Source organism: Bacillus chungangensis, from assembly GCF_030812995.1.
Taxonomy (GTDB): Bacteria; Bacillota; Bacilli; order Bacillales; family Bacillaceae_C; genus Bacillus_CF; species Bacillus_CF chungangensis.
Map to the genome: position 1 here is coordinate 1 of NZ_JAUSTT010000014.1, position 115343 is coordinate 115343.

The 115343-nt window shown below is 37.8% G+C and carries 104 protein-coding genes, 3 pseudogenes and 1 riboswitch (1 of these 108 running past the window's edge); of the genes and pseudogenes, 65 read left to right on the top strand and 42 right to left on the bottom strand.

Annotated elements, in window-relative coordinates; all coding sequences use genetic code 11:
* The first annotated feature begins 169 nt into the window (after positions 1–169).
* The gene (locus tag J2S08_RS12125) at positions 170–643 is read left to right on the top strand and encodes a hypothetical protein (protein WP_307229840.1); all 474 of its coding nucleotides are present in this window, start codon (positions 170–172) and stop codon (positions 641–643) included.
* A gap of 322 nt (positions 644–965) precedes the next feature.
* Here J2S08_RS12125 and J2S08_RS12130 read toward each other — a convergent pair whose 3' ends face one another.
* Positions 966–4037, bottom strand: a complete 3072-nt coding sequence (locus J2S08_RS12130; protein WP_307229842.1) for an ATP-binding protein — start codon at positions 4035–4037, stop codon at positions 966–968.
* A gap of 96 nt (positions 4038–4133) precedes the next feature.
* Here J2S08_RS12130 and J2S08_RS12135 point away from each other — a divergent pair, with 96 nt between their 5' ends.
* From J2S08_RS12135 to J2S08_RS12150, 4 genes are all read left to right on the top strand, one after another.
* Complete coding sequence (locus tag J2S08_RS12135) at positions 4134–5135, top strand: response regulator (RefSeq protein ID WP_307229844.1); 1002 nt, start codon at positions 4134–4136, stop codon at positions 5133–5135.
* Positions 5136–5190: 55 nt separating this feature from the next.
* Entirely contained in the window at positions 5191–5562 is a 372-nt protein-coding gene (locus J2S08_RS12140; RefSeq protein WP_307229847.1) for a carboxylesterase family protein, read from the top strand.
* A 338-nt stretch (positions 5563–5900) separates the two neighbouring features.
* Positions 5901–6878, top strand: a complete 978-nt coding sequence (locus J2S08_RS12145; protein ID WP_307229849.1) for an AraC family transcriptional regulator — start codon at positions 5901–5903, stop codon at positions 6876–6878.
* A 206-nt stretch (positions 6879–7084) separates the two neighbouring features.
* The gene (locus J2S08_RS12150; RefSeq protein ID WP_307229851.1) at positions 7085–8053 is read left to right on the top strand and encodes an ABC transporter substrate-binding protein; all 969 of its coding nucleotides are present in this window, start codon (positions 7085–7087) and stop codon (positions 8051–8053) included.
* A gap of 129 nt (positions 8054–8182) precedes the next feature.
* Here the strand turns inward: J2S08_RS12150 and J2S08_RS12155 are convergent, their stop codons facing one another.
* Positions 8183–8680, bottom strand: coding sequence for a hypothetical protein (locus tag J2S08_RS12155; RefSeq protein WP_307229853.1), 498 nt, complete (start codon positions 8678–8680; stop codon positions 8183–8185).
* A gap of 172 nt (positions 8681–8852) precedes the next feature.
* On the opposite strand from J2S08_RS12155, the gene J2S08_RS12160 reads away from it, so the two are divergent.
* On the top strand, positions 8853–9233 hold the full coding sequence (locus tag J2S08_RS12160; RefSeq protein WP_307229854.1) for a helix-turn-helix transcriptional regulator: 381 nt from the start codon (positions 8853–8855) through the stop codon (positions 9231–9233).
* 302 nt (positions 9234–9535) lie between these two features.
* Here the strand turns inward: J2S08_RS12160 and J2S08_RS12165 are convergent, their stop codons facing one another.
* From J2S08_RS12165 to J2S08_RS12180, 4 genes are all read right to left on the bottom strand, one after another.
* A complete protein-coding gene (locus J2S08_RS12165) occupies positions 9536–10879 on the bottom strand; it encodes a serine hydrolase (protein WP_307229856.1) in 1344 nt (447 codons plus the stop codon).
* 518 nt (positions 10880–11397) lie between these two features.
* Positions 11398–12198: an alpha/beta hydrolase gene (locus J2S08_RS12170; RefSeq protein ID WP_307229858.1), complete on the bottom strand. Its 801-nt coding sequence runs from the start codon at positions 12196–12198 to the stop codon at positions 11398–11400.
* Complete coding sequence (locus J2S08_RS12175) at positions 12195–13211, bottom strand: ABC transporter substrate-binding protein (RefSeq protein WP_307229860.1); 1017 nt, start codon at positions 13209–13211, stop codon at positions 12195–12197. The genes J2S08_RS12170 and J2S08_RS12175 overlap by 4 nt, the downstream gene beginning before the upstream one ends.
* 43 nt (positions 13212–13254) lie before the next feature.
* Entirely contained in the window at positions 13255–14442 is a 1188-nt protein-coding gene (locus tag J2S08_RS12180) for an AraC family transcriptional regulator (protein WP_307229862.1), read from the bottom strand.
* Between the two features lie 663 nt (positions 14443–15105).
* On the opposite strand from J2S08_RS12180, the gene J2S08_RS12185 reads away from it, so the two are divergent.
* From J2S08_RS12185 to J2S08_RS12200, 4 genes and pseudogenes are all read left to right on the top strand, one after another.
* Positions 15106–15435, top strand: coding sequence for a DUF3024 domain-containing protein (locus J2S08_RS12185; RefSeq protein WP_307229864.1), 330 nt, complete (start codon positions 15106–15108; stop codon positions 15433–15435).
* A gap of 190 nt (positions 15436–15625) precedes the next feature.
* A complete protein-coding gene (locus J2S08_RS12190; RefSeq protein WP_307229865.1) occupies positions 15626–16186 on the top strand; it encodes a YdcF family protein in 561 nt (186 codons plus the stop codon).
* Positions 16187–16434: 248 nt separating this feature from the next.
* Positions 16435–16557, top strand: a pseudogene (locus J2S08_RS12195) (HAAS signaling domain-containing protein); the annotation flags it as partial.
* A 124-nt stretch (positions 16558–16681) separates the two neighbouring features.
* The gene (locus tag J2S08_RS12200; protein ID WP_307230062.1) at positions 16682–16987 is read left to right on the top strand and encodes a hypothetical protein; all 306 of its coding nucleotides are present in this window, start codon (positions 16682–16684) and stop codon (positions 16985–16987) included.
* A 247-nt stretch (positions 16988–17234) separates the two neighbouring features.
* Here the strand turns inward: J2S08_RS12200 and J2S08_RS12205 are convergent, their stop codons facing one another.
* Positions 17235–17963: a CPBP family intramembrane glutamic endopeptidase gene (locus tag J2S08_RS12205; RefSeq protein ID WP_307229867.1), complete on the bottom strand. Its 729-nt coding sequence runs from the start codon at positions 17961–17963 to the stop codon at positions 17235–17237.
* An 11-nt stretch (positions 17964–17974) separates the two neighbouring features.
* The gene (locus J2S08_RS12210; protein ID WP_307229869.1) at positions 17975–18175 is read right to left on the bottom strand and encodes a hypothetical protein; all 201 of its coding nucleotides are present in this window, start codon (positions 18173–18175) and stop codon (positions 17975–17977) included.
* Between the two features lie 435 nt (positions 18176–18610).
* Between J2S08_RS12210 and J2S08_RS12215 the strand changes: the two genes are divergently transcribed.
* The 3 genes from J2S08_RS12215 (at position 18611) to ytvI (ending at position 22544) form a co-directional block, all read left to right on the top strand.
* Positions 18611–20305 (top strand): MFS transporter, encoded by a 1695-nt coding sequence (locus J2S08_RS12215; RefSeq protein WP_307229870.1) that lies wholly within the window; start codon positions 18611–18613, stop codon positions 20303–20305.
* A 108-nt stretch (positions 20306–20413) separates the two neighbouring features.
* Positions 20414–21022 carry a TetR/AcrR family transcriptional regulator gene (locus tag J2S08_RS12220; protein ID WP_307229873.1) on the top strand — a complete coding sequence of 203 codons (609 nt, stop codon included), beginning with the start codon at positions 20414–20416 and terminating at the stop codon, positions 21020–21022.
* A gap of 403 nt (positions 21023–21425) precedes the next feature.
* A complete protein-coding gene (gene ytvI / locus J2S08_RS12225; protein ID WP_307229876.1) occupies positions 21426–22544 on the top strand; it encodes a sporulation integral membrane protein YtvI in 1119 nt (372 codons plus the stop codon).
* A gap of 135 nt (positions 22545–22679) precedes the next feature.
* Here the strand turns inward: ytvI and J2S08_RS12230 are convergent, their stop codons facing one another.
* Entirely contained in the window at positions 22680–23648 is a 969-nt protein-coding gene (locus J2S08_RS12230) for an anti sigma factor C-terminal domain-containing protein (protein WP_307229878.1), read from the bottom strand.
* On the bottom strand, positions 23632–24144 hold the full coding sequence (locus J2S08_RS12235) for an RNA polymerase sigma factor (RefSeq protein WP_307229880.1): 513 nt from the start codon (positions 24142–24144) through the stop codon (positions 23632–23634). Before J2S08_RS12235 ends, J2S08_RS12230 begins: the two co-directional genes overlap by 17 nt.
* Before the next feature lie 157 nt (positions 24145–24301).
* On the opposite strand from J2S08_RS12235, the gene J2S08_RS12240 reads away from it, so the two are divergent.
* Positions 24302–24631, top strand: a complete 330-nt coding sequence (locus J2S08_RS12240; protein WP_307229882.1) for a MazG-like family protein — start codon at positions 24302–24304, stop codon at positions 24629–24631.
* A 51-nt stretch (positions 24632–24682) separates the two neighbouring features.
* Here the strand turns inward: J2S08_RS12240 and J2S08_RS12245 are convergent, their stop codons facing one another.
* Entirely contained in the window at positions 24683–25708 is a 1026-nt protein-coding gene (locus J2S08_RS12245; protein WP_307229883.1) for a hypothetical protein, read from the bottom strand.
* Positions 25709–26018: 310 nt separating this feature from the next.
* On the opposite strand from J2S08_RS12245, the gene J2S08_RS12250 reads away from it, so the two are divergent.
* Both J2S08_RS12250 and J2S08_RS12255 read left to right on the top strand, forming a co-directional pair.
* Complete coding sequence (locus J2S08_RS12250) at positions 26019–26900, top strand: Rpn family recombination-promoting nuclease/putative transposase (RefSeq protein WP_307229885.1); 882 nt, start codon at positions 26019–26021, stop codon at positions 26898–26900.
* Positions 26879–27103 (top strand): annotated as a pseudogene (locus J2S08_RS12255) (zinc ribbon domain-containing protein); the annotation flags it as partial. The gene J2S08_RS12250 and the pseudogene J2S08_RS12255, both read left to right, overlap by 22 nt.
* Before the next feature lie 323 nt (positions 27104–27426).
* Here the strand turns inward: J2S08_RS12255 and J2S08_RS12260 are convergent.
* The 4 genes from J2S08_RS12260 to J2S08_RS12275 all read right to left on the bottom strand — a co-directional run bounded on the left by J2S08_RS12260 (position 27427) and on the right by J2S08_RS12275 (position 30896).
* Complete coding sequence (locus J2S08_RS12260) at positions 27427–28158, bottom strand: AAA family ATPase (protein WP_307229887.1); 732 nt, start codon at positions 28156–28158, stop codon at positions 27427–27429.
* 204 nt (positions 28159–28362) lie between these two features.
* The gene (locus J2S08_RS12265) at positions 28363–29100 is read right to left on the bottom strand and encodes a hypothetical protein (protein ID WP_307229889.1); all 738 of its coding nucleotides are present in this window, start codon (positions 29098–29100) and stop codon (positions 28363–28365) included.
* A 22-nt stretch (positions 29101–29122) separates the two neighbouring features.
* Positions 29123–29569 carry a peptidase M16 family protein gene (locus tag J2S08_RS12270; protein WP_307229891.1) on the bottom strand — a complete coding sequence of 149 codons (447 nt, stop codon included), beginning with the start codon at positions 29567–29569 and terminating at the stop codon, positions 29123–29125.
* A gap of 379 nt (positions 29570–29948) precedes the next feature.
* The gene (locus J2S08_RS12275; RefSeq protein ID WP_307229893.1) at positions 29949–30896 is read right to left on the bottom strand and encodes a threonine ammonia-lyase; all 948 of its coding nucleotides are present in this window, start codon (positions 30894–30896) and stop codon (positions 29949–29951) included.
* Positions 30897–31829: 933 nt separating this feature from the next.
* On the opposite strand from J2S08_RS12275, the gene J2S08_RS12280 reads away from it, so the two are divergent.
* Both J2S08_RS12280 and J2S08_RS12285 read left to right on the top strand, forming a co-directional pair.
* Positions 31830–32477: a GntR family transcriptional regulator gene (locus J2S08_RS12280; RefSeq protein WP_307229895.1), complete on the top strand. Its 648-nt coding sequence runs from the start codon at positions 31830–31832 to the stop codon at positions 32475–32477.
* A 36-nt stretch (positions 32478–32513) separates the two neighbouring features.
* Positions 32514–33449, top strand: a complete 936-nt coding sequence (locus J2S08_RS12285) for an AEC family transporter (protein ID WP_307229897.1) — start codon at positions 32514–32516, stop codon at positions 33447–33449.
* Between the two features lie 387 nt (positions 33450–33836).
* Here the strand turns inward: J2S08_RS12285 and J2S08_RS12290 are convergent, their stop codons facing one another.
* Positions 33837–34967: a PdaC/SigV domain-containing protein gene (locus tag J2S08_RS12290; RefSeq protein WP_307229899.1), complete on the bottom strand. Its 1131-nt coding sequence runs from the start codon at positions 34965–34967 to the stop codon at positions 33837–33839.
* 416 nt (positions 34968–35383) lie between these two features.
* Between J2S08_RS12290 and J2S08_RS12295 the strand changes: the two genes are divergently transcribed.
* Positions 35384–36172: a 4'-phosphopantetheinyl transferase family protein gene (locus J2S08_RS12295; RefSeq protein WP_307229901.1), complete on the top strand. Its 789-nt coding sequence runs from the start codon at positions 35384–35386 to the stop codon at positions 36170–36172.
* A gap of 21 nt (positions 36173–36193) precedes the next feature.
* Here the strand turns inward: J2S08_RS12295 and J2S08_RS12300 are convergent, their stop codons facing one another.
* Positions 36194–36817, bottom strand: coding sequence for a TetR/AcrR family transcriptional regulator (locus tag J2S08_RS12300; protein ID WP_307229903.1), 624 nt, complete (start codon positions 36815–36817; stop codon positions 36194–36196).
* Between the two features lie 220 nt (positions 36818–37037).
* On the opposite strand from J2S08_RS12300, the gene J2S08_RS12305 reads away from it, so the two are divergent.
* Positions 37038–37751, top strand: coding sequence for an ABC transporter ATP-binding protein (locus J2S08_RS12305; RefSeq protein WP_307229905.1), 714 nt, complete (start codon positions 37038–37040; stop codon positions 37749–37751).
* A complete protein-coding gene (locus tag J2S08_RS12310) occupies positions 37745–38758 on the top strand; it encodes an ABC transporter permease (protein WP_307229907.1) in 1014 nt (337 codons plus the stop codon). The genes J2S08_RS12305 and J2S08_RS12310 overlap by 7 nt, the downstream gene beginning before the upstream one ends.
* A gap of 86 nt (positions 38759–38844) precedes the next feature.
* On the opposite strand, the gene J2S08_RS12315 is transcribed toward J2S08_RS12310, so the two are convergent.
* Together J2S08_RS12315 and J2S08_RS12320 are read right to left on the bottom strand one after the other, a co-directional pair.
* The gene (locus J2S08_RS12315) at positions 38845–39609 is read right to left on the bottom strand and encodes an SDR family NAD(P)-dependent oxidoreductase (RefSeq protein ID WP_307229909.1); all 765 of its coding nucleotides are present in this window, start codon (positions 39607–39609) and stop codon (positions 38845–38847) included.
* Between the two features lie 271 nt (positions 39610–39880).
* Positions 39881–41050 carry a bis-aminopropyl spermidine synthase family protein gene (locus J2S08_RS12320; protein ID WP_307229911.1) on the bottom strand — a complete coding sequence of 390 codons (1170 nt, stop codon included), beginning with the start codon at positions 41048–41050 and terminating at the stop codon, positions 39881–39883.
* 697 nt (positions 41051–41747) lie between these two features.
* Between J2S08_RS12320 and J2S08_RS12325 the strand changes: the two genes are divergently transcribed.
* From J2S08_RS12325 to J2S08_RS22545, 12 genes and pseudogenes are all read left to right on the top strand, one after another.
* Positions 41748–42575 carry a M15 family metallopeptidase gene (locus tag J2S08_RS12325; RefSeq protein ID WP_307230055.1) on the top strand — a complete coding sequence of 276 codons (828 nt, stop codon included), beginning with the start codon at positions 41748–41750 and terminating at the stop codon, positions 42573–42575.
* A 434-nt stretch (positions 42576–43009) separates the two neighbouring features.
* Positions 43010–43435, top strand: a complete 426-nt coding sequence (locus tag J2S08_RS12330) for a MarR family winged helix-turn-helix transcriptional regulator (RefSeq protein ID WP_307229913.1) — start codon at positions 43010–43012, stop codon at positions 43433–43435.
* A complete protein-coding gene (locus J2S08_RS12335) occupies positions 43414–43743 on the top strand; it encodes a DUF3147 family protein (protein ID WP_307229915.1) in 330 nt (109 codons plus the stop codon). The genes J2S08_RS12330 and J2S08_RS12335 overlap by 22 nt, the downstream gene beginning before the upstream one ends.
* 316 nt (positions 43744–44059) lie before the next feature.
* Positions 44060–45010 carry a sugar-binding transcriptional regulator gene (locus tag J2S08_RS12340; RefSeq protein WP_307229917.1) on the top strand — a complete coding sequence of 317 codons (951 nt, stop codon included), beginning with the start codon at positions 44060–44062 and terminating at the stop codon, positions 45008–45010.
* 17 nt (positions 45011–45027) lie between these two features.
* Positions 45028–46056: a galactitol-1-phosphate 5-dehydrogenase gene (locus tag J2S08_RS12345; protein ID WP_307229918.1), complete on the top strand. Its 1029-nt coding sequence runs from the start codon at positions 45028–45030 to the stop codon at positions 46054–46056.
* 390 nt (positions 46057–46446) lie between these two features.
* Positions 46447–47973 (top strand): FGGY-family carbohydrate kinase, encoded by a 1527-nt coding sequence (locus J2S08_RS12350; RefSeq protein ID WP_307229920.1) that lies wholly within the window; start codon positions 46447–46449, stop codon positions 47971–47973.
* Positions 47974–48311: 338 nt separating this feature from the next.
* The gene (locus J2S08_RS12355; protein WP_307229923.1) at positions 48312–49802 is read left to right on the top strand and encodes a sugar ABC transporter ATP-binding protein; all 1491 of its coding nucleotides are present in this window, start codon (positions 48312–48314) and stop codon (positions 49800–49802) included.
* A gap of 132 nt (positions 49803–49934) precedes the next feature.
* Positions 49935–50900, top strand: coding sequence for an ABC transporter permease (locus J2S08_RS12360; protein WP_307229924.1), 966 nt, complete (start codon positions 49935–49937; stop codon positions 50898–50900).
* A gap of 15 nt (positions 50901–50915) precedes the next feature.
* Positions 50916–51923 carry a substrate-binding domain-containing protein gene (locus J2S08_RS12365; protein ID WP_307229926.1) on the top strand — a complete coding sequence of 336 codons (1008 nt, stop codon included), beginning with the start codon at positions 50916–50918 and terminating at the stop codon, positions 51921–51923.
* Positions 51924–51998: 75 nt separating this feature from the next.
* The gene (deoC, locus tag J2S08_RS12370) at positions 51999–52673 is read left to right on the top strand and encodes a deoxyribose-phosphate aldolase (protein WP_307229928.1); all 675 of its coding nucleotides are present in this window, start codon (positions 51999–52001) and stop codon (positions 52671–52673) included.
* A 682-nt stretch (positions 52674–53355) separates the two neighbouring features.
* Positions 53356–54138: pseudogene (locus tag J2S08_RS22540) on the top strand (MCP four helix bundle domain-containing protein); the annotation flags it as partial.
* Positions 54133–55080, top strand: a complete 948-nt coding sequence (locus J2S08_RS22545) for a methyl-accepting chemotaxis protein (protein WP_370875683.1) — start codon at positions 54133–54135, stop codon at positions 55078–55080. The pseudogene J2S08_RS22540 and the gene J2S08_RS22545, both read left to right, overlap by 6 nt.
* A gap of 78 nt (positions 55081–55158) precedes the next feature.
* Here the strand turns inward: J2S08_RS22545 and J2S08_RS12380 are convergent, their stop codons facing one another.
* The gene (locus J2S08_RS12380; protein ID WP_307229932.1) at positions 55159–55830 is read right to left on the bottom strand and encodes a CPBP family intramembrane glutamic endopeptidase; all 672 of its coding nucleotides are present in this window, start codon (positions 55828–55830) and stop codon (positions 55159–55161) included.
* Positions 55831–56231: 401 nt separating this feature from the next.
* On the opposite strand from J2S08_RS12380, the gene J2S08_RS12385 reads away from it, so the two are divergent.
* Positions 56232–56852 (top strand): DUF4879 domain-containing protein, encoded by a 621-nt coding sequence (locus tag J2S08_RS12385; RefSeq protein WP_307229934.1) that lies wholly within the window; start codon positions 56232–56234, stop codon positions 56850–56852.
* A gap of 399 nt (positions 56853–57251) precedes the next feature.
* Here the strand turns inward: J2S08_RS12385 and J2S08_RS12390 are convergent, their stop codons facing one another.
* From J2S08_RS12390 to J2S08_RS12400, 3 genes are all read right to left on the bottom strand, one after another.
* A complete protein-coding gene (locus tag J2S08_RS12390; protein ID WP_307229936.1) occupies positions 57252–57953 on the bottom strand; it encodes a TraX family protein in 702 nt (233 codons plus the stop codon).
* A 159-nt stretch (positions 57954–58112) separates the two neighbouring features.
* Positions 58113–58265: a helix-turn-helix domain-containing protein gene (locus tag J2S08_RS22550; RefSeq protein ID WP_370875681.1), complete on the bottom strand. Its 153-nt coding sequence runs from the start codon at positions 58263–58265 to the stop codon at positions 58113–58115.
* A gap of 342 nt (positions 58266–58607) precedes the next feature.
* Positions 58608–60002: a sigma-54 interaction domain-containing protein gene (locus J2S08_RS12400; RefSeq protein ID WP_307229940.1), complete on the bottom strand. Its 1395-nt coding sequence runs from the start codon at positions 60000–60002 to the stop codon at positions 58608–58610.
* A 192-nt stretch (positions 60003–60194) separates the two neighbouring features.
* Between J2S08_RS12400 and J2S08_RS12405 the strand changes: the two genes are divergently transcribed.
* From J2S08_RS12405 to J2S08_RS12480, 16 genes are all read left to right on the top strand, one after another.
* Positions 60195–61112 (top strand): proline dehydrogenase, encoded by a 918-nt coding sequence (locus J2S08_RS12405; protein WP_307229941.1) that lies wholly within the window; start codon positions 60195–60197, stop codon positions 61110–61112.
* A gap of 181 nt (positions 61113–61293) precedes the next feature.
* A complete protein-coding gene (locus J2S08_RS12410; protein WP_307229943.1) occupies positions 61294–62274 on the top strand; it encodes an ornithine cyclodeaminase family protein in 981 nt (326 codons plus the stop codon).
* 231 nt (positions 62275–62505) lie between these two features.
* Positions 62506–63069, top strand: coding sequence for a MarR family winged helix-turn-helix transcriptional regulator (locus J2S08_RS12415; RefSeq protein ID WP_307229944.1), 564 nt, complete (start codon positions 62506–62508; stop codon positions 63067–63069).
* Positions 63070–63125: 56 nt separating this feature from the next.
* Positions 63126–63671 carry a signal peptidase I gene (gene lepB / locus J2S08_RS12420; protein WP_307230056.1) on the top strand — a complete coding sequence of 182 codons (546 nt, stop codon included), beginning with the start codon at positions 63126–63128 and terminating at the stop codon, positions 63669–63671.
* Positions 63672–64212: 541 nt separating this feature from the next.
* Positions 64213–65151 (top strand): ABC transporter ATP-binding protein, encoded by a 939-nt coding sequence (locus J2S08_RS12425; RefSeq protein ID WP_307229946.1) that lies wholly within the window; start codon positions 64213–64215, stop codon positions 65149–65151.
* A 12-nt stretch (positions 65152–65163) separates the two neighbouring features.
* Positions 65164–65907 carry an ABC transporter permease gene (locus tag J2S08_RS12430; RefSeq protein WP_307229948.1) on the top strand — a complete coding sequence of 248 codons (744 nt, stop codon included), beginning with the start codon at positions 65164–65166 and terminating at the stop codon, positions 65905–65907.
* Positions 65904–66716 (top strand): ABC transporter permease, encoded by an 813-nt coding sequence (locus tag J2S08_RS12435; RefSeq protein WP_307229951.1) that lies wholly within the window; start codon positions 65904–65906, stop codon positions 66714–66716. Before J2S08_RS12430 ends, J2S08_RS12435 begins: the two co-directional genes overlap by 4 nt.
* Positions 66717–67246: 530 nt before the next feature.
* Complete coding sequence (locus J2S08_RS12440) at positions 67247–68140, top strand: DNA-3-methyladenine glycosylase family protein (RefSeq protein ID WP_307229953.1); 894 nt, start codon at positions 67247–67249, stop codon at positions 68138–68140.
* 198 nt (positions 68141–68338) lie between these two features.
* Positions 68339–69448, top strand: a complete 1110-nt coding sequence (locus J2S08_RS12445) for a glycerol dehydrogenase (protein ID WP_307229954.1) — start codon at positions 68339–68341, stop codon at positions 69446–69448.
* Between the two features lie 107 nt (positions 69449–69555).
* Positions 69556–70182 carry a pyridoxamine 5'-phosphate oxidase family protein gene (locus tag J2S08_RS12450; RefSeq protein ID WP_307229956.1) on the top strand — a complete coding sequence of 209 codons (627 nt, stop codon included), beginning with the start codon at positions 69556–69558 and terminating at the stop codon, positions 70180–70182.
* A 322-nt stretch (positions 70183–70504) separates the two neighbouring features.
* On the top strand, positions 70505–71479 hold the full coding sequence (locus tag J2S08_RS12455) for an ABC transporter substrate-binding protein (RefSeq protein ID WP_307229959.1): 975 nt from the start codon (positions 70505–70507) through the stop codon (positions 71477–71479).
* A 2-nt stretch (positions 71480–71481) separates the two neighbouring features.
* Complete coding sequence (locus J2S08_RS12460; RefSeq protein ID WP_307229961.1) at positions 71482–73473, top strand: iron ABC transporter permease; 1992 nt, start codon at positions 71482–71484, stop codon at positions 73471–73473.
* Between the two features lie 84 nt (positions 73474–73557).
* Entirely contained in the window at positions 73558–74844 is a 1287-nt protein-coding gene (gene kynU / locus J2S08_RS12465; protein ID WP_307229963.1) for a kynureninase, read from the top strand.
* Positions 74845–75480: an arylformamidase gene (gene kynB / locus J2S08_RS12470; protein ID WP_307229964.1), complete on the top strand. Its 636-nt coding sequence runs from the start codon at positions 74845–74847 to the stop codon at positions 75478–75480. It abuts the gene before it with no gap.
* Between the two features lie 8 nt (positions 75481–75488).
* Positions 75489–76361: a tryptophan 2,3-dioxygenase gene (gene kynA / locus J2S08_RS12475; protein ID WP_307229967.1), complete on the top strand. Its 873-nt coding sequence runs from the start codon at positions 75489–75491 to the stop codon at positions 76359–76361.
* Between the two features lie 133 nt (positions 76362–76494).
* Positions 76495–77853, top strand: coding sequence for a sodium-dependent transporter (locus J2S08_RS12480; protein ID WP_307229969.1), 1359 nt, complete (start codon positions 76495–76497; stop codon positions 77851–77853).
* Positions 77854–78091: 238 nt separating this feature from the next.
* Here J2S08_RS12480 and J2S08_RS12485 read toward each other — a convergent pair whose 3' ends face one another.
* From J2S08_RS12485 to J2S08_RS12510, 6 genes are all read right to left on the bottom strand, one after another.
* A complete protein-coding gene (locus J2S08_RS12485) occupies positions 78092–78424 on the bottom strand; it encodes a DUF4870 domain-containing protein (protein ID WP_307229971.1) in 333 nt (110 codons plus the stop codon).
* Positions 78425–78427: 3 nt separating this feature from the next.
* A complete protein-coding gene (locus J2S08_RS12490) occupies positions 78428–78925 on the bottom strand; it encodes a small multi-drug export protein (RefSeq protein ID WP_307229973.1) in 498 nt (165 codons plus the stop codon).
* A gap of 56 nt (positions 78926–78981) precedes the next feature.
* Positions 78982–79881, bottom strand: coding sequence for an ABC transporter ATP-binding protein (locus J2S08_RS12495; RefSeq protein ID WP_307229975.1), 900 nt, complete (start codon positions 79879–79881; stop codon positions 78982–78984).
* On the bottom strand, positions 79878–80288 hold the full coding sequence (locus J2S08_RS12500; protein WP_307229976.1) for a GntR family transcriptional regulator: 411 nt from the start codon (positions 80286–80288) through the stop codon (positions 79878–79880). The genes J2S08_RS12495 and J2S08_RS12500 overlap by 4 nt, the downstream gene beginning before the upstream one ends.
* A complete protein-coding gene (locus tag J2S08_RS12505) occupies positions 80285–81007 on the bottom strand; it encodes a hypothetical protein (protein WP_307229978.1) in 723 nt (240 codons plus the stop codon). Before J2S08_RS12505 ends, J2S08_RS12500 begins: the two co-directional genes overlap by 4 nt.
* A 397-nt stretch (positions 81008–81404) precedes the next feature.
* The gene (locus J2S08_RS12510; RefSeq protein ID WP_307229980.1) at positions 81405–81839 is read right to left on the bottom strand and encodes a pyridoxamine 5'-phosphate oxidase family protein; all 435 of its coding nucleotides are present in this window, start codon (positions 81837–81839) and stop codon (positions 81405–81407) included.
* Positions 81840–82003: 164 nt separating this feature from the next.
* Here J2S08_RS12510 and J2S08_RS12515 point away from each other — a divergent pair, with 164 nt between their 5' ends.
* From J2S08_RS12515 to J2S08_RS12525, 3 genes are all read left to right on the top strand, one after another.
* Positions 82004–82612 carry a GNAT family N-acetyltransferase gene (locus J2S08_RS12515; protein ID WP_307229981.1) on the top strand — a complete coding sequence of 203 codons (609 nt, stop codon included), beginning with the start codon at positions 82004–82006 and terminating at the stop codon, positions 82610–82612.
* A 112-nt stretch (positions 82613–82724) separates the two neighbouring features.
* Positions 82725–83600 carry a GNAT family N-acetyltransferase gene (locus J2S08_RS12520; protein WP_307229983.1) on the top strand — a complete coding sequence of 292 codons (876 nt, stop codon included), beginning with the start codon at positions 82725–82727 and terminating at the stop codon, positions 83598–83600.
* A 67-nt stretch (positions 83601–83667) separates the two neighbouring features.
* Complete coding sequence (locus J2S08_RS12525) at positions 83668–84684, top strand: zinc-dependent alcohol dehydrogenase family protein (RefSeq protein ID WP_307229984.1); 1017 nt, start codon at positions 83668–83670, stop codon at positions 84682–84684.
* A 254-nt stretch (positions 84685–84938) separates the two neighbouring features.
* On the opposite strand, the gene J2S08_RS12530 is transcribed toward J2S08_RS12525, so the two are convergent.
* From J2S08_RS12530 to J2S08_RS12555, 6 genes are all read right to left on the bottom strand, one after another.
* A complete protein-coding gene (locus tag J2S08_RS12530) occupies positions 84939–86192 on the bottom strand; it encodes an MFS transporter (protein WP_307230058.1) in 1254 nt (417 codons plus the stop codon).
* A gap of 311 nt (positions 86193–86503) precedes the next feature.
* Complete coding sequence (locus J2S08_RS12535; RefSeq protein WP_307229986.1) at positions 86504–87472, bottom strand: metal ABC transporter solute-binding protein, Zn/Mn family; 969 nt, start codon at positions 87470–87472, stop codon at positions 86504–86506.
* Positions 87473–87926: 454 nt separating this feature from the next.
* Positions 87927–88253 (bottom strand): AzlD domain-containing protein, encoded by a 327-nt coding sequence (locus tag J2S08_RS12540; protein ID WP_307229988.1) that lies wholly within the window; start codon positions 88251–88253, stop codon positions 87927–87929.
* Positions 88244–88984, bottom strand: a complete 741-nt coding sequence (locus J2S08_RS12545; RefSeq protein ID WP_307229989.1) for an AzlC family ABC transporter permease — start codon at positions 88982–88984, stop codon at positions 88244–88246. Before J2S08_RS12545 ends, J2S08_RS12540 begins: the two co-directional genes overlap by 10 nt.
* A 17-nt stretch (positions 88985–89001) precedes the next feature.
* The gene (locus tag J2S08_RS12550) at positions 89002–89715 is read right to left on the bottom strand and encodes an alanyl-tRNA editing protein (RefSeq protein ID WP_307229991.1); all 714 of its coding nucleotides are present in this window, start codon (positions 89713–89715) and stop codon (positions 89002–89004) included.
* Positions 89716–89784: 69 nt separating this feature from the next.
* Entirely contained in the window at positions 89785–90597 is an 813-nt protein-coding gene (locus J2S08_RS12555) for a TrmB family transcriptional regulator (protein WP_307229994.1), read from the bottom strand.
* A 208-nt stretch (positions 90598–90805) separates the two neighbouring features.
* Between J2S08_RS12555 and J2S08_RS12560 the strand changes: the two genes are divergently transcribed.
* The 5 genes from J2S08_RS12560 (at position 90806) to mprF (ending at position 97200) form a co-directional block, all read left to right on the top strand.
* A complete protein-coding gene (locus tag J2S08_RS12560) occupies positions 90806–91903 on the top strand; it encodes a nitric oxide synthase oxygenase (protein WP_307229996.1) in 1098 nt (365 codons plus the stop codon).
* Between the two features lie 199 nt (positions 91904–92102).
* Positions 92103–92453: an SCP2 sterol-binding domain-containing protein gene (locus J2S08_RS12565; protein WP_307229997.1), complete on the top strand. Its 351-nt coding sequence runs from the start codon at positions 92103–92105 to the stop codon at positions 92451–92453.
* Between the two features lie 191 nt (positions 92454–92644).
* The gene (locus J2S08_RS12570) at positions 92645–93214 is read left to right on the top strand and encodes a histidine phosphatase family protein (RefSeq protein WP_307230000.1); all 570 of its coding nucleotides are present in this window, start codon (positions 92645–92647) and stop codon (positions 93212–93214) included.
* 161 nt (positions 93215–93375) lie between these two features.
* A complete protein-coding gene (locus J2S08_RS12575; protein ID WP_307230002.1) occupies positions 93376–94242 on the top strand; it encodes a YitT family protein in 867 nt (288 codons plus the stop codon).
* A gap of 402 nt (positions 94243–94644) precedes the next feature.
* On the top strand, positions 94645–97200 hold the full coding sequence (gene mprF / locus J2S08_RS12580; protein WP_307230004.1) for a bifunctional lysylphosphatidylglycerol flippase/synthetase MprF: 2556 nt from the start codon (positions 94645–94647) through the stop codon (positions 97198–97200).
* 76 nt (positions 97201–97276) lie between these two features.
* On the opposite strand, the gene J2S08_RS12585 is transcribed toward mprF, so the two are convergent.
* The 3 genes from J2S08_RS12585 to J2S08_RS12595 form a co-directional block, all read right to left on the bottom strand.
* Entirely contained in the window at positions 97277–98506 is a 1230-nt protein-coding gene (locus J2S08_RS12585; protein WP_307230005.1) for a CynX/NimT family MFS transporter, read from the bottom strand.
* Positions 98507–98523: 17 nt separating this feature from the next.
* Positions 98524–99207 (bottom strand): FadR/GntR family transcriptional regulator, encoded by a 684-nt coding sequence (locus J2S08_RS12590; protein ID WP_307230007.1) that lies wholly within the window; start codon positions 99205–99207, stop codon positions 98524–98526.
* A 553-nt stretch (positions 99208–99760) separates the two neighbouring features.
* Positions 99761–100078, bottom strand: a complete 318-nt coding sequence (locus J2S08_RS12595) for a hypothetical protein (protein ID WP_307230008.1) — start codon at positions 100076–100078, stop codon at positions 99761–99763.
* A 245-nt stretch (positions 100079–100323) separates the two neighbouring features.
* Positions 100324–100436, top strand: a riboswitch (SAM riboswitch).
* Positions 100437–100622: 186 nt separating this feature from the next.
* Between J2S08_RS12595 and metE the strand changes: the two genes are divergently transcribed.
* The 5 genes from metE to J2S08_RS12620 all read left to right on the top strand — a co-directional run bounded on the left by metE (position 100623) and on the right by J2S08_RS12620 (position 108935).
* Complete coding sequence (gene metE, locus J2S08_RS12600; protein ID WP_307230010.1) at positions 100623–102917, top strand: 5-methyltetrahydropteroyltriglutamate--homocysteine S-methyltransferase; 2295 nt, start codon at positions 100623–100625, stop codon at positions 102915–102917.
* A 511-nt stretch (positions 102918–103428) separates the two neighbouring features.
* Positions 103429–103893 (top strand): low molecular weight protein-tyrosine-phosphatase, encoded by a 465-nt coding sequence (locus J2S08_RS12605; RefSeq protein WP_307230012.1) that lies wholly within the window; start codon positions 103429–103431, stop codon positions 103891–103893.
* Between the two features lie 1020 nt (positions 103894–104913).
* Positions 104914–106653, top strand: a complete 1740-nt coding sequence (locus tag J2S08_RS12610; RefSeq protein ID WP_307230013.1) for a methyl-accepting chemotaxis protein — start codon at positions 104914–104916, stop codon at positions 106651–106653.
* On the top strand, positions 106653–107405 hold the full coding sequence (locus J2S08_RS12615; protein ID WP_307230015.1) for an SDR family NAD(P)-dependent oxidoreductase: 753 nt from the start codon (positions 106653–106655) through the stop codon (positions 107403–107405). The genes J2S08_RS12610 and J2S08_RS12615 overlap by 1 nt, the downstream gene beginning before the upstream one ends.
* 24 nt (positions 107406–107429) lie before the next feature.
* Entirely contained in the window at positions 107430–108935 is a 1506-nt protein-coding gene (locus tag J2S08_RS12620) for a sodium:solute symporter family protein (protein ID WP_307230017.1), read from the top strand.
* 247 nt (positions 108936–109182) lie between these two features.
* On the opposite strand, the gene J2S08_RS12625 is transcribed toward J2S08_RS12620, so the two are convergent.
* The 4 genes from J2S08_RS12625 to J2S08_RS12640 all read right to left on the bottom strand — a co-directional run bounded on the left by J2S08_RS12625 (position 109183) and on the right by J2S08_RS12640 (position 113557).
* Positions 109183–110316 carry a TolB-like translocation protein gene (locus J2S08_RS12625; protein ID WP_307230019.1) on the bottom strand — a complete coding sequence of 378 codons (1134 nt, stop codon included), beginning with the start codon at positions 110314–110316 and terminating at the stop codon, positions 109183–109185.
* A gap of 74 nt (positions 110317–110390) precedes the next feature.
* Positions 110391–111860: a sensor histidine kinase gene (locus J2S08_RS12630; protein ID WP_307230022.1), complete on the bottom strand. Its 1470-nt coding sequence runs from the start codon at positions 111858–111860 to the stop codon at positions 110391–110393.
* On the bottom strand, positions 111857–112543 hold the full coding sequence (locus J2S08_RS12635; protein ID WP_307230024.1) for a response regulator transcription factor: 687 nt from the start codon (positions 112541–112543) through the stop codon (positions 111857–111859). Before J2S08_RS12635 ends, J2S08_RS12630 begins: the two co-directional genes overlap by 4 nt.
* 150 nt (positions 112544–112693) lie before the next feature.
* Entirely contained in the window at positions 112694–113557 is an 864-nt protein-coding gene (locus J2S08_RS12640; RefSeq protein WP_307230026.1) for a LysR family transcriptional regulator, read from the bottom strand.
* A 180-nt stretch (positions 113558–113737) separates the two neighbouring features.
* On the opposite strand from J2S08_RS12640, the gene J2S08_RS12645 reads away from it, so the two are divergent.
* Complete coding sequence (locus J2S08_RS12645; RefSeq protein WP_307230028.1) at positions 113738–114916, top strand: 2-methylaconitate cis-trans isomerase PrpF family protein; 1179 nt, start codon at positions 113738–113740, stop codon at positions 114914–114916.
* Between the two features lie 349 nt (positions 114917–115265).
* A protein-coding gene (locus tag J2S08_RS12650) for an MFS transporter (RefSeq protein WP_307230030.1) crosses the window boundary here: on the top strand, positions 115266–115343 show its beginning. Its footprint extends 1290 nt past the window's final position; only the first 78 of its 1368 coding nucleotides appear in the window; its start codon is at positions 115266–115268; its stop codon lies beyond the right edge, outside the window.

Consider the following 115343-nt stretch of genomic DNA (forward strand, 5'->3'; position numbering starts at 1 on the left):
GGGGTAGGGACTACCCTTATAGCTTGGTAAATATAGATAGCTAACAAAAGTATCTAGTTCCCAAGAAGCTCCCACTTCAATCAGACCGCAAGGTGGATAAGTGGTGAGTAGTTCACAAACAGCTGTAAGATGCCGATTTATATAATAGAGAACCTAAGGGGGGATAGGGATGAAAAGTGTAATGTTTTCATCGTTTAAAGCAGCCCCATTACAATGGCTGTACAAAAAGAAGGAGAGCTATCATCCAGCAAAAGAGCCAAGAAGCAGCATAAACAAGCAGATTGATTATTACGAAAAGGACATGTCCCGATCACTTGGTCAGTTTGGTATGATTCATTCGACATTTCAAGGAGATAGAAAAAGTAAAAAACAACTGCTAACAACGCTGAAACTCAAGACTTATATGATTAATGCCGAATTGAGCCTTTTGCATCTTGAAAAGAAAAAAGAAAAACAAGCAGCAACACTTGGCAGAGAATTGTATCCTCATGAAAAAAAGACGCTTACGCTTCAGAAAATGACTTACTTTATTGATCAATTTCAAGATGGAGTATGGAGAATGGATAAATTAAAGGAAGATATTGCTCAACAAAAACTTGAGGAAAATACCGGAGGCCAGGAAGGCATTGATGTAATGATTTGATGTATGTTGATAGGAAAAGAAGGAGCTGAGCAAAAGCCCCTTCGTTTTACTGTACTTTTTTATCATACTCTGTACTAAAAAACGAGAGAATCACATGTTGTAATTCCTTACCATTATTCCAAAAGCTTTATTCATTCCGATTTTTTCATAATCGCTTTGCAACTCTTTATCACATCATAAATAAATCATCTAGTCTAGACATCATTCTCTTCACTAGCTCTGGTTCGACGCCCTGATTTTGATATGCTAGCAAGACATCAAGCAGCGGTATATATGCTGATAAAATATGATCGAGTATTGCTTGAATAAAACAAACGACCGTTTACTTTGGTATCACGAAGGATACGGTAGTCCCATGATCAGGATTACTTTGAATATTCAACCCTTTTCCATATAGCTGTTTTAATCGTTGATCGGTATTGGCCAAGCCGATTCCTCTTCGTTTGAGATGTTGGGATGAGAGTGCATCTTTGTCCATGCCGACACCGTCATCACTGATCGCTATTTCAAAGTGGCTCGCATGTTCAGCAATCCGAATCCGTATCACTCCGCCTTTTCCGCGCTTTAATATCCCATGATGGATAGCATTTTCGACAAGCGGCTGAATAGAAAGCGGGGGTAAAGATAGTTGTATGTCTTTGTCCACCTCCCAAACGATTTGTACTCGGTCTCCAAAACGAACTTCCGTAATAGAAAGATAGGAACGAACTAGATCAAGTTCGTATTCAATTGGAACAATACGTTCGGCGTTTTGAAAATCAAAGCTTGTTTGCAAATAATCGCTGAAAGCTTCTAACAGTGCTTTCATTTTCGTTTTATCCGTCTCACTGAACATCATAATCGCGCTCAATGTGTTAAAGAAAAAATGCGGCTGAATTTGAGCTTGAAGCCATGCAGCTTCTATACGAAGACGTTCTTCAATTGATTGTTTTAGATTGATTAATGCCCTTACTCTCGCTTTCAATTCCAATGATTTCAATGGCTTCGTCACATAGTCATTAGCACCTGAAAGAAACGCTGTATATATGTCCTCTCTTTGACTGCGAGCTGTTAAAAAGAGGATTGGGAGCTCAGAAATAGTATAGCGTTCTCGGATGAGACGCGACAGCTCATATCCTGACATATGAGGCATCATAATGTCTGTTATAATCAAATCCCAATTCTTGCTTTTTACTTTAGCAAGCGCCTCTCTGCCGTTTGTTGCTGTTGTAATGTGATATTGCTCTGTTGATAGAACATTGACAAGAATTTTCAAGTTAATAGGATCATCATCTACCGCTAAGATGTTAGGATTGCTTGTAGAAATGGCAGAATCTTGTCTGGCATCTATTGCTGTCTCTTGATATGTTAGCGTATGAAGTGCAAGTGACGCTTCATGTGCAATCGACTTGCTTATGCGATCCTCTGAAAACACTGGCTCTTCCTCGTCCACCTGATTAGACAACGGCAATGTAAAAGTGAAGACAGAACCTTGGCCGACAATGGAGGCAACCTTTAAACTTCCGCCATGCAGCTTTACTAGCTGTCTGCAAATACTTAACCCAAGTCCAATTCCTCCCCCTATAGCTGTAATGCTGGAATCACCTTGTTCATATGGGTGGAAAATCCTTTTTTGTGTGGCTTCATCTATACCAACGCCTGTATCCTCAATATGGATGTATGCATGCTTTTTTTTCACTTCCGCACGAATGGTAATTTTTCCTTCGTTCGTAAATTTAATTGCGTTATGAACCAAGTTGAATAATATTTGAATAAGCCGATTTTCATCTGCAGCCACACTCGGAAATGAATCGGGAATATGAAGCACCAACTGAACAGGTTTGCTATCTGTCATAAAACGCAGCATATCAAATACTCCCGCAGCGATAGTTTGAATTTGGAGGCTTTTTATTTGCAGCTGAATGTTTTTTTCTTTTAGCTGCGTCAAATCAAGGAGGTCATTAAGCGTAAATGACATATGTTCTCCTATCGTAATGAGCAATTCCAAATCTTTCTTATTTTTTTCATTTAATGTACTTCCTTCATTCGTCAATATTGTTTGAGCGATATTCATGATGCCATGAAGCGGATTGCGCAATTCATGGGATGTATTCGCCAAAAAATCGTCTTTTAGCTTATCAGCCTTTTGTAATTTTTTAGAGAGCAGTTCCATCTTAATCGATGTTTGAAAATAACGTTTAAACCAAAATGCCGCCAAAGCTAAAATAGAGGCTAATACATCAAATGGATAGTATGGCATTTGGAATCCACCTAAATTTTTGGCAACACCCCACGTGAGGTTGCATGCGACGGCGGTTGCACTGAGCAATAAGAATATGTTATCCTCTTCTTCTTTAAGGGCAGCTCGCAAAATAAGCACCACAATCCCAAGAGAAGAAACTAATGTTATATAAGGAAGTGGTATCGCTGTACGAGTCAACAATTGGGCAGGTGCCAATAAAACAATCAGCATATATACGCCACATAGCTGTACAAACCAACGCAAGATTCTCAGTTTTGTATATTTAGGAAACAGGTGCTTGACAAATTGGACAAGAAAGATAGCGGTTCCTGTATAGGAAAGGATATAAATTTTTGTTGCCCATTCCCAATTAATCGGTATGAAAGCGAACATCAGTCTGTCATCATCAATTAGAACCGAAATAACCGTAGATAAAATGAGAAAGAAGAAGGAAATCACGGTCTTTTGGCGAATGCCAATCACATACAATAGCCATGCATAAAGAACATGAATAAGCAGAACGATGCACACCATTAGCTGTATCATGATAGAAACCCATTTATCACGTTCGATTGCTGCCCCTTTTCCAAATGAAATGGTTTGGTTAATACCGCCTTTCCCAGTAAAGTCAGCGTTGGCAACATGAATCACAATATCAATTTCATTTCCGTCAACTGTAAAGATGCTTGAATACGGAACTTTTTTCGGTATATAATTCTCAACTTTTTCCGACACTTGGCCAACTTTGTTTAGTAATTGTTCATTTACGAATAATTGGGAAGCTGACCGAACGACAGGAGCCCGAATTCCATACGACTGCAACTTGTCATTAACGAGTATACGCAGTCGATAAGTTCCGTATTGATAAGATATTTTTTCATCTTCCCATAGTTTTGGTATTTCCATGTAGTTTTTTTCACTATTAAGCGCTTTGATTTTGTTTGGTGCTATTAATTGGTTTGGATAGAACTCCCATTCGCCATCTAATGAAATCGTCTTGTTGTTTTTAAGTTCATAATCTCTTAAGTCTAATACACCTTGAACTGGATGTGGATAGTCAGGGAATTGATGGGAAGAAAGAAATAACAGCCGAGCACCAATGAGTACCGTCAAAAACAAGATGACAATCAATATAATTTTTAATTTTGGGAGTTCGATTAATTTTGTTATCATAATAATTAAGTATTCGGTATAAGTTATCGAAACCCTGCTATGACTGAAAAAAGATGCCTTGTCAGGTATGTAAAAACGGAAAGAGGAGTAGAACTAATGAGAGCGATATTAGTCGATGACGAGTCTTTGCCTTTAACGTATTTAAAAAAGATGCTAGAAAACGAGATGGAAGGCGTTGAGGTTGTTGGTGCATATTTAGATCCTCTCGAAGCTTGTGAAGCGGTAACATCTCTTCAGCCTGATGTTGTTTTTTTAGATATTCATATGCCTGAAATGAATGGATTGGAAATAGGTGAGCGCATACAGGAGAACTTTTCTGATGTAGAGATTGTTTTTATCACAGGGTATGATCGATACGCTGTGGATGCCTTTGATCTTTATGCAATTGATTACGTGATGAAGCCAATTCGGCTAGAGCGTCTAAAGAAAACAGTGGAGCGTTTGAATGAGCGTCTGTTACATCGGAAAATGATGCGTCTGGAAATAGAACAAGAACGTCAACACATAAGCTGTTTCAATACATTGAAGGTTGAATTGCCGGATGGAACATTTGAAGTGATGAAATGGCGGACGGCGAAAGCGCAGGAATTATTTGCTTATATGCTTCACTACCGAGGAAGTTTCATTCATCGGGACTCTCTTCTGGAACTTTTATGGCCAGACTTTGATGTATCTAGACGGGAAAAACTGCTTTATACGACGGTCTTTCACATTCGGCAATCGTTGGAAATGTACGGATTGGAAGGAATCTCGATAAAAAGAGATGACTTGAATGATGGCTATACTTTTGATATTGGGTCTGTAAGTATTGACACGGAAGAGTGGGAAAGAGATTTAAAGCAATTGGAGCCGCTTGAATACGACAATATGCAAATCTATGAGCGTTTAGTGAGAACATATACTGGAGATTATTTTGGAGCGTATGATTACTTATGGGCAGAAAGGGAGCGAGAGCGGCTGCGGCGTTTGTGGTTGAATCATGCACATCGTTTAAGTACTTATTATATACAAAATGAGATGATGCCAGCTTCCTTCAAAGTCAATCAACGAATTCAACAGTGCTTCCCTGTTAATGAGGAAAGTCATATTACGTCATGATACTCTATAAATCTATATAACATGTCAACTCTAGGACGGGAATTTTTATTCAAAGATGAGAACTCGTGATGAACACCTTGCCGTATCTTCTAATATGATAAAACGAATAGAGTATAAATTACCTACCCATCTAGTAATCCTTTTTTCATGTCACTGCTTTGAGCTGCCGTTTGTTTTTGGCAACTTTGAAAAATGGGAAAATGCTCCGATGCTTGAGAACGCAGATGATAAAATGATTCGCTCTCTATCTAGTAAGTTTCAGGAAGCACTCACCCACTTTATAGAAGAGGGCACACCAAACAAGGAAAATGCTATGATTTGGCCAAAATACAATGCTGAAAAACGAATGACCTTGGTAGTAAATGAAAAAATGGAAGCAGTCATTGATCCAATTGATATGCAATCGGATATTCACAACCTAATTTAGTATCGATAGTAAAGAAGAAATGAGCTTTATGAGAGATGTTCCGAAGTTTTAGGGACATCCTTTTTTATTTTAACAAATTGGTATAGGAGATAGATGCAGGCTATCCTTCTTCATTGAAAATGAATGCTCGTCCTTTCCAAAATATATGAGATTTTCATCAATTACGACACAATGTCGATTTCAAAACTAGTTTATGCAACATTTTCATGGCGATTTGTCATACAGCAGCATTAACAATAGTAAAAACAAAAATGATTTGCTATACTTTCTATATAATATTGAAAATCATTATCATCGTTGTTTTACCGCAGCGATTTTTGCTATTGGAGGGCGAGAGGATGCATACGACTGACTTCCATCAGAATTTTAATCTTTTTTTTGATGAATTTCGCGTGTCTAGGAAGCATGGGAAAAGGACGGAGAAGCTGGCCCCTCATCAAGAAATAGGGGAGGGGACTATTTTTCGCTTCATTCCTCGGATGGATTTGGAAGTCGTTATTTCTGAATACAAGCTATATCGAGCTTATAAAATGAGGATGTCAACGAAGCGCCCTATGATTGAGCTTAGCTATTGCTTTCAAGGCTTGAGAGAAGCGAATGTTTCTGGAAACCAGCATGAACTTGCTTCGGGATCATGTACATTGCAATTGATGAAAGAAGTAAATGCGCATTTTGAATTTAAAGAAAGCCAGCCATATATGATGATGGGAATTGCGATTCCAGTTTCAACCTTCGACTATTTTATGGAAGAAGTCAGTGGCGTGCATACAAGATCGATTGATTTTGCTCAAATTCTTGGAAAAAAATCTTATCGAATGTTTAAAGAAAAAATCGATCCAGCCGCCTCCGTTATTGCTAAGCAAATCTGTCAATCTGTTAAAACTGGCAGTATGAAAAACCTCGAATTAGAATGTAGTGCACTACAGCTTTTATCAATGGCTTTTCGTTCCTTCCTATTTGACAGCGAACCTGAACCTGCAAGATTTTCCAAACGTGATGTGGGAAAAATCCGTCAAGCTCGAGACATTATTGTAGAACATATGACAGAGCCGCCAACACTACTTGAATTAGCGCGATGGATTGATTTGAACGATTATAAATTAAAAAAAGGTTTTAAAGAAATGTACGGTACAACTGTATTCGGCTATTTGCGGGAAAAACGGTTGGAAAAGGCCTTTTTATTGCTGCAAAACGGAAAAATGAATGTAAACGAAGTATCTTGTGCTGTCGGCTACTCCAACCCAAGTTATTTTGCGGAAGCGTTCCGAACAAAATATGGAATTAATCCTGGAGAATTGATAAGACGATCTTTTTAAAGATATCATTGTCTCCTGTTTCCTTAGTGAACAGGAGCTTTTTTGGTCTTATTTTTTCAATCATCACATTTTTCAAAAATGATTGATTATCCCGCCAACCAGCTGTACCTATCCGGCTACTGGTAGATTACTTTTTCGTATTATAGTAGGATTTACATGAAAATGATAATCTTTATCAATTAATAGTGAAGGAGAAAGAGAGAAGAATGAAAAGGAAAAGCTGGATAGGTAGGATCATTATTCTTGCAATGATGTTGATGATTGCTGGATGTGCAGAGAATACAGGAAGCACAAAAACAGAAGCAGAAAAAAAACCTGCTTCTTCAAGTGGGGAGAGTAAAGCGCAATCGTCATTTCCACGAACAATCAAACATTTGCAAGGGGAAACAGTAATTGAAGAGAAGCCAGTGAGAATTGCCACACCTTATATTTCTTTTGTGGATTATTTAGCTGTTTTAGATGAATATCCGATTGCGGGTCAGGGAATCGCAATTATAGAAAGAAACTTTCCATATTTAAGCAAGATGATTGAAGGAAAGGAAATCATGGATCTCGGGCATGAGGTCGATATTGAAAAACTGTTGGCTTCAGAGCCGGATATCATTATAGCTGCTAACGATATGGCAGATCAATATGATACATTATCGCAAATTGCGCCTACTGTCATTTTCCCTGAGGCAGGAGATTGGCGGGAAACGCTGCAGCAAATTGCTGAAGTGATTGGAAAAGAGGAGAAAGCAGAAAGTGTGCTTGCAGAATTTGACCGCAAATCAGCTGCTTACAAAGAGCAGCTTGCATTTAGAAGTGAAGAATCTGTTTTGTTTACGATGTATCGGGGGAAGGAACAATTTGTGACTTGGGAAGAGGAACGATTTGATCCTTTCTACAACGGACTAGGATTAAAGCCGACAAAAGGCGCTGAAAAGGGTGGTACATTATCATTGGAGGCATTGGCAGAGCTGAATCCAGACCACCTATTTGTTGTGAATAATTGGCAGGAACCAATTGAAGGCGGGGTGAAAGCAGATTTAAAAGACAATAAAGTATGGAATAGTTTAAATGCAGTTCAAAACGGCCAAGTATATGATCTGGAAGACCCTTCGCTGCCAGGACCGCTAGCATTAGCAAAAATTAAAGGAATTGAAGAAGTGATCGAAGTGATGGGGGGAAAATAACTTAATTAGAATATAACGGCTCAAAAGAACGCTTCTGCCGTTCCTTTGAGCCGCCCCTTTTTTATGCTGCAATATCCATTCGCTTCTCTCTTTTCCACATGAAGAAGATAAAGAGAATCCCACCTGTAATCATGGAAATGTAGCAGATTGGTACCAACCATTTTGCCAAATAAATACTCCCGATCGTCCGTATTGATAATCGAATCCAAAAGAAAAAGCAAAAATCGCAATTGGAAGCTGTATGCCGATGAGCACGATGTAGTTCGCCGCTATACTTGAAACCGACATAGCAAGCAGGGAAAAAGCAATTGCCAATATATATACAGCGATGATGGATATGACAATATACTGGATAAAGGTGAGATTGAACCATAAGAAGTTTCCATTGAAAATAGAATTGATATGCGACTGGAAAAACATCTGTGTCTCATTAAACGAATAAAGATAAAAATAGAACATTAGCTCAGCTGTGACAATGATCAACGTACTGATTAGGCCAGCAGCAGCTTTCTTCTTAAATAATGATCTGCCTGTTTTAGCTGTATATTGAAGGTCTCGTAGGTGCTGCAGCCGATCCTTTAAAAAAGTAGGCGAAACAATGAACAGCACACTGATAATGACTAACATGGCCGTATTTTGAATAAATTGGTTATAGTTTCTAAAGACAAGATAAGGAAGAATGGAAGTAATGTCGTCGCTTTCTTCCAGCTGTTGTATGCGTACGATTTGCTGATCGTTGAATGAACCATAACCGCGCTCAAATTTTTCCGTCTCTCATATTGATCAATGAGTTCTATCCTTGTTTGCAGCTCCCAAAATACATCATGCCGCTCTTCGTGCATCACAGGAATGTCGAAATTATAAACGAATTATTGAGATCAAGGAAAGAATCGAACATAACTTGGGCCAAACATTGATCGTAAACCAATTGGCTAAAGAATTTCATCTATCTCCTTTAGAGCTTCAAGAAGGCTTCAAACAGGTTGTCGGATCGACAGTTTATCGATATATTCGACAGCAGCGGATGAAAAAAGCATCACAATTGCTCCAAACAACTAATTTCTCCATTACAAGAATTGCAAATGAAGTTGGCTACGATAATCCGAGTAAATTCACGAGTGCGTTCAAAAAAATCATGTTTGAGACACCTTATGAGTATCGCAAGAAGTTTCAAGAATAAAGAAGGGTGCTTGTGCAGTTTACAAGCACCCTCTTCTAATTCTTTGTTTATTTATCCCGCATCTAACTGGCGAGTCAAGACCCCCACCTCGGGGAGTAAGAGAGGAATCAGAAGCGCTAGGTGGGGATAACTGAAGTCAAATATCCGATTGGTTCGGGCCGACAGGATAAGGAAAGCTTCTTGAATCAACATCGCACGAAGAAAAAGTGGTTTTATTTTTCGAGGGTGTTGCGGCCTTAGCCTTTGTTCTACTTCCCATGAGTAGAGGATGAGAGAAAACCCCTACTCATGGAAGTTTCACTTTATATTTTCTTCGCTGTTTGAATGCCGTTGCCATTATCGATGGATAAATAAATCTCTAATTCTTTCTCGCTAAAGTGAGCACTTACGGATAACCCTCTTAGGAAAAATTCATTTTTGGATGAAGCATGCATTTCCAGTTTCATTGTGCTAGGCAGCTGCAACATTAATCTATCTTCTTCCATCGATACTTCGATTGTTGCATTTGGGTGTTCCATCAACTCATACATGCCTACATATTTTTTCAAATCATCAATTGGTAATTTAATGGCTTTATTGAATGTTGGCTTTTTTGGAATTTCGTAAGGAGCATCGAAAATAATATTCTCTACAGCTTTTATAATCAATTGTTCAAATTCAAAATCTTGCTCTTTATTTCTTAAGAAAATCATCACAATGTCTTGATCAAGATACCTTCTATAATGTGTTGCATATCCTGGCCAGCCGCCGCTATGCAATACACACCTTCCTTTATCAGCATCCTCTTCTAATATCCATCCGAACCCATAAGTAAAAGGCCCTCCATTTTTTGGCTTGGCTGGTGTATAAGCCTCCTTCAATAAATCATCGTGAATCCATTCGCCATTTCTTAACACCCTATCTAATAAGTACAAATCATTAATTGTAGAATGAATTGCTCCATCTCCGACAATTCCGTCCAGATAAGTCACAAATGTTGTTTCAGGAAAATGATCTGGCAGTACATACTTATATTGATAAACATCAAATATATATCCATATGCATAATTTTCTAGTTGTTCTTCAGTCAATCGTTGTGTATATACTTCTGTATGATGCATATTCAGCGGCTGAAAAATTTCTTTTTTCATATACTCGCTAAAGGATAATCCCGTCACTTTTTCAATAATGAGTGCTAACATCACATATCCTGTGTTGCTATATTCCATACGTTCATTAGACTCAAATAATCTTTCTGGCTGATATTGAATCAATAGGTCTAATACGTCTTGATTAACAGCAATTTTACGCTTATCCCAATGATTTTTAAACAAATCCAAGAAGTCAGGCAGACCTGATGTATGATGCAGCAAATGTCTAATAGTAATATTTTTATAAGGGAGTTGTGGGAACCAATGCCCAATATCATCATCAAATGATATTTGTTTAGACTGTACTAACAAAATAATTCCGATTGCAGTAATTGGCTTGGAAACGGACGCGAGATTAAAGATAGAAGTCTCATTTAGTAATCTTTTTGGCTGAATTTCTGCCTCGCCAAAGGCTCCTTTAAATAATATCGTATTATCTTTAGCAATCAATACGGTTCCGTTCATTAATTGATTTTCTTCCACTTCTTTAAAAAAGCTTTTTAATTTTTCTTTCATATTGTTCTACTCCTATTTTTATTTAAGATTTTTCTATCTCTTGGTTTCATCATTTTATGATCTCGTTCTAAAAGGGGAAAAAAGTTTATCCCACATCTCAATGGCAAGCTTCAAAAAATTAGGGGATACAGAAGCGCCAGGTGGGAGAAATTGAAAGTCAAAATTCCAATTGGCTCGGGCCGACAGGATAAGGAAAACTATTGAATCATCATTGCATAAAGAAAAAGCAGTTTCCTTTTTCGAGGACGTTGTGTCCTTCGCTTTTGTTCTATTTTTTATCAGTGGGGGATGAGAAAAACCCTCACTAATGGAAGCTTCACTCGTTGGTTGTTCTACTTAAAGTCTTCCTTTCATTAGTATGATAGAAGAAGCTTAATTTAAAATGAATATAACCTTACATTTTAAGGATTTTAGTGTAAAGGAGGGATTTCTCATCATTTACAAAAATTAGGATCGAAGAAGTGTTGGAGAGTGTTGAGGAACCCCCTCTGCAAAACAAGAGGGGGTACCGAACTTTCTTATGACCATAGGAATCTTGGAATGCGGCTAAGTATAGCTGGAAGAACGCTCACATGGTCTTCGCCAGCGAATTTGACTGATTCTGTTTGTATGCCTTTTTCCGATAAGGGTTGCATACGTTCAGCCATCTGTTCTACTCCATCTAGCATATCGGGAAGCTCATTAGCACCAATTGTCAGCAGCAAATTTCTCTGATACTCCCCTTGCCAAGTCTCAGCGAGCCTTTCCTGTTCTTTTAGAACTTCGTTATTTCCCCACCAGATAGAGGGACTTCCCGACACGTAATGGGTGAACAAGTAAGGTCTTGTAAACAAGGCATGAAGCGTCAGAAGACCTCCCAAAGAATGACCAATAATGGCTTGTCTGTTCTTATTGATTGGAAATTCTTTAGAAATCACAGGCATCAGTTCCTGTTCGATAAATTTTAAGAAATCATCCGCTTCGCCACTAGGCGGCCATGGACTCCCATCAGGTCGAGACGGGAGAGTAGATTCATGGATCTGCATTGTAAAATCACGGCAACGCCGTTCCATATCGAATGGTTCACGTGATGGATAGCCAATGCCAATTACTAAAATGGGATCAAATCCTTTAGGCTTACGTGTTTGCAGCTTGACTGTTTCTGCAAGTGTTTGGAAAAGCGCATCCCCATCTAATGCATAAATAACAGCATAGCCGTTGGGAGGAGGCTTATCTTTAGGAGATGCTACCATCATTCGATATTCCAGTTGTCGTTGCGATGTCATTTGGTATTCAAAATATCTTTCTAGCGTATAAGGTACTCTTATCATTCCACTCATGGTAAAAGGAACCCCATTGCTTCCTCAATCACTTTCTCGTGAGCGATAACGCCGCCGTAGCCCCAATAATCACCTGAAACCTCGTAAGCTTGACCATTTTTGACTGCAGGCATGCTCTGCCATATTTTACTTTCCTTCAGTTCCTTTAAATAATCTTCTGCCATATTGCCATTTACGAGGAAAATATAATCGGCATCTAATTCGGGCAATATTTCAAAGGACACTTCCAAGGCACCGTCCTTTACCATATCACTTTGTTCAAAACCAAGCTCATGAGTTAACACATAACCTCCAAAGGAATCGTAGCCCATAAAGAACGTGCCTTTCTGATTAAAGCGAATCAGCACCACCTTTTTCCCTTTCGTAATAGACGCCAGCTTAGACCTTGCCTCTTTCATCTTTTTGTTGTAGTTTTGTAAGGCTTGTTCTGCCTTATCTTGCTCATCCAGCAGTTGACCTAAAACTTGAATAGAACTGTTCAGATCGCCAGAAGCGTTCTTGAACACATAGGTTGGGGCAATCTTTGAATATTGTTCATACACGTCATTCTTGGCATAATTGGCATGGTGCAAAACAATCAGATCTGGTTCATACGCCATAATTGCTTCTCCTGCCGGAGGATGGCCGCTAGTAAAGTTAATCTCTGGTATATCGCTTAACTGATCTTGTAAATATAGCTGTGGTTGAACACTGTTCGCCCATTGGAGAACCGGTTTAATGCCTAGCGCGACTAAGGAATCCTCCATTACCGGGGCAAATATGCGGGTCGGCTTAGTTGGTATCGTCACCTTATTTCCGAGCTCATCTGTTACAGTCAACGGATAGGCGTTGATTTTCTCTTTGCTGCTATCAGCAGCCGTTTTCGATGAACTGGCTGAATCTGTTGTTTTCTGTTTTGCCTGTTCTGTACCTTCCGATTTTGAGCTGCAGGCAGCAAGGAAACTAGTTGCTAGCAACAGGATGGAAAGTATGGAGGCAATTTTTCTGCCATGATTGCTGAAAACTTGCTTCATGATTAAAGTCCCCTTTCGTTGATAATGATTCTCATGTGTAGCATTATAAATCAATGTCAGGCAGGACTCCATGGACAGGAGCAGGAAAGGGATTTGGATTTTTCCCAGTTAGCATAAGCAGCATTTCATCCAAAATTCGGTTCATTCCTATGCATGAATAATCGAACCACGGATCAGCTGGTATAAGATAAAGATGCTCGTTTTTTACTGCCTTCAGTTTTTTCCACTGTGAGAGATATTGCAGCGAAAGCCAGTAATTTCGCGTCTCTGTATCAGGACAGACAAGTAAGAGCAGGCGGTCGGGATTCAAATCAGATAGTTGCTCAAACGATATTTGCTCATTGCATGGCACTCTCTCTGGATGAATGAGGTTCAGCTGTAAATCGTTATAAATGACATCTCTGATACCTAGATTGCTGTACAAATATATTTTATTTCCAGATAACCTAAGAACTGCAAATACATCATTGCCAACATACTCACGAATGCTCTCCCTCGCTTGTGCTGCTTTAGTCTCATAAGTGTGAATCCAGTTTTCGCAGCGCGTCTGCTTCTCCAATGCGCTTGCTAATTCTCTAAGTTGTGCTTTCCAGTCTTTAGCTTCAATGGGGATTATATCGATTCCACTCATTTTCAAACGCTTTATTATATTGACCGAGGGTATGTCCTGTACAAATAATACATCCGGTTTAGCTGACAACAGCTTCTTGAAGTTTTCCTCCGTTTCGCTATTGCTAATATCTAAATGTACTTTGATCCTATAATGATAATAGTAGTAATAATATGGACTCCATTTTGGATTCAGCGGGGCGGCAACTGGAACAATACCAAGTGCCAGCAAATGCCCGATTGCTGAGACTGAAAAGACAGAAATTCGTTTTCGAGAATTTTTGCTATAAGCAGAAGGTGAGACACCTACCTCTTTCTTAAATTTCCGGCTGAAATAAAACTCATCGTTGTAGCCGACTTTTCGCGCGATATCGCGTAGAAATAAATCAGAATCTCGAAGCAGCTGTTTAGCGTGGCCGATACGAAGTTCTGTCATGTAATCGGTGGTGCTCTGACCAAATGCTTTCTTGAACGCTTCACCAAAATAGTTCGGACTTAGTCCTGCCATACGCGCAAGATAGTCAATAGATAGCTGCTTATCATAATGGATCCCCATATATTTCCGGACATCATCTAGCGACATTCTATTATTGCCATCGGTTGCTTTCTCCATATTAAACATAAGAATCCACCTCCTGCACAGGCAATGACATGAAGAAGCCGTCGTGATTCCTTCTGCCGTCCATCTTGCCTCTGCATTTACACATACTTTTTAACTTACTCTGACTGATTTTCTTGATTTCCCTAGCTGAGAATAACATAAAGGTCATCCCTCTTCCTTCATCTTTGGTTGATACATTTGGGACGTGTTATTACCTCTGACATTTACATTCTCTTATAATTAAATAAATATCCACGGATGGCAGAAGAAAGCTTTTGCCTTGTGCTGCAAATATGGTTTATCATCAATACATATCGTTCCACTGCCTTGGACAAAAATGATTAATGTATGCTGCATGGCTGTTATATATTGAAAGCTCCATTGTGAAGAGTGAATCAGATATCAATATCGGATAAATAAAAAAGCAATGATGTAGAAGGAATCTGCCTTTTACTCACCTTTTATTCTCTCCTTTACACAAGTGAAAATGATTATCAATTAGTGGTATTGTATAAAAGATGGAGGGGGATTTCAACCAAAGGGATTATTTAAATACAGGATAGTATACAAAGGTTTAGATATAAACAGTTTCATGAAATGAACAACGGCTTCGGTTCGTCAATCAAGAAGGCTATTAGAATTTATTATAGAATATGATAATAAAAACCGAATGAGGTGTGGCTCATGGATGCATTCACTAAACATAGAATTGAAAAAATCATGTCGGATTATATTGAACAGAAAGTGCCCAAAAACATCAGGAACCAAAGAAGACTTAACTTTAAGTTTAGAGGCAATAACGTCACGCTTGTAGAAGAAAGGCCTGCTTTTCAGAGTGATAGATGGGTTGAATTACATATTGCCCAATTTCGATTAGAACAAAATAAATGGAAAGTTTACTGGAGAGATAGTAAGGAAAAATGGCATTTTGTTGAGGACATCATCCCCGATGAAGATTTTATAAAACAATTAATGATCGTTGATAAAGATGACAGAGGAATGTTTTGGAGATAAATAGAAACCAATTGAGAGAACGTTTTTAAACATCATTTTCAACCGTTTTTCAATCATTTACCGATGCCAAAAAACTAATACCCGCAAAAAGAAAGCAATTTTCTTTGCGGGTATTAATAAATAAGTGATATAAGAGCTATTATGTAAGATGATAAGATAAAAAGCTGCATAGAAGAAAAAGGTGTAGAGGATGAAAAAATGGTTTTCTATAGTGATCTTTATTTGTTGTTTTTCATTTGTTGTCATCCATCTTTCCATAGTAAATGCGGGAAAAAAATCACCAGAGCCTAATGCGGATTATTTGGTGGTGCTAGGGGCGAAATTAGATGGAGAACAGATGTCGCTGTCATTGTTATATCGAATGAATGCGGCCTTCACTTATTTAGAAGCGAATCCAAATACGAAGGTGATTGTTTCAGGAGGAAAAGGAGCTGGAGAAATTATCACAGAGGCGGAAGCAATGGCTAGGTTTCTAGAAGATAATGGCATAGAAAAAAATAGAATCATAAAAGAAGAAAGCTCGACATCGACGTATGAAAATTTGTTGTTTACAAAGCAATTAATTGGAGGTAAACAAAAAGATATTGTGATTGTAAGCAGTGATTTTCACTTATTTCGAGCTGGAATAATTGCTAAACGCGTAGGATTTGAACCGCAATTTTTAGCTGCTCCTACACCGGAAATAGTAAAGATAAAGCTATGGCTCCGAGAGTATGCTGTGGTTGTAAAATCATTGCTGTTGGATTGGTAGAGATGTGTCAGTTGTTAGATATTTGAGCATTATTCAATTTCGCTTGGCTAAAAAAAAGTAGAGTGGATGATAAATCATGTAATTTCGCGAAATGAACAATCATTCCACCAAAACTTCTTTATTTGTTTTAACAGCTTCATAATAACCAGTACCTTGCTATAAACAGTAGAATGTGATAAATTGTATGAATATAAGATATTTGGAAGTAATGAAATAAAGACTCATGCAAAAACGAGGAGGTGATACACATGAGTCCGTTAGTGAAAAACTATTTGGAGACATTAGATAGGGGCTTAAAAAAACTCCCCGAGAAAGACCGGCTTGAAATTGTTCATGAAATCAAAAGTCATATTGCAGAAGGTATACGAAACGGCCAATTGGAACCAGTAATCTTGGGAAAGTTAGGTGATCCAAGAAAGCTGGCGAAAGCATACCGTAGCGAACATCTCCTACAGCAAAACCCAACCTCTTCCATGAGAAAGATCTTACGTATAATTGGTTTTTATTCCACAATTAAGTGTCATTATCGTACCAATATTAGCAACAATCGCATATGGTTTTGGTTTTTGTACTGTTCTTGTTATCCTAGCAGGTATTATTCGTTCTTTCGGGGTTACATGGATTCAAATGGATATTGGCCCCGGCATTTCTGTTCCGACAGAATGGAGCATGGTCTTCGCACTCGTGGTCGGTGGCATTATCGGTTCTATCGCTTATTTTAGCTGGAAGTACTTAAAGGTTTATCTAGCCTTTGTTTCAAAACAATACCGCAGTATACTGCCTGTAAACAGATATGAATAAGTTATAGGAGAACACATGGAAAAAACATATCCATTTTTTTAAGAAGGCCTCTTTCTAAAATGTACTCTGCTTCTTATAAGCGCACATTTAAGATAAAGCACTTCTCATTTTATTTTTGGGCTATGTGGGGGAATATTTATTTATATAACTAAAAGAGCACTTACTATTGAGTCAATCACCATCTTTCATTAAATAGATGAATAGATTTAGAATTTTCATCATCATTTGTGCCTTAGATTTAACTCTTTCATAGTACAAAGTTTACAGCTATCACATTGATCCCATTTATAAACATATGCAGAATGATAGGGGCATAAATACTTTTGTACTGATGATAAAGGTAAGCAAAAGCGAGTCCCATTACAAAAATTGCCGGCATAATAAAGGGGATCAGTACGTGTGCAAGCATAAATAGAAATGCGGAACCGAAAGCTGCAATTGGAAAATTCCACTTTTCATAAAGAGCTCTAAAAATTCCCCCTCTAAAAATGATCTCTTCCAATATAGGTGTAATAACAGCCATTCCTATAAATACGATGATCATCTTCCACCCACCAACACTTAACAATTCAGCTGTACTACTTGATTTGGTATATTTTACTTCGTCTCCAAAAAACAAGGCAAAACTGATTATTTGAGAAATGATAATGATAAACCAACACAATGGCACCTGCCATACTAGCTTCAACAGTTGATTTTTCTTTAGTGGTACAAAACCTAGAGCATCCCAACCTAATCCATTTTTAACTAATAGATGCTTTTTTATCGTATATAAAATTGCAATAAATATAGGAATTAATAGGCTGCCAGTAAGCACTAATCTTGCATCAGAATAATGATGATCACCAAAAATCATCAATAATATGATACCAACTAACAATATACCTAGTGACCAAAACAAACAAATGACAATCGTCTTTAATACGTCAATAAAATGAAATCTCATATGATGGATAGACCTCATTTCTTCGTTCATTCTTAAAAAATTCACCTTATTTTTGTTGGTTCATCTGCATACCACACAGTGTAACCGCAATTTCCACATATATAAGGATTTACTCTCGTATTTTTCTTGTTGCCAAACATTTTATCTCCTTCATGATTTTTTACTAGAATTCCCTTAAATCCTTGATCTACATAACATTTGATTAATTCTTCTTCGCATTTGTCGCATCTCTTAATAGACATAAAATATAACCTCCCAAAAAGATTGAATGATCATGCTGATAATCTCCATATAAGTACGTATGAATATCTTATTAAGTTCCATTTATCTCTATATGAAGAAATATTTTCACTTATATAGGGTGTTTTCTATTTTTCAAAATCTACTGAAATAAAAAAGAGAGATTAGTATGAAAGCAAATCAATCTATCTTACTTTGTGTTGCCAGTAGCACAATCAAATAAACGAAAAGGACAGGCCGATCCTTTTTTTATATCTTGTGCTGAAACACTAATTACAGCGAAAAGAGAACTTATCTTCTGAGCATACCTACAATAATAACAACGGAATTTAATAATCGGAAATATTAAAAAAATGAATGCAACCAGTTGCCTTCAAATGATGTTTTATATATAATGTAACCATTCGATTGCATTTTATATAAGGAGGATGGGAGTAATGGTGAAGGAGAAAAATAATTATTTACTTCCGATTATAGCGACAACACTGGGGTTTTTTATGGCGTTATTGGATACGACCATTGTGAATGTTTCACTGACTAAAATAACAGCATATTATGAAGCGGCGTTTGGTGAAATTTCTTGGATTATCGATAGCTACAACATGGCTTTTGGGGTTATTCTTCTAACGGCGGTACGCTTAGCGGATCAATTCGGGCGCAAACGAATTTTTCAAATTGGTTTATTATTGTTTACTGTTTCTTCTCTTCTTTGTGGACTTTCGTTGTCCATTGAAATGTTAATTATCTCTCGTGCTATTCAAGGACTTGCTGCGGCGATGATTGTACCGGTTAGTATTCCAATGGTGTTGGTTCACATGCCTGTAGAGAAAATCGGAAGTGTGACAGCCTTATTTGGTATTATGGCAGGTGTAGCGACATCTTTAGGACCTACTATTGGAGGATTTCTTTCTGAAAAATTTGCGTGGCAATGGGTATTTTACATTAATATACCAATTGGTGTTTTAGCGATCGTGTTGATCCAATCTAGTGTTCGTGAATCATTTGATTCGACAGCTTCAAAAAAAATCGATTGGGGCGGAATGATCACATTAAGCGGTTCTCTTTTTGCTTTAATCTACGGGTTATTGCAAGTAAAAGAAGCTGGCTGGACTTCAATCCCCGTTCTCTTCTATTTAATCAGCGCAGCTATTGGAATGCTTCTCTTCTTCATGATTGAAAAGAAAGGAAAAAACCCAATGTTTCCAGTAGAACTGTTTAAAAATAGACAATTTACATTTGGCAATATTGCCGCTTTGTTTTTAGGCATTGGCATGATGAGTGTCTATTTCTTAATGGCTTTCTATCTCACATCTGTTAAAGAAATGAGCCAGCTAGAAGCCGGATTAATACTCAGTTCTTCATCCGTAGCAACAATGTTGATAACACCAATTGCAGCACAAGCATACAAATGGGGGACAAAATGGTTTGGTGTCATCGGATTTATGCTTTTCGGCATTGGTACTTATTTATTAGGGAATATTCCTTTAGATAGTACAATCTGGGTTACAATCGGAGTGCTTATGGTGATTGGTGTAGGTTCTGGCATGATTTTTAGTCCATTGTCAATGGCACTAATTATACAAGTACCTGAAGAAAAGGCCGGTATTGCTTCAGGATTATTTCAAGTGAGCAGGGCTATCGGATCAGCAATTGGAGTGGCTCTTTTGGTTGTTTTACTGCAGCATTCGATGGAAGATGAAATTAAATTAGCAAAACAAGAGATGATACTTCAAGTAGAGGCTAGTGAGCTTACAAGGGAAAGCAAGGCATATATGATAGGTGAATTAAAGAAAATGAAGGAAGGGGATGAACAAAAAGGGAAGCAGACAACATTAGAGGATGCTTTAGCACAGTTAGATGAGAAAAGAAACAATTTATTACAGGAAGCTCCCATTAACGAACATTCGAATATAAAATTGAAATTTGCTAAAGAACAGGAGGCAATGGAAAAGCTATTTCCTGATTTGACACAAACAATGAATAGACATGTATCTTTCGCTTTTCAGTTCGTCTTTCATCTTGGCTCTATCGCCTTGTTTATCGGAGTGATCTTTGCCTATCTTAACGGAATAAATTCTCGGGAAATGGTACAATATCTTCGAAAAAGAGACACTCAAATCAATTTGAATTAGTTGAAAAAAGCAGTCTTATAAAAGTATTAGTGCATGCATTCAGTTGCTTTCTCCTTTCTTTTTTCGATATAATGTGGTCGACTATAAGGGACGAAAGAGGGAGCAGGCTTGAGTAAGAAGAAAACAAGAGAACGAATGTTAACAGCTGCTTTAGAGCTTTTTAGTGAGAAGGGATATGCTGGTACTTCGACACGTGAAATTGCCGAACGTGCTGGGGTAAATCATATTACGCTTTTTCGCCATTTTGGCAGTAAAGAGAATTTATTCCAGGAAAGTGTAATATCTCATAAAACATATCGAGATTACTTTCCTAAAATTGAACAACAGTTGACAGGAGATATTGAACATGATCTTAGCATATTAGCAAAAACGTTTTTTGAGGTAAACTTGCCGATGAAAGAAGTTATTTGGGTGCACATGCGTGAAATCTATCAAAATGAGGAGTTCGAGAAGCTGTTTTTCGAGTATCCGAATAAATTGTTTCACCATCTTGTCGACTATTTAAATGACCTTTATGAACAAGGAAAAATTCCAAAAACGAATTTTAAAGCTAAGGCTAATGTGTTTTATTCGACGCTGTCTTCGATTCTCATTTTTCAATTAACGCTTCCTCATATGAATCAACATATTAATCCAGATTTGGATGAATTGATCTCGGAAATTGCGCATCTCTTTGCGATGGGACTGCTCTATCCTAGAGAACATGAGGACAGGTAAAACGATTTACCAAAAATAAAAAGGTTTCCTCATTAATATGATTGGTTTATACTTTTATACTATATATGGAATGTCAGAGACGGTATCTTCATGATTGCCGTTTCTTTTTCTCTAAAGTGTTGCCAATGCTTAGTCTGTTAAATTTATGGTAAAATGGAAGGTGTGGACTTGTATTAGAATGCACCATATTTGGGGCCATTTGGAACAACTGAATTGCCGTCATTTAAGAATCACTTAGTATTTACCCTGTTAAGGGGAGCTAAGAGTTATCTTACTTAAACAGGAAGTGAACGATTAAAACGAAAGAATAGCAAATGGACAAGTAGGTATTGGCTTACGTTTAACTACAATTAAACCGAACAGTCGGTTTATAGGAAAAGTCACCCTTGAAAGGAAGAACGCCATGCGCATATTTAACGCTATACTAGTTCATCGCATTTTTCGAGCTTTATGGGTCGCCTTCATCATTGCAGCAATCATCGCGCTGTTTTATTATGGATTTCCGATTATATATCCGTTTCTTATAGCTTGGCTGCTCGCATATATTATGAATCCATTCGTCCGATTTCTTGAGAAGAAAGGTCGATTTCCACGTGGATTAGCAGTTTTGACAGCCCTGCTTTTCATCGTTGTTATTATCTCACTGATCATTTTTGTCTTTACGACAAAGATCATTTCCGAATCTTCTCATATTATAGAACTACTGCAAGAAAAAATGGCGGTATGGATGAATTGGCTAAACGATTATTTTCTCTCTGATTCTTTTCAACAATTGTTTTTGGAGATCAGTACGGTGCTTGATTCGTTAGATGTTCAATCTTCCTTATCCCAAATTACTAGTACTATCGGGAGTGCAGGGACAACTATTGTCGCCTATTTGTTCACATTTTTAAAGTCTATTTTCCTGTTTTTCCCTAAGTTTGCGTTTAATAGCATTATCATTATGGTTGCTACATTTCTTATTAGCAAACAATGGAACTCAATTGCGGCCAAACTAAAGTCTGTGATACCAAATCGGATTCGCAGTTCAATCTGTGCAGTTGCCCGTGATTTGCAGCATGCTGTCTTTGGCTATTTAAAAGGGCACCTCATTTTATCAAGTATTACTGCGTTTGTATTTTTTATTGGCTTGCTTATTATTGGTGCTCCTTATGCCTTTACGATTGCGATTATTGGGGGAATAGTTGATCTTATTCCGGTTGTTGGCATACCAGCGATTATCGTTCCTTGGGCAGCATATGCTTTTTTCGAAGGGAACAACTTTTTAGGCACTGGATTATTGATACTATGGCCGATTATCCTTGTCACTCGACATGCATTAGAACCGAAGGTATACAGCTCTAGCATCGGATTGAATCCGCTGATGCTCCTTATCTTTTTGTTTGCAGGTTTAAAGTTATTCGGAGTTGTCGGAATCTTTATCGGCATTCTGGCGCTTGTTGCCCTGACAACACTTCAGAAAGCGGGTGTCTTCCGTGATGTATGGAGCTATATTATGACAGGAAAAGTTGCCTCAAACTGAAAGAGATGAGTGGGGATGGGTAGGATAGCCGAAAGATTTAGCGTAAATTTAGATTATTTCACTTTGATGCGGTTTTAGTACCTTGGGAATGATACAGGCATGCGAATCTCTTCCGCCTGTATCATTCCGCTTCACTTAATATTTATCAACGGTTGCGCCTAAAGAGGAAGCGCGAACAAACGGCTGGTCTTTATATTGCAGCAGCTCACTAGGCTCGCCGCTTATGATAACCCCGATTATTTCGAGATTTTCAGTTTTTAAATTTCCTTTTTTGTCGTTTGTTATATTTAATAAAGAAGAAACAGCTGGATTGTCAGGCTGCAACTTTTTCCATGATTGTAAAGTCCGAATAATTGTATCGGAAAGTTCGATTGGATAAGGAATACCGTATCCTGTTGTGGTTGATATTTCTCTTAGCATACTATTTGTCTCGTTCTCTGCTTTTATCCTATCTTTGCTAAAGCTATTTAACCACAGCCAGTTAAGATGCTTTTTTTGAAAGAAGTTCTCTACTTCCTTTAATGTATATGCTTGATCGAAAGAAATTGCCATTTCAATATATTGATCTTTTCTCATTTTGGAAAGTAAATTCATATTATTTGGCAAATTTTCATACATAATGTCTGGATGAAAAAAACCAGCTACACGTTTACCTGTTGCTTCGTGAATCATATCCCATTGCTTTGTATCCTCATTATAAGTGCCAAAGTTCCCTCCAGAGGGATCCTTGGCTCTTGGGTCTCGGAAAGGATATATATATGTTTCGATCTTATCCCATGGAATGATTCGTCCTCCCACCTTTTTAGTGACCAATGTTCTTGCAGTTGCTTTAAAAGCATCATAAGTATAATTGGCACCCGTCACTTGCACATTTGGCTCTCTTATTACTGTGAGAAACAATTCCTCTTCATACCATTTGTTGATTCGATATTGAATAAGCCAGTCGCTTGTTAGTTTGAACCCGAAGCCAACAACAACTGTGACAATGACGGAAATAAGAATATGACGAAACAACACTTTTCGTTTTGTTTTTTTTACAGTCTTATTAAAAACAGCTAAATCTAATTCTTCCTTAAATTTTTCCCGCTCATTTTTTTCGTTCATTTGTCATCCTCCTGTATTGGTCTAGAAATTGTTTTCTCGCCCGATGCAAGGTCATTTTTACAGAGGGGATACTTATATTTAACATATCCGCGATTTCCGTATATTTTAACTCCAAATCATATTTTAAAAGCAATATTTCCCGATATGGCTCTCGAAGCTGATGCAAGATTAGCTGAACATGCTCCTGAAACTCTTTTTCTAAGAGAATATCTTCTGGGAGATCGTCTATTGCTTCTTCGTCATACACGATTTTTTTAAGGATATGATTTGTACGCTTCTGTCTGCGAAGAATATCGTAAAACTGATTTATCGCTACTCTATACAGCCAGCTTTTTACTTTTGCAGCTTCAATCGCTTCAAGATTCATTAAGTATTTATAAGCGGTGTCCTGTACAATGTCTTCTGCATCTTGCGGATTAGCTCCCTTTTTTATTAAGTATCTATATACGTGTGAAAGCTGCTCATAAAGTGCGGCCTTAAATGCAGAATCATACATCTTTTCCCTCCTTCATCTCTATAACGAATGAAGCAACAAAAAGGTTAACCGAAAAAATGATTTTACTACTTTTTTATGCTGATTCGGAACAAATGTTCTTTTTATGATATAATCAAAAATAAGTAAATGGATCATTCGTGGAAAGGGAGAAGTTATGATGCAATTGTCTGAAGTACAGAAATGGATATATGAATTTTACAGCAAGAGAGGCTGGACGGAATATGGTCCATTTATTAGAGTAGGGTTTTTAATGGAAGAAGTAGGGGAAGTAGCGCAAGCAGTTCGTACGTATGAGATCGGCAGAGACCGCCCTGATGAAACGGAAAAATCTCTTCAGGAGTCTCGTCAAGCGATAGTAGAGGAATTAGGGGATGTAATTGGCAATGTGACATTACTAGCCAACATCTACGATATTAGCCTTGAAGAAATAATGGAAGCACACCAGAATAAACTAACAGAAAGATTCCAGCAGGAAAAGAAAGATTAAAGATTCTTACAACAGGTGGAGAGTGTTCCACCTGTTATAAGAGCGTTGTTTTTACTGAAAGAAAGCAGCTGCATCTTTGGCTACTTGCTCTGGAACCTTTAAGGAGAGCGGTTCTTGATGCAAATAATTAAAGACGTTCATATCGCTTGTTTCTAATAATCCAGATGTAAAGCGAGGAATGAGTCGGACATGCACCCAGTCAGCAGGTGTTGCTTTAATAGGAATAAAGACTGCTAGATTAAAGCTTGCTAATCCAATCTGTTGAAAATAGCCGAATAAGTGTGTCATGCTTTTGGCAAGAACATACCAGCTTTTTTCTGTTAATGCCGAAAGCGAAGGTGCGTCATCAAAGATGCCAATAAAGTCACAATGGCTTTTAGGGGCAAACGCGTGAACCCAAGCAATTGAACCTTCGCTACCGATCCACCTTTCATTCCGTTGTTGTTCCTCTGCTTTTAACGCAAGATAGTAGTTTTTCCTATGTTGTTCATAAAAGCTTTTACCATGTGCAAGCGTTGTCGCTTGATAGTTAGTCGGATGTTCAGATGCTAAAACATGTATATGTGGATGTAAAATACTCCCGCCAGATGCTGGCAAGTAGTTCCAGTTTATCGATGCATATGCTGTTTTTGGATCTGATTGTACTACTTTTTGTACATAATCATGGGCAGCAACAAATGCATTTTCGATCAATGAGGGCTTAAAATCTTCAAGAGGAACATAGTGCTGATCCGTCATTCTAACGACTGCATTATGTTTGCTATACGGAAATAAATTAGGAAAAACAACTGCTTCCCCTTTTTTCATTCTTCCGCCAGCGATCAGTTCATCCGGAAAAGTTGGGGTAAGGTTCATCACATTTTCTGAACAAAAAGGACAATTTTTCCCACTCGTTTTCTTTGCAACATCACTATAGTCGGGTGTAGTAAAAGGTGCGCCTGGATCAAAAATAATTCGCGATGATTCCCCAGTCAGCGGGTCAAAACGTACTTCTGTCTGGCGGTCAATCAACTCGCCGTCTTGCATTGGATCATGAAACGTAAAAAACTCTGATTTTTTTTGAAAAGATATGGCCATGTGCTCCATCCTCCTTCAAGGTTTTATTTGTTAAAACAAGGTAAAGCTCTTGCACGTTGTAGTGCAAACGTATATGAAAAAAGCCGGATCATTGATGCTAACTCTATTCTAGCGATTAAAACGAAAAAAGTCAGTCTCTTTCATGCTAAATCTTTCCTTTTCTTTTTATCGTTCAACGTCGCTTTAATAACATAAAAAGAACACTTGTTCCTATTAGGTTTCTTTGCTATACTATTTATGAAGATGAATTCTCCATCATAGACCGTCCCCTATTTTTCTCATCTCAATACTTCAATAAGGATGTGCTACAATGTTGTCAACGATGGTTCTTCGAGAAAAGCCACGACGCTACACAGATCACGATCGCTTATTTAAAGAGTTAATTCGCACATTTTTTTCAGAGTTTTTAGAAGCTTTTTTCCCGCATATTCACGCACATATCGATTTTTCCTACATGAAGCTGCTTTCTGAGGAAGTCTTTACCGATGTAACTGCTGGTGAAAGAAGGCGGGTGGACATCCTCATAGAAACAAAACTGCGTGGAAAAAATACGATCATCATTATTCACGTCGAACCCCAATCCTATTCTCAAACCAAATTCAACGAAAGGATGTTTATCTACTTCAGCAGATTATATGAAACACATCGAAAACCGATACTGCCGATTGCTGTCTTTAGCCATGATGAGAAACGAGACGAACCAACCGATTTTTCCATTGCTTTCCCGTTTCAAAAGGTGCTTGCTTTCCAATTTTTAAAGCTGCAGCTGCGAAACATGAATTGGCGAAACTTTGTTTACGCTAAAAATCCAGTTGCTGCTGCGTTGCTAAGTAAAATGAATGTCACTACAAAAGAACGAGTCCAAGTAAAACTGGAATTTTTGCGCATGCTTGTTCGTATGGAATTGAATCCAGCAAAAATGACACTAATAAATGGCTTTTTTGAAACTTATTTAAAACTCGATCAAAAGGAGGAAAATAAACTGATGGAAGAGATCAAACAACTTGAACCGGAGGAAGCAAGAGGAATCCTAAGCCTACCAAATTCATGGATTGAAAGAGGAATTGAAAGAGGAATTCAACAAGGTATAGAAAAAGGTATAGAACAAGGTATAGAACAAGGTATAGAACAAGGTATAGAACAGGGCGTAGAACGAGGGATTAGACAAGGAAAGGAACAGGAAAGCAGATAGTAACTGTATCTAAAACCTTTGCAAGCTCTCAATTATGTTCAGTTTGTGGCTACCAAAACAAAGACGTTAAGAATCTCAATCTTCGCGAATGGAATTGCCCTTCTTGTGATACACATCATGATAGAGATATTAACGCAGGACAAAATCTTAAAAACGAAGCCATAAGACTTCTAACCGTAGGAACTACGGGGGTAGCCTACTAAATAACTGGTGGGTACACTGGTGTTCGTAGGAATCCCCCACTTCAAGCAACTCGTAAGAGTGCTAAGTGGCGGGTAGTTCAAGATGGTGATGGAAGTTTAATTGTATGATGAAAATGGAAATAAAAAAGTTTTTTGTCGACACTGAATTAATAGAGCAAAGAGCTATTTCTCTTCCAGAAGATGAAATATTTAATTCTAAGTTAAAAAAGCGACTCCATTAACATGGAATCGCTTTTTAGATTTACTTAACAATACAAGATTGTAGAATCATTTTCCAGATAACCTACTTGGCTTATTTTTATTAAAAGGTTTCTTTTTATCAATCATGAGGGTTGTTGATAATTAGATCTTTCTGTACTATCTAACATTATTTCAAAAGCTTCATCAGGATTACTTGTATCATATTTTTGCAGCCACTCTTGAAAATCACCCTCATAAACAATCGATCCTTGATGAAGCATGATAAGATGACATTCCAAATTCATTAAATCTTGAAGTTGATGTGTGGACATGATGCATGTTTTCCCGTTTCGGATTAAGGCGCTGATTTTTGTAAAAATCTTTCGTCGTGATGAAGGATCTACTCCACTTGTTGGTTCATCAAAAATATATATACTTCTATTAATAATTTGACTAAGCAAAGTAATAAATAGCCATTTCCTCTCTCCTAGCGACATCTTCCCCAATTTTAAATCCCATAAATGAATAAATAGCTCTTTTTCTCGATCTGTCAATGGTTCTAGAAAGTACTGAACATCTTTATTGGCTGGCCGATTATCTAAACGTAAGATGAACTTTGCAAAGTCCTTCCCTTTTATAACTGGTGAAAAATAAATTGTTTGTGTTAAATATAGTATTTCGTTTATATTTGGAAGGTTGATGTCTCCGCTTTGTGGCGTTAATACCCTCGTTATACAATCAAATAGGGTTGTTTTTCCAGAGCCATTGACACCTACGATGGCGTTGATCTTTTCCTTTTTTAATGTAAATGAAACATCGTCTAAAACATATTTTGTTCCTTTCGGATATTTAAATGTTAAATTTCTTATATCCATATGTTATTCCTTTCTTTTTTTATCCCACATCTAACTGGCAGTAAATGTCCGATTGGTTCGGGCCAACAGGACAAGGAAAGCTTCGGCAGCAATACATCGCACGAAGAAAAGCGGTTTCCTTTTCGAGGACGTTGCGATCTTAGCCTTTGTTCTACTTCTTATCAGTGGAGGATGAGAGAAAATCCCCACTAATGGAAGTTTATTTTATCTTTGTATGACAGAAAGCAAGTTTAACTTTCTTAAAGAGACAATTCCGATAGCTAAATAGAACAAGGAGACGAAGAAGATTCCTATATGAAATCCGTTATATTGTAAAATATGAAGTCCATTTGCGAATGTCATCGTCATTTCGTATATTAATTTGTATGGATTGAATAGTTTAAGTAAATAAAACTCACTCGAATGAAAGCTTACTGCAACTAAAAAAATTGGATAGATAAAGATATTTACGATTGTCGTTAAATTATTATACTGGACAGGCAAGTTAGCTAAAGACAGCGTAGCCAAACCAAAGGGTAATGCTAATAACATGCCTATCAATGGAACGATAACAAGTTTCAGGGAAAATACATTGTATATAGACGAAATAATAAAAGTGAAAAGCAATAGACTTACAGAACAAAACACAATTTGCGTTAATAGCATTCCAAAAATAAAAATGTACTTATTCCCTGCAATTAACGTATACGTTTTCAACAAACCGTATTCACGTAGTCTTGCAGCTTGAAGTCCAACTCCGTTTAAAAATGTACTAATAATAATAAATACCCAAAACCAGCCAAAATACTTGATAAGTTCGTTTGGATCAGTTAATGAATCCAACATGCTTTTCTGTACTAATAGTGCGATAAAGACAGGGAAAATAATCGACCAAACAAACGCTATTTTTTCTGCAAATATCATTTTTATGTTTAATAGGAAAAATCCTAAAACTTTATGCACTTATTTCATCCCTTCTATACGATTAGTCAACTATCAAGCCTTTAATGAGAGAAGTAGAAGGTTCATAAGAAAAAATATCATGAATGACGTCTTCTATATCATTCTTAGTCTGTTTTTCAATTTGTTGATAGATGTCATCAATATGTTGGAAGTTCATAAAAGATTGTTCATTTATGTCTAAGATCTCATTTTTTCCAAAATCAATCATTCTAGTTCCAATATTCTCAAGCCCAAATACAATGTTTCCTTTCATGATTGCTTTTCCTCTTCTTAATTCCTCGTTAGTAATACCGCGTTTATTTAAATGATGAAAAATATTGGTTATAGCTCTAACTCCAACTTCTTTATTTCTAACTTCTTGGTTTCCTGTTAATACCCCTGTACCGAATTGTGAATCATTGTTTACGGGTGTAAGATTAAAAGGTTCATGTGTTTTTGAGTACTCATCTGTCGGCCCATTTATACTCATTTTTTATCACCTCCTTTAAGAATGACTATTTTTACATTTGATTGCGTTATTCTGTTCTCCGTTACTTATCCAATAATTTCATATAATTGGAATTAAGTGATTAAACGGAAAGATATAACACTCATATTGTACTATCAGAATTCTCACTACACAATATAATTTGTTAATATGGATCATTTGTATCATTTTATAGCTTTTAATTATAAATTTTTCTGTTTTATGCAAAACAAATATCCATAAAAATAGGCATTTTTTATATGAGGGATAAAATAAATTAGGTAGTTTATACTGTGTGTAGAGAGTGATTTTCAAAGGCCAAATAAAAAGCCCGCCTGTCATTTGACAAAGCGGGCCTATTGATCGTAAATGACAGAGGTGATTAACTCAATAGTTGTGAAAGCTTTGTTAAGTCAACATTGCCTCCTGAGGCGATAGCTGCTACTTTTTTTCCTTTGAACGGAATTTTATGAAACATTGCCGCAGCAATTGTTGTTGCGCTTGAGGGCTCAATGACCTGTTTCATTCTTTCGAGGACGAAGTGAAGCGCTTGTTTGATTTCTGTTTCTGAAACTAGGACAAGGTCATCGAGGTATTTTTGTAAAATCGGGAAAGTTAGGTCGCCAGGCTGTGATGTCCGCAATCCATCGGCAATCGTTGCTGTCCCACTAATGGATGTAATCTGACCCTTTTGTAGAGATAAGTAGGTATCATTGGCTAGCGCTGGTTCGACACCAATCACTTGAATGCTTGGCTTCGTCTCTTTTATAGCAGTCAAAATGCCAGCACATAGTCCACCACCGCCAACTGGAATGATAACGGCATCGACATCGCTTACTTGTTCAAGAATTTCTAGGCCGATCGTTCCTTGTCCAGCAATGATTTGAGGATCATCATATGGCGGAATAAAGACACCGTCAAGTTGAGCAGCGATTTCGATCGCTTTCGGAATCCGTTCAGCAGAAGTTGTCCCACATGTGACGATGTTTCCATTATATGCTTGGATGGCATTCCGTTTGCATGTGCTTACATCTTCAGGGACTATAATCGTTGCATCGACGCCTAGTTGCTGGGCGATATAGGCGACAGCTTGGCCATGGTTGCCTGAAGAAGCAGCGGTTATATGCTTGGCACCTTGTTGGACTGCATGTTTGACTTTATTCGTAGCTCCACGGATTTTAAAGGATCCCGTCTTCTGTAGATGTTCTAATTTTAAAAATAGTTGATTGCCACAAACTTTCGATAGCTGTGTAGATGTGAGAATTGGTGTTAAATGAATCGTATTTCTGATTTTCTCTTTAGCATGTAAAATATCCTGTAAATGAACCAACATATTCACTTCCTTCATAGTGCTATTCATATTTGCCTTTATTATAGCATTGATGAAGTTTGCAATAGAGAATCGATTTTAGCATAAAAAAGGGTATTTCATTCGTGATTGGTATTTCGTTTCTTTTCTGTACGAAAAGAAGATGATGAAAGTGGGAGTAACTCCTATACATATGATAGATAAAGTGAAACTTCCATGAGTGGGGGTTTGCTCTCATCCCACTGATAAGAGGTAGAACAAAGGCTAAGATCGCAACGTCCTCAAAAAGGAAACCGCTTTTCTTCGTGCGATGTTGATTCAAGTCGGCCCGAACCAATCGGACATTTTCTGGCAGTTATCCTCCACCGATTCCTCTTACTCTTGAGGTGGAGGTCTTACTGGGATAAATAGGACATTCAATATGGAGATTTTTTGAAACAACCCCTTCACTTCAAAGATGGCTGCATAGTGAATCTGTTATCGACCATTAAGCAATGAAAGTTGATGTGTCGGTACTTTACGAAAAAATCTTGTTGTCCATTGTTTTCATCATCTAAATTGACATAATTATCAGTATCGTATACAATAATCACGTTGGATTTTTGTACTTTTTGCTTAAAACTACCAATTACTCTACTATCTATTAAATTTGAGAAGATACAATTATATGATCGTTCGTGCGTGCAATGAGATGCTAGTTCAATAGTCTTTTTTAACTGGGCTTCCGTAAAGAATTCTCCCACTTCTAACTCATCATGATAGGGATGTGAATGCAAGTAAGAAGTTACTGAAACTAGCCATGTAGTTGGTATTCTTTAGGGGTAGGGCCTGCCCTTATAGCTTGGTAAATAAAAGTAGCTAACAAAAGTATCTAGTTCCCAAGAAGCTTCCACTTCAATTAGAACGTAAGGTCGATAAGTGGTGAGTAGTTCACTGAAAGGAGTGATATGGCAATTGACTCGCCGTCCGCTTCGAAATGATGCTAGACAAATTATTTTAGATCGGATATTGAATGGGGAGATACCCGCTGGGAGTCGGATTATTGAATCTGTTCTTGCCGCAGAACTAGGTATAAGTAGAACACCTATGCGAGAGGCGCTCCTTGAATTAAAACATTATGGTTTTTTAAGGTCTGATTTGGCGCGAGGCTTTATGGTGCTGCCGCTTACTGTTCGCGAAGTAGAAGAGCTTTACCCAATTATTTGGCATTTAGAGAAGTTAGCAATGCAAATAACTGGTTTGGAGAAGCTGCAGCAGCAGACATCTACATTAAGAGAGTTGAACTTGATGCTGAAGGAAGTGAAAGACGATCCAAATCGTGCATTGGAATTGGATTCTAAATGGCATCAACACTTGACAGCGTCTTGTACAAATAAGAAATTATTGAAAATGATACGTGAAATGACCCATTTAATTCGCCGTTACGAGTATGCTTACATGTGGAATAAAGACCTTGTCCTGCGATCTTTCCAAGAACATGCAAACATCACTGACACAATCGCAAGCGGTGATCTAGATAAAGCATTGGAATTGATAGAACAGCATTGGTCTATAGGCATGGCATCTTTAAAACAGAGAATGCAGCAAAACATCCGTCAATAGAAACTGCCGTGGTCATCACGTTTTTTGGAGGAGTTTATGGAGTTTACAACTATTTTATCTTCAGTTGCGGTTATGGGCATTATGATTGGTATTGGCATGTTATTAAGAAAAAGGCTTGATTTTAATGCTGATTCACAAGCAATGCTTATTTCCATCATTGTCAATGTCGCGATGCCTTGTATTATCATTGCTAGTATTTTTCAATTTCCAATGGATTCTCATGTATTTCACCTTGTTTTTTTAACTTTTATGTTTTCTGTTTTAATTAATATAGCAGGAATAGGGATAGGATGGCTCGTTGCGAGATTGATGAAATATCCAAATCAAAAAGCAAAAGAAATGGCCATTGTATCTGGACTTGGAAATACGGGTTTTATTGGTATACCGCTTTGTGCCATTTTATTTGGGCCAAAAGGAGCGTTATTGGCAGCAGTATTTGATGCTGGTTTAGACTTCACACTTTGGTCTGTTGGCGTCCTCTTATTACAAAAAGAAGCTGCTTTTTCGTTTCGTTCATTGAAAGCAATGATCAATATTCCGATGATTGCGATCATAGTCGGACTAACACTCGGCTATTTTCAGTTTCAACCGCCAACATTTATTGTGTCGCTGACAGCTAATTTAGCTAGTATAGCTAGTCCGTTGGCAATGATGTATATTGGACTTTTAGTGCCAACTCTATGGGGAAAAGTAGGTTCGATTTCAAAGCTTCAGCTTGGTATACCCATTATACTTAAATTGTTGCTATTTCCTACTGTGACAATCTTGATATTAAGTTTAATCAGTTTGGATATGGGAATAACCCAAGTTGCACTTGTTCAATCGACCATGCCTACGATTACAATCGCATCCATTGTGTTTACGAAATATCGTGCCGATGGAGATATGGCCGCTGCGGCAACTATTTTTTCTACATTGCTTGCTTTGTGTACAATCCCTGTAATGGTGTATGTTGGTGGGCTCTTCATCTAGCAATGGGGACTATCCTAAAAGTCGTTTATATAACTTTTGGGACAGTCCCATTCGATTTTTGACTAGAAACTCGATCGGTGATGAACAAAAGGAAGCAGGCGAGTTATCAATCAAATTTATTGCTGATAAGCCGAACCAAAGGAATTGTCAGTCGAATTCACAGGTTTATAAGCCAAAACGAGCAAGTTATCAGCCCAATCAAACTGTTTATCATCTGAGGCAATCAATGTTGAAAAACGCTTCAGTTATTCGTTCAGTACAGCCATCCTTAAAAGGAGTTGTGCATTTTATCACAATCTGCTGAAAGGCCAGCTACGGATGCGAATAACAAATAAAGGTTTAGGGACATTAAGACGACCTTTCTTTCCATAAATCCTTTCGTGATTTTTAACGGACGGCTAAAATTTCAATATCATGATGTTTGTTTGTTGTCACATTTGCTTCGAGAACTTTTTCTGCAAACGATACTGGTACGTATACCTTTTTTTCAAATATTTCTGGTGCAGCCTCCAATTGAAAAGGTGTGATGCGTCCATAAAAATAACGATTCTCCCCTACCTTAACAGATGTCCAACGGTTGTTTTTTTGCAATTCATAGGTTTGCTCTTCCTGATTAGACTTTAATTCATAGCCTAAATGTACGGCTAAATCTTGGAGTGCAACCATTGGTATGCTTTTTAGGCCTTCTTTTTTTACATATCCAGCAATAGGGGTTCCATTGACTTCTACCTTTAAAGGCTCCTTCTGATCGAGTTCTACTATTAAATCAGCATATTTTTGTTGTATTAATGGTTTTACTTCGGATATAGGCAACTGTATTACTGGAGTTCCCATAACCCCAGGTGCAATTTCATATTTGTCAAAAATAATGCCGAGTTGTCCATTTTCAATATAAAACGGTTGCTCCTCCCTAAAGGATTGGAAACCAAATTCTCCTGTAAAGAATTCTTCTTGGCTTTTCTCGATTTCATGCAAGATGAGGTTATTTAGACCTTTGTTATCTTTGACAAGCTCATTCAGATGGATTTGTTTCCCTTGTTTTCCGTCTACTATATTGACAGATGCAACTGTTGTGTTGTCGTTTGCGCCACCGCTATAAATGTTTGTCGTCATGACAATAGAAAGAAATGGACCTGCGTATTTTGCATCTGACTGAACGATGAGCTCATACTTATGGAATTTATAACCCGCTTTTTTAGCTTCCTTTGCTTCGTTTTGCGCTTCTTTTTGCAGTTCTTCTATTAGAATATTTATTTTTTTATCAATCTCTTGATTGATTTTCTTTTCAAATTTTTTATCCGTTAAACCTTTTACAACTGGCTGTGAAATATGGATATTCATATAATCTGTTTCTTTGATACGTTTTTTAAATGCAACAAAAGCGGAATTTACGTCCGTGCTTTCTAATGCTGCCATGCTATATGCAGTTTCTTTCGCTGCAGCTTCTATAAAGGCAGGTGTCAAACCTCCCAGCAAGACCGTACTTGAAAGGCCGATCGTCATGACTTTTTTAAACATATGAACCACTCCTTGAGATAGTATCTACCAAGTATATTACGCTAAGCATAGAGGGATTTGGTTAAACAAAAGTTACAATTGCTGAAATAGGGTCTATTTACACATCTCATTTTTTGTTGATTGAATAAGAGGAAAGTAGCAATTCAAGTGCCAGTTAATAGAGAAAGACAATTATTGAACATAATAAATACATTTGGTTGATATTCCATCATTTCTCTCTTATACTAACAACATATTTTCCGAATTATCTGTTTCTAATTCCTATTCCAAGAGTTGGGAGAATCTGGTGGAAGATCACCGAAAGCAAATCATTGTTTCGCCTAGAGGATTTTTTAGCAATAAATGATTTTGCATCATAGGCAAAGCAACCAAAAGAATACGATAGAGAGCATGAAAGAAGAAAGGAAACGTAAAACATGTCTATATCATTTTTAAAGCAGAAGATTCAACCTGAAACTTGTCATATATGGTATGCAGATGTTACTGATGAACATGATTTATTTAGGCATTTGATTAGTTCAGAAGAAAATGAACGTTATGTTTCTTTTAGGCGTTCAAAGGATCGAGATCGTGCCCTTGTTTCTTACAGCCTTGTTCGATTAGTGCTTGCTCATTATACAGACCTGCAGCCATATGAATTGAATATAATTCGCACTTGTCCTCAATGTGGAAAGTCTCACGGAAAACCAAGGTTGGTGATGCATCCTGACGATCACCTTCAGTTTAATGTATCCCATTCTGGAAACATCGTAATAATGGCCGTTACAGTTGAAAATCCCGTTGGTATTGATGTTGAACAGATAGACCCGCGTTTATCAGCTGAAGAATTAATAAAAAAAGTACTTTCTCCTAGTGAACGGCAAGTTTTGTTCCAGCTTCCGAAAGAGGAGAGAGTTCAGCACTTTTATACATATTGGACACGAAAGGAAGCCATTCTAAAAGCAACAGGACAAGGATTAACCATCCCTCTTGAACATGTAACCGTTTCATGCCCGACTGAACGTGCCGAACTGCTAATGTGGGCAAATGAACAAGAACGAGTAGACAGATTCACCATGCACGATCTTCATTTATGGGAAGATTATAAAGCTTGCTTGGCAGTAATCGGAACTTGCAAGAAAGTTGAAGTTAAAAATGGTTCGGCCTTACTTGCAGATTGGCGGCACAGTGATAAGACACTTCGGCAATCAGGGTATTTATCGTAACTTGAGGGGAATGGTCCATGATCATGTTGTTTTATTTTGGATATGAAGCCCAAGTGTGTGAATCGGGCCTTTTGTTAACAATGTTTGCAGTTTTTTAGCCATTTGTTCTGGAGTCTGTATCGTGCCATTTTTTACCCACCATTCGATTAAGCCGATAACAGCAGAAGAGATAAAGATAAGAAGAATCTCCCTATCCAACTCGTCTATTCGTTCTGTAATGTGAAGATCTTTAAATTCTTTATTAAACTTTTGTAAGAAATGCTGTTGTAGTTTCGTACGGAAGGCAGGAATATCATCTCTTAGAAACATGGATTGAAAAAAAGAATCGTGTTCCTTTAAATGTACAAAAGCTTTTTGTGCATAGTGAAGCAATGTTTGATCATCAACTATATCGTTGTGAATATATGCTTTTGGTTGGATAATATCCGAGAATTTCTTCAGCTCTGTGTCAATTAAATGGTCAAGCAATTGATATTTATCCTCATAGTGCAAGTAAAAAGTACCCCTTCCAATCATCGCATGATTCGCAATGTCTTTAATTGTAATCGTACTAAAGCTTTTTTGTCTTAATAAGTCAAGAAAGCTTTTTTTAATGGCCTGACGTGTTTTTATTACCCGCAAGTCAGTGATAGATTCGTTTTCCATGTCGAATATTCATCCTTTCTCCGTTGTGTAGACAGTTTTATAAGACAGTTTAACGTTGTTTGTCTATTAATAGCCACTGTTCCTATCATTGCGTATTGTCTAGGCAGCAAAGCTATTTTACCATAAATAATAGACACACTGTTCAATAATGAAGTCTGATATTTACACACTTTTTGTTTTTCATGGATTGGTTAAAAATTGAATGAAAGGAGTGGCGAAAATGCTGAAAGGTGAACATATTTCCAAGGCATATAAAGAACAGCTCGTTTTAAATGACCTCTCCATTTCTCTTGCTTCGGGAGAGATATATGGCTTGATCGGCCCTTCCGGTTCTGGAAAAACAACCTTAATAAAGGTGCTATTGGGGTTGGAGAAATTAACGAAAGGAGAGGTGGCATTGTTCGGGCGGAAGCCGTCTATTTCCGCTTTTCATCACCTTGGCTATATGGCACAGTCAGATGCGCTTTATGAAGAATTAACATGCAAGGAGAATTTAGATTTTTTTGCCACTATACAAGGGCTGCGTGGTCGACAAAGGAAAGAGCGAATGATGGCTGTTGCTAAAATGGTTCATTTAGAAAATGATTTGCAAAAGAGAGTGCTTCATTTCTCAGGCGGCATGAAAAGGCGTTTGTCTTTAGCTTGTGCATTATTGCATCAGCCAAAGCTCTATATACTAGATGAACCGACTGTTGGTTTAGACCCTATTATTCGGCAATCGCTTTGGTCGCTGTTTCACCAATTAAAAACGGAAGGTGCTACGATCATTGTTACAACCCATGTAATGGATGAGGTGTATCGTTGTGATCGGGTTGGTTTGTTACAATCAGGCAAGCTTTTGGCAGAGGGATCACCTGACGATTTACTACAAACCTATCAAGTAGATAATATCGAAGCGATTTTTATGCGAGAGGAGGAAGGGGTGCAATGTTAAGTATTGCAGCGCTAATTAAACGAATTAGCCGTCAATTTATTCGCGATCGGCGAACGCTCGCACTATTAATTGTGGCGCCGCTTTTCATTTTTACCTTGCTTTGGGTTGTGTTTACGACAGAAGCATATGAACCGAAAATCGCTGTCATCAACGAGGACACCTCTTTACAATCACCTTTTGAGAAGTCAGATTATGTCTTGTTGACAGAAGCTGAGGCGAAAAAAATGCTAAACGAGCGGAAAATAGACGCCTATCTTCGATTATTTCCTTCGCCAACTATTTATTTAGAAGGCAGTGAACCAGCTAAAAATCAAGCGGTGTTGATGAAGCTTCAAAAAACGATGCAAACAATGAAAGAGGGAGCAAAGCAAGAATTGGATATTCATTATCTTCATGGAAGTAAAGATTTAACTTCATTTGATGCATTTGGACCAGTGTTGCTTGGCTTTTTTACATTCTTCTTCGTCTTTTTAATTAGTGGTGTTTCTTTTTTGCGGGAAAGGACGACTGGAACGCTAGATCGTTTAATGGCTTCCCCGATTAAAAACAGTGAAATTATCTTCGGCTACCTTATTGGATTTGGCATCTTTGCTTCACTTCAGTCCGTTATTTTGACGAGCTATGGTATATATGTGTTAAAGATGTATCATGCTGGGCGGCTTATCGACGTATTAATGATTATTTTGATTCTATCCTTTAGTGCGCTGACACTTGGGATGCTGTTATCAGCGTTTGCTCGCAATGAGCTGCAATTAATGCAGTTTATTCCAGTTGTCATTATTCCTCAGGTTTTCTTCTCAGGTATTTTTCAATTTGAAACCTTGCCAGAATGGGCGCAGTGGCTTGGAAAGGCGACACCTTTATATTATGCTGCTGATGCACTCAAGGGCATTATGCTAAGGGGAGAAGGTTTCGCAAGCTGGTGGGGGAGTGGACTTGTGTTGATCGGATTCTCTTTCTTGTTTATATGGATGAACTTAGGAGCTTTACGGGCTTATCGGAAATAAATGTGACTGTTTTATGGTGTAAAATGAAAAAAGTCGGGAGTTATTTTAGCAGCGCTAGACTCCCGATGAGTGTTATCATATATTGATTAAATTGCTGTATAGCCACCATCAACTGGGATCATTGCTCCAGTGATGAATGAAGCTTCATCAGAAGCAACAAAGGCAATAGCATTGGCAACTTCTTCCGCTTTTCCTAAACGCCCTAATAAATACGCAGACTCATATTGTTTTCGTACTTCTTCAGTGCCGCCGTCGCCATCGATTAATTGATCAGCCATTTTTGTTTCTATCAGACCAGGGCATACAGCGTTTACTCGGATTCCATATTCTGATAATTCTACCGCTGAGCTTCGAGTAATCCCGACCATTGCATGTTTAGTCATAATATAGAGGTTGTGTGTTGCAGTTCCAATTAAGCCTGAGATAGAAGCCAAGTTAACGATATTACTTCCTGGCTGCTGCTTTAAGAAAGGAATTGCATGTTTAATACACATCATTGTTCCTTTAATATTTACACGGCTCATTTTATCAAAATCATCTGCTTTTACATCTTCCGCTTTATTATTCATAAAAATACCAGCGTTATTAACGAGTACATCAATTTTTCCATAATGTTCAGCAGCTTCTTTAAACAAACGTGCAATATCTTCTTCTTTCGTTACATCACATTTCATTGCTTTTACATTCATTCCACTTTTTTTTAATTCCTGTTCAGTTTGTATGAGCATCACTTCATCATAGTCAGACAATACGACTTTTGCGCCTTCCTGTCCACATTTAATTGCGGTTGCTTTTCCAATTCCTTGTGCTGCGCCTGTAATAACTACCACTTTTTCTGTTAAACGAGACATACTATCCACTCCTAGCTTCAATTTGTGAATCATGCTTGTTATAACATAAAAAACTATGTGAAATACTTCACATAAATAGTTTACCATATGTTGCCTTTCGACTCACTGTAGTCATTGACAAACCATCGAACATTTTCAAAAAGTAAAAGGTTGGTTTGAGTCTACCGGAGCTAAAGATGCTTTTGAAGCAACATATGAAAAAAGGACGTAAGCGTGCGGCGTTTTCACTTAGGGGGGCAAGCCCCCCACTCGTAAATATTGCTAAGTGCAATCAGTCAACCTCTTTTTTAGCAATAAGATCAAATGTATCATTTTTACAATTTGGACACCCTTGATTTTTTAGCTCTTCAATTGTGGAAATATCACGTTGAAAACCAACGAGAGTTGCCTCGCCGCATTGTTTACAACGATACGTTCGTACTGTTCTCTTCACTTCACCAGTATAAAGTGCGTCTTCAAATGGAGCAGTAAACTCAGGGGTTGTCTGATCTGTTGTTTTTAAAATAATCATTTGACTTCTGTTTCCGATCATTTGTGCCCCGTTATATTCGTTAAAACGCGGCAGCATTTCGTTGATTACGAGCCCCATTCGAACGAATTCTCGCTGCATAGCCAATGTGACGTCAGGTGATTTATGAGCAAATGATAAAAACATCGGCAATCCTTTCATTCTTTTTAAGGCACTAATTCCGCGAGAAACGAAGAGACTCATTCCTTGCAGTGTATAAGGCGGATCTGTGAAAAAACAGTCAAATTGACCAAGCATTTTTTCCGGAAGCGGCTGCCGGAGATCTACTTGGTGGCATTTTATTGGCAAACTTTCTTTTTCTGCAATTTCCCGAATAAAGCTTAAAAAGCGCTCATCAATATCGACTACATCTATAAACGCTTTATCCCCAGTTTCGTTTGGAAACAAACGTTTTAAAAGAAAGCCGAGCGATACACTAACCAAATCATCATCACCGACACATAAGATTTGCTTCCCAATAAGGGAATGCTCTTGCAAGCAAAGAAGCGCCCGTTTTAGACTCGTTTCTGGTGTACATGCCGATTGATCTATTTGGACATTTACTTGTGGACGTAATTGAAATAATGCTTCCAATTGCAACAACGTATCGGAGAATTCTCTCTTTAAGTCGACCGTATTTTCCATACATGTTTGATATAAGGCTTTGTTTAAACCTCTATATTTCCATTCATTTTCGATAAAAGTATTAGCCTCATTGGTGCATCGCACACCGCGATCCTGTTTCAGTACATCTGCCTTGATAAGTTCCTTTTTAATCGCAGTCGCAACCGGCACCGGCAACAATGCTTTACGTGCTAAGTTTTTAGTAGAAATGCCAGGTTTCAAATAACACTCTAATATTAGCTGCTCAATCACTGGAAATCCTTCTTGAAGACGTATGTTTTCACTTGCTTTTTCAATGTTTTTTCTCAATGGATTCACTCTTTCTTTTATATTTATTTCAACATATGGATGACAATAGGTGGAGATTCTATGTTTTCTAACCGATTACTCTATTTCAGAATATAGTAAAAAGGGTGAGATATACAGTACGAAAGTATATGCTGCCCTCACGTCAGCCGGCTTATTTTTTAGGGGGTGGCCTTCCTGTGCGAATTGGAAGCTTTGCAGCATTATCATAGTCAGAGTTGATGTAAAAAGGCAGAAAATGAACAATATCCATCTTCTGCCTAACTTTGAAGTAATGACTATCTAAAATAAAAACCATGCATAAAGAGCACAGTTTTTGCGGTCAATTGTGGAAACCGATATTCTTAATCAAGAATGGCTTCCTATCTCTCTTAAATAGCATAATCTTGTTCATTATAAGAAAACAATCATTAAAAATCAAGCGCTTAAGTTGCTAGGGAAATTAATTTCTAATAAAAGCATTATCTCTTTTGATATAATATATTTTCGGCTATTTTTTTACATAAAAAGATCGTTGGAATTGAGCATCATAAAGAATGGGTATAAGAAATAGTTGGCTTCGTTTTATAGGCTTCTCATGAGATATTGCACTTTTTTTATGTGGTGTGCTAAAAGCTTCTCGTAAAAAAATGAAACCTTTTCGATAAAATTGAAGTCTAAAGTATTGTAAATGCGAGATGTTTATAAAATTATAGGAGGAATAACATTGCGTAGACTGATACATACATCTTTGTTGTTAGTATTCTCCTTCTTTCTGTTTGTTGGGTGTGATCATCAAAATGATACAAAAATGAACGATGATTCAAAGCCAAAATCTGAAATGAATGAAGATGAGAAACAAGATTTAACTGAAGCTGAAATGGATGAAGTGGAAACGGAAGCACCAGTTAAAGAAACACAGCAAGATGCCAAACAGGGCAATACAAATCAAGTAGCTGCAAATCCTGCTAGTATCGCTGTCCTTGTAAATAAACAGTATGCACTGCCAGAAAACTATCATCCGAATGATTTAGTCTATCCTGAAGTTCCTTTTCTTTTTGAAGAGAAAATCGAAAAACGTATGATGCGGAGCGAGGCTGCAAGTGCACTTGAAAGTTTATTTGCTGGAGCTAAAAAAGAAAGCATCCATTTAGCGGGTGTCTCGGCTTATCGTTCACATGCCACTCAAACATCGTTGTTTGATCGTTATGTAGAAAGGGATGGCATGGAAAAGGCAAAACGTTATAGTGCGGTGCCAGGTCATAGTGAACATGAAACAGGATTGGCAATCGATGTCTCTGGAAGTGATGGACGATGTGCAGTAGAAGATTGCTTTGCAGATACGGAGGAAGCAGTCTGGCTAGCAAACCATGCATGGGAGTACGGGTTTATTATTCGCTATCCTCAAGGGAAAGAGGAGATTACAGGATATCAGTATGAGCCTTGGCATTTGCGTTATGTAGGCTTAGATATCGCTAAAGAAATCCAACAAAGCGGGAAGACATTGGAAGAATACAGTCAAACGATTTCAACATCAAAGGAAAAATAATTTTAAAATAAACTTTTATACCACTTCGTAGAAGGCGTTGAAGTATGATCGAAAAAGCAATTGAAACGATCGACATACAGAAGACGCCTTTTTTGAGGTGCAGTTAGAAAAGTTGTTCATCTAAATAGAACCCTTTGTCGATGTTTTGTTAAGCAAATCACAATTTTTTTCCCTTTTGTTGATGGTGGTGTTGTCGGCGACCAACAGTATCTACGAAAGAAAATGGAGAAGTTTATCATAACCGTACTGTGAAGAACATGTTGAGGTGACCATTAGAAATAAAGAAATACCGCTTTAAGTGAAAAACTGCTTAGTTAAGGAGTGTCTTAATCTCTTCTCCTCTTATTTTTCAATCATGTAAATTGAATCATTGGAAAATATATCGTATAATACGATTAATTCGTAAAATACGATATAAATTAGGAGGGTTTGTTTTGGAGCAATTTGATCAATTAAATCAAAATTGGACAGATATTTATTATTATTTACATTATCCTCACACAGAAAAAATATCGCATCAACTGATTAGGATTCTACAACAAATAGATAAAGAATCTACTGTAAGCATAAAACAAATAGCAGAACGCTTGCATATTTCACAAAATACTGCTTCTGAGCATGCGAAACGTTTATTGGAAAGAGGTTATATTAAAAAGGAACGATCTTCCGCAGATGAGAGAAAGGTTATGCTTACTCTAACAGATGAAGGGAGAGAGTGTGTAAAGAAAAACACGATGCTTGATGATGAAAAACTTCGGATCATATGGAAAAGTTTATCGAATGAAGAAAGAAAGAAAATAGAAGTTGGCTTTCATATTCTAAGCAAGGAGGCAAAAAAGTGTTTTTCTTCATCAAAGTAATTGCCTCCGCTATTATCATCGGAATCATTACATGGATAGCAAAGAAAAACCCTGTATATGGCGGCTATATTGCCGCTTTGCCGCTTGTTAGTTTGTTAAGTATCATGTGGCTATCACTACAAGGGGAGTCATCAAAAGCATTGAGCCATTTTATTTCTTCTGTTTTATGGGCTTTTCCTGCAACAGCCATATTGCTGCTCATTGTAAAGGTAATGATTAAACACGATATGTCATTGCCATTTGCGCTGCTGGTGGGTACTGCTGGATGGGCAGCCGTTTTGTGGGGACAGCACTTGTTAATAAGATAATGCATATGTTCAAAATGAAAAAGACTGGGCCAAAAGTACCTCGGATCCGTTTTTTTCTTTTTTTAATTTTTTTCCAGAATACAGCATTAATACTGTTATGATAGTAAATATGATTTTTTCTATGGAAAAACCGAGTAAAAGTACTAGTTTTTTCCCTTATTTTACTAAATCGTTTGAAATTTTGTTCAATATTCATTCTTTAAATATTTTGACTTTGAAAATAAAGGTTTGTCATATTATAATGATTTCGAACTATATTTGAACAAATGTAAAGGTCATGTGAACAAAATTTCTTCAGATGGGGGGAATTATTTCTTTGTACTCGAAGCAAGAAATGATCAAAGTTGCTAAGCTTTATTATGAGCTTGGGCTTACTCAAAAGCAAATTGCAGAACAATTAAGTTACTCACGTCCAACAATTAGCCGTATTTTGGAAGCTGCTATGAAGTCAGGCATTGTCGAAGTAAATATTCGCTATTCTCTAGATTCAGTCGATTATTTATCAAAACAGCTCCAACAAAGATTTGATTTGAAAAAAGCTTTTGTTGCTCCAGTTTTTGTTAATAAAGCAGATCTTATTATGGCCGATGTTGGTAAAGCGCTTGCAAATTATTTATATGATATATGTCAAGAAAACGATATTTTAGGAGTTTCATGGGGGAAAACATTGACTTGTGTGGCAGATCATTTGCAGCCAAAGAAAGTACCTTCCATGCAAATTGTCCAATTAAACGGAGGGGTTGCACAAAACTCCTTTGCAACAGGATCAATGACAATATTAGAGCATTTCTCGAAAAATTTCGATGCTGACGCCCATCTTTTATATGCTCCAACGATTGTAGACTCAGAGGAAATTGCTCATGTACTAATGACAGATTCTAATTTACAAAGAGTCATTGCACTTGGGAAAAAAGCAAATATCGCTGTTTTCGGCATTGGAAGACCATCTTATGATTCTGTTCTATATCAAGCAGGTTATTTTAAAGAAGATAGTTACCAAACATTGCTTAAAAAAGGAGCAGTTGGAGATATTTGTTCACGTTACTATAAAATTGATGGTTCGCTAGTGGATCAAAATTTAAATAAACGAACGATTGGTCTGCAATTAGATGAATTACAGCAAAAAGAGCATGCTATTGCGATTGCAGTTGGAACAGAAAAAGCACAAGCAGTATTAGGAGCTTTGCGAGGCAAGTTTCTCTCCACATTATTTGTCGATGAATACTTAGCCAAGGAAATCATTCACCTTGACCAAGCTATGAAATAAAGGAGGCGTAATGGACAATGTATGCAGTTAAATTATACGAACCAGGTGTCTTAAAGTATGAAGAAGTGCCTGTACCTAGAATAGACGATGATGAAGTACTAATTAGTGTCAAAATGATTGGAATTTGCGGATCAGATATCCCGAGGGCTTTATATAAAGGTGCTTATTATAAAGGAATTACATTAGGACATGAATTTTCTGGGCAAATTGTTGAATGTGGTGCAAAAGTACAAGGTTTTGAGGAAGGCAATAGAGTCACAATCGCACCGTTGATTCCTTGCTATGATTGTGAATATTGTAAAGAGGGGTTATTTTCGTTATGTGAATCGTATAATTATTATGGCTCGAGAACGGATGGAGCAATGGCAAATTTCATTAAAGTAAAAGCAGGGAATTTGTTAAAGCTTCCGGATGAAGTTTCCTATGAAGCAGGAGCTATGGTCGATCCTGCTGCCAATGCTGTTCATGGTTTATGGAGAGGCAACGTATCAGAGGGGGATACTGTTGTTGTGGCTGGTTTAGGTGCAATTGGATTATTTGCAGTTCAAATTGCAAAAGAAATGGGAGCAAAACATGTCATTGCGATCGATATTTTTGATGAAAAGCTAGCAGTTGCGAAAGAAGTCGGCGCTGATTTAACGATTAATTCAAAAACAGAAGATCCAATTGCCATCCTTGCTAATCAGTCAATAAATTGTGTTTTGGATACTTCGGGCTCGCCGATTGCTCAAAATCAAGCAGTCGCCATTAGTGGAAAAAGAGGGAAAGTTGTCTTTTTAGGTATCTCAAATGAAGAACTAATATTAAGTAAAGAAGCGGTTGATCGCTTACTTCGCTACGAAATTAGTGTAACTGGCTCTTGGAATTCCTTTTCCAATCCTTTTCCTGGAAAAGAATGGGCCTATTCTATTGAGTTAATGGCGCAAGGAAAAATAGAGGTCGAGCCGCTTATTTCACATCGTTTTCCAATTGAGGAGACGCCGGAAGTGTTCCAAAAAATTAAAAAGAAACAATTGGTATTCAATAAAATTTTGATCCAACCTTAAACAAAAAATAAAACATCAAAGGCTAAATGCCGTACATCTGATCAGAGAACTCATTCAGCACGTTTGCCATCAGTAAATCAGATGGAATCGCTGCTTCCCCTGATTCAACATAGGCGGGGAGCTTGACATATAAAGTTTTAAGTGAAAGCAGAGATTGCATGCCTAAAGCATAGCGTCTTGCATGCTCTTCCTTTATTTTGTGGAAGATGCCTCTTGTCTTAAAGCAACGGGATTGAAATATTTATGGTGGAAATGCGTATTGTATTCGCGGCGATTTTTGCAGCATTCACATTCCCTACATATCAGATAGGAATGATATAGCCTGGCGCTTAGAGCAGGGCAATACAGACAAGAGATGCGAGAGAAAAAAATAAACGTGGTGAAGAGTTGATGCAGAAACATGGATATTTCCTTGGTATAGATGTAGGAACACAAAGTTTGAAAATTGGTATATACAATCATGCTGGCAAGAAGTTTTATCAGGATCAGCAGCCATATCCGACTTATTTTGATCATGCAGGTTGTGCGGAGCAAGATGCAGAAGATTGGTGGGCTGCACTATTGACTATTATGAATCGGGCAAAAAGTGAAGTGGATTTAAATCAAATAGCAGCATTGGCTGTTTGTGCAACCTCCTCGACTGTTTTGTTAACGGATACAAATGGAAGACCTTTGAGAAGAGCAGTATGTTGGATGGATCAACGGGCAACTCCTCAAGAGGAGTCTATTAATTCTGTAGAGGATGCACATGTGCAGGATATTTTGCAATATGCTGGTGGCAAAGTTTCTGGAGAATGGATGACAGCCAAATCAATCTGGTTTAAAGAGCAAGGCCTTCTTACAAAAGGGCGGTATTTATTTGAACAATTAGACTGGTTTAATTTTCGCCTAACTGGGAAAAGGGTTGCATCAAAGTGCAATGCCAGTTGTAAATGGAATTATATTGAAGGAAAAGATGGATTTTCACCATTATTTTTTGAAAAAATAGGTTTTCATGACTATACTGCTTATTGGCCTTCTGAAGTGGTGAAAGTTGGCGGGAAAATCGCCGGCTTAACGGATCATGCAGCAGCACAATTAGGATTGAAAAAAGCAACACCTGTCTATCAAGGTGGGATAGATGCCCATGTGGGGATGATTGGTTCGAATGCGATTTCGAAAGGAAAAATGAGCTTAATTACAGGTACTAGCTTTGTTCATCTTATTCATCATCATGAGCCTGTGTTTCAGCCGGGTTTATGGGGGCCTTATCAAGCACCTTTAGTAGATGGCCACTGGCTGCTGGAAGGCGGGCAGTTATCATGCGGTTCATTAATTTCATGGTTTTTTAAAGAATTTGAAGAAGGCGTTAAAACGAACGGCAAGTTCAATCAATTAATTGCTGAGTGCCAAGATATTTCACCAGGAAGCGAAGGGCTAGTCATGCTTGATAGTTGGCAGGGCAACCGTACTCCATATCGAAATCCTCATGCTTCCGGCGGACTAATTGGTTTAACATTAGCCCATTCTAAATATCACATTTTTAGAGCTATTTTAGAATCGACTGCCTACGGGACAAAGCATGTCATTGAAACCTTTCAAAAGGGAGGTATTACTGTTGATCGAATTGTTGCAGGTGGAGGCGGTACGAAAAATGAGCTGTGGATGCAGATCATTAGTGATGTAACAGGAATTTCGATTGAAACAACAACCGATACAGAAACTGGTGCAAGAGGAGCAGCTATTATTGCTGCTTATGGAGCAGGATATTTCACAAATTTATTTACAGCAGCAGACCAAATGGTGCATATTTCAAAAACATATTCTCCTAATCGTACCATGACAATACGGTATCAAGATTATTACCAGCTTTATTTAGAACTCAATCGTACGTTATTTCCAGTGATGAAAGAGCTTAGACATTTATCTCCTATTTAACGCTTCAGCATGTAAAAGTGGAAGGAGACCGAGTGGGTTAACGCTCACTAAGTTAGAGTTCAGACGATGCTGTATATGAGCGCATGAAAGGTGCGGTTCTCCATTAGATCATATTACCTTTGATTAGAAGGGGCAAAGCTTATAAGAAATTGACACCTAAGAGGAAAAAATAATACTGAGTTAAGCGTTGCGACTGGCTAATGGCGCTTCCTAAACGGTTATCGGACGAAAGTGAATGTTCATTGCGAGAAGATTCTATTCTTGCTTGTAATCCCTTATCGTAAACCATAAAGGATACATGATTGATCGAATGTTTACTTGATGAAAGGAGGCATTACATGGGTCCAATGTTGCAAATGAAAGGAATTTCAAAAAGCTTCCCAGGTGTAAAGGCATTGAATCGGGTTGATTTTGCTGTCAAACCTGGAGAGGTTCATTGCCTAATTGGGGCAAATGGTGCTGGAAAATCCACCTTAATGAAAATATTATCCGGTGTCTATCCGATGGATGAGGGAGAAATCATCATTAACGATGCCACTGCCAACATTCATTCACCAAAGGACAGCAAGGCGTTGGGGATTGCAACAATTTATCAAGAATTATCTCTAGTAGAAGAACTATCTGTAGCTGAAAATATTTTTTTAGGAGAATACTTGCAGCCAAAGGGAGGTTTCGTTAGCTGGAAACAGTTGAAGAAATCTGCGCAAGCGTTGCTGGCCGAGTTAAATATTCACTTGTCCCCTGAGCTTCCTATTAGAGCCTTAAGCATGGGGACGAAACAAATGGTTGAAATAACAAAAGCAATTGCCAGCCAATCAAAAATTATCATTATGGATGAACCTTCTACAGCTTTATCAGAGGGTGAAGTAAAAACGCTGTTTCGCGTTATTAGGGATTTAAAAAAACGAGGCATAACAATTATCTATATATCTCATAAACTTGACGAACTATTCACTATTGGTGATCGTGTGACAGTGCTTCGGAACGGAGAATGGGTTTTTACGAAAGAGATGAAAGAAATTAGTCAAACCCAGCTAGTTGAAGCGATTATTGGCAGAAAGATGGAGAAAGATCGCAAAGCTGCCAAAAAAACAGAACATAAGGAAGTATTTTTAACAGTTCAAGGCTTTAAAAATGAGAAGCTCAAAAATATATCTTTTGATGTGAAAAAAGGAGAAATTTTGGGTTTGTACGGTTTAGTGGGCGCTGGCAGAACAGAGTTGTTAAAAGCGATTTTTGGCGTCGATAAGCTAATAGAAGGAAAGTTAAGCATCAACAACCAAGTACAGCAAGTAACGTCGCCGCAAAAAGCGATTCAGCTTGGTATGGGCTATGTTCCAGAAAATCGGAAAACAGAAGGAGCCATTTTAGATTTAAATGTGAAAGAAAATGCGATCCTGCCTTCGTTAAGCAAGTATGCTCAGTTTGGATTTTTAAAACAGCTTCGGATTGAGCAAGCTGTAAAAACGCAAATTAATCGTTTGAATATTAAAACGAGAAATCCTGATGCACTTATGAGGAATTTAAGCGGCGGCAATCAGCAAAAAGTAATCATTTCTAAATGGCTGATTCACGAATCGAGATTATTATTGTTTGATGAACCGACACAAGGTATAGACATCGGTGCAAAGGATGAAATATATACCATCATCAAGGAATTAGCGGAAAACGGAACAAGTGTCATCGTAGCATCTTCTGAAATCGAGGAACTTCTTCTTCTAAGTGATCGTGTTCTTGTGATGTATCATGGAGAGGTTGTCCATGAATGTAAATCTCCGCTTGAGCAAAAGGATGAAATTCTTCATTCGGCGGTAGCAGGAGCCATCTAGAAGGCAAACTAAAAAAGTGCTTTGCCCTTTACCCTGCTTTGGAAGAAAACAAGGGATAAAGATATGAATAAACTGTCTAATTGATGAATTCTCATACATTGCAGCACACACTTTATAGAAGGAGGAGACAAAATGAGCGAAACAATATCAGCAGTGTCGCCAAAGAAATCACTGGGGCTCTACATGAGAAAATACAATTTATTATTATTATTTTTAGTGTTTTTCTTATTAGGGGCTCTTTCATCGCCAAAGTTTATGACGATGCAAAATTTGTTGAATATTTTACAGCAGTCATCATTTGTAGGCATCGTTAGCATTGGTATGACTTTTGTTATCATCGTTGCTGGCATTGACTTATCAGTTGGGTCTGTACTTGCTCTAAGCGGCATGGTGGTATCGTTACTACTCGTTAGTGGAATGAATCCGATATTAGCTATTATGCTTACACTAATTATCGGAGGGCTAATAGGAATGATGAGTGGATTTTTTGCGACAAAACTTCGAGTGCCAGCCTTTATCGCTACTTTAGCAGTGATGGTTTCCGCTAGAGGATTGGCTTTATTGTTAACGGACGGCAAGCCAGTTTATCATTTACCAGATTCATTCCAAGTATTGGGAGGAACTTTATTTAATAAAATACCAATTGTTGGTGTACTTTGGGTGCTGCTAACTATTTTAGCGATGGTGATATTAAATTACACCACTTTTGGGAGAAAGCTTTATGCAATTGGCGGGAATGCGGAATCTGCAAAACTTTCAGGAATTCAAGTGAATAAATATACTTTACTTACTTTTGGCATTTCCGGTATAACAGCTTCTATAGCTGGAATCATGATGGTTGCTTGGTTAACTGTTGGCCAGCCAACAGCCGGGCAGGGCATGGAGCTAGATGCAATTGCTGCTGTCGTTCTAGGCGGCGCCAGCCTATTTGGCGGCAAGGGAGGTGTTGGTGGAACTTTCGTTGGTGTACTCATTATGAGTATGATTACGAACATCTTTAACCTACTCGGATTATCTTCCTACTATCAATCTATTTTTATGGGAGGAATTATCGTAGGAGCGTTAGTATTAAATCAATTTGTCTTTAATAAAAAATAGAAAGAGAGTTGAAACGTGTTGAAAAAATTTTCGATAGGATTCATTCTTTCCGTTATGATGCTAGTCTTGGCTGCCTGTGGGGGCAATGATAATGACGCGAGTACCGATAGTGGAAGCAAAAAAGACACTAGTAAAAAAGATGCTGACATTACAATTGGTTTTTCCCAAGTAACGCAGGAATCTCCTTTTTACATTTCATTAGTAGAGGGGGCAAAAGAAGAAGCAGCTAAATTAGGCGTTGAATTGATTGTGATTGATGCTCAAAACGATATTGAGAAACAAAATGCAGATGTTCAATCTCTATTAACAAAAGGAATTGATGCGCTCATTTTGAACCCGACGAATCCATCAGCGGTTTCGCCATCGATGAAAGCAGCAAAGCAAAACGATGTTCCAGTCATTACAGTTGATAGAAACACGAATGATCAACCAACTGCTTATGTAGGAAGAGACAATGAAGAAATGGGAAGACTGGCAGGTGAAAAAGCAGTAGCGTTATTAGGCGGTGCTGGCAGCGCAAAAGGAAAAATCATCGAGCTGCAAGGAGATGCGGGTGGTACCGTTATGATGGCGCGCCATGCAGGTTTTCATGAAATGATAGAAAAGGAAGCTGGCATTGAAGTAATAGAAGGTCCGTATAATGACTACATTCGTGCAAAAGCAGTTACTTCCATGCAGGACTTGCTTCAAGCTCATCCAGATGTTGATTTAGTATATGCGCACAATGATGATATGGCACTTGGTGCATTACAAGTATTAAAACAAGCTAATTTACTAGATCAAGTATCGATTGTCGGAATTGACGGCTTGATGGAAGCTATTAAACATATTGAAGACGGCCAATACGATGCTACAGTGTTAAATGATCCAATTACAATGGGGAAACTAGCAGTCCAAACGGCTGTGAAAATTGTAAAGGGAGAAGAAGTCGACAAGTATATTGATGGTGGTACAGCATTAGTTGACAGTTCCAATGCGGGCGAATATTTAAGTGATGAATATGAGTTCGCAGTAATGGAATAGTGTTCCCTCCACAAACATGCAAATGAAGGTGGAGACTTAGCTGCAAATAAAAGAGAAAATGGACGGAGGATGAACATGAATATCAATACTTACATTGACCACACGCTATTACATCCAACGGCAACAGAAGCTGATATTAAATCATTATGTGATGAGGCAATAACACATCAATTTAAATCTGTTTGTATCCAGCCTTCCTATGTGAGCGATGCTTATCAATTACTGAAAGCCTCGTCTGTTAAAGTGTGCACTGTCATTGGCTTTCCACATGGAGCGAACACGATGGAAGGAAAAATATTTGAAGCAAAACAAGCAATTGTAGATGGCGCCAGTGAACTAGATTATGTTGTTAACTTAGGCCACGTAAAAAATAAACGATTTGATTTAGTTGAAAAAGAAATGGCGGCTTTTGCGGAATTAAAAATTTCCCAAGATCACCTTGTCATAAAGATTATCTTGGAAACATGCTACCTTGATAACCACGAGATTACGGAGCTATGTCAACTTGCGAAAAAGCATCGTATTGACTTTGTCAAAACATCGACAGGCTTTGGAACGGGTGGAGCAACACTGGAGCATGTACGTCTCATGAAGCAAGAGGCAGGCGAAGTGATTGCTGTCAAAGCATCCGGTGGAGTGCGTACTTATGAAGATGCGATGCAAATGATCGAAGCTGGTGCTGTACGTATTGGAACGAGCAATGGGATTGCGATTGTGAAGAAGACGTCCAGTCAATCAGAAAGTTATTAAATTCCAAAAATGAAGAAGTGATAGCTAAGTTTTCATCAGTATAAACCTAGTGATTTCCTTGGAACCTTTTCGCTTTTCCACTAATTGGATTTCAGTTTCCTTCTCATATGAGTGAAACGAGTGGAAAGGTTCTATCAAATGTTTTTTCAGGGGGAAGAGTCAGCTAGTGTTATGCCAAAACTCGCTCTGTGATTAACTCAGAAGCTAGTCTGTGCTCCTATTGAACGTACAAATTATTTGAAAAAATGTATATGATCACTTGGCGGTATTTTCTATGAAAAAACCCCGCATTTAACAAGCCGTATCTCCTATCTAAGCGAAATAAATCAGAGGTGTTAGATGGGGGATAACGGAACAAATGTCTGATTGGCTCCGGCCTGGAGAACTAGGAAAGCTATGGCAATGATGCATGCGATTTCCTTTTGCATGCGGTCTTAGCATTTGTTGGTTTTACCTGTTGTCCAGTTGGGGATAAGAGAAAACCCAACTGATGGAAACTTTACATGGATAGTCGTTCTGTATTGCAGGCGATTTTTCCATCGTAATAGATAACGATGAGGGTACATGAAAAAACGAGGGGATTAAATAGGGGATGCGAGAACTGACAATCGTTCAATCCAAAAAATAATCAAGGCAAAGAGGGGGCACTATCAGTTAAAAAATAAAAACTGGAGTGAGTTCAGTGAAACAAAGAAAAGATAAGAGTGTATTGTCCGGGAAAATCACCATTGGGAAAAAGCTAGTAGGAGGGTCTCTGACAGTTCTTTTCTTATTGTCAGTTATTGCTGTCGTCTCCATTATGCAAATTTCAAAAGTGAATACCACTTATATAGATTTAATTGAAGACAGCGTACCAAAAGTAACTGCTGTACAAAATCTCAAGGAAGAAGTATATAAGCAAGCCAATGCAGTGAATGGCTTTTTGTTGACTGGCGATCAAATGTACATAAATGAGTTTGAAGCATCAATTGGCATTTATCATGTTATTTTAGATGATCTGTCCGCATCATTAGCATCAGAAGAAGGCAAGCAACTGTTAGTCGAGTTGGATGACATGCAGCATGAATACGAGGACCATATTTTAGAAACGATTGCACTAAAAAAAGCGGGAAAAGAGGAAGAATCTTTATCCATGCTGAGAGGCAAGGTCAGTTATACAGGTTCTAAATTCTTGCAAAAAGCGAATGAGATGGTTGGTTTTCAAGAAGAGCAATTGGATAATGGAAAGAAAGATGCAACAATCCGAACAGAAGTTGTGAACAAAACAGTGATCATCACTAGTATCATTGCTATTATCGTTGGCTTTGTTATCAGCATACTCATAAGCCGCCAAATCTCTAGTCCCGTTGCGAAAGTATCGTCTGCTATAAATCGGTTAGCGAAAGGCGATTTTTCAATTGAAAAAATAAAAGTGAAAAATCGTGACGAAATCGGACAGCTGGTAGCTTCACTTAACAAAATGGTGGATGACTTGCGTACTGTCATCTCACAAGTTTCTCATGCTAGTACACAAGTTGCCTCCTCAAGCGAGGAACTGTCATCTTCCTCTGAACAAAGTACTTCAGCGGCTGAACAAGTAGCGTACATCTCTCAGGAAAATGCTAAAGGATCTGAACAGCAGCTTCATTATTTTCATCAGGCGGCCGCATCCATCCAGGAAATGTCTGCTGGCATGGAACAAATATCGAATGCGAGTGAGTCCATGCTGCAATCCGCAGAAGATGCAGCAGCTGTTACACAAAATGGCACCAAATCCATTGAAAGTGTGGTACTGCAAATGAATGACATGTATTCTTCAGTTGAGGAGACAACAGGGTCGATCCGTTCTCTCGGCGAGCATTCTCGACATATTAGCAGCATTGTCTCGCTCATTACAAATATCGCTGATCAAACCAATTTGTTGGCTTTGAACGCGGCTATCGAGGCTGCCCGTGCTGGCGAACATGGCAAAGGCTTTGCAGTTGTAGCAGATGAAGTACGTAAATTAGCAGAAGAATCAAGAGAATCTGCAGATCAAGTGAAAAAAATTGTTGATCAGATTCAACAGGAAACGGAAACAGTGGTGAAAGCAATGGAACGTAATAATGAACAAGTAGCTGAAGGTCTCAACCATACACAAGAAACGAAAAATGCTTTTGTTGAAATCGAAAACTCTTTCCAAACGGTTACTGGAAAGGTGCAAGATGTATCAGCCGCAGTAGAAGAAATGAATGCGCTTAGTGAACAAGTCGTTCACACTATTGAAAAGATAGAACAGATTGCTCAAGAAGGATTAAAAGCGTCACAGGAAAGTTCCGCAGCTTCAGAAGAACAGCTGGCAACAACAGAGGAGATTGCTTCATCTGCGCGATCGCTGGCAGTGCTGGCTGATGAGATGCAGCAAGTTGTCTATCGGTTTAAAGTGTAGGGAAAATGTGGCAAGTAGAATGAAGGCTGACAACCAGCCTTCATTTTAAGTTTTTCTTTTTTGCAGTAAAACAGGATGTCATATCATACTAACAAAAAAATTATGGAAGGAATGCAAAATAACAACCGACCAAATCGAACCTGTCTTTTTATACACCAATCCAAAGATTAGGCCAACCAGAATAATATATATATGACTCCATAAATCGAAGAATACACCTTTGTAAATCCAAATTGGGTAGTGCACGATTAGAAATAAGAAGGCAGCGATTATATTTGCTTTCCAAAAGCTCAATCTCTTATTAAATTCTTGTAAAATTAAACCTCTAAATACAATTTCTTCTGTAATTCCAACCAAAAGAATACCATTAAGATAGCTGCCTAAGGATAATTTAAAATTAAATGCTTTTTCATTTAAAATATATACGATGAAGGTAAAATATAAACCTAATAGAAGGGAAAGAACGATCCCCCATAATATCCCCTTTTTTATATTAATATTCATTTTCAAATAGTTGCTCGGGTTAGAGTGTAAGTACCACTTTATGTATAACCAAACTGGAACTATCCAAACGGAAATCTTAATCAATGCATTTAAAAAGGCAGATGTAACCTCACCTAAAGGATAGATATACTGTACTAACCATAACTCTTTAAAAGTCCAAACAGAGTAAAAGACTAATATATACATTAAAAATAGTTTTACATCATTTTTGTTTGCTTTACTCTGTAAATGTAATGCCGATTTCATTATTTTCCTCCCAAAATCTATACGCATATTTTTGCATTTATAACACATAAACAATACCATATTACACCACTTATTAAAAATGTTCTATGCCTTGTTATTTATGTAATTTTTAGAATAAAGTGTTGATCATTTTAGATCATAAAGACAATTGTTTTTCCTTTTTATCCCACATCTAACTGGCAGTAAGACCTCCACCTCAAGAGTAAGAGGAATCGAAGAAGTCTAGGTGGGGGATAACTGCCAGTAAATGTCCGATTGGTTCAACTAACCATCAGTGGGGGATAAGAGAAAACCCCCACTGATGGAAGTTTCACTTTATTTACAATAATGATATTTAATATTTACATTGTTGGAAAATATAGTATAATAATCTTGATAATAGAAAAAAAGGAGGAATATTGATGAAACGATTAAAACTATTTTCATTGTTGACAGTTCTTATCATTTCGTTAGGGATTGGTGGAGTGGTTCAAGCTAGTGAATTTGATGCAGCAGAAAAACATGAGGACGATTTTTTGAAAAAAGAAATGGCTAGTATTCAAGAGGAGTATCCAGAGGCTACATTTGAGAAAATTAGTTTGGAAGAATACAATGCACTAAAGGAGAGTATGAAAGAAAACCAGTTGGATTACACATACCCTTCTTATTATCCTGCTCCTCCAGTAACTTCTGTATATATTCGAGCGATAGAATCAGCAAATGGATATGAAAATGTCATCAATAAGTACGAGACTGTTCCAGTGAAAGGTAAAGTCAGTATTTCGACAATGGAAATAGGATATGGTGCTAGCAAGCATTGGCTCGGGAATGTTTTTATGGGGAATAACCCTAACTTTCATATTCAGATTTATGCCATTGATTTGACTGGAAATGGATATGCAGATGCGTTTCATCATACTGTAACCTTTGATTCTGACAAACATATTGGACCGAAATCTTCAAAAGTATACCAATTTGAAACAGTTTCATATAACTATCCTTGGAATTTAATGAGTACGTGGATTAACATTGTTCATGAGTAAAAGCATTGGGTTATTATAAATTCAAGCAATGGAGCTGTCCTGGGGTAAGTCAGTTTTACTGCCTTATAGGCAGCCCCTTCTTGTACTGAGTAAAGAAAGAACAAAATCCATCCCCCGCCTATTATGAAGTGTAAGAAGCAGAAGTGCTAGAAGGAGATAACTAAAGGATTAAGACAATGTATTGAACGAAGAAAAAGTGCTCTTTTTTTCGAGAAATCGGATGAGAGCCCCCCTGATTGAAAATTTACTCTATGTATGTTTTATGATGGAAACAGCTCATTGGTAATGCAGCTTCGTCCTCGCCGGTATTGTCTGGCTTTGCAACGAAACGGGGAGCCTGTGACGTCTCCCCGGAAGAAAGTACCTAACGCACTGCGAAGTAGTTTCTTTTTTTATTACCTAAATAATGAAGAATCGTATTAAAAAAATTGTAAAGAGGTGGGCTGGATAGAAAATATAGAAAAAATATTTATTAATTTTAGGTCGGATACTCGTATGGATATAGATAAAGGGTAACGACAACACCGCAAAGAACTGTAGCCCAATCCCAAAGCCGAACACATGAACAAAATCACCGGGGAGGGAAAATGACATCAAAATAAAAACAAGAATAAACGAAAGCCAATTTTTGTTACGGCAAAGATAGAAGATAACCATTAGAATTATTCCGTAAATCCCGTAATCAAGGCCAATGAAGAATACCATCGCAACTGCAATCAGAATCATCCACCAGTTTTTTTTAATATTCATAAGCGCGTTTATGACCAGCACACCGGCAATCAGCGTAAAAAAGATGTTCAAAACGAGAATATTTTCAATAAAGCTTTCCCATGTAGGATGAAAAGCCATTACAAAAAATGGCTGTGATATAATGGCGAAAACGAATAATCTGCCAATATATTTTTTTGTGCTGCGTGTATATAGGCAACCTACCACTAGACAGTAAGCAAACAGCGGAAAGGCAATACGGCCGATTATAGCAAGGGCTAAGTTATCGGGGAAAAAATTCTTCATTGTATGGTCTACAGCCATGCTAATAATAGCAACCAGTTTTAAAAAGTTTGTATCCAGATTTTGCTTGGTTTTCGGTATACATTCCAATTTCCTGTTCTCCTTATGGTATTTTGGATGGCGCTAATTTACTTCGCCTTATCGCTTTATTGCGACATACAACACCGCACTTATTTTATCACGCACGATGGCATCCGGCAACAACAAAACTGCAAGGTTCCGACCGCCTCAATCGGCGGCCGGAACCTCCTAGCGGCACAATTCGTCCATGGTGACATCCAGAGCCTCGGCAATTTTCAAGGCATTGAAAACCATACAGGCCTCGCGTTTTTCGATGCCCTCCAGCGTCCGGAGCGGAACCCCGCTGACCTTGGCAAGTTGGACAAGGCTCATCTTCCACATTTGCTGAGCGGGCGCACGTTCACCACCGGCTACACCCCCTTCTTTCCCTGACCGCCAGAGTAAGCGCGGACGTGGAAACCACGGCGGCGACCACCAGCGGGATAACACGCCACGGCTGGGACAAGAAGATAGCGGCTGTCAAAGGCTGGCATTTAACACCAGCACCGCGATAATTGACTTTCGCATAGAACCCACGTATAAGCGTAGGGTACCGGGTCCTTTTGCCCTTAGCGGCGATGGCCAACGCGACCGTGGCGACCGCATTCGCCCACACGCCGAGGACAAGGGACAACCAGTCCGCTACATTTGCTCCTCCATTTCCATGTCATTAAATTAGATTTTTTAAGCAAGTCCATATTTTTTTAATTTTTGATAGAGAGTAGAGCGGGCAATTCCTAATTCTTTTGCAGCCAATGTTTTGTTGTTGTACGTTTTTTCGAGGATTTGTTTAATTTTTTCTTTTTCAGTTAGCTGCCTCTCTTCAGCCAGCGAAGTGTATACAGGCGGCAATGGTGATGCAACGGTTTGTGATGAAGAAATTGCACCAGCTTCTTTTGGCAAAAATGCCATCGCTGTCTCCTCGATCCGTTCTCCTTCCTCATGGAGGACAACAAGCCGTTCTGCAAAGTTTCTTAATTCGCGAATGTTGCCAGGCCAGGAGTATGCATAAAACATTGCCATTTGTTCCGCTTTCAAAGAGGGAATCTCTTTTTTATATTTTGAAGCATATTCATTCAAAAAGGTATTCAACAATTCAAAAATATCTTCCATTCGTTCACATAATGGCGGAATATCAAGATGAAAAACATGGAGTCGATAAAATAAGTCTTCGCGAAACAAACCTTCTCTCACCATCATTTCTAAGTTCCGATTAGTGGCCGCGATAATTCGAATGTCTACCTTTCTCGGTTTTTGTCCCCCGATTCGATAAATCTCTTTTTCTTGCAAAGCACGAAGCAGTTTTACTTGCATATCTAATGGAAGCTCTCCAACTTCATCAAGAAACAATGTTCCTTTATGTGCAAGCTCCATTTTCCCAGGTTTTCCGTTCTTATCTGCACCAGTGTAGGCTCCCGGTTCATAGCCAAATAATTCACTTTCAAAGAGCGCTTGAGGAATCGCTCCGCAGTTCACCGCAATAAAAGCTTCGTTTTTTCTAAGACTATCTTCATGGATTGCTTGTGCAAAGAGCTCTTTTCCAGTGCCGCTTTCTCCAAGCACGAGGACAGTAGCATCGGTTTTAGCAACTTTTTTCGCAAGCTTGATGACATTTGTAATTGCGATGCTTGAGCCTTTAATGCGATGAAACGGGTCTTGATATTGGGTTTCTTGTATTTTCTTCTTCAATTTTTGCAGCTCAGTAGAAGTGGAGGAAAGCTTTTCATTTAACTTAATCGTAGTAGTAATATTCTTTTCGACGGACATAGAGCCGATCAATTTTTTTTCTTCATCATAAATAGGGACAGTCGTGACAAGCACATGCATATCATGGCGCGGTTGATGATACAAATCATAAACCGGTTCCTCTGAGGCTAATACTTTAAAATTCATCAAGTCCGCCCGCTGAAAAAATGTCTGAATATCCTTTCCAATTATCTCACTCTGCGAAATATTGTAAATATTTTCGGCAGCACGATTCCAATATACAACGATTCCGTCCGTATCTATAATAGAAATGGCTTCATCCAAAGCTGCTAGCAGTGTCTCTAGCGCTCTAATAGGAAAGTAATTGTTCATGATGATGATTTCTCCTCTTCTTTTTCTGACAGTGTATGCAAAATCGTACATGAATAGACAGTTGTGTTTATAAAATCATACACTAAGACGGACAAAAAAGACAATAAGACGACATTTACTCAAAATAAATACAATTGGCACATTAGTTGCATGTATATAGTGGTAATTATTTTAGGAGGTGTCATACAGCGGATGGAAAAATTAATGAAAAACTTTTTCTTATTTATGGCTGGTAATCAATCATTGAACAAGTTAGCAAAAAAGCATGGACTTCGGTTTGGAGGCAGTAGGTTTGTCGCCGGAGAAACATTGGAGGCAGCCATTGACGCTGTAAAAAAGCTAAATGAAAATGGTTTGATGGTTACACTGGATCATTTAGGCGAATTCGTCAGCTCTAAGGAAGAAGCTAGTGCAATGACGGCATATTGTATGGAAACATTAAAAGCAATTGCTTCTAATCAAGTAGATTCAAACCTATCTTTAAAGCTTACTTCCATGGGCCTAGATATTTCTTATGATTTTTGTCTGAATAATATGAGAAAAATTCTAGAGCTGGCAAAAGAATTAAATATTTTTGTTCGTTTTGATATGGAAGATTACGCTCATCTTGATCAAACATTGAAGCTATTTCGAGATTTGCGCAAGGAATATGATCATTTCGGACTAGTTATTCAAGCATATCTTTATCGAACTGAAGAAGACATTGTAGCACTAGCGAAGTATGGTACGAATCTTCGCCTTGTGAAAGGTGCGTACAAAGAGTCGCCTGACGTTGCTTTTCCAGATAAAAAAGATGTAGACGAGAACTACCAACTCATTATTCGCAGGCAGCTTGAATATGGAAATTATGCAGCGGTTGCAACGCATGATGATGCGATGATTGCATATACAAAGCAGCTTGTGAAAGACTTGAACATTTCGAATGATCGATTTGAATTCCAGTTTTTATACGGTATTCGAACTGAGCTGCAAAAAAGTTTAGTGGAAGAAGGCTACCGGGTTCGAGTTTATGTACCATATGGAAACGATTGGTATGGCTATTTTATGCGACGTTTGGCTGAAAGGCCTGCAAATGTTGCCTTTGTGTTAAAAGGAATGGTGAAAAAATAAGAAGAGATGTCCGCAGATCGAATGTGGGGTTATGAAACAATGACTCCACTATTCTTAAAAAAAATAATTCCTCATATTGGTGGAGATTTAGTAGAAACAAAGGTAGTATAGGATGAAGGTTCGGAATTTTTTCAATAGATAAATAGGTAAGTTGTATCAAGAAGTAAAGGGTGAATTGCATTTGCTTATTATTAGTAAGGAAGAACAGAAAAAACATATGAAAATGTCAGAAGTCATTGACCAAACGGAATTAGCATTAAAGGAATATTCCCGTGGTCAAACGCAGACGCCTATTCGCACTTCTCTTCCTTTTTCTGAAGGGAAAAGTATAGCCCTTTATATGCCTTCAACCGCGGAAGGACTTGAGAGCATTGGGTTGAAATTTGTAAATGTCGTTCCAGAGAATAAGAAAAAAGGTAAAAAAACAATCAATGGGATTGTTGTCCTTTCCCACTATGAAACAGGTGAGCCGCTTGCGCTTTTAGAAGGTTCTTATTTAACGACGATGAGAACAGGTGCTTTATCTGGTGTAGCGACAAAATACTTAGCAAGAGAAGATGCGAGCATACTAGGTGTCATTGGAACTGGCGAGCAAGCCAAGGGTCTTTGTGAAGCGGTATTAGCAGTAAGAAAGATAGCAAAAATCTTACTCTATAACCGCAGCAAAGAAAAGGCGCTGGCATTTGCAGCATATGTTCAAGCTACGTATCAACTGGAAGCTGTTGTCATGGAAGAAACCGATAAGGTTGTAGAAACCGCACATATTTTAATTACAGCAACAAATGCCTCTGAGCCGATATTCTCCAGTAAATTAACGCCAGGAACGCACGTCAATGCAGTTGGCTCTTTTCGCCCTGCGATGCAAGAGCTGCCATCACATGTGATGGTACAAGCAGATAAAATTGTTGTGGAAGCCGTCGAAGCTGCTTTAGAAGAAACAGGCGACTTGATCGTACCGCTTGAGAAAGGACTTATCACAGCAGACAGTATTCATGGAGAAATAGGTGAGATTGCACTTGGTTTAAAATCCGGCCGCGAATCGGATTCTGAAATCACTGTGTTTAAATCGGTAGGCCTTGCAATTGTAGATATTGTCGTTGCTAAATATGTTTATGAAAAGGTAGCCGCCAATAAAGGCGGTGTACATGCATCCCTTGATTAAATAGAATCGATCATCGCTGCATGGTGATTAACAATGAAACGATATAAAGAAGCAAGGGGAAGTTTTTAAAATAAAAAACTTCCCCTTGCTTTTCTTTGAGGGAGATCAACAAGAAGGGATGCAATAGCGCCATTTTCTGATAGTTCACAATGAAATAGACACTATGTTGATAATATAAAGGATGGATGCTAAGATAAAGCTATAATTGAGCAAATTACAAGGAGATGCACCATGGATTATTCCAAAGAACGAAGAGATTTATTTTTAATGCAGCAAGTTTATGGGACACTTTTCTCACTTATCAATAAACTTCAAATACAAGGGGATAAATATTTAGATGACTTAACCTCAAGGCAGTTTATGACGATTATCGCAATTCTCCATTTGTCGGAAGATGAAACCACATTAAATAATATCGCAAAAAAATTAGGAACTAGTAAGCAAAACGTTAATAGGTTGGTTACCAGTATTGAAAAAAAAGGTTATTTAAGTGTCGTGCCTAGCGAAAAAGACAAACGTGCAATAAATGTGAAGCTTTCGGAAATGGGCAAAAGAAAAGTGATTGAAAGCAGTGAAAAAGCTGTCCATTTTATGGCTGATGTTTTCAATCAATTTACAACGGAAGAATTGGAAACGTTATGGAAGTTATTGAAAAAGCTATATGAATTTGACGGCGAAACGCATGATGGTTTTGAAGAAGAAGGCAGGAATATAGCTGCAGAAGACGATAATAAGATCATAAATAAAATGATGGAGGAATTTTCAAAAAAAAGAAGGGAAAAACTTCACAAGTAAGTTATATTCTTGATATTATCTTAATAGGAAGGGTGAATGTATTGACAGAAAGAAAAATGAAATCCGAATCACTTGAATGGATCATGTCTTTTCTGATAGCTATAATAGCAGGTTTAGTGATCAAATTCTTTCTTTTTACTCCAATTGTAGTGGATGGTCAATCGATGAAATCAACATTAAACGATCAAGATCGGATGATTGTATCTAAATTAAGCAAACCAGAGAGATTTGATATTGTTGTTTTTCATGCTAATGAAAAACAAGACTATATAAAGCGAGTAATAGGATTGCCTGGAGATAAGATTGAATACGAAAACGATACATTATACATTAACGGAAAAGCATATGAGGAAGAATATTTAGAGGAAAACAAGAAATGGATAAAGGAACAATTTGGTGAAGATGCACTTCTAACAGATAACTTCACTTTAGAAGATTTATGGGGTTATGAAACGGTGCCAGAAGATACTATTTTTGTGCTTGGCGATAATAGGCGTTTCAGCAAGGATAGTCGACATATTGGCGTCATACCAATGAAAGCAATAATAGGGGATGCAAAAATTGTAATTTGGCCAATAAAAAATGCTCAAATCATAAGGTAAAACGTGTCAAACTGCTATTAGAGCAAACATCCTAGGGAGCATTTATGGAGCAAAAGTTGTTGATGTACATCGTCACATGCAGAAGCATCCTTTCAATACGGGGCTGTTCTAAAAGTTTTTTTATGACTTTTAGAGCAGCCCCGTTTGATTTAACTGAATTCAGCTAACTTATTGAGTGATGAGTGGAAGTGAGCAGGAGAGTGATTAATCAAATTTAGCCTTAACTGACAGTAAGACCCCTATCTCAAGAGTAAGAGGAATCGAAGTCTAGATGGGGAAACCTGCCAGTAAATGTCCGATTGGTTCGGGCCTACAGGATAAGGAAAGCTTCTTGAATCAACATCGCACGAAGAAAAGCGGTTTCCTTTTCGAGGACGCCTGCGATCTTAGCCTTTGTTCTACTTCTTATCATCGGAGGATGATAAAAAACCCCCACTCATGGAAGTTTCACTTTATTTTTAGACACTATGTTGACTATTTTGGTCGTTAGTGCTACTATCCAATTAGACAATATGGTGTCTAGTTAAGGGGGAGAATTAACATGGATAATGTTATTACCGTTGAAAATCTCAATAAAAGCTATCAATCAAAAAAAGCAGTTGACAGTATAAGCTTTACTGTAAAGCAAGGTGAAATTCTAGGGTTTCTTGGTCCTAACGGTGCTGGGAAAAGTACAACACTCAATATACTCGCTACTGTATTGTCACCTGATAGCGGAAAAGTCACGATTCTAGGACATGATTTGAGGAAAGATGTAAAACGAATTAAAAAATCTATCGGTATTGTCCCACAAGATCTTGCTATATACGAAGAAATCAGTGCAGAAAAAAATGTACGTTTTTTTGCTGGCCTTTATGGTATTCATGGAAAACAATTAGAGAGTCAGGTGAAAACTGCATTAGAGTTAGTTGGACTTTATGATAAACGAAACGAGAAGCCAAAAACTTTTTCTGGGGGCATGAAAAGAAGATTAAATATTGCTTGTGGAGTTGCTCATCATCCGCATCTTATTATCATGGATGAACCAACAATTGGTATTGATCCACAATCCAGAAATCACATTCTGGAGTCTATAAAAATATTAAAGGAAAATGGGGCTACCATTATTTATTCCACTCATTATATGGAGGAAGTAGAAGCGATTGCAGATAGGGTGATTATTATGAACGATGGAAAAATGATCGCTTCTGGCACACAAGAAGAACTAAATAAGAAAGTGAAAAATGAAATTATTTATTCTTTCAAAGTGAAAAAACAACAAGATTTTGAAAAATCAAGTTTTGGACATATAGCTGGTATTAAATATGTAGAAGTGTTTAGCGATACAATTACGATAACTGTTGATATGAATAACGATTACCTTAATGAAATAATTGCCCTCATCTTATCAAAGGGGTGCAAAATTGAAAATATGAGCAGCGTGAAAGCATCTTTGGAAACTGTATTCCTTGAGTTGACAGGGAAAACTCTAAGAGATTAAGGAGGCCGGAATATGAATTTTTTTAAATTAGTTAAATTCGACTTTATGAATATTCTCAGAAATCCATTTTTGGTCATTTCTAATACGTTGCTTCCGCTCATTTTGATTGGCATCATGGGTTTTGTCACGAAATCCAGTTTTGGAACAGAGCTTACAACGTCCTATGATTATTATGGTGTGAAGATGGTGATTTTTTCTGTGGCCGTTATCGCAATGACTGCATCCAATGCGTTTATGGAGGAAAAAGTGATAAAAGGAAATTTGCGTATTGTATATGTCCCTGTTTCTAAAACAGAAATTTATCTTTCCAAAGTAGTTTCTTCCTATATTTTAGCTACTTTTTCATATGGTCTGTTGCTGCCTATCGGACAATTTTTGCTACAAATAAATTATGGAGGGAAAAATATTTTTTACGTCATGTTGGTACTTAATTTTTTCAGTTTGTTTGGCTGTTGTCTAGGTACGATGTTTTGCTGTATTTTTAAAAATGAAGAGCGAGCGAATGCAATTATGCAGATCCCTTTGGCATTATTTATCTTCTTTGGTGGTTTATTTTTTCAAATTCACAGATTTGGCAAAGTCATCAATGATATATCAATATTTTCACCAATAAAATGGGTGGTCGATTGCACATTTCGCATTATCTATGATAACGACTTTCAACTTTTTTTACCAGTTTTGCTATTTTTGCTCCTTGCTTCTGTTGTTTGTATTGTTATTTGTCAAATTATTTTTAGGCCGGAGGAATATGTATGATAGATTTATTTCGAAACAAATTGGAACGCGTATGGACTAAAAATGAAATTATTCTTATTGCGGTTGTCATTGTACCGCTTATGATAGCAGTCTCCATATTTTTTTCTGGGAGAACCACAACGAAAGAAGTAATTGCGTATATTTCAGAAAATACGCATAGTATTCCTAAATCATCGTATTTTCAATTTGAAATGGTAGAGGAATCACCGAAGGTTTCTCAACTTGTAGAGGGTAACTATGTGGCCATTGTAAAGGAAAGTGTTCATGGTGATTATGAAATAATGACTTTGAAAAATAACGAGGAAAAAGAAGCAATTCAGACTTTATTTTCAACTGGCACCCTTCCTGACAACTATAAAGGCGATGATGTGAAACGGAAATTACGTGGAATAGGAACGAATATTTTTGGGTTTATCACGATGATTATCCTTATGCAAGGAGTGGCCTTAACAACGCTATACCCAGAGGACAGAAATTTAAAAACATTCAAGCGTATCATGACTTCACCGGTAAGTGTAAAACAGTATCTTTTTGTTCAATTAATATTTACTTTCTTATGCCTTTATATACCATCTTATGTTGCGATTATAGTAACCAAACTTTTTTTTGACATTAACATAGGTTTTGGACTTGGAACAGTAGCCATTTTACTTACCGTCTTGACTGTTTTTGCTACCGTCTTTGGACTGTTTATGTCTTCTATATTCGATCGCAATATCCATCTCATCACAAGTGGTGTCACGATCATTACTAGTGTTTTATCAGGATGTTTTATTCCAACAAATGGGAATAATAAAGTGTTTAACTGAATTTGTGATCTTATTCCACAGAAATACTTTATGACTATCGTACATGGCATGGAGTTTGGAGAAAGCCTCTGGCATTTTAAAGAACACCTTTTATGCTTAACAGCGTGGACTATTGCGTTGTATTTGTGTGGAAGTTATGTTACTAAAAGGCGTATGCAAAATGGTGCATGTTAAACTATTGAGAAAGAAATTAGTAAGGAAAAGAAATAATAATAGAGTTCTGAATGTTTAGAGATTATTTAGCGAAAGAGAAGTGGCATTGTAATGTAACGGTTTATTTTCAGCTTGCCATTTAAACATATCCGTCTTCCTGAAGGAGGCTTTTGAAATAATTGACGTTCATCAGCAAAAGAAGAAAACTCTTACTGCAATTCAAGAGATGATCGTTTATAATGAACATAATCGAACGTGTGTTTCATCTTGTGTATTGCCAAAGGATAATGAAGTCAAGTGTCCATTTGAAACCCTCTCATTTTCGGAGAGGGACATTCGTACCCGACTTTATTCTAAAATGAGAGGAGTTTTTTGTTATGTGGCAAGAGGAAGTAGAGGGCATTGGTCCATATGATTTTGATCGTGCACTTGATCGTCTAGCACGTGATCCGCTTCATGCGATAGATAGGAAGGAACGAAAAATTACTGTTCCTATTTATGAGCCAAAGTTAGAAATTGCAACTGTTCAAGCAATCGGGACAACGACACACCCGCTTTTCATTGTTTCGGGGGATCATGAAGAAACAAAGGATGCTTGTTTAAGGCATATTTTTACTATTTTTCAATGGAAAACGTCTCTATCAGATATTCATCGTCATTTTCTAAAAACAAGCCTAAGGGATATTTTCGAAGCGCATTTAGGTACACCAATCATCCTTGATTTTTCTCCATACAGTTGTATCGTCAAATCGATCATTCACCAACAATTAAATATCGCATTTGCTTATGTACTTACCAAAAGATTCGTTCATACTTATGGCATGCAAAAAAAAGGAGTTTGGTTTTACCCGTCTCCTGAAAAAGTAGCGGGGCTAACAGTAGACGCGCTTCGAGAATTACAATTTAGTCAACGAAAAGCAGAATATATTATCGGGGTTTCTAAACAAATCACAACAGGAGAATTAGACCTTTCAGTACTACAGACTGCTTCTGATGAAGAAGTTGTACAGACATTGACAAAAGTTCGGGGCATTGGTCCGTGGACAGCGCAAAGTTTTCTTTTATTTGGTTTAGGAAGACCAAATCTTTTTCCGAAAGCAGACATCGGTATTCAACATGCAATAAAAAAGCTTTTCCAATTAGATAAAAAGCCAACTTACGAACAAATGGACACTTACAGCAAAGAATGGCAGCCATATTTAAGCTATGCATCGTTATATCTATGGCGTAGTATTGAGATAGAAAAGCAAAAAAGCAAAAAGAGAAAGTGAACACCTTCATATCTAAAATGTGGAAAGAAATCAAGTTGTTTATTCGTGATTTAAGTATATTGATTTCCTTTTTTTACAAATGATTAATTTTGACACAATACTTTCCAATTTTCCAAGGTATTATATGACGATAATATGATAGGCTAATAAATAAGAAGAAATTACTTTTCTTCAAGTTATAAAAATGAGGTGGCATCAATGGAAAAAACATTTATTAGTCCTAGTAAATATGTACAAGGAAGTAACGTTATTGAAAAAATTGGCAGTTATGTCAAGCCACTTGGTACGGTTGCATTAGTGATGGCCGACGATTTCGTTTGGGAACTGCTTGGCGATAAAGTTGTAGGTAGTTTAGAAAAAGAAGGCATTAAAGTAGAAAAAGTTGTTTTTCAGGGGGAAAGCTCTGAAAATGAAGTAATTCGCATTATTGATAACGCGAAAGATAAAAATATTGGTGTTTGTATAGGTATTGGCGGCGGGAAAGCAATTGATACTGTAAAAGCTGTAGGGTATGGCTTGCATTCAAAATGGGTAACAGTACCTACAGTTGCTGCTTCTGATGCACCAACAAGTGCACTTTCCGTTATTTATTCTGATGAAGGTGTCTTTGAATCATATAAGTTTTATCCACAAAACCCTGATCTAGTTTTAGTCGATACAAAAGTTATTGCAGAAGCTCCAACAAGATTTTTTGCAGCAGGCATTGGTGATGCGCTGGCTACTTGGGTAGAAGGCCGTGCAACAATCGAAGCCCGTAAAAAAGCGATGGCAGGAGGAGGAGCTACACTCGCTGCAACAGCTATTGCAGAAAAATGTTGGGATACGTTATTTGCTTATGGCTATTCCGCAGTTCAAGCAGTAGAGAAAAACGCAGTTACTCCTGCAGTTGAAGCAGTTGTAGAAGCGAACACTTTATTAAGTGGACTTGGCTTTGAAAGTGCAGGGCTAGCAGCAGCACATGCGATACATAATGGTTTTACTGTATTGCACGGAGAAATCCATAGCCTGATGCATGGTGAAAAAGTTGCGTTTGGAACGTTGACACAATTAATCCTTGAGTCTAGAGATATGGATGAAATTGACCGATTTATTGAATTGTGTGTCCAAATTGGCCTTCCTACAACATTGGCAGAAATAAAACTAGAAAATGCAAGTATGGAAGACCTTTATAAAGTTGCTGAAGCAGCTTGTAAACCGGATGAAACAATGAATAATATGCCATTTGAAGTAACGCCTCAAATGGTTGTAGATGCGATGTTGACAGCTGATCAATACGCAAAAAAAGTCAAAGAAAAAATGAACAAGTAAATAGGACTGCTTCATGAACTCGTTTAAGGGATGCTTAGACGAGTTCATTGTTTTTCAAGAGACAATGAACTAATCTAAATGTAGCTGCTTGGAAAGGAGAAAAATACATGCCGTTCAAACAGATTTTGAAAACCGAAAAACAAGTGCGGGAATTGATTGGCTACCCAAGAGAAACAATTAAACGCAAAACGATTCATTATTTGGATCACCATTGTCAAGATTTTATTCGACTTTCACCTTTTGTCTTACTGGCGACAAGTGATAAAGATGGAACATGCGATGTCTCGCCACGTGGTGATATGGCTGGCTTTGTCCAAATTTTAGATGAAAAGCGGCTTGTCATTCCAGAGCGTCCCGGAAATCGTAAAATTGATTCTATCCGGAATATTCTCGCGAATCCACAAGCTGGACTTATTTTTCTAATCCCAGGTTTAGAAGAGACATTGCGAGTAAATGGAAAAGCCTATATCATTGCTGATCAAGCATTGTTGGAAACGATGGCTGTAAAAGGAAAAGTACCGAAGCTTGCGATTGGAATGGAAGTAGAGGAGTGTTTTATTCATTGTGCGAAAGCATTAAAAAGATCACAATTATGGGAACCGCGTTCTTGGCCTAACCGCTCTGATTTGCCATCACCTGCCAAAATCTTATCCGCACACATTAATGATCCACGTCATGACGAAGAGGCAATTCAACGCGCCTTAGAAGAAAGTTATCGTGAACGGTTATATTAACAAGAGTTAAAAACATATGACTCTCCTGCTAACAATCAGCAATATTTTAGTGGGGATTTAGCATTCCCCACTATCGTTTTAGGGGATTTAGCATCTAAAAAACCTCCTAGGAATGGATTGAACATTTAAAATCCCCTCTTTAAAAACATCAGTAAAGGCTTTGTATCGTATTAAATGCAAGTTATAGCTGTATTTTATGATACATATTATTACATATATAAATAATTATAAAGTGTAATTAATATTGATAATCATTTTCATAAAGGTTATAATGTCTTTGCTTGTTAGTATATAGGACATTATGTTGAAGGGAATTAGTAGAATGAAAAAAATTGTACTTTTAATTGTTTTCGCTATTTTTTTTGTAGCAGCTTGTGCTAACAAAAGCGAACAAAAGAAAGAAATAACTGAAGGTTCAAAAAAAGATGCTATTACAATTGAACACTCTTTAGGAAAAGCTACATTTGACGAAGCACCGAAGCGAGTTGTAATTTTAGAATGGAATTTTGCAGAAGACATGCTTGCATTAGATATGCAGCCAGTAGGTCTGACTGATATAGAAGGCTTTAATAAATGGGTGAATATTAATCAAAAAATAAGTGATGATGTTGTTGATGTTGGGAAGCGGCAAGAACCTAATTTAGAGGAGATTGCAAAATTAAACCCAGATGTCATTATTACGTTTAAACAAAGCCACGAAAAAATTCAAAAGGATTTAGAAAAAATTGCGCCAACCATTTTCTATGAATTATATACAGAAAAAGCTAGAGAAGATCAATACGAAAATATGATTAGCAACTTTAAAACGACTGCTAAGCTGTTGCAAAAAGAAGCAGAAGCCGATCATGTTTTGAAACAATTAGAAGAAAAATACCAGGAAGCAAAAAAAGAGATTGACACGTTGCAATTACCAACAAATCAATTTGTTTTGACACAGGCTTTCAGTGCTAACCAGGCGCCATCTTTCCGGCTTTTCACGCAAAATTCAACAGCTAGCAAAATATTTAATAAGGTAGGGCTGGAAAATATCATTACAGAAGAAAAAACAGCTGAATACGGTTTTATAAAAGCAAATGTGGAAGGATTGGCTCCATATCAAGATGCTTTATTGATTCATTCAGTGCAAAAAGACGACCCGTTATTTAATAATCTTAAAAACAATCAAGTATGGCAAAACTACTCATTTGTAAAAGAAGACAAGATGTATGATCTTGGCGGCGATAGCTGGTTATTTGGTGGAGTGTTATCCGTAGAAACAATCGTTGATAACCTCGTTTCGGCATTAAAAGAGGGATGAACATGGCTAGTTCTATAAAAAAAACACTTGCTGTATTAGGGGGGATTCTACTTTTCTTATTTTTAGCATCCATTCATCTTAGCCAAGGTCAGTCTTCCCCAGGGTATTTTACTTTTTGGCAGCAATTGATGGACGATGAACAGCAATTGACGTTTTTTCTATATACACGACTACCGCGTTTTGTGGTTGGGTGTTTAGCAGGGGCAGCCTTGGCAATAGCTGGTATGCTGATGCAGACAATGACGAAAAATCCTTTAGCAAGTGCTAGCACACTGGGCATTCATTCTGGAGCATACTTTTTTGTCGTTGCTTCTACGATTTTTTTTCCATCCATCAGCGGCCAACACCCTCTTTTAGTTGCATTTACAGGAGGATTAACTGCTGCAGTAATCGTTTCATGGTTGGTTGGGAGAACGCTCGATCCTGTTCGTGTGGCCTTAACAGGTTTAATTGTTAGTATGTTATTTGCTTCTTTTACAAGTGCATTACAGCTTTTCTTTTCGAATGAGGCAGCCGGTTTATTTTTATGGGGTTCTGGTACTTTGCTGCAATTAGATTGGTCTGGTGTTCAATTTGCTTGGCCTTGGCTATTGGGAGCTATTTTAGTTGCATGGCTTTTCGGCAGAAAACTTGATGTTTTGCTTCTCGGAGATGAAACAGCTGTTGGCCTTGGGGAAAAGGTTGGAACGATTAAAACAATTGGCTGGATTATTGCTATTTTACTTGCAGCAACTACAGTAGCAGTAGTTGGCCCGATCGGTTTTGTCGGTATTATTGCCCCACATCTCGTACGATTGCTAGGCTTTAGCCAACATCGGGATATGATCGTTGCAAACATTGTCATAGGGGCTATGCTGCTCATTACTGCAGACATTTTCGTCCGTATTGTATCCCAATCATCTGAACTGCCTGTTGGGGCGATGACAGCTCTTGTTGGTGGTCCGTGGCTCGTTTATTTAGCGGTGAAAATGAGCAAAGGGAGACAAGGAAAACAAGCTGTATTAGACGGAAATGATTATTTTCCAAATAAATCAATCCTTGCACTTATCTTATTATGTTTATCAGCAGCTGTTCTCTTTTTAGGGATATCATTTGGCGGGACTTCATTCACCCCCCTTTATGAAATCACTCATGAGCTTCTCCACAACGTATATGTTTGGGATTTCCGTGTACCCCGAGTATTGACAAGTTTTCTTGTTGGCATGCTCATGGCTGCTAGTGGCGTATTACTGCAAGCAGTATTGCGAAATCCGCTGGCAGATGCTTCTGTTCTAGGGGTCACTTCAGGTGCCGGAATGACAGCAATGTTATTTTTAACAGTGATCCCAAGTTTGCCGATCTTTTTTGTTCCGTTCGGTGCATTTATTGGTGCTTTTGCTGTGATGGCGACGATTTTATATCTTAGCCGCCGATCTGGTTTTCAGCCGACGATGCTTGTGCTAATAGGAATAGCGCTTTCTGCAGCTTGTTCCGCCATCATTCAAGTGCTCCTAGTACGATCTAAGCTAGGTGTTACACAAGTTTTAACATGGTTGTCAGGAAGTACGTATGGAAGTTCTTGGGATTCTGTTCTTATCGCCTTTTTAGCGGTTATCATTTGTTTCCCGATCGTATATTATTTTTCACGTACATATGATGTTCTCATGTTTGGAGAGGAATTAGCCGTTGGATTTGGAATAAAAATAGATCGAACACGTTTATATATGATCATAGCAGGCGTTTTTTTATCGGCCGTTAGTGTAGCATTAGTTGGGACAATCGGCTTTGTCGGTTTATTGGCTCCACATGCTGCTCGACGCATGGTTGGTGTTAAACACATGTATGTTTTTCCTGTCAGCATTGTGCTTGGCGGCATCTTTTTAACCTTCGCCGATTTCCTCGGGCGGTATTTATTAGCCCCTAATGATATTCCCGCTGGACTCTTAGTGTCATTAGTGGGAGCGCCTTACTTGCTATATTTGTTAAAGATAACCGGTAAAATGAATCGAGTATGATGGGTTTTTCGCCCTTCCTACTCGATTTATATTATTTTTTATAGTAAAATAAGACTGAAAATTCAGAAGTGGGGAGTGAAAGGAATGGGTGCTGAACAGAGGATCTTATCTATTGACTATGCACGAAAGTTGGATGAACAAGACGTTCTCGCTCACTTTCGAGAAGAATTTTATATACAGCCTGAGACGATTTATCTTGATGGCAATTCATTGGGACTCTTATCGAAAAGAGCAGAGAAAGCTTTGCTGTCGATACTTGATTCATGGAAACAATATGGAATTGATGGATGGACAAAGGGAGAACATCCGTGGTTTTATCTATCAGAAAAATTAGGGGAAATGACAGCGTCTCTTATTGGTGCAGAGCCAGAAGAAACAATTGTAACGGGCTCAACTACTGTGAATTTGCACCAGCTAGTCGCTGCCTTCTTCCATCCAAACGGTTCCGCAACAAAAATATTAGCTGATGAATTAAATTTTCCAACAGATATTTATGCTTTACAAAGTCAGTTGACATTAAAAGGACTAGATCCTAATAACCATCTAGTGAAAGTAAAGAGTGAAGATGGACGAACACTGAAGGAAGAGGATATTATTGCCCAAATGTCAGAGGAAATTGCATTGATTGTGCTGCCAAGTGTGCTTTATCGAAGTGGGCAAATCCTTGATATAAAACGGTTGACGGCGGCAGCGCATAAACGCGATATCGTCATTGGCTTCGATCTTTGCCATTCGATTGGCTCCATTCCGCATCAGTTGAGCGAGTGGGATGTAGATTTTGCTTTTTGGTGCAATTATAAACATTTAAATGGCGGACCGGGAGCGGTTGGCGGCCTTTATGTGAATAAGCGCCACTTTGGTGTAAAGCCAGGCTTAGCTGGTTGGTTTGGTTCTCGAAAAGATAAGCAGTTTGATATGGAACATACAATGATTCAGGCAACTCATGCTGGCGCCTTTCAAATGGGAACACCGCATTTATTAAGTGCTGCACCGCTGTTAGGTTCTCTAGCAATGTTTGCAGAAGCGGGCATAGAGAATATTCGTGCAAAATCATTGCAATTAACAGACTACATGATGGCATTAATCGACGCAGAACTAAAACAAGAGGACTTCACAATTGCGAATCCACTCAATCATCAACAAAGGGGCGGCCACGTCTATTTAGAACATCGAGAAGCAGCACGAATTTGTAAAGCACTAAAAGCAAACAACATTATTCCCGATTTTCGAGCACCGAATGGCATTCGCCTTGCACCAGTAGCGCTCTATAATACTTTTACAGAAGTCTGGGAAACGGTGCAAAGGTTAAAAGTGATTATGAACGAAGAGCAGTACAAACAGTTTGAAAATAAACGTGATGAGGTGGCATAATTGGCAAAAAATAAGAATAAGTGGATTGATATTTCACAACCTTTGACGAATGATATCAGGCATTGGCCCGGCGATACCCCATTTACTTATGAGGTGAAATTTTTAAAACAGCAAACAGGTTCAGTAAATATTGGGAAAATAACAACAAGTTTACATACTGGTACGCATATTGATGCCCCATTTCATTTTGATGATAATGGCATGCAAGTGCATCAGCTCGATATCAATATGTATATTGGGAAAGCTCGTGTGATCGATGTGTCTAACTATGAAAGCATTGGCAGGGAGGAATTGGCCAAATCATCTTTAGAGGGGGTTTCTCGTTTATTGCTGCGCACATCGACAATAGACAATCCAACCAAATTTCCTAAATCGATTCCTTATTTACGTGAAGATATCGGTGCTTTTTTACAAAAGAAAGGCATTTTCCTCATTGGGGTGGATGTTCCTTCAGTAGACCCATTAGATAGTAAAGAATTGAAAGCTCATCATGCATTGCATCAACATGGCGTCCATATTTTGGAGAATGTCGTCTTAGAACATGTGAAGCCAGGTGATTATGAACTGATTGCCCTGCCACTGCCTATTCATGGAGCTGATGGCAGTCCTGTTCGAGCGGTTATCAGGTCCATCTAATTGAAAGAATGAGGGGGAATCTGGAGTTGTCAAAGCCAATATCTGAGTTAAATAAAAAGTTGGAAGCAGAAAAAGGGATTCATACGGACTTTTTGCACGATATGACATATGGCGATTACCTACACTTAACACCATTGCTCGGAAGTCAGCACTGTTTATCTGATCATCATGATGAAATGCTTTTTATTATTATTCATCAAGTGAGTGAGCTTTGGATGAAGCTGACCATCCATGAATTGACGGCTGCAATAGAAGCAATTGCAGATGGAAAAATGCAAGCAGCATTTAAAATGCTTGCCCGTGTATCAAAGATTCAAACTCAAATCATTCAAGCTTGGGACGTATTATCGACATTAACACCAGCGGAATATATGGAGTTTCGGGATAAGCTCGGAAAAGCCTCAGGTTTCCAATCTTATCAATATCGGCTCATTGAGTTTGCGCTTGGTTATAAAACGAGCCATATTTTAAAAATTTACGAAAAGGACCCTGCTCTTTATGCGAAGCTGGAGAAGGCTTATCATGCACCGAGTATTTACGATGTTTCCATCAAGGCGCTGGCGCGGGCAGGCTTTGCTATTAATCCCGCTTTATTGACACGTGATTTTTCTAAAACGTACGGCGGTGATCCAACTGTGGAGGCTGCTTGGCGTAAAGTATACCAACATGTTGATCAATATTGGGATTTGTACCAACTTGCTGAAAAGCTGATTGATATTGAAGATTGGCTCCAGCAATGGCGTTTTCGCCATATGAAGACGGTTGAACGTATTATCGGCTTTAAAATAGGCACTGGCGGATCATCAGGTGTCAATTATTTGAAACAAGTATTAGATCATCGCTTTTTTCCAGAATTATGGGATTTGAGAACGACACTATAAAAAATAATGGAAAGTGCTAGACATCAAAAATGAACCACTGCTGGTTATTCCTGTTTTTGCACTTGTGATCAATAAACAGTATGATGGTATAGTTTAAGAGAATTATCCGACCATGAAATAGGGAGTGGATGTAATGAAAGAAAGCAGAGAGCAGTGGTCGTCGAAATTAGGCTTTATTTTATCCTCGGCTGGGGCTGCGATAGGACTCGGCGCTATTTGGAAGTTTCCTTATGTGACAGGAATGAATGGAGGAGGAGCTTTTTTCCTCATTTTTGTTGTTTTTACATTATTGATTGGACTGCCAATGCTAATTTCTGAATTTATTATTGGCAGGGGAGCAGGGAAGGAAGCCATAAGTGCTTATAAAAAATTGGCACCTAAAAGTACTTGGGTGTGGCTTGGCCGGCTTGGTGTCCTCGGCTGCTTTTTATTGCTGTCTTTTTACAGCGTTGTAGGTGGCTGGGTTCTTATCTATAGTGCATTATCAATACCGGGGAAAGTGATTAGTGAGCATGCTCAGTATCCAGCTCTTTTTGAGCATATTATTGGTTCGCCGCTCATTACCATTTTAGGTCTTGGTTTGTTTATTTTCCTTAATGTCATCGTGATTGCGTCAGGAATCAAAAACGGGATTGAACGTGCAAGCAAGTATATGATGCCGCTCTTATTTATATTTTTTATCATTCTTGTTATTCGTTCATTAACATTAGATGGTGCAATGGAAGGAGTCCGCTTTTTTCTAGCGCCGGATTTTTCAAATATGACGGGCGGAGCCGTTTTATATGCATTAGGCCAGTCATTCTTTTCACTAGCGGTTGGCTTTTCCTGTATGGTTACATACAGCTCTTATTTAGACAAACAAGTCAGCATCCCATCGTCGGCTGGTTCTGTTGTCGGAATGAATATTTTTGTTTCTTTATTAGCAGGACTGGCAATCTTTCCAGTTGTGTTCTCCTTTGGGCTTGAACCTGCTGAGGGGCCTGGCTTATTGTTTATTATTTTGCCATCTGTTTTTTCGCAGCTGCCATTTGGTGAAGTTTTCCTATGTTTATTTTTATTATTGTTTTTATTTGCTACTTTAACGTCTTCCTTTAGTTTATTCGAAATTATTGTTTCTGCATTTACCGAGAATGGCAAATGGACACGCAAGGCAGTTGCATGGTTGACTGGCATTATTGTCTTCGCAGCCGGAATTCCAGCCGCACTGTCTTCAAGTTCTTTGCAAGACTTTACGTTGTTTGGAAAAACAATCTTCGATGCAACAGACTATTTAGTGAGCAATCTTATGCTTCCATTAGGAAATTTATTTATTGCTTTATTTATTTCTTTCCGAATGGATCAAATGCTTGTGAAAGTTGAATTTCAGTTAGGCCACCATTTATCGCCTTCGTGGTTTTCAATATGGCGAACATTGATGAAGTGGCTAGTACCAATCACAATCGTTATCGTCTTTATCAGTTCATTAGGAATATTCGATATAAAGGCTCCGTAGGAATACGGCAATTTCATCTCAAATCTAATGGCAGCAAGGCTCTAGGAATCAAAGTAGGATGTCTCGCATTTTACTTCTAAACAATGAGTAAAGTTGAATGATATTCTCCCGCTTCAACATTCATGAAGTGGGAGTTTCCATTTTTCATCTTTTACAAATCTAAAGGGCTTAGCCAAACTTCCAATCATGTGAGGAAGAATCACCATTAAACGACTTCACTTCTACTACTCTGCTAGTCTTAAAATGATGGAACTTTGAAAAACTGAATAGCTGGATATCGATAGAGTTTTCCCTTTATTGTTGAGTAGATCGCATGGATGATGAGAAGAAATTCTATGATGATGATACTAAATCGGGAGTAATGGAGCTCCATTGGAACGAAAATAGAAATGATTAGAATCGTTAATAACGTAAAATGAAAATTGATTGCTGCAATTGACTGGGCCTTTAAAAAGGCACTTTTCTTGCGAGTGAAGAAATAAAAGATAATGGGAGCGAGAAAGGCTAAGAGTAATGAGCTGCTATGCATCATGATCGCCAAACTTTTCTCTTTCCGAGTTAGCTGTAACATCTTTTATTCAGACCCTCCTTGTTGAAAATAAGTAGATAAGACACCATCATGATCAGGCAAAAAGGAAAAACCAAAATGAGCAGCAAGAGCGGCTGCCGATGTCCAAATTGCTAGACTAGCAATCATCCATCCCGTCACGAGACGTTTTTTGCCTCCTAATGAGATGCCCATCAATGCAGTTAAATGGCTTCCGACGAAAAGTGGGCCAATAATGGCTAATCCCGGCATACCGTATTGATTCCAAAGGCGGACAGCACGTTCCGTTCTTTTTGTCTTTTTTGGTTCGTTGCGCTGTTTTTTTCGCCATATTTTAAAACGCTCAACAGCAAGGACAAGCAAGAGAATCGTCAATGCATTTCCTAAAAAACCTAAAATCGCTACGGGAATAGCGGGCATCCCACTTAAAATTGCTATTGGTACAACCGCTATGACTTCAAAAAATGGTATAGCAGCTAACAGAAATACAAAAAAATATAAACTAACAGACGAAATAAATGGCATTTTTTCCTTCCCCTTCATTTTTTATTATTAAAATAATTCTGAACCTAAATAGATGTCTATTTAGGTGCGTGCGTACTTTCTAATAAGCGATTGTTTTTTGAAAGCAGAAGCGATAGAATATCGTCTAATTCTAATGATTCTGCTTTGATCAATGGTACTTTTTTTTCCATTAACATTGTTTTAGCTCGTGAAAAATGCTTCGTGATAAAAAATTGATGATGCTTATCAAGTACGATTGTATCCTTACATGCCTTTAGCTTTTCTGGTACGGCAGGTACGTAGACTTTTCTCCATTCATAAAGCAGTTGATCTTTTTCTAACTTTCCAATCAGTTTTCCTTTATGAAGGACGATTAAAAAATCGACTAGCTTTTTCACTTCATCCATTTGGTGAGTCGCTAAAAAGACAGTATTGTCTTCTGTTTGCATAAAAGTTGCGATATCCTCCAGCATCTGTTTTTTAGAAAAAACATCTAGGCCATTGGTTGGTTCGTCAAGAATGAGCAATGATGGATTAGATGCCAATGCTAAAATAAAAGCAAGTTTTTTTTGATTGCCTTGCGATAGGTGATGAAAGGCTTTATTGTCTTCTATTTCATAATCTCGCAATCTTTTTTCAAATTGCTGCTGATCCCATGAAGCGTACCAGTTAGCATAAAAAGCGGCTATTTCTTTCGATGTTAACATTTCGTAGCCAATTGGATGTTCTGGAACAAAAGCGAAACAGGCTTCTTTTTTTTGCTGATTATTTTCTTTTCCAAAAAGGGAAATGCTTCCTCTATCTGGATGCAGGATGCCTAACAGCAGTTGAAATATCGATGTTTTTCCAGCCCCATTTGCTCCAACAAGAGAGGTGATTGTACCTCTTTCGACGGAGAAAGAAATGTGTTCTAACTGAAAGCGATCGATTTTTTTGCTTACTTCACTAAATGACACGACTGGATTATTTCCTATCACGATTTATCCTCCTTCTCTAATTCTTCTGTAAGCATGCGTATTAAGTCTTTGCTGCTATATTGAAAAGACTTGCTTAACGTAATGGCATCACGAAGTATTTTGCGTATTTCGTTTTCCTGATAAAAACTTTGTTCTTGCTGTTGAATTTCTGTAACAAATGTCCCCAGTCCTTGCTTTGTTTTAATAATGCCCTCAATTTCCAAATCGTGATATGCTCTTCGTGTTGTAATGATGCTGCAAGAAAGCTGTTGACTTAAAGCACGAATAGATGGCAGCAGCGTGTCCTTTGACAATTTGCCACTCATAATAAGCGCCCTTAATTGGTTTTTAATTTGGACATATAGCGGTTCAGAACTATCACTATCCACAATAATAGGCAATTGTCTCCATTCATCATGTTTTTTCATAGCATTGGCACGTCTTTCTTGAGAATGAATACAGACATTTTCGCTTTTAAATAGAGCAGTAGAAAGACAACAAGACAAGGAATCCCTAAGCTAATAACCGTGTAGTTTGCCGCCAAAAGAAGACTGCTGTACGTTAAGCTTTTTAATGGAAAAACATAATGTGTGAGAATGAGGATAACGAATAGACAAAGCGGAATCACAAGACTCGTTATCCAAAAAAATTTTTTCCGATTTAAAGTCTGTTCAAGATAAATCACAATCATATTTAAAATAAAGATATAGCTAATCCATAATAATGAAAAACGAACATATTGCAGTATTGTCAAGTAGTCCAGCAAATGTCTCGAAAATATGCTCACACTTGTAAAATATAGAACTAGCACAACGATTAATGTCCCCCAATGCAACATTATTTTCGCTCTTATAATTGTTAATGTAGGGATAGGCAGCATCCGATAAAAGATGTTGCGGCGCCAGTTATGATCCGTTAGCTGTCCGGTAACATAATGATAATAAGAGTGATTGCAGAATGGGAGAGCAACAAATAGCAATAAATCAGTGAAAAACAAATGGGATTGCTCTTTGTCAAACTGCAAAGCATCGATAAACTTTCCCGTCAAAAAACCAATTAATACAATAAAAATAATATTGGTAATCATTGCTTTCCAATTTTGTTTGCATTCGAAAAGGATAATGATTCGTTCATCTCTGTTTCCCAATTCAGTTATTCCTTTCTTTTATGGTGATATACTGTATATAACGATATACACAGTATATCACCGCTGTTTTTATTGTCAATACAAAATAAAAATACGTTTAATGAATATTTGAACGGAGGTACATGAGAATTAGCTCATCTTAAAGTGGACACTGTTCCCGAGGGGAATGATACAATTTGAAATAAACGTGATTCGTTTAAAATGATAGTGAAAAAAGGAGAACTCCCGCTGCTGTGAAATAGTAGCGGGAGCTTTGACAAGAGATCAGTTTCGTTTATCAGTTTGATTAATAAGGGGGAAAATTGACTAGTATGCAATCATTGCAAACAGGATAAGAAAAAGTCTGACAACAACATCCCAAAGAAACAGGTGAATAAGGCGACCTATAATGAAAGTGTTATATTATTTGATCTAGATCGATTACTTGAGGAGGGAGCCCTTTTTTGTTCAATAGTCGAATTTGCTGCGGCCTAATTTCGAGTACAAGTAAATCAGGATCGTCAGGACCATTGAACCAAGGAGAAACGTGGTCATTCCAAAGCTTTTTTATCATATGATCGCCGCTTGTAACAGTAATATTACCCTCTATTTCTACATAAGCATCCCCATAACCTCCACCTTCATATCCAAGCAAAATATGTGTAAAAGGATTTTGCAAAATCTCCTCTATTTTGTGTGTTTCTGAGTGTGTAATCGTAAAAAGAATCCCATTTTCATAAAAAAAAGTCATGTAGCGGGCATACGGTTTGTTATTTGCTACAGTCGCCATGATTCCAACACGATCAGTGTTCATAATTTCTAGCGCAGTCTCTTGCAGTTGCTGTTGAGTCATTATCATTCCACCTCTTTTAAATAGCTTCTTTACTACTATTCCTATTGTGAGCATTTTCATTCCAATTATGAATGTCTAAAAGGTTTTTATATGGCTTTAGTCGAAAAGTAGTTAGGAGAAGAAACAATAAATATTGTATCATCTCACATGGAGGGACTAACAAATTGAACAATAAAGAAACAGCTGTATTAGAAGGAAAAAAGGTCATTTTAAAATTCATTGAAAAAGAAGATATTCCAATATTGTGGGAGCTGATATATGGAGCAGAAAACCCGGAATGGAAAAAGTGGGATGCTCCTTATTTTCCATTAGAAAGAGTAGACCACAAAACGTATGAAGCAAACATGCTGAAAAGAATGGAAGCAGGGATAGACGATCAAATGCTCATCATCGTTGATAATCATATCATTGGGACTGTTTCATATTATTGGGAGCATCAACCTTCCAATTGGCTAGAAATTGGAATCGTTATTTATTCTCCAACTTATTGGAATGGCGGCTATGGTACAGAAGCGCTGCAAATGTGGACAAATCATTTATTTGAAACACTGCCTATCCCAAGAGTTGGCCTTACCACGTGGTCAGGAAATAAACGGATGATGAAGGTTGGGAAAAAGTTAGGTATGAAGCTTGAGGGCAGGCTGCGTAAATGCCGGTTTTACAATGGTGAATATTATGACTCCATTCGAATGGGTGTATTGCGAGAAGAGTGGTACGGGAAGAGAAGGATAAGTTATAATAACGAGAAAGGCAAATATGACAATCATTTTTAGGAGTAAAGAAGTGAAAAAGCGCTAGATTGATAGTCGTTTTCCTTTTTTTATCGAATAAAACAAGCAAGACAGATGCATTTCTTACTAGTGAACAACATATGGAGGTATTCAGATGGAATTGACAATTAAAAAGCTTTCTGCGTGCAGCTTTGAAGAAGCTGCTAATATTTGGAACAGCGGTTTTGAAGGATATTTTATCGATATTGCGATGACGGCTGATCGTTTTACGTCGCGTATTGGCTTAGAAGGGCTGTCTCCAGCTCTCTCTATCGTAGGATATTTTGGAGATGAACCTGCAGGTATACTCATGAATGGAATAAAGAAAATTGGGAATCAAAAAATAGCATGGAATGGCGGAACAGGTGTTGCTTCTAAGTTTCGGCGACAAGGAGTAGGAAGAGCGCTCATGGAAGCTGCTATTGAGATTTATAAACAGGAAGAAGTCGATATTGCGATGCTGGAAGCTTTTTCGAAAAATGAAAAGGCTATCGCTCTATATGAACAATTAGGATTTGAAGTCGTTGATCAGCTTTTATTTTTAGAACATAAAGATAGCTTTCGAAGTGAACCATTTTACGATAATGGAAATTATACCGTTACTCAATGCTTTACACAGGAGGCAGCTGCTCTTCCTTTTTATCAATCATTGGTGCCGTGGCAAACACAAAGCACAAACATTAAGGATGGACAGGCACTTATTTTAAAAACGGCGCACGGTGAAGCGGTTGGTTATGCACTCTTCAAAAAAGTATATGAGAATGGCAATCTTCGTGGGATCATACTGTATCAATGTCACGTAAAGGACGATGTTGCTGATTCTAAAGCGGCAATCCAGACACTGCTTCATCATGTGTACGGACCTTCTCAGCAAGTATGTAACAGATCGACTTATAATTTAACCGCAAAAAGTAAAGAAGTGGTTGCACTTTTAAAAGATTGCGGCTTTACAACGAGAGCTGAACAAGTCTTTATGGTGAAAAAAATGTAAATCAGTTCTTTGCTTTCATGAAATCAGCTGAATCGTGAATGCTGTCGCCAATATGCTAAAGAGGGTGATGAAAGTAAAAAATCTCGTGCTCCAATATGAAGAATTTGGTGATCCCTTAGAAAGATTAGCATTGCATGAAATGGAGATAACACCTTTACAACCAAATGAAGTATTAGTGAAAATGATTGCTAGTCCCATCAACCCGTCAGACTTAATACCGATCAGAGGCTCATATTCACATCGAATCTCACTTCCTTTTATTGCGGGTTATGAAGGGGTAGGTGTCATTGTCGATGTAGGAAAAAACACTTCAGCTTCACTAATCGGAAAAAGGGCATTGCCTCTAAGAGGTGAAGGAACTTGGCAGCAATTTGTAAAGTCGCCATCAGAATTTGTTATTCAAGTTCCTGACAGTTTCAGTAATGATGTTGCCAGCCAGCTATATATCAATCCACTCACTGCTTGGATCATATGTAGCGAATATTTAGCTTTAAAACCAGGAGATACTTTGTTAATGAATGCTGGCGGTTCTGCTATTGCTCGTTTCTTTACTCAGTTATCAAACATTTTAGGCTTTAGCATCCTATTAGTGATAAGAAATGAAATCCATCGCAATGAATTATATGAGCTAGGTGCGTGGAAAGTTTTCAATTCTTCCACAGCAAATATAAATGAAGCAGTGATGGATGTAACAGGCGGCAAAGGGGTTGATGTTTCCATCGACTCAGTTGGTGGAGAAAGTGGAGAATTGCTAGCAAAATGTTTAAAACAGAATGGGCGTTATCTTAGTCTAGGCCTGCTTTCAGGTATACAAGTAGATTGGGAGAAAATAAACAAAGAATTCGGAATCCCTCCAGATTTATTTTCTCTACGGAGGTGGAACCAACTTGCTTCTACTTCAAGGTGGCATCAAAAATTTACTGAGATCATCGATCTAATATTAAAAGAGAATATTAAACTAGCAAAGATTAACGGAAAATATAAATTTAAAGATTTTAAACATGCGTTACATCATACACAAATTCCTGGAAACAAGGGAAAAGTGCTGTTAACCCATGATCTTAACGATATACGACAGCAATAGAAAAAGGGGAGCTACTGAAGCTCCTCTCACTCTTTAGATGACATTTATTTCAAATAACCAATTGGCATCAATATCATCGTTTTGGGATAGTAAAATGAATGATTGTGAGTTATCTAGAAAAATGATGTTAGTAGAGATAGAGTAAATGGATGAGGACTTTTCGAATGATGTGATTTATGTTGTAGGCAATGTCTAGTGAAATCTTGATATTTTGTAGTTTCAACGGTTTTTTCTAGTATTGAAAATAATGGTATTTAACCGATTTCCTCTTGCCTATTTATAGATGATCTTTTTTCCATCCTCTCTGTTTTGTTCAACCAAATCGGGCCAATAGCTATAAAAACTGCTAGTAAAAGAAATGGGATTGTATAACTGCCTGTTATATCAACAATAAACCCGAATGTGGCAGGAGCCGCTACAATAAAAAGCTGATTTAACGTCAATGCGACGCTAACTGTTAAAGCGATCATCTCTGTGTGCGCTTTTTCAGAAACCATGACGATAAATAAGCTAAACCACCCCATCCCTAAAAATCCAAAGATAAAACATAATGATCCTATGAAAATGTCATTTGATCCATGAGGTGTTAGAATGAAAGCAACAATGGTGATGACAGTTGCATAAATGGCAAGCTGCAAAGGCTTGCTTCGATTTCCCCGAAAAAGATGATCGCTTATCCATGACAAAACGATTCTCCCCAACATTCCGCCTATTAGAGCAATACTTAATAAAATTCCCGATTGACTAAGTCCGATGTGAAGTCCTTTATTTAGATAACTCATTAAGTGCGCAACAATGATTAATTGAACAGAAATCATACTAATGCCTATGTAGAATACTGGGTATAACGATGGGGTATTCTGGATGATTTTTATCTTTTCTTTTAGAGTGGTAGTTTTTCTTTTATTTTCGCTTCTGTTTATATCTTTATAGCATAATAGAAAAATGATACCTCCAATAATGGAAACAAGTCCTTGCATCAGAATGGCGCTATGCAATCCATGATGATAAAAGATGAAGGGTAAAACAATCGATGCTGCCGCTCCTCCTAATGGAATTCCTGTTTGCCGAATTCCCATTGCAAGCCCTCTATTTTTGTTAGGGAACCATTTCACAATTGCACTGCTTCCGCCAGGCTGAGCAGTTCCATACCAGATTCCTACAAAGAGCAAAATGATTAATAATGCACCGAAGCTATCCCAAAAATAAGCTAACGTAATACTCAATCCTAACAAAATGGCGCCGAGCCCTACTGTCCACCTTTCTCCGTATTTATCCATTAAATCTCCAAAAAAAATCATTGAAAAGATCGGGCCTATGTTCACTGCTGAAACAATTAAACCAGTTTCTAATTGAGATAAATGGAATTCACTTTGATAAAAGGTTGCTAAAGGGCCCATTCCATACGTTACAAAAGTTGCGCAAGCTTGGGCAAAGGTTGCAATGAATAAAATAAACCATTTATATGTTCCGCGATCTGTTAACGTACGCACCAAATCACCTGCCATTATTTTATACATGAACTATATTAACATATATCTAAGTTTTTAGAATTTGATTCACGAGACAACCCCGTCTGATTTTAGTCGGATTCAGATCATTAGGTTGTTTATAAAAACGAGCAGGTTATCAGCTTTATAATCTACTGAAAGTAGCTGATATCAGCCAACTGCAGTATATAAACATACAAAAACAGATGGAGAAAAAACGATTCATTTTTCTCCATCTGAAAGAATTGTTAGAAAACGCTATTTTTCGTTGTAGCATATGGGACAGAGACCATTCAATTATCACAAGTCTTATAATCACCTTCAAGCAATTATTGCAAAGCTTTTTGCAGCGTTTCGATATTTTCGTTCATTAAATCAAAATAATCTTTGTTTTCCTTTTTATCTTCTTCTGATTGGGAAGAAAGATGGTGCATACGAAGGATTTCAGCGCCAATTTCTTTTTTTACGATATCGGCAATTTTTGGTGTTGCAAAAGTCTCAAAAATAATGTAATTTAACTCGTGTTCTTTTGCAATTTCAATGATTTCAGCTAATTTTTTCTGGCTTGGCTCGTTCGTTGGTGATAATCCCGTTACACTTATTTGTTTTATTCCGTACCGTTTTTCCCAATAGCCATATGCTTCATGTGCTACTAGTATTTCTTTTTTTTGTCCATGCTCCACAGTTTCTCTGAATTTGTTATCGAGCTCTTCAAATTGTTTTTTGATCGCTGCATAATTTTTCTTAAAATCTTCCTCTGCATCTGGCTTTAGTTCAATAAGCGCTTCTTTTATCAAATTCGCTTGGTGCATCGCCAAAACAGGATCAAGCCAAACATGAGGATCGACATTGTGATGGTGATGACCTTCTTCTCCATGATCATGATCGTGCCCATCCTCGTTCTCTTCCTCGTGTTCGTGCGAATGGTCGATTAGGGAGATTCCTTCTGTTGATTCGACGATTTTGACATTCTCTTTTGAAAGCGTGTCTGTTAGTTTATTTGTAAAGGACTCCATTCCTGCGCCGTTATAGATAAAAAGATCAGAATTAGCGATTTTTAAAATGACTTTTTGTGTAGGCTCATACGTATGAGCATCCGCGCCAGGCGGATAAATGGAAGCAACTTCAACATGCTCGCCTCCAATTTTTTTTGCAAAGTCCTCTAATGGATAAATGGTTGTGTAGACAGTGAGCTTTTCTTTTTCAGTAGTAGCAGGGCTTTTCGATGATGAAGAACAGCCGGCTGCAAAAGCAGATAAAATTAAAAGGATGATGAGATATAGCCTTGCTTTTTTCAAGTTTTTTCTCCCCTTTTCAACGTAAATAAGAATGATGCCGATTTAGTTTTCGTTAAAACGTAATAGTTACGATTTAGAATTATACAGGTATTTGTTTAGATTAGCAAGTATTTTTTAATGATGATTTTTTTTAGAATATGTGAACAAGTTAGGGGATAGAAGCAATACTTTCGAACAACTTGTCATTGAAATGGTCATTAGCTATTAGTATTGCACGTAAACAAACGTTTGATTAGATACCTTTTTTGAAAAAAGCCACTACTGAAAACTGGTTTGACACTTAAAAAGTGCTATATAGTGACGATTAGTCTAAGCATACAGAGGGGGAATGGTCAGTATTCAACTGACAAAAAAAATGAACTGATGATTTACATTCAATTTAAAATTAAAGCCCGTAAAGTTTTCATCACGAGCGATGATACTTTACGGGCTTGGCTTTTTTTAAAAAAACACTTTAAAAAATAAAACGCAAGAGCATCATGGAAAGAATGCCGACGATAACAGTTCCTAGTAAACTGCGAGTGAATATGGCAACGAGGATAGTAGGAATTGCGGCGAGTAGACGCAGATTGCCGTAAAAGTAGCCGAATTCTTCTGTAGGAATTAGGAGTTCCTGTGCTAATAAAGCAGCCATAATGGCTACGGGAATATGCTTCAGCCAATTCACTACCCAATCAGGCAGATCGACTTTGCTTAGGACCGCTAATGGCAGTACTCGTGGAAGCATTGTTACAATGGCTCCCCCGAAGATAATAAGTAGAACCGTCATGTTTAATTCCATTTTTTCATCACCGTCCCTAAGGTAGCTGCAAGGATGCAAGCGAAAAGGATATCAATTCCTTTTGGAAGCAAAAAACTAGCTCCGATAGTAAAGAGGATTGCACAGCCTGCAACGAAAAGATTGATTGCTAGTTTAGAGCGGACAGCCATTTGCAATACTAACAGACCTACAAACATTGCTGGCAGGGCAAAATCAAGACCAAAAGCTTCAGGATTTGTGATCCAATTGCCAAAATAGGCTCCAGCCAGATTGGCTACCAGCCAATTAAGATAAGCTGTTACATTTAATCCTAGCAACCAGCTATATGTTGCTTGTTTGCCGCTTGCCAAGTGATTTGATGCAACCCCAAACGTTTCATCCGTTAGCAAGAAACCGTTTATCATATTTTGCCAAGTTGGGAAACGGCGAAAATGTGGGGCAAGGGCTGCGCTTAATAGGAAATGTCTTAAATTCACAATAAATATCGTTAGAATAATAGATAAAACAGGTGCACCGGAGGCGAACATGCCTGCTGCAATAAATTGAGCGGAACCAGCATATAGAAATAAAGACATCATCGCTATTTCTAATATACTTAATCCAGCTGTATTTTGTACGACCCCAGCTGCAAAGCCGATGCTTAAATAGCCTAATAATGTGGGAACGCAATCCTTCACGCCTTGCAGCAATTGATTTTCTTCCTGTAACGAGCCATCTTCTTGCTTTATTACAATACTGCTTTCTCTTTTCATTTTCGTGCTCCATTTCTTTAGGTTAGCGTAACTTCAAATCGTTTATTGTTTTTTCCTTTGCTGCTTACTTTTTCTAAGCTCATGTTGCCGATTTCATTCGTATTTGAAACATGTGTACCGCCGCAAGCTTGTTCATCAATAGATGAAATCGTAATTAAACGAACAGTGGCAATTGATGCTGGAAGGAGGTTGACCATTGTCTTTATTAATCCTGAGCTATTTTCAGCTTCCTCTCTTGAAACAAATCGCGATGTGATCGGGTGATGCTCATTTAAAATCTGATTCGTTTCGTTCACAATACTTTCTAATTGTTCTTTCGTTAAATCCTCCAGGTGATTAAAGTCAATTCTTGCCCGATTAGGATAAATTTTGTTTCCAGTACAAAGTGCACCATATTTTTTATAAACAATTGCGCCCAGCACATGAAGCAAAGAATGATGTCTCATTAATCCTTTTCTTCTTTCCCAGTCAATTTTTGTAGTCACTTTTCCAAGCTGCAGACAATGAGCATTTTTGACGTAATGTGCGATGTTTCCTTTTTCTTTTTTTACTTCGTACACTTTAAACGCTTCGTTTGCTTGGATAAGATAACCAGTATCGTGCTCTTGGCCTCCTCCTGTAGGGTAGAAAACAGTTTGATCTAAAATAACTTTATCTCCATCGATTTTTTGCACAGTACTTTCACATGTTGTTAAATAGCTATCTTCCAAATAGAGTTCCTTCGTACTCATATTTTCAACTCCCTTTAGGTGTTATGATCCTAACTACTATAAATCTTGCGAAGAAAATACGGCTCTCATTCATTGCTTGAACCGTTTTCCTGTGACGACGTGTAATAAATCTTTTTTATTTCTCCAAAGGGCATCTAGCTTATCTGAGCCGAATTCCTTCGTTATTTCTTCGATCATAATATCATGGCGTATATATTCAGTTGCCACAAGCACAAGTGCCGGATCGCTCGTTTTTACCGCCCAAGGAGCTGTACTCTCGGAAAAGTTTGCAATAAGTACCTCTGTATTATCGCGAACAATCACTGTTAAATGCCCGCCCATCCGTTCTTCTACGACATCTGGTGTCATGTAGTTATGATGATAAGTAAAACCTAATTGCGTTTTAGGCGCTCCAAAAAGGATGGTAAAAATGGGAATTCCCTTTTCTGTTTGGGCATCAATGGCTTTTTTAATAAATTGAACTTGCGGTTCCCAAATAGATAGCCATATTTCTTTTTTTGCCTTTTGAACGATGCTGACCATTTCATTTAGAACTAGCTGCTCACTATGAATGCGGAAAATGACGTCTGCTTCACGTTCTGTTTCTAAAACAGATAATTCTTTTTCTAAAAAATCAAAGGAACTTTCAAAATCTTTTCTTAATCGTTCCATTAATTCTTTAGCTGGAACAGGTGAATATTTTACCGGATCTGATGGGATCGTATAAATTGCTCCCTTATCCAGCAATTTTCCTAACACTTCATAAATCATTGATCTCGGTACACCAGTTCGTTTGCTGATTTCATAGCCTGTTACTTGGGAATGCTTTAGCAGTCCTATATAGGCTTTACATTCGTATTGGGAGAAACCTAATTTTTGCAACTCTGTATAAATATGATCCATGAAACAACTTCTCTCTTTAGTCGTTATAGTATTAACTACTATTAACATATTCTTTATTGTTTTGTCAAGCGCTAAAAAGGATTTTTTGTGTAAAGATTCTATATAGTTTGGGCAGATTGCGAAAACGTTCAAACTTTACTGACAAGTATGGTCCTTGCAAGTGTTATACTGCGCATAGCAGATAGGTGTTTGGGCAGGGGGAATTTTTGTGAACAAAAAAGAGATACTTATTCAAGAAGCAGAGGTGTTTCTTTACCAATGCTATGATGAATTGGGAAAAACAAAGGAAGAAGCAAGAGAACGAGCTGCAAATATAAAAAAGGAAATTACAGAAACAGGAACATATGAACATACATATGAAGAACTAGCCCATGGAGCAAAGATGGCCTGGCGTCATCACAACCGCTGCATTAGCAGACTTTTTTGGGATACGCTGCATGTATTTGACGCTAGGCATGTACAGACGCCAGAAGCTATCTTTCAAGCGCTTTTACATCATATTGACTATGCAACAAATAACGGAAAGATTCGTTCAACCATTACGGTGTTTCCGCCGCAGGTTAATGGAGAAGATCAGATGCGCATTTGGAATCATCAATTAATCCGATATGCCGGCTATAAGAAGGGTGATCAGGTTGTTGGCGATGCAGCATCTATTCATTTCACACAAGTTTGCGAACAGCTTGGCTGGGAAGGAGAGGGAACAAATTTTGACGTACTGCCCCTCGTTATCCAACTAAAAGACCAGCCGTCGCAATTACGGGAGATTCCACGTGAATCCATATTGGAAGTGCCTATCCACCACCCAGAAATCAGTGCATTTTCTGATTTAAACATCAAGTGGTATGGCGTGCCGATTATTGCTGATATGAAATTAGAGATAGGAGGAATCCACTATCCGATGGCGCCTTTTAACGGCTGGTATATGGGAACGGAAATTGGCGCCAGAAATTTGGCTGATGAAGATCGCTATCATTTATTGCCTCGCATGGCTGCCTTAATGGGTCTTGAAAATCAAAGTAATCGTACACTTTGGAAAGATAAAGCCTTGGTCGAACTTAATGTTGCTGTTCTTCATTCTTATCAAAAGGCAGGAGTTGCGATTGTCGATCACCATACTGCTGCTCAACAATTTAAGCGCTTTGAAAAAAATGAAAAAAGAAGTGGGAGAGAAGTGACTGGCAACTGGGCCTGGCTTATTCCGCCGCTTTCACCAGCGGCGACTCACATTTATCATCAGCCTTATCAAAATAAAGTAAGGAAGCCGAATTTTTTTTATCAAAAAGCGCCATATGGCGAGTCATAAAAGTCGAAGTGAAAACTTCGACTTCTTCTGTATGTGGGATGTAGGAAAACACTGATGGAAGTTTCACTTTTTAGATTGTCAACTTTCTTGCTTTTAAGCATTTTTCTCAATTGCCGTTTTTTTTAACATTTATTGTCTGAAATTTCTAAAACGTGTATAATGAATGATGATTCATTTTTAGAGAAAGGGGATTGTAAAAATGATTAATCTTGAAGCGGCAACGATTTCGGAAATTTGGAGTGAGATTGAAAAGGTCATGAATGAAAACCCAGCGCCATTTAAAGATTTGAATGTCGTGTATCAGTTTGATATAAACGGCGATGACGGGGGGACTTACCAATTAAGCTTGCTTGATGGAAAAGCAACAGTAAGCGAGGCGGCTCGTTTGGAGCCTAAATGCACACTAGAAATGAAAGAGGCTGATTTTAAGAAGCTATTAAAGGGAAAATTAAATAGTACTGCTGCTTATATGATGGGAAAGCTCAAAGTCAAAGGGAGTTTAGGGCTTGCGCTCAAGATGGAAGGCTTATTGAAACAGTATCATTTTTAATAAAACCCCGGCGTCCTCTTGCAAAAAGAGCGGCGCCATTTTTTAGTAGCATCGCATCATTTTTAACAAATAGAAGATGTACTCTGCGCTAAGGTAATGGAATTAAAATAAAAAGAAATAATATGCTACAATAAGACGAACAATGTCTTTTTGCAAAAACGGGCAGCAAGGATAAAAAAGGAGCGGTATTGATGTTTATATGCATGGTCAGACATGGAGAAACAGATTGGAATGCTGCTAAGAAACTACAGGGACAGACGGATATTCCATTGAATGATCGCGGAAGACAGCAGGCAAGAGAAGCTGGTCTGTATTTAAAAAATCAATCTTGGGATATTGTGATTACAAGTCCATTATCAAGAGCAATGGAAACGGCTAATATTATTTGCGAACAATTAGGGCCTATTCAACAAGAAGTAATGCCAGCTTTTGCAGAAAGATATTTTGGCAAGGCAGAGGGGCTTACAAAAGAGGAGCGATATCGTCTTTATCCAGCTAGTGCCGATCTTGGGGAAGAAGACTGGGAACAGTTTAAAACCCGTATTATGAATGGTTTATCTCAAATTAAAGATAAATATAATACGCAAAGAGTGCTTCTTATTGCTCATGGAGCCGTAATCAATGCGATTTTGTCTACTTTGACAAATGGAAAAATTGGTACTGGCAAAACGAGATTAATGAATGCATGCCTCAGTAATTTACAGTGTGAAAATGAGCAATGGCATGTTCAAAACTATAATGAAACGAGCCATTTGTCGTAAAGTTGAAAAATAAAAATTAGCATCAATAATTTATTTGCTGGTTCTTAAAGTAAATAAATTGTTGATTAATACACAAGCTTGTTGAAGTAGGGGAGATGACGCTCCCCTGCTTCTTTTGTTAGAATAGGAAAGGTGGTGAAAAGAAAGGATAGGGATTTAATATGGAAAGAATGACATCTAAGAAAAAGCTGATAATGGAATTTATTCAAATTATTATTGGTGCTTCATTGGTTGGATTAGCATATAATATATTTCTGCTGCCATCTCGGCTGGCTGCAGGTGGAATATCAGGAGTTAGTACGATTCTTTATGAACTGTATCAGCTAAATCCGGCATATGTTCAGTGGCTGATTAATATTCCTTTGTTTATCATTGGTTTTATCCTGCTTGGGAAAGACTTTAGTATAAAAACGCTTGTTGGAACATTCTTTGTGCCATTTACGATTTGGCTAACAAGTGACATAAATATTGGAATCGATAATCCGCTGCTTAGTGCTATTTATGGGGGAATTATGCTGGGAATTGGATTAGGAATTGTATATCGAGGGAACGGTTCTACCGGTGGAACGGCAGCGATTGCTCAAATATTAAAGAAATATACAGGGATATCAAGCGGGTTTGCACAGCTCCTTGTCGATGGTCTGGTCGTTATATCATCGGCCATTGTGTTTAATTTAGAATTGACTTTATACGCAATGATGTCAATCTACGTAACGAGTAAAGTAATTGACTTTGTGCAACTTCAGACGTCTCCAACAAAATTAGTATTCATTATTACCGAAAAAGAAGCGATAGTGCAAGGGATTATCCGTGATGAAATTAATAGAGGCCTAACGAAGGTGAAATCTTTAGGAGGCTACTCTAATTTAGAAAGAACGATTATATTGTGTGTCGTTGAGCAGTCGGAAGCTGTCTATTTAAAAAAAGTGCTCCAAGAAAAAGAACCAACATCTTTTGTTATCTTCCTTAACGCTTCAGAAATATTAGGACGCGGTTTTTCAAAAGAAAAAATAGAGGGGCATTTATAAGGAAGCGATTAGATAGGATGATGATGCACCATGAATAATGAGTTTTATGGGTGCAGTAAGGTTTTTTTCAATGAATCATGGCTATTTTTAGTTTTTGTTCATATAAAAGGTATCAATAGAAGTTATGGCCATACAGGCAGAAAGCACTTTTATTTCTTACGGACTATGTATAAAATGAATAAAGGCATCTTTTTTATTTATGATGCATACGTCTTACTTGCTGCAAAATGAAAGAATGTTTTCTCTGGAAGCTTATCTTTCACTTCTTATAGATAAGCCAAAAGTCCCTAAAACGAAAGAATCATAACGATATCGATAAGTAACTTACCTTTTTTACCTGCTTGGGGGCTGGCGGGTTCTTTCATTTTGTAGACAATTGGCAAGCAAGAAAGGACAAACATAATGAAAGCAGGAAAATATAGACGCTTAAAAACAAGTGCAAAAGTATTGATATCGCTCGCTGTTTTAGCCTTTGTTTATATACATGCAAAAAAAGAGCTGGCTAATGTTTCGATTAAAGATGCCATTCAATTGTTTAAATCGCTCTCCACCTTTGAAGTGGCAACATCGATTTTTTTAGGGCTGTTAGCTGTCTCTATCTTATATTTTTATGATTTTTTTCTTGTCCGTTCGATGAAGCTTCCATTGTCTAAATGGAAGGTGTTTCGGGTATCGTGGATGGCGAATACATTAAATGGGATCTTGGGTTTCGGCGGCATTATCGGTGCCGGCTTGCGCGTAATGATATACAAACAGCATGCAGAAGAGCCGAAAAAGGTAGTCCCAAGTGTTGCTATGATGGTTTTTTCCATGTTAAGTGGTCTATCTTTCTTAGCTATTTTAGTATTGGTTGGTTTCTTTTCAGCGGAAGCGATTTTAACGGAAAAACGCTGGCTTTATATTGCTTTAATTGGGGTCGCTGCTTTTCTGCCGTTTTATCTCTATACGACAACGAGGCGAAAAATAGCAAGTGATGATAAATGGCTGGGATTTAAATTTACTGGTGTATCGATTGTTGAATGGCTAGCAGCTGGCGGGGTTGCCTATTATACGCTCTACTTATTAGGCCAGGATGTTCCGATTTTAGCGGTTTTAGGCATTTTTATTATTTCTGCTATTGCGGGATTAATCAGTATGATTCCTGGAGGATTTGGTACTTTTGATTTAATGTATTTAATTGGACTTACCTCTCTTGGCTTAGCGGAGGAGAGTGTTTTATCTAGCTTATTTTTATATCGAATGGTATATTACTTTATTCCTTTTGGACTAGGGCTCGTTTTTTCGATTATTGAATTTGGAGAAGATGCACTGCGTCGCTTTGAAGATAAGCCGATCATTGGACCAGCGATTGAAACCTCTAATGTGCTGTTTACCTTACAAAAAAAATGGCTGCACAAGATTCCGTTTTTATCGATTAGCTTTCTAGTAGCGATAACAGCAAGTTATTTCTTTCTTTATGGCATTAGTGCTTTTCACTATGATACTTCGTTGTTTTCATTGAAGGCGACGATGCTATTAACCTTATTTGCGGATGCAGCGATTGTGGCATTTTCTATCTTATTAATGTTAAATGTGAAACCGATTATTCATGAAACACAGCGCGCTTTTTATATCGCAATGGCTTCTCTTATTACGCTGGCTGTGCTTATTTTGTTCAATGATGGGAGCGTCATTGAGCTTTTATGGCTAATGATTACATTTTTTGTTTTGTTTCGTATGAAGAAGAAACTCCGGCGTGTGCGCCGTGTTTTCACACCGATTCCGGTTATCTTCAGCAGTTTATTTGTAATGGGCTTGTATTACTTATACTATCTTGCTGTAACGTATGAAATTATTTATTTTGAAGAAGTAAGAATTTTTTATTCGAAAAAAATATTTTTCGGCACCTTTTTGACAAGCATGCTTATCTTTGCAGTTGCAGGGGTCCTGCTTTTAAAGCATTTCAAACGCAGGTACAGGGAGTCGATGGAAATGGATGTTTCAATTGAAAAAATCCAAGAACTTCTGGACACTTATGGCGGAACGTATTTAAGTCATCTCGCTTTTGCCGGTGAATTAAAATTTTTCCTCAGCTCAGATGAAAAAGCAGTTCTGCAATTTTCCACAGTTCAGCAAAAGATTGTCGTGTTAGGAGATCCAATGGGCGAAAAAACTTCATTCTATCTACTGCTGGATGAAGTTTATGCAAAAGCTGATCGATTAGGTTACGATGTTATTTTTTACCAAACGCAGGAATCTTTCATGCCTATGTATCATGATTTCGGTAATATGTTTTTTAAGCTTGGAGAGGAAGCGCTTGTTGATCTTACTACTTTCTCGCTATCGGGAAAGAAACGAGCAAATTTAAGAGCAACCGTCAATCGCTTTGCACGCGAAGGCTACACTTTTGAAGTGGTCAATGGAGACATTCGTGAAGATGTTTGGCAGCAAATGAAGTCGATCTCGAAACAATGGCTTGGGAAGAAACGGGAAAAAAGCTTTTCTGTTGGTTCTTTAGATCAAAATTATCTTTCAAAAGCACCGATAGCTTTCATGAAAAATCAAGAAGGAAAAATTGTCGCCTTTTCTTCGATTATGCCAGTTTATAAACCTGGATATCTCTCGATTGATTTAATGCGTTATACGCCAAATTGTCCAAGTGGATTAATGGATGCCTTATTTATCAATCTTTTTCAATGGGCGAAGGAGAAGGGCTATCATACTTTTAATATTGGGATGGCGCCGCTTTCACAAGTAGGAAAAGCAGACACTTCTTTTTTCCGAGAACGGATTGCTGCTATCGTATATGAAAATATTCAATATATCTATCGATTTTCGGGACTGCGCCGTTTTAAAGAAAAATATCATCCTAGATGGGAAGCACGCTATATGGTGTATCGAAAATACCGCAGTCTACCGCTCAAGATGCTCTACGTTGGAAAGCTGATCAATCGTCCGAAGCGAAAAAAGCAACAGTGATCATAAAAACCTTCATGAGACAGGAAGCAATTCCTGCTCACGAAGGTTTTTTCGCTAGAAATAAAGACAGTTCCTTTTACATAGATGCGATTGAATGTTTCTTTTCGCGAATGTGAGAGAAAATCGTTCGATTTTGTCCAGCACCAATTCCAAAGATACATTGTGCGATTGTGACTCCGATTAGAAGAAGAAGTGAGCCTGTCCAACTGTTTGTTACATCGTAAAGCAAGCCAAAGACCATCGGGCCAATTGCAGCCAACAAATAGCCGATTGATTGCGCCATTCCAGAAAGAGCGGCAGCTTGAAACGGATTAGAGGCGCGCAAGGCGATAAAGGTTAGTGCTAAGCTTATACATGCACCTTGGCCTAATCCGATTAGGACAATCCATAGAGGTATCAGCGTATTGCCTCCGATAAAGATTCCCAGATAGCCGCTGAAACAAAGCACGCTCGCGATTGCGGCAAGCACCTTTTGATTTTCACTTTTTCCAGCTATTATTGGCATCATAAAGCTGACAGGGATACTCACAACCTGCATTAAGGAAAGCATTGCTCCACCAGTAGCTAAACTTAAGCCCCTATCATGAAGAATTTGCGGCAGCCATGTAATAGATACATAGAATCCAAATGATTGCAATCCCATGAAAAAAGTGACTTTCCATGCAAGGGGTGATTGCCATACTCCTTTTACCTTTGAGCTTTCAAGCTTGGAGTAATCGGCTTTTCCTTTATTCTTTACGTTTGGAAGCCAAATAAAAAAAGTGATAAAGGAAAGAATAGCCCAGAAAGCTAAAGAGCCGCGCCAACCTATCGGAAGTGCATGAGCGAGTGGAACACTGATACCAGAAGCAATTGATGCAAATATGCCCATACACATTGTATAGCCTCCAGTTAAAAGCCCGACTTTTAAGGGGAATTCTCGTTTTATCAGGCTTGGCAGCAACACATTTCCGACAGCAATAGCCAATCCTAAAATAGCCGTACCAAGAAATAACGTAAAAATAGAAGAAACAGAACGTAAAATAATACCTGCTGTTAGTGCCAATAAACTATATAAAATTGTTCTCTCCAACCCAACTTTGTGTGCAAGCTTTGGCGCTAAAGGTGAGAAGAGGGCAAAACCAAGCAAAGGAAGCGTGGTGATCAAACCTGACCAAGAATGAGAAAGCCCTGTATCATCCCTAATAAAACCTAATAAGGGGCCGACTGAGGTTAATCCAGCCCTTAAGTTGGCAGCGATCAACATAATGCCAATCATCATGAAAAAATGTTTCTTTTGCGGTTGTTGATTGATTTCTGTTAACATCGTCTACTTAATCCTTCCTATTTTTTCAATAGTGCAGCCTGTGCTGCTTTTAAATAGTCATGTGTAGCATTTTCAGCGCCAGAGGGATTCTGTTCAACAATTGCTTCTACTAATTTTTGATGAGTGCTGAAATGTGCTGCAGCAATATCTTCTTCATGTTGCACGTATTCAATGGCATTGCGCAATGCTTCTGACATATGTACATATAAATCAACGATTAAACGATTTTGCGAAGCTTTAGCAATAGCATGATGCAGATCGGAATCATACTTCAGAAAACAATTGATATCATTCTTCTCTATTGCTAATGCCTGCTCGTCTAAACATTTCTTCATCATACCAATATCATCATCAGTCCGGCGGAGTGCTGCTAATCTTCCAGCTTCTCGTTCGAGACAATAACGAACCTCTAATGTTTCAAGTACTTCTGCTCTTTGTACTCTTCGTAATATTGCAGTCTCAAGCTCACTATTTGAACGAACAAATGTCCCTTTTCCTTGATGTGTGAAGAGCAATCCTGAATGAACTAAAGCTCTGACAGCTTCACGAATCGTATTCCTACTAACACCTAGCTGTTCCACAAGCTCAGGCTCAGTTGGAATACGGCAGCCAATAGGCCATTGCCCAGACTTAATAAGTGTTTTCATTTGTGATACAACCTGTTCCACAAGTGTTTGCCGAGTCGGTGGCTTTAACGTCATCTCTATACCTCCAATCATAGGATGAATTTGTTTGTATACTATATCATAACAGTATGAATAAAAACAACCCAATGTCGTTATTATCTGAAAAACATTCTCAGTTAGGGCATCATTACTATCATTTAAAGGTTGGCTTTAAAGTAATGTATCAGAAAACTGTGTCTCATTCGTGGGAAAAAAGGTTGGAAAAGGCAAAGCATTGCTAGAGCAGAGGAAAATAAGCATCATGAAAACAGCTTGTGGGACTAGCTCTGCTAACCTTAGCTATTTTGCCTCTGTATGTCGAAAAAATATGAACGGATAGTATGAAGTTTTACCTGTTTCGCATTATCCAGCTCTTTTGGTAACAGTGTTTGTAATAGAAAGAGCAGTTGTTTCCATGTTTCATTTTTTCGGGAAATATAAAGCTTCAGAAAGGCGAAAAATGGCAGAGGTTGAGAAAGAGAACAGGGGGTGCAATGATGTGAAGGATGGGAGGTGTCCCACCTTTTTAGTTGCCAGCGTTTACGTTAAACAGATATCTTCTTTTTTGCAACTATTTACATGGTCGGTATTACTCTATCCCAATTAATTTTTTTATTCTAAAGAGATCTTTTTCATTGCTCCATGTTTTTTGGGCAAGCAATTCAAAATTGGTTTCGAGGTTTTCCTGCTTAGCCTTTACTTCACCGAACTGTTTATAGGTCTCGATTTTAAAGCCGTCAAAATTCGCTTTCATCTCTTCTTGTCCATGCTTCAGTGCTCCTAATATTGCACCATGTTCTTTTAAGGTATTACTATGCATATCTAGTTTATCGCTATGTTCTTTTAGTGTACTTTCTATATGATTCACTTTGTCTAAAATCAAGTCTAACTTCTGATCAATCGTCACTGTTTACTCCCTCCTTTGCTAGTAAGAATCTCTTATTGCTGTTTCATAGATTCATTATACCAGCTTTCATTGATGATGAAAAATGTATATTTTACAGGAAAGGCTGTGAAATGAGAGGAAATCTTCGTGATCATTGCATTTTGTATAAAAAAAGTCAAAATTATCAATCTGCACCCATCACTAAAAAAATATTTGACACAATTGAAAGTTGATGCTAAGATAATGAAAATTTAATAATTAGAAAACTCTTATTAAGAGTGGTGGAGGGACTGGCCCGATGAAACCCGGCAACCATTCAACTGTTGTAGTTGAAAAGGTGCTAATTCCTGCAAAGCTTTTATGCTTTGACAAATAAGAGAGGGATGTATGTATAAAGCGCGTTTAGCCTCTCTATTTTGATAGAGAGGCTTTTATTTTTGCAAAAAATAGCTAACTCTTCTTTATGCGCTCTGAAACATCTCATCATTTTAGGAAGGGGTGGTACAGATAAGGTAATTGGAAAATTGACAATATACAAAAAATATCTTGAAATGAGGGGAAAGATATGAGTAAAGTGAGAAGTGCAAATCTGGGGTATCCGCGTATTGGAGAAAATCGCGAATGGAAAAAGGCGCTTGAAAAATATTGGAATGGGTCTCTTTCTAAAGAAGAGCTGCTTGCAGAAACGGAACAGTTGCGGCTTCAATTTTTACAAAAGCAAAAGAAGAGCGGAATTGATTTCATTCCTGTTGGCGACTTTTCACTGTATGATCATGTTCTCGACACTTCTGTTATGTTTGGGATTGTCCCAAAGCGATTCACATATAACAGGGGACCAGTTCCACTAGAAACCTATTTTGCGATTGCTCGTGGAACAGAAGGTGCAGTCGCATCGGAAATGACAAAATGGTTCAACACAAACTATCACTATATTGTGCCAGAATTAGAAGATGCAGTCCCGACATTAACGGAAAATCGACCGCTTGCCTATTATCTAGAAGCGAAAGAAAAGCTGGGTATTGATGGCAAACCAGTGATCCTTGGGCCGATTACATATTTAAAGTTGGCAAAAGGGTACAAAGAAGAAGCATTTGCTTCTTTGCTCGAGCAATTTGTTCCGCTGTATATTCAAGTATTAAAGGAGCTTGCAGAAGCTGGCGCTAATTGGGTGCAAATAGATGAGCCTATTCTTGGTACAACGTTGTCTAAAAAAGATATAGCGTTTGTAAAGCAAACCTATACCGAGATTAACAAAGCAGTGCCGCAAATCAATGTTTTGCTGCAAACGTATTTTGAAACGGTGAATTTTTACGAAGAGATTGTTGCTTTGCCTGTACAAGGAATTGGACTTGACTTTACAGTTGGAGATACACTTTCACTGTTCCAAACTTATGGTTTTCCAGAAGATAAAGTATTGGCAGCAGGAGTCATTGATGGACGCAACATTTGGCGTACAAACCTAGAAGAAAAATTTACTTTACTAGAGCATATTCTCTTATATATTGACAAGAAGCAACTTATTGTTCAGCCTTCGTCCTCTTTGCTGCATGTTCCAGTTAGCAAGCAATTAGAAGAGGCGCTAAATCTAGTTATAAAGGATGCACTATCATTTGCGGATGAAAAACTTGCTGAGGTCGTTGCTTTAGCGAGAGGGCTCCAAGAGGGGAAAGCGGCCATTCAAAAGGAAATCGAGGAAAGCAAACGTGCCGTCCAGGCACTGAATGATTCTCCATATCGCAATGATAAACAGACCCAAAAAAATATTCGCAACCTTAATCATTTCAAGGCAAGTCGTTCCCTACCATTTGCAAAGCGAATTGAAAAACAACAGGCCCTTTTTCAGCTGCCACTACTTCCAACGACGACAATCGGCAGCCTGCCGCAAACACCGGAAGTACGCAGGACAAGGTTAAAATGGCGAAAAGGCGAGATCACAGAACAAGCATATGCCCAATTTATAGAGGCTGAAACGAAAAAATGGATCGATATGCAAGAAGAGATAGGCCTAGATGTACTAGTGCATGGTGAGTTTGAACGTACAGATATGGTTGAATATTTCGGTGAGAAGTTAAATGGCTTTGAAGTAACGAGAAACGGTTGGGTTCAATCGTATGGTTCACGATGTGTCAAACCGCCAATCATCTTTGGAGATGTATCCTTTGACAAGCCAATGACAGTGAAGGAGAGCGTGTATGCACAATCTTTAACAAAAAAACCAGTCAAAGGCATGCTCACTGGTCCGATTACGATCTTAAATTGGTCTTTCGTTCGCGATGATATTTTACGCCACGAAGTTGCCTATCAAATTGCGTTGGCGCTTCGAAAAGAAATTGAAAATTTAGAAGGAAATGGAATTAAAATGGTTCAAGTTGATGAGCCAGCATTAAGAGAAGGTCTGCCGTTGGATCAGGAAAAGTGGCAGGATTACTTGGATGCTGCTGTCTATGCTTTCAAATTGGCAACTTCCTCTGTTCAGGATGATACGCAAATTCATACACATATGTGCTACTCAGATTTTGAAGATATTATTGAAGCAATCAGTGCTCTTGATGCCGATGTGATATCGATTGAAACGTCCAGAAGCCATGGGGAATTGATCTCATCTTTCGAGGACTTCACTTATGATAAAGATATCGGCTTAGGTGTGTACGATATTCATAGTCCACGTGTTCCGAGGAAAGAGGAAATTATACAAAATATCGAACGGGCACTTCAAACAATTTCACCAAAACAGTTTTGGATCAATCCAGATTGTGGGCTAAAAACGAGAAAAGAAGCAGAAACAGTCGCAGCACTAAAGGTCATGGTTGCGGCGGCAAAAGAAATAAGAAAAGCACAGCTAGCGCTGCAAGAGAAGTAAAGTAAATTGTTTATACTGTGTTGCCGCTAATCATGGCGGCATTTTTTCTTCTCTATTCGTTTCTCGTCACATTGATCTTCGTTTTACCTCATTTTTCATGTAAATACATAAAAATGTATATGGTTTACAAATGCTGAAACTTCTATAGAGTAAATGGGATAAAAGTAATTTAACTGGGTTTCCGAAAAGAATTCTCCTACTTCTAAATGTGAAGGGTGTAGCCCAATGAAAGTGGGAGATGAATTTTCGGTTGGCGTAAGCCAAGATATTGTTCTATAATCAGTCTATACAATATGGAAGGTTGATAGCAGTGTGAATGCAAGTAAGAACTTGCTGAAACTAGCTATGTAGTTGGTATTTTCTCTAGGGGCAGGGACTGCCCTTAGAGCTTGGTATAGATAGCTAACAAAAGTATCTAGTTCCCAAGAAACTCCCACTTTAATCAGACCATAAGGTCGAGAAGTGGTGAGTAGTTCACCACATTCTTTAGGAAAGAAAGGATGGGCTTCTAATGGTAAAAGTATTATTTGTTTGTCTGGGAAATATTTGCCGTTCCCCAATGGCAGAAGCAATTTTTCGAGATTTGGTTAAAAAAAATCAGCTTTCTGAAAAAATTTCCATTGATTCAGCTGGAACAAGTGGTTGGCATATTGGCAATCCTCCACATAAAGGGACTTTGAAAATATTAAAGAAATACAAAATAAGTGAACAGGGCTTAAAAGCACGTCAATTTACAGCAGATGATTTATATACTTTTGATTATATCGTCGTAATGGATGATAAAAACCTCGATGATGTGAAAAGAATAGGAGAGGGACCTGCAAAGGTGCTGCGCCTTCTTGATATCGTAGAGGCGAGTGAACGAAAGAACGTGCCTGACCCGTACCATACAGGGGATTTTGAAGAAACATACGAATTAGTGACAAAAGGCTGCGACGTTTTATTGCAGCTTATCAAGGAAGAGCATCAGCTCTAAGAACGATTATATATACAAAAAAAGGCGGCTCAGAAGGACGATAGTGTTCTTTCGAGCCGCCCTTTCTATTCTTATCATTTTAGCTTAAGCGATCACCATTTAGCTGCCCAAGCTGCTATGTCTACTTTGAGTGCAGGAATAGCCAATGATGGGACATAAGACATTGTCTTTGCAGGCGGTGTACTGCCATGAAACGAAGTTTCACATTATGATATGCGAAAAAGTATAGTATAAAAAGTAAATGAATGCAAGTAATGAAGTAAAAAAGATTTTCTTGAAATGATTGGTTGAATTATGATACTTTATTCCTAGTTGATTTTTTTATAATAGGTATTTATAATCAACTAGACATAATGATTGGGGGGATAATAATTCCTATAACCTATTATAAAAGTCTCATAACATATTGCTGTTTATTGAAAAATGTGGTATATTTACCACTGAGATAGGGGATTTATAAAAAATAGGAATACATCTGAAGGTCTAAAGTAATGTTTAGTTTTGGTAACACTGTTACAAGAAATAGTATGTATCACACACTTCTTTACAGTAAGAACGACCCTCTTAGAGTTCGAGAAGTCGGCAGTGCTAGGTGAGAGGAAGTTGAAAGCCAGCCAACAGCTTTGATAGCAATACATCGCAAACAGAAAAAGTGCTTTTCTTTTTCGAGCATACTCATGATCTTAAACTTAGTTTTTACTTCTTATCCAGAAGGATGAAAGAAAAATCTCTATTGATGGAAGTTTCACTTTATCCCATATCTAACTGGCAATAAGATCCCCATCTCAAAAATAAGAGATATCGAAGCAGTCTAGGTAGGTATAACTGAAAGTCAAATGTCCGATTTGTTCGGGTCGACAGGATAAGGAAAGCTTCGGCAGTGACACATCGCACGAAGAAAAAGCGGCTTTCTTTTTCGAGGACGCCCGCGATCTTAGCCTTTATATCAGTGGGGGATGAGAGAAAACCCCTACTCATGGAAGTATCAATTTATTTTATAAACAGGAGGAATAAGTCATCGTGCGTTTTTTTAGAAATATTTCGTTAAAGTATAAGTTTTTGCTCACAGTTTCCATTATTGTCATGGCTTTATTCGTGATAATGACAGCCCAAAGTATCAACCAATTGAATAAACGGTTGGAAATGGACCTTGAACAAGAACTAAAAAGTGTGGGTTTATTAACATCTATGAACCTTGATCAGGGTGAAATAGAAAAATTATTAACAGTCAATGGGGCGGATGATCCTCTTTTTATTGACATTCAAAATAAGCTGGATTTTATAAAAGAAAAGCAAGGTATTATGAGTTGGAGTTATATTTGGAAGATGGAGGATAAAGCAGTTACACCGATAGGATTTACAAACAACTTGAACGAAGTTTATTCTCCGGGAGAATTGTTTGACGACCTAGCGCCTATTCATTTAGATACGGCAAAACTAGCAATTAAAAATGATCAGGCAGAAGTAACGCCTATTTTTGAAGATCCTTTTGGATCATGGAGAACTGTTTTTACTCCGATTAAAAATGAAAATGGAAATATCATCGCAGTATTGGGGCTTGATTACTCTGCGGACTATATAGATACCATTATCGCGAAAACGGTAACGAAGCAAATAATCATTGCTGTCATTGGACTCCTGATCTTATTGCTAGTACTTTACTTCACAATTGATCGTATTCTTAAACCTCTACAAAAAGTAGTATTAGTGGCAAATCAAGTGGCAAACGGAGATTTAAAAGAGGTGGAATTGGAGGTTGCTAATGATGAAGTTGGACAACTCTCTCAATCTATCAAAACGATGGTTTCAAATTTACAGCATGTCATATTGAACATTAAACATACATCTAATCAAGTTGCTACATCAGCAAACCAGCTAAGTGTGAATGCTGCAAAATCATATGATAATTCCACATACGTGACGAATGAAGTAGATCGTATCGCTCAAAATGCTGAAACATCCTTAATAATGACGGAGGAAACAGCAGCGGCAATGGAAGAGTCAGCCGAAGGAATACAACGGATCGCTGGATCAGCAAATACCGTTTCTGAATCGTCTCTTTTTACTTCGAGTGCAGCTAAACAAGGAAATGATGTTATTCAACAGGTTATTACGCAGATGAATTTAATTCATGAATCAGTTGATCAGATGGATATAACAATTGATGGCTTAAACGAAAATTCTAAGAAAATTAGTGATATTGTGAACATTATTACAGATATAGCTGATCAAACAAACTTATTGGCGCTTAACGCTGCGATTGAAGCAGCCAGAGCAGGTGAACATGGTAAAGGATTTGCGGTCGTTGCAGGGGAAGTAAGAAAATTAGCTGAACAATCATCGCACTCAGCTGCAGAAATATTTAAGCTCATTCATAATATCCAAACAGATTCGAATACATCTGTTGCCGTCATGAAAAAGGGCAAAGAAAATGTGGATGCAGGAATGAACTATACAAATGAAGCAGGTGTCATATTTAAAAAAATCCTGCAATCTGCCGAAGAAGTCGCAGATCAAGTACAAGAAATTTCAGCAGCATCACAACAATTATCTGCCTCTTCAGAAGAAGTCGCAGCTTCTGTAAATGAGATGAAGAAAACGTCTCAACAATCTGCGGAATTTTCATTAAGTGTATCACAGTCAACACACGAACAATTAATATCTATGCAAGAAGTGAAGGAAGCATCCGCTTCGTTAACAAAGACAGCGGAAGAGCTGCAAACCCTTATTGCAAAATTTAAATTGGAGAATGATGACTAATGGAATTAAAACTTGAAGGAAAAAATGTGCTTATTACAGGAGCTAGTCAGGGAATAGGAAAAGCTATTGCATTAGCATTTGCCGAATATGGCGCAAATATCTTAATAAACTACATTGGTAGTGATCAAAAAGCAGAATTAGTTTGTCATCAAGCAGAGGCATATGGCGTTAAAGCTGTAAAGTTTCATGCCGATGTATCTGATTCTAGCCAAGTAAAAAATATGTTCTCTTACATGGACAATCATTTAGGAGCAATTGACGTTCTCGTCAACAATGCCGGCTTTGCTGAAGCTTCCTTCATTACAGATATGACAGATGACCAATGGGATAACATGATAAAGGTTCATCTCTATGGAAATTTTTACAATGCTCGAGAAGCAGTAAAAAGAATGAAGGCAAAGAAGAGAGGTAAAATCATTAATATCTCTTCAGATATTGGAAGTTTAGGCTGTGAAGCGTTTATTCATTATTCAGCAGCAAAGGGCGGAATTAATGCTTTTACAAAAGCATTAGCTAGAGAGGTGGCGCCTGAGATTCTAGTCAATGCCGTGGCTCCCAGCGGAACACATACGGATATTTTACAAGCGTTCGGAGAAAATTATGTTGAGGAAGAATCTGCTAAATATCCATTAAAACGATTAGCACAACCAGAAGAAATTGCTAAGAGTGTGTTATTTTTAGCATCAGAAAATGCGAATTTTTATACAGGCCAAATACTAAGTCCAAATGGTGGAGTCGTTATGAATGGATAATGAACTAGTTGAGGAGTACTTGAATTGAGTCATATATTAATATTTTGCTTATATTTAATTTTTATCTATTATATTGGTTTTAAAGGGTATAAACGTGTCAAAACAGCTGAAGACTTAATTGTTGCAAGCTGGAGTATGCCGTTATCTGTTGTAACTGGAAGTTTAATAGCTGCGTTATTAGCAGCCCCGTTCTTTTTTGCTGCGGTTGGATCAGGTTATACAAGTGGTGGCTTAGAAGGGTCAGCGACAATGGGCGGTTTAGGTACATGCATGATTTTAGGGGCATTAATTTGGACGAAGCCTTTAAGAAGATTAAGAGGCTGGACGTTAGCCGACTATTACGGCTTGCGATATGGAAGCAAAAAGCTAGGTGCATACACGGGAGGAGTAATGGCAATAGCTTTCGGGGTGTTCAATGCCGCAGCTCTTTCTGTTGGAGGAACTTATATTATCCAAACGCTTTTGCAAATTGATTTTATTCCCGCAGCATTATTATTCGTTTCTTTAACAGCCATCTATTCTGTGATTGGCGGACTTTGGGCTGTTGCTTATACGGAAGTTGTACAAGGTGCATTAGCCATTGCCGGAATCCTTGGCATCACAATCTTTGTTCTATTTTATTACCCTGATGTTACCTTTAACCCTGATTGGTGGAATGTAAACGAACTATTTCAAAGAGGCGGGGTTGAATTCTGGACTTTATATTTAGTGCTGGCACTAGGAGATATTCCTGCTGTTGACTTAGGACAGAGAGTAGCAGCCGCAAAAAGCCCTCGCGTAGCACAATTAAGTATGATTATTGCTGGTATTGTTATTATTTCCATTAGTTGGATTCCTGGTGTTTTAGGGGAAGCGTTTAAAGCGATCTACCCAAATAGTTCCAATCCTGAAATGTTGATGCTTGCCTTTGCGCAAGGCTATTTTCCGCCTGTATTATCGGCCATCTTTTTAACAGCAATGGCAGCGATGGGAATGTCGACTGCAGCAGCATGCTATGTTGCAACTTCGGGGATTGTTACGAAAAATATTTATTTGGATTTTGTTAATCGGAACCCAGATCCGAAAAAATTATTGTTTTTCTCAAGAATGGTCATTCTAGCGAGTGCTTTATTAGGTTTAGTTCTAGCGATTAGCTTTCAAAAAGTCATCGATTTAGCCTATTTAGCATGGGATATTATATTTGTAACGTTATTCTGGCCGATCGTTTTAGGGCCGTTTTGGAAGCGGGTCAGTACGCCGGCTGTTTGGACAAGTATGTCTGTTGGACTAGTATATTATATCGTTACGTTACTTACTTATGTTCCTGGGCCAAACATTCAATCTGATGGTTTTATTGGCTTGTTAAGTGAATTGTGGCAAGCGCCTGTTTTCTCTGGTGTCATTATTTCTGGAATAACGATTGTCGTTATTAGTCTCATCATTCCACCTACACAACACGTATTAGACATGCATAAGATAGAGAGAGATAAGACACTTGATCATGTAGGAAGCAAAGAAGAACTCGACATATCGAATGCAATGAATCCCTAAATGAAAAAAGTGGAGAAAAATAGTCGTTTTTCTCCACTTTTTTAATCGGTTTTCAGATAAATGCGGGCCGATAAACCAAGATTAGCTATAACGCGATTGTTTTTGGCTTATAGACCAATAAATTAGCAAACCATTTGGTTGATATCTTCCCTACTCATATCTGTTTTTCACTTGATCAAATGAGCTGAATTCTTGGTGGGCTGCCCTTTTAGGATGGCCCTATTTTTGGTAAGCCTTCTCTTATCAGCTACTCACTGTATATAGCGAATGAACTGAGTTTCTGTTTGCTGTCATTGTCTGTCATCACATAGGCAATATGAGAATCACTCCTCCAGAATCCAGTGAAAGAAATAACAGCTGGCAAGTCAGCTTTTTCCATGATGATTGTGCTGTTTGTCAATTGCTTGTCTTTCAGTTCCGCCATATAGACATTGCTTTTGTATTCCTCTTGAACGTGAACAGGCATATCAAACAAGATTTTCTGTTCATCTGGAGACAGTTGATAAAATGGAATCCAGTCTCCTTCACTGTCTGTCCCGCCTGAAATCAACTGTTTTACCTCGTTTTTGTTTACATCGAAATAGTATATAGCGCCTTTTCCATCATAAGAGCCAGCAAAAATAATATCTCCATTTCGGAGGACATCAAACGTTGCCAATGTATCTTTTTCTCCAGAGAAAGCAAGAAGGGCTTCTGGTTTTCCTTTTGAAGGGATTTTATAAATCATCATACCATCTTTTTGTGTCTGAACATGAAGATAAACGTTATTCCCGACTTTTTTGACATTGGAAATGCTGGTAATCTCTAGATGACTAAGATCATAAGAGCTTGTATCGTTTGCAGCAGTATCGATCACACGCAAATTGGCATCACTATCCATTATTCCGACATCGTAGCCTTGATTATCAAGAAAGAAGAAATCTTTAACAACGCCTTTATCTACCAGCTTTTTCTCTCCATTTATGATATTTTGTACATAAACATTGCCATCTTCTTGTAAAAGAATTTTTATCCCATCAGAAGAAAAAGTGAACATTTTTTTTGCTGGCAGATGTTCTTCTAGATCGATTTTTTCTTTATCTGCTAGTTTTGTAGTCTCCTTTGTCTGTAAATCTAATGTGTAAATTGTACTATCTTCATTGTAATAAAGCTGATTTTGATAAATGCCCATAACATCTCGATAAGAGATAGCGTCGTCTATGACGAAATCTTCTTTCCGGGTTAGCTGCAATGTACTGTCTGCTAGTAAGCTATCTAACTGAACATCATCATTCATTACAATTGTTTGTTGTGCTTGGGCTTCGCTGTTTAATGAACATCCTGTTGTAAGGCTGCTTGCAAGGATAAGTGCAGCAGCAGCTGTCCATTTGTTTTTAATCATTGCTCTTTCCTCCTCATTTCTGTTGTCGATTCTAGTGTACGAGATAGATGTTGCGAACCTATTCCTTCTTATTGCTAAATTGTTGCCAGCTTAGGGAAAGTGATCTTTAATGTGGCAATCCCATTTTCATATGCAAAGGAAATCGTTCCATTATGAGAGGAGATAATCTGACTGCAAATGTAGAGTCCAAGCCCACTACTGCCTTTTTCTTGTGCGTTTCTAGCTGTGTGCACAAATGGTTCAAAAATATGTTCGAGAACCGCTTTCTCGATAGGAGGACTTCCATTTTGAATGATGATAGTCTGCTTTGAAATGGCAACATCAATTGTTTCTCCACTTATTCCGTATTTAATTGCATTATCTAGTACATTAATAAGTACTTGCTTTAGCTCATTTTTCACTCCATCAATCATTAAATCTTCACCTGATAATGAAATACTCATTTCATGCTTTCGCGCTTTCAAACTCATATCTTCACAAATCGCTGAAAGAAAAGGATATAAATCAATCGTTTCTTTTGTTTTTACTGGTGCTGCATCTTTTTTGGAAATATTGATCACTTCAACAACAAGATCACTTAGTCTGTCGCTTTCTTCACGAATATTTCTTGCAGCTTTTTGTAGAAACGCTTGATCAGAGAAATTGTCAGCACCAATAATTTGTGCATATCCAGAAATAGTTGTAAGCGGCGTTTTTAATTCATGAGTGACATTGTTAAAAAATGTACGCCGACTTTTCTCCAAAAGGAGTACTTTATCTTTTTCTTTTTTAATCATTTCTATTTGTTGTTTTATCTCCTGTTTCATGTCATGAAAGCTATTGATCAATTGTTCGATTTCGTCTCCTGTTTTTGCTCGGACATCAATGTCATAGTTTCCAGCGGCAATTTGTTTTGTTGCTTTAGTCAGGCGCAGGAGCGGCTTTAGCATTTGACTTATCAATAAAAAGGAAAGCAGGAATACACTAATAAACAAGCAAATGATAAAAAGAGTCAGACCTTGTAAAATCCGCTCGTTAGCAGAAAATAAATTAGAATAATCGCCTGTAAAACGAAGGACGCCAAAATAGTGATCATGTATGTAGAGCGGGTAAGAAAAGTTGACAAGCTTTCCGCCTTCAACATCAACGAGTGTAAAAGCAGATTTATTAGCAAATGCCAGTGCTAAATCATCTGATTCCAACTTATCTGGACTCGCTTGTGTAGAGCGATAAGTTATTAAAATCGGTTGTTCTACTAGAATTGCCTCATTCAAAAACGTTCCCTCAGAATTGTATATTGTTACACTTTGTTGATGAAGTTTACTCAATTGTTGGGCAATAATGGCTCCGTATTCTTGAAATAAATCTTCTTTTGGAGGTTGAATCAACATAAATTGTTTTATATGTTCACGAGTTGTATGCTGCAACTTCGTTAATTCAGCTTCGATTGCTTGTTCACTGTTCGTTTGCAGCGTCACTTTTACGACGTGCAGAACAAGAATAGCTGCGATTGAAAAGAGGAGGAGAAGGCCGATGAAAAATTTCGTACGAATCGACCATTTCATTTTATGAATTCCCCCCTCATTTTATAGCCAACGCCAAAAACAGTTTCAATAATCGATGGTTGTGCAGGGGTGTCCAACTTTTTACGGAGACGTTGGACATGAACATCAACAGTGCGCAAATCTCCATCGAAATCAAAATCCCATACTGCATCGAGGATTTCTTCCCGTGTGAACACTATGTTTTGATTGCGGGCAAACAGCAGCAAAAGTTCATATTCTTGCGGCTTTAAAGAAACAGTTTGTTCCTCTTTATAAACGGTATGTGATCGTGGTTCGATGCGAATGGTATCGCGAACGACTAGATAGGATGTAGTATTTCCTTTGCGGCGAATCATTGCTTTAATTCTGGCTGCGACTTCACGAACATCAAACGGCTTCGTCATATAGTCATCTGCTCCTAGTTCCAGCCCCAATACTTTATCAACAATATCATCGCGAGCAGTAAGCATCATAATCGGCACTGTACTATTTGCCATTAGATGCTTGCAAATATCAAATCCACTCTTATCAGGCAGCATGACATCAAGCAATACTACGTCAGGTTGGATGCCTTCAAAAAGCCGGATGCCATCAAATCCTGTATGCGCGCAAAGAACGCGGTATCCCTCTTGCCGCAATGCATATGAAAGAATATCGCAAATGGATTCTTCATCCTCGATAATGAGGATTGTTTTTGTTTTCATCTTCTGTCATCCCCTTTTTTTGCATCTATCCATACGAAAACAAGCAGTATTTCTTCATTTTATTACTGTCAGCAATGTTTTCTATTTTACTAAAAAAATATTGCCAAATTGTTGCTTTGCAAGAAGTTTGGAAGTCTCCATCGCTATTAGTCACATTAATGTCATCTTTTTTATAAAGTCAACAAATGCTTGAATAAAAGGGATTTGTAAAGATGCTTTTCGGTAAATAACCCATGAATTTCTCATAATCGGTTCTCCATGTCTGCTTCTCAGTTGAATTCGCTGCATTTCTTCGTTGTTCTCTAAAACTATACTTGGAATAATTGCATATCCTAATCCACTTAACACCATTTCTTTACATGTTTCCATGTTATCTACTTCCATTGTAATCGAAGGTGGTTTTGAGAAATTTTCTTTCCACCAATTATCAAATACATTCTCTAAAGATACATCTGTTTTGTAAGTAATTCTTGATAAATTCGGCAATTCTTCTAAAGCAATTTTTTGCTTTGAAACAATCCAAATGTTTTCGGTCATAATTAAATGCTTTTCTTCTGCCCAATGATAATCGCCTCTAATGAAGCCGAGATGGACATCTTGATTATAGACGGATTGAACCAGCTCTGAACTTCTATTAGATGTCACTTTAAATTCAACATCAGGATATTTCATATGAAATTTTTTAAGAATGAAAGGGAGTTTATATCGTGCCATACTACTGGCAGTTCCGATCTTTAAAGTACCTGAGATTTTATTTTCCATGCTTAGTAAAAACTCTTTTGTTTGTTGTAATTGCCGCATCATTTCCTTGGCGTATTTCACCAAATATTCACCTTGTGGCGTAAATGCAACACCTCGCCTTCCTCGATATAAAATTTTTATGCCAAACTCTTTTTCTAATTGCTGTATACGGTAGCTTAATGATGGTTGAGAAACAAATAAAATTTCTGCTGTTCTCGTTATATTTTGCTGATTGTAAAGCGTTTGTAATAAAATCCAATCTTTTTCTTCCATTTTTTCCTCCTTTTTTCTTCACCATTATCGATAGCACTTTATGTATATTTTAAAAAAAGTGAAGATTAGAAATCAAATTATTTTATCGATTTAAATAAAATATATGTATTTTTTTTATCATAAAAAACATGTTAACTTTATGTAGCAAGCGGTATATGCAACAAAATGGAGGAAATAAACATGTATGATGAAGGCCAAGTCCATAAAATATCTACTGTGATGATGAGGGGAGGAACGAGCAAAGGACTCATTTTAAGAAAAGCAGACCTTCCTTCTGATCCGAGCGTACGAGATGAGGTAATCTTGAGGATTTATGGCAGCCCTGATCCTAACCAGGTGGACGGACTTGGAGGAGGAACATCTTTATCCAGCAAACTTGCTATCGTAGGCCCGCCATCCCATCCAGGTGCACATATTGATTATACATTCGGCCAAGTGAGTCTTGAAAAGAAGTGTATCGATTATCACGTTATGTGCGGTAATTTTGTAACCGCTGTGGGCCTTTATGCAGCAGAAGAAGGTTACGTTCCTTTGACAGAACCGGTTACTTCCGTCCATATTTATAATACAAATACGGACAAAATGATTGTTGCGGAAATACCTGTTCAAAATGGACAAATACAATATAACGGTGATTTCGTGATCGATGGCGTTCCCGGTTCAGCCTCGAGGATCATGCTTCATTTTTTAGATGCAGGTGGAACATTTACAGGTAAAACACTGCCTACTGGTCATCCAGTCGATACTGTATCTTTAAAAGATGGAAGATCATTTGAAGTTAGTATTGTTGATTGCGCCAATGTAGTAGTGATAGTGAAAGCCCAAGATTTAAACCTTAGAGGAATAGAGCTTTGCCATGAGTTGGAAAATAATGGTTATGCCTTGCAGCTATTGGAAGAAATCAGGGTGGAGTCCGGCATCATGATTGGGATGATCAAAGAAGAAGATAGAGAGAAAGTGACGCCATCTACTCATGCCCTTCCGAAAATAGCTTTCGTTTCTTCGCCGCACGATTATAAGACGATCGACAATCGGCTCTTAAAGAAGGAAGAGATAGATATTATTGCTCGGTATATATCAATGGGAACATTGCATAGAGCTTATGCTGTTAGTGGAGCCATGGCGCTTTCTGCGGCATCATCGATTCCTGGAACGATTCCCAACCAACTTATCTCTTCAGAAGGATCTGGCATTAGAATTGGACATCCTTCAGGAGTAATGTATGTTGAAACGAAAGTTGAAAAAGCAAATGGCAATTGGATTGTTTCACGCGCTGCAAATGGAAGAACTGCAAGAAGATTGATGGAAGGATATGCACATATACCTGCATCCATTTACCCGACATCTAACTGCCAGTAGATGGTTGTATTGATTCAGTGGGAATAAAAACAATTATTAACAGAATTTTCAATTCATAAGAAAAGATTTTAACAACAAATATTTTTATGATGTGAGATCAGATGGGATAATCCCCATCTGATTGGATATGTTAAATTTCTTATTAGTGATTGCCAGGGAATCCTATCAATCTTTATAACTTGCTTTAAATTAGTGTACATTCAATTTTCTGGAGTTTTTTATTAAACATTTTTTTGAAAACGATTACTTTCACGTATCTTACTATTCTAGAAGTGAGATGAGCGTTTTTTCCCTCACCTTTTCTAAAAGGAGTAAATAACTGATTATCATACAAACAGGAGGAACATATATGAAGAATATTGCAAATATTAGCAACAGGATAAATAGGTTGCCTTTTTCCAAAGTCCATAAAAAAGCACTGATTATT

Coding starts and splice junctions, on each gene's coding strand:
- J2S08_RS12125 (WP_307229840.1), top strand. CDS start 170: ATGAAAAGTGTAATGTTTTCATCGTTTAAAGCAGCCCCATTACAATGG.
- J2S08_RS12130 (WP_307229842.1), bottom strand. CDS start 4,037: ATGATAACAAAATTAATCGAACTCCCAAAATTAAAAATTATATTGATT.
- J2S08_RS12135 (WP_307229844.1), top strand. CDS start 4,134: ATGAGAGCGATATTAGTCGATGACGAGTCTTTGCCTTTAACGTATTTA.
- J2S08_RS12140 (WP_307229847.1), top strand. CDS start 5,191: ATGAGAACTCGTGATGAACACCTTGCCGTATCTTCTAATATGATAAAA.
- J2S08_RS12145 (WP_307229849.1), top strand. CDS start 5,901: ATGCATACGACTGACTTCCATCAGAATTTTAATCTTTTTTTTGATGAA.
- J2S08_RS12150 (WP_307229851.1), top strand. CDS start 7,085: ATGAAAAGGAAAAGCTGGATAGGTAGGATCATTATTCTTGCAATGATG.
- J2S08_RS12155 (WP_307229853.1), bottom strand. CDS start 8,680: ATGTTAGTCATTATCAGTGTGCTGTTCATTGTTTCGCCTACTTTTTTA.
- J2S08_RS12165 (WP_307229856.1), bottom strand. CDS start 10,879: ATGAAAGAAAAATTAAAAAGCTTTTTTAAAGAAGTGGAAGAAAATCAA.
- J2S08_RS12170 (WP_307229858.1), bottom strand. CDS start 12,198: ATGAGTGGAATGATAAGAGTACCTTATACGCTAGAAAGATATTTTGAA.
- J2S08_RS12175 (WP_307229860.1), bottom strand. CDS start 13,211: ATGAAGCAAGTTTTCAGCAATCATGGCAGAAAAATTGCCTCCATACTT.
- J2S08_RS12180 (WP_307229862.1), bottom strand. CDS start 14,442: ATGTTTAATATGGAGAAAGCAACCGATGGCAATAATAGAATGTCGCTA.
- J2S08_RS12185 (WP_307229864.1), top strand. CDS start 15,106: ATGGATGCATTCACTAAACATAGAATTGAAAAAATCATGTCGGATTAT.
- J2S08_RS12190 (WP_307229865.1), top strand. CDS start 15,626: ATGAAAAAATGGTTTTCTATAGTGATCTTTATTTGTTGTTTTTCATTT.
- J2S08_RS12205 (WP_307229867.1), bottom strand. CDS start 17,963: ATGAACGAAGAAATGAGGTCTATCCATCATATGAGATTTCATTTTATT.
- J2S08_RS12210 (WP_307229869.1), bottom strand. CDS start 18,175: ATGTCTATTAAGAGATGCGACAAATGCGAAGAAGAATTAATCAAATGT.
- J2S08_RS12215 (WP_307229870.1), top strand. CDS start 18,611: ATGGTGAAGGAGAAAAATAATTATTTACTTCCGATTATAGCGACAACA.
- ytvI (WP_307229876.1), top strand. CDS start 21,426: ATGCGCATATTTAACGCTATACTAGTTCATCGCATTTTTCGAGCTTTA.
- J2S08_RS12230 (WP_307229878.1), bottom strand. CDS start 23,648: ATGAACGAAAAAAATGAGCGGGAAAAATTTAAGGAAGAATTAGATTTA.
- J2S08_RS12235 (WP_307229880.1), bottom strand. CDS start 24,144: ATGTATGATTCTGCATTTAAGGCCGCACTTTATGAGCAGCTTTCACAC.
- J2S08_RS12240 (WP_307229882.1), top strand. CDS start 24,302: ATGCAATTGTCTGAAGTACAGAAATGGATATATGAATTTTACAGCAAG.
- J2S08_RS12245 (WP_307229883.1), bottom strand. CDS start 25,708: ATGGCCATATCTTTTCAAAAAAAATCAGAGTTTTTTACGTTTCATGAT.
- J2S08_RS12250 (WP_307229885.1), top strand. CDS start 26,019: ATGTTGTCAACGATGGTTCTTCGAGAAAAGCCACGACGCTACACAGAT.
- J2S08_RS12260 (WP_307229887.1), bottom strand. CDS start 28,158: ATGGATATAAGAAATTTAACATTTAAATATCCGAAAGGAACAAAATAT.
- J2S08_RS12270 (WP_307229891.1), bottom strand. CDS start 29,569: ATGAGTATAAATGGGCCGACAGATGAGTACTCAAAAACACATGAACCT.
- J2S08_RS12285 (WP_307229897.1), top strand. CDS start 32,514: ATGGAGTTTACAACTATTTTATCTTCAGTTGCGGTTATGGGCATTATG.
- J2S08_RS12290 (WP_307229899.1), bottom strand. CDS start 34,967: ATGTTTAAAAAAGTCATGACGATCGGCCTTTCAAGTACGGTCTTGCTG.
- J2S08_RS12295 (WP_307229901.1), top strand. CDS start 35,384: ATGTCTATATCATTTTTAAAGCAGAAGATTCAACCTGAAACTTGTCAT.
- J2S08_RS12300 (WP_307229903.1), bottom strand. CDS start 36,817: ATGGAAAACGAATCTATCACTGACTTGCGGGTAATAAAAACACGTCAG.
- J2S08_RS12305 (WP_307229905.1), top strand. CDS start 37,038: ATGCTGAAAGGTGAACATATTTCCAAGGCATATAAAGAACAGCTCGTT.
- J2S08_RS12310 (WP_307229907.1), top strand. CDS start 37,745: ATGTTAAGTATTGCAGCGCTAATTAAACGAATTAGCCGTCAATTTATT.
- J2S08_RS12315 (WP_307229909.1), bottom strand. CDS start 39,609: ATGTCTCGTTTAACAGAAAAAGTGGTAGTTATTACAGGCGCAGCACAA.
- J2S08_RS12345 (WP_307229918.1), top strand. CDS start 45,028: ATGTATGCAGTTAAATTATACGAACCAGGTGTCTTAAAGTATGAAGAA.
- J2S08_RS12350 (WP_307229920.1), top strand. CDS start 46,447: ATGCAGAAACATGGATATTTCCTTGGTATAGATGTAGGAACACAAAGT.
- J2S08_RS12355 (WP_307229923.1), top strand. CDS start 48,312: ATGGGTCCAATGTTGCAAATGAAAGGAATTTCAAAAAGCTTCCCAGGT.
- J2S08_RS12360 (WP_307229924.1), top strand. CDS start 49,935: ATGAGCGAAACAATATCAGCAGTGTCGCCAAAGAAATCACTGGGGCTC.
- deoC (WP_307229928.1), top strand. CDS start 51,999: ATGAATATCAATACTTACATTGACCACACGCTATTACATCCAACGGCA.
- J2S08_RS22545 (WP_370875683.1), top strand. CDS start 54,133: ATGGTGGATGACTTGCGTACTGTCATCTCACAAGTTTCTCATGCTAGT.
- J2S08_RS12380 (WP_307229932.1), bottom strand. CDS start 55,830: ATGAAATCGGCATTACATTTACAGAGTAAAGCAAACAAAAATGATGTA.
- J2S08_RS12385 (WP_307229934.1), top strand. CDS start 56,232: ATGAAACGATTAAAACTATTTTCATTGTTGACAGTTCTTATCATTTCG.
- J2S08_RS22550 (WP_370875681.1), bottom strand. CDS start 58,265: ATGTGGAAGATGAGCCTTGTCCAACTTGCCAAGGTCAGCGGGGTTCCG.
- J2S08_RS12400 (WP_307229940.1), bottom strand. CDS start 60,002: ATGAACAATTACTTTCCTATTAGAGCGCTAGAGACACTGCTAGCAGCT.
- J2S08_RS12405 (WP_307229941.1), top strand. CDS start 60,195: ATGGAAAAATTAATGAAAAACTTTTTCTTATTTATGGCTGGTAATCAA.
- J2S08_RS12415 (WP_307229944.1), top strand. CDS start 62,506: ATGGATTATTCCAAAGAACGAAGAGATTTATTTTTAATGCAGCAAGTT.
- lepB (WP_307230056.1), top strand. CDS start 63,126: ATGAAATCCGAATCACTTGAATGGATCATGTCTTTTCTGATAGCTATA.
- J2S08_RS12425 (WP_307229946.1), top strand. CDS start 64,213: ATGGATAATGTTATTACCGTTGAAAATCTCAATAAAAGCTATCAATCA.
- J2S08_RS12430 (WP_307229948.1), top strand. CDS start 65,164: ATGAATTTTTTTAAATTAGTTAAATTCGACTTTATGAATATTCTCAGA.
- J2S08_RS12435 (WP_307229951.1), top strand. CDS start 65,904: ATGATAGATTTATTTCGAAACAAATTGGAACGCGTATGGACTAAAAAT.
- J2S08_RS12440 (WP_307229953.1), top strand. CDS start 67,247: ATGTGGCAAGAGGAAGTAGAGGGCATTGGTCCATATGATTTTGATCGT.
- J2S08_RS12445 (WP_307229954.1), top strand. CDS start 68,339: ATGGAAAAAACATTTATTAGTCCTAGTAAATATGTACAAGGAAGTAAC.
- J2S08_RS12450 (WP_307229956.1), top strand. CDS start 69,556: ATGCCGTTCAAACAGATTTTGAAAACCGAAAAACAAGTGCGGGAATTG.
- J2S08_RS12455 (WP_307229959.1), top strand. CDS start 70,505: ATGAAAAAAATTGTACTTTTAATTGTTTTCGCTATTTTTTTTGTAGCA.
- J2S08_RS12460 (WP_307229961.1), top strand. CDS start 71,482: ATGGCTAGTTCTATAAAAAAAACACTTGCTGTATTAGGGGGGATTCTA.
- kynU (WP_307229963.1), top strand. CDS start 73,558: ATGGGTGCTGAACAGAGGATCTTATCTATTGACTATGCACGAAAGTTG.
- kynA (WP_307229967.1), top strand. CDS start 75,489: ATGAGGGGGAATCTGGAGTTGTCAAAGCCAATATCTGAGTTAAATAAA.
- J2S08_RS12480 (WP_307229969.1), top strand. CDS start 76,495: ATGAAAGAAAGCAGAGAGCAGTGGTCGTCGAAATTAGGCTTTATTTTA.
- J2S08_RS12485 (WP_307229971.1), bottom strand. CDS start 78,424: ATGTTACAGCTAACTCGGAAAGAGAAAAGTTTGGCGATCATGATGCAT.
- J2S08_RS12490 (WP_307229973.1), bottom strand. CDS start 78,925: ATGCCATTTATTTCGTCTGTTAGTTTATATTTTTTTGTATTTCTGTTA.
- J2S08_RS12500 (WP_307229976.1), bottom strand. CDS start 80,288: ATGAAAAAACATGATGAATGGAGACAATTGCCTATTATTGTGGATAGT.
- J2S08_RS12510 (WP_307229980.1), bottom strand. CDS start 81,839: ATGACTCAACAGCAACTGCAAGAGACTGCGCTAGAAATTATGAACACT.
- J2S08_RS12520 (WP_307229983.1), top strand. CDS start 82,725: ATGGAATTGACAATTAAAAAGCTTTCTGCGTGCAGCTTTGAAGAAGCT.
- J2S08_RS12525 (WP_307229984.1), top strand. CDS start 83,668: ATGAAAGTAAAAAATCTCGTGCTCCAATATGAAGAATTTGGTGATCCC.
- J2S08_RS12530 (WP_307230058.1), bottom strand. CDS start 86,192: ATGGCAGGTGATTTGGTGCGTACGTTAACAGATCGCGGAACATATAAA.
- J2S08_RS12540 (WP_307229988.1), bottom strand. CDS start 88,253: ATGGAATTAAACATGACGGTTCTACTTATTATCTTCGGGGGAGCCATT.
- J2S08_RS12545 (WP_307229989.1), bottom strand. CDS start 88,984: ATGAAAAGAGAAAGCAGTATTGTAATAAAGCAAGAAGATGGCTCGTTA.
- J2S08_RS12550 (WP_307229991.1), bottom strand. CDS start 89,715: ATGAGTACGAAGGAACTCTATTTGGAAGATAGCTATTTAACAACATGT.
- J2S08_RS12555 (WP_307229994.1), bottom strand. CDS start 90,597: ATGGATCATATTTATACAGAGTTGCAAAAATTAGGTTTCTCCCAATAC.
- J2S08_RS12565 (WP_307229997.1), top strand. CDS start 92,103: ATGATTAATCTTGAAGCGGCAACGATTTCGGAAATTTGGAGTGAGATT.
- J2S08_RS12570 (WP_307230000.1), top strand. CDS start 92,645: ATGTTTATATGCATGGTCAGACATGGAGAAACAGATTGGAATGCTGCT.
- J2S08_RS12575 (WP_307230002.1), top strand. CDS start 93,376: ATGGAAAGAATGACATCTAAGAAAAAGCTGATAATGGAATTTATTCAA.
- mprF (WP_307230004.1), top strand. CDS start 94,645: ATGAAAGCAGGAAAATATAGACGCTTAAAAACAAGTGCAAAAGTATTG.
- J2S08_RS12585 (WP_307230005.1), bottom strand. CDS start 98,506: ATGTTAACAGAAATCAATCAACAACCGCAAAAGAAACATTTTTTCATG.
- J2S08_RS12590 (WP_307230007.1), bottom strand. CDS start 99,207: ATGACGTTAAAGCCACCGACTCGGCAAACACTTGTGGAACAGGTTGTA.
- metE (WP_307230010.1), top strand. CDS start 100,623: ATGAGTAAAGTGAGAAGTGCAAATCTGGGGTATCCGCGTATTGGAGAA.
- J2S08_RS12605 (WP_307230012.1), top strand. CDS start 103,429: ATGGTAAAAGTATTATTTGTTTGTCTGGGAAATATTTGCCGTTCCCCA.
- J2S08_RS12615 (WP_307230015.1), top strand. CDS start 106,653: ATGGAATTAAAACTTGAAGGAAAAAATGTGCTTATTACAGGAGCTAGT.
- J2S08_RS12625 (WP_307230019.1), bottom strand. CDS start 110,316: ATGATTAAAAACAAATGGACAGCTGCTGCTGCACTTATCCTTGCAAGC.
- J2S08_RS12630 (WP_307230022.1), bottom strand. CDS start 111,860: ATGAAATGGTCGATTCGTACGAAATTTTTCATCGGCCTTCTCCTCCTC.
- J2S08_RS12635 (WP_307230024.1), bottom strand. CDS start 112,543: ATGAAAACAAAAACAATCCTCATTATCGAGGATGAAGAATCCATTTGC.
- J2S08_RS12640 (WP_307230026.1), bottom strand. CDS start 113,557: ATGGAAGAAAAAGATTGGATTTTATTACAAACGCTTTACAATCAGCAA.
- J2S08_RS12645 (WP_307230028.1), top strand. CDS start 113,738: ATGTATGATGAAGGCCAAGTCCATAAAATATCTACTGTGATGATGAGG.